At 59.8% G+C, this 111,426-nt stretch carries 115 protein-coding genes and 2 tRNA genes (1 of these 117 only partly in view); 85 read left to right on the top strand and 32 right to left on the bottom strand.

The window, feature by feature from the left end:
- Window positions 1–361: 361 nt before the first annotated feature.
- The 9 genes from mraZ to AC13C8_RS16995 all read left to right on the top strand — a co-directional run bounded on the left by mraZ (window position 362) and on the right by AC13C8_RS16995 (window position 11,038).
- The gene (gene mraZ, locus AC13C8_RS17035; RefSeq protein ID WP_091429371.1) at window positions 362–877 is read left to right on the top strand and encodes a division/cell wall cluster transcriptional repressor MraZ; all 516 of its coding nucleotides are present in this window, start codon (window positions 362–364) and stop codon (window positions 875–877) included.
- Window positions 878–881: 4 nt separating this feature from the next.
- Window positions 882–1,877: a 16S rRNA (cytosine(1402)-N(4))-methyltransferase RsmH gene (rsmH, locus tag AC13C8_RS17030; protein ID WP_482848641.1), complete on the top strand. Its 996-nt coding sequence runs from the start codon at window positions 882–884 to the stop codon at window positions 1,875–1,877.
- Entirely contained in the window at window positions 1,877–2,218 is a 342-nt protein-coding gene (ftsL, locus tag AC13C8_RS17025) for a cell division protein FtsL (protein ID WP_091429375.1), read from the top strand. Before rsmH ends, ftsL begins: the two co-directional genes overlap by 1 nt.
- The gene (locus AC13C8_RS17020; protein ID WP_091429377.1) at window positions 2,215–4,011 is read left to right on the top strand and encodes a peptidoglycan D,D-transpeptidase FtsI family protein; all 1,797 of its coding nucleotides are present in this window, start codon (window positions 2,215–2,217) and stop codon (window positions 4,009–4,011) included. The genes ftsL and AC13C8_RS17020 overlap by 4 nt, the downstream gene beginning before the upstream one ends.
- 20 nt (window positions 4,012–4,031) lie before the next feature.
- Window positions 4,032–5,522, top strand: coding sequence for a UDP-N-acetylmuramoyl-L-alanyl-D-glutamate--2,6-diaminopimelate ligase (locus AC13C8_RS17015; protein WP_482848503.1), 1,491 nt, complete (start codon window positions 4,032–4,034; stop codon window positions 5,520–5,522).
- Window positions 5,519–6,934, top strand: a complete 1,416-nt coding sequence (locus AC13C8_RS17010) for a UDP-N-acetylmuramoyl-tripeptide--D-alanyl-D-alanine ligase (protein WP_482848502.1) — start codon at window positions 5,519–5,521, stop codon at window positions 6,932–6,934. Before AC13C8_RS17015 ends, AC13C8_RS17010 begins: the two co-directional genes overlap by 4 nt.
- 21 nt (window positions 6,935–6,955) lie before the next feature.
- Window positions 6,956–8,038 carry a phospho-N-acetylmuramoyl-pentapeptide-transferase gene (mraY, locus tag AC13C8_RS17005; protein WP_482848501.1) on the top strand — a complete coding sequence of 361 codons (1,083 nt, stop codon included), beginning with the start codon at window positions 6,956–6,958 and terminating at the stop codon, window positions 8,036–8,038.
- Between the two features lie 196 nt (window positions 8,039–8,234).
- Window positions 8,235–9,644, top strand: a complete 1,410-nt coding sequence (gene murD / locus AC13C8_RS17000; RefSeq protein ID WP_482848500.1) for a UDP-N-acetylmuramoyl-L-alanine--D-glutamate ligase — start codon at window positions 8,235–8,237, stop codon at window positions 9,642–9,644.
- A 107-nt stretch (window positions 9,645–9,751) separates the two neighbouring features.
- Window positions 9,752–11,038: a DUF3422 family protein gene (locus tag AC13C8_RS16995; RefSeq protein WP_482848499.1), complete on the top strand. Its 1,287-nt coding sequence runs from the start codon at window positions 9,752–9,754 to the stop codon at window positions 11,036–11,038.
- Here AC13C8_RS16995 and AC13C8_RS16990 read toward each other — a convergent pair.
- The 4 genes from AC13C8_RS16990 to AC13C8_RS16975 all read right to left on the bottom strand — a co-directional run bounded on the left by AC13C8_RS16990 (window position 10,971) and on the right by AC13C8_RS16975 (window position 15,924).
- Window positions 10,971–12,035 (bottom strand): YeeE/YedE family protein, encoded by a 1,065-nt coding sequence (locus AC13C8_RS16990; RefSeq protein WP_482848498.1) that lies wholly within the window; start codon window positions 12,033–12,035, stop codon window positions 10,971–10,973. The genes AC13C8_RS16995 and AC13C8_RS16990 overlap by 68 nt on opposite strands.
- Before the next feature lie 201 nt (window positions 12,036–12,236).
- The gene (locus AC13C8_RS16985) at window positions 12,237–13,151 is read right to left on the bottom strand and encodes an ABC transporter permease (RefSeq protein ID WP_482848497.1); all 915 of its coding nucleotides are present in this window, start codon (window positions 13,149–13,151) and stop codon (window positions 12,237–12,239) included.
- Window positions 13,144–14,145, bottom strand: a complete 1,002-nt coding sequence (locus tag AC13C8_RS16980) for an ABC transporter permease (protein ID WP_482848496.1) — start codon at window positions 14,143–14,145, stop codon at window positions 13,144–13,146. Before AC13C8_RS16980 ends, AC13C8_RS16985 begins: the two co-directional genes overlap by 8 nt.
- Window positions 14,146–14,211: 66 nt before the next feature.
- A complete protein-coding gene (locus AC13C8_RS16975; protein ID WP_091429393.1) occupies window positions 14,212–15,924 on the bottom strand; it encodes a peptide ABC transporter substrate-binding protein in 1,713 nt (570 codons plus the stop codon).
- Window positions 15,925–16,206: 282 nt separating this feature from the next.
- On the opposite strand from AC13C8_RS16975, the gene AC13C8_RS16970 reads away from it, so the two are divergent.
- Window positions 16,207–17,373 (top strand): M20 aminoacylase family protein, encoded by a 1,167-nt coding sequence (locus AC13C8_RS16970; RefSeq protein ID WP_482848495.1) that lies wholly within the window; start codon window positions 16,207–16,209, stop codon window positions 17,371–17,373.
- Between the two features lie 13 nt (window positions 17,374–17,386).
- Here the strand turns inward: AC13C8_RS16970 and moaA are convergent, their stop codons facing one another.
- Entirely contained in the window at window positions 17,387–18,394 is a 1,008-nt protein-coding gene (moaA, locus tag AC13C8_RS16965; protein ID WP_091429395.1) for a GTP 3',8-cyclase MoaA, read from the bottom strand.
- A 112-nt stretch (window positions 18,395–18,506) separates the two neighbouring features.
- Here moaA and AC13C8_RS16960 point away from each other — a divergent pair, with 112 nt between their 5' ends.
- Genes AC13C8_RS16960 through AC13C8_RS16950 form a run of 3 tightly spaced genes read left to right on the top strand, consistent with a single transcriptional unit; the run spans window position 18,507 to window position 20,851 of the window.
- The gene (locus AC13C8_RS16960) at window positions 18,507–18,956 is read left to right on the top strand and encodes a D-galactarate dehydratase (protein WP_482848494.1); all 450 of its coding nucleotides are present in this window, start codon (window positions 18,507–18,509) and stop codon (window positions 18,954–18,956) included.
- The gene (locus AC13C8_RS16955; RefSeq protein ID WP_482848493.1) at window positions 18,953–20,617 is read left to right on the top strand and encodes an AMP-binding protein; all 1,665 of its coding nucleotides are present in this window, start codon (window positions 18,953–18,955) and stop codon (window positions 20,615–20,617) included. The genes AC13C8_RS16960 and AC13C8_RS16955 overlap by 4 nt, the downstream gene beginning before the upstream one ends.
- A gap of 33 nt (window positions 20,618–20,650) precedes the next feature.
- Window positions 20,651–20,851: a DUF3955 domain-containing protein gene (locus tag AC13C8_RS16950; protein WP_091429398.1), complete on the top strand. Its 201-nt coding sequence runs from the start codon at window positions 20,651–20,653 to the stop codon at window positions 20,849–20,851.
- Here AC13C8_RS16950 and AC13C8_RS16945 read toward each other — a convergent pair.
- Genes AC13C8_RS16945 through glmU form a run of 3 tightly spaced genes read right to left on the bottom strand, consistent with a single transcriptional unit; the run spans window position 20,848 to window position 24,700 of the window.
- Window positions 20,848–21,525: a DNA alkylation repair protein gene (locus AC13C8_RS16945; protein WP_482848492.1), complete on the bottom strand. Its 678-nt coding sequence runs from the start codon at window positions 21,523–21,525 to the stop codon at window positions 20,848–20,850. The genes AC13C8_RS16950 and AC13C8_RS16945 overlap by 4 nt on opposite strands.
- Window positions 21,522–23,342 (bottom strand): glutamine--fructose-6-phosphate transaminase (isomerizing), encoded by a 1,821-nt coding sequence (glmS, locus tag AC13C8_RS16940; RefSeq protein ID WP_482848491.1) that lies wholly within the window; start codon window positions 23,340–23,342, stop codon window positions 21,522–21,524. Before glmS ends, AC13C8_RS16945 begins: the two co-directional genes overlap by 4 nt.
- Window positions 23,343–23,344: 2 nt before the next feature.
- A complete protein-coding gene (gene glmU, locus AC13C8_RS16935) occupies window positions 23,345–24,700 on the bottom strand; it encodes a bifunctional UDP-N-acetylglucosamine diphosphorylase/glucosamine-1-phosphate N-acetyltransferase GlmU (RefSeq protein ID WP_482848490.1) in 1,356 nt (451 codons plus the stop codon).
- 132 nt (window positions 24,701–24,832) lie between these two features.
- On the opposite strand from glmU, the gene AC13C8_RS16930 reads away from it, so the two are divergent.
- The 34 genes from AC13C8_RS16930 to AC13C8_RS16765 all read left to right on the top strand — a co-directional run bounded on the left by AC13C8_RS16930 (window position 24,833) and on the right by AC13C8_RS16765 (window position 57,075).
- On the top strand, window positions 24,833–25,537 hold the full coding sequence (locus tag AC13C8_RS16930) for an HAD-IA family hydrolase (protein WP_091429405.1): 705 nt from the start codon (window positions 24,833–24,835) through the stop codon (window positions 25,535–25,537).
- Window positions 25,538–25,588: 51 nt separating this feature from the next.
- Window positions 25,589–26,794, top strand: coding sequence for a DegT/DnrJ/EryC1/StrS family aminotransferase (locus AC13C8_RS16925; RefSeq protein WP_482848489.1), 1,206 nt, complete (start codon window positions 25,589–25,591; stop codon window positions 26,792–26,794).
- 194 nt (window positions 26,795–26,988) lie between these two features.
- Window positions 26,989–28,149 (top strand): isovaleryl-CoA dehydrogenase, encoded by a 1,161-nt coding sequence (locus tag AC13C8_RS16920; protein ID WP_091432145.1) that lies wholly within the window; start codon window positions 26,989–26,991, stop codon window positions 28,147–28,149.
- On the top strand, window positions 28,149–28,622 hold the full coding sequence (locus AC13C8_RS16915; protein WP_091429408.1) for a lysozyme inhibitor LprI family protein: 474 nt from the start codon (window positions 28,149–28,151) through the stop codon (window positions 28,620–28,622). Before AC13C8_RS16920 ends, AC13C8_RS16915 begins: the two co-directional genes overlap by 1 nt.
- Before the next feature lie 7 nt (window positions 28,623–28,629).
- Entirely contained in the window at window positions 28,630–29,226 is a 597-nt protein-coding gene (locus tag AC13C8_RS16910) for a lysozyme inhibitor LprI family protein (protein WP_482848488.1), read from the top strand.
- A gap of 1 nt (window position 29,227) precedes the next feature.
- Window positions 29,228–30,832, top strand: coding sequence for a carboxyl transferase domain-containing protein (locus tag AC13C8_RS16905; protein WP_482848487.1), 1,605 nt, complete (start codon window positions 29,228–29,230; stop codon window positions 30,830–30,832).
- A gap of 92 nt (window positions 30,833–30,924) precedes the next feature.
- Window positions 30,925–32,862: an acetyl/propionyl/methylcrotonyl-CoA carboxylase subunit alpha gene (locus AC13C8_RS16900; RefSeq protein WP_482848486.1), complete on the top strand. Its 1,938-nt coding sequence runs from the start codon at window positions 30,925–30,927 to the stop codon at window positions 32,860–32,862.
- A complete protein-coding gene (locus tag AC13C8_RS16895) occupies window positions 32,862–33,539 on the top strand; it encodes a glutathione S-transferase family protein (protein ID WP_091429414.1) in 678 nt (225 codons plus the stop codon). The genes AC13C8_RS16900 and AC13C8_RS16895 overlap by 1 nt, the downstream gene beginning before the upstream one ends.
- 19 nt (window positions 33,540–33,558) lie before the next feature.
- Window positions 33,559–34,413, top strand: a complete 855-nt coding sequence (locus AC13C8_RS16890) for a hydroxymethylglutaryl-CoA lyase (RefSeq protein ID WP_482848485.1) — start codon at window positions 33,559–33,561, stop codon at window positions 34,411–34,413.
- A gap of 2 nt (window positions 34,414–34,415) precedes the next feature.
- Window positions 34,416–35,198, top strand: a complete 783-nt coding sequence (locus AC13C8_RS16885) for a crotonase/enoyl-CoA hydratase family protein (protein ID WP_482848484.1) — start codon at window positions 34,416–34,418, stop codon at window positions 35,196–35,198.
- Between the two features lie 366 nt (window positions 35,199–35,564).
- Window positions 35,565–35,930 carry an NADH-quinone oxidoreductase subunit A gene (locus AC13C8_RS16880; protein WP_091429417.1) on the top strand — a complete coding sequence of 122 codons (366 nt, stop codon included), beginning with the start codon at window positions 35,565–35,567 and terminating at the stop codon, window positions 35,928–35,930.
- Complete coding sequence (locus AC13C8_RS16875) at window positions 35,921–36,454, top strand: NuoB/complex I 20 kDa subunit family protein (RefSeq protein WP_091429419.1); 534 nt, start codon at window positions 35,921–35,923, stop codon at window positions 36,452–36,454. The genes AC13C8_RS16880 and AC13C8_RS16875 overlap by 10 nt, the downstream gene beginning before the upstream one ends.
- Window positions 36,455–36,457: 3 nt before the next feature.
- Entirely contained in the window at window positions 36,458–37,069 is a 612-nt protein-coding gene (locus AC13C8_RS16870) for an NADH-quinone oxidoreductase subunit C (RefSeq protein ID WP_091429421.1), read from the top strand.
- 5 nt (window positions 37,070–37,074) lie between these two features.
- Window positions 37,075–37,914, top strand: coding sequence for a sulfotransferase (locus AC13C8_RS16865; RefSeq protein ID WP_482848482.1), 840 nt, complete (start codon window positions 37,075–37,077; stop codon window positions 37,912–37,914).
- The gene (locus AC13C8_RS16860; protein ID WP_091432148.1) at window positions 37,914–39,134 is read left to right on the top strand and encodes an NADH-quinone oxidoreductase subunit D; all 1,221 of its coding nucleotides are present in this window, start codon (window positions 37,914–37,916) and stop codon (window positions 39,132–39,134) included. The genes AC13C8_RS16865 and AC13C8_RS16860 overlap by 1 nt, the downstream gene beginning before the upstream one ends.
- Entirely contained in the window at window positions 39,131–39,322 is a 192-nt protein-coding gene (locus AC13C8_RS16855; protein WP_091429424.1) for a hypothetical protein, read from the top strand. Before AC13C8_RS16860 ends, AC13C8_RS16855 begins: the two co-directional genes overlap by 4 nt.
- The gene (locus tag AC13C8_RS16850) at window positions 39,322–40,467 is read left to right on the top strand and encodes an NADH-quinone oxidoreductase subunit E (RefSeq protein ID WP_091429425.1); all 1,146 of its coding nucleotides are present in this window, start codon (window positions 39,322–39,324) and stop codon (window positions 40,465–40,467) included. Before AC13C8_RS16855 ends, AC13C8_RS16850 begins: the two co-directional genes overlap by 1 nt.
- Window positions 40,468–40,584: 117 nt before the next feature.
- The gene (locus AC13C8_RS16845) at window positions 40,585–41,400 is read left to right on the top strand and encodes an NADH:quinone oxidoreductase (RefSeq protein WP_482848480.1); all 816 of its coding nucleotides are present in this window, start codon (window positions 40,585–40,587) and stop codon (window positions 41,398–41,400) included.
- 15 nt (window positions 41,401–41,415) lie between these two features.
- Window positions 41,416–41,640 carry a DUF5337 domain-containing protein gene (locus AC13C8_RS16840; RefSeq protein WP_482848478.1) on the top strand — a complete coding sequence of 75 codons (225 nt, stop codon included), beginning with the start codon at window positions 41,416–41,418 and terminating at the stop codon, window positions 41,638–41,640.
- Window positions 41,641–41,646: 6 nt separating this feature from the next.
- Window positions 41,647–42,942: an NADH-quinone oxidoreductase subunit NuoF gene (nuoF, locus tag AC13C8_RS16835; protein WP_482848477.1), complete on the top strand. Its 1,296-nt coding sequence runs from the start codon at window positions 41,647–41,649 to the stop codon at window positions 42,940–42,942.
- A gap of 148 nt (window positions 42,943–43,090) precedes the next feature.
- Window positions 43,091–43,510, top strand: a complete 420-nt coding sequence (locus AC13C8_RS16830) for a DUF5333 domain-containing protein (RefSeq protein WP_091429428.1) — start codon at window positions 43,091–43,093, stop codon at window positions 43,508–43,510.
- Window positions 43,511–43,569: 59 nt separating this feature from the next.
- A complete protein-coding gene (gene nuoG / locus AC13C8_RS16825) occupies window positions 43,570–45,591 on the top strand; it encodes an NADH-quinone oxidoreductase subunit NuoG (RefSeq protein WP_482848475.1) in 2,022 nt (673 codons plus the stop codon).
- A gap of 22 nt (window positions 45,592–45,613) precedes the next feature.
- Window positions 45,614–45,748 carry a hypothetical protein gene (locus tag AC13C8_RS16820; protein ID WP_482848474.1) on the top strand — a complete coding sequence of 45 codons (135 nt, stop codon included), beginning with the start codon at window positions 45,614–45,616 and terminating at the stop codon, window positions 45,746–45,748.
- Window positions 45,741–46,778 carry an NADH-quinone oxidoreductase subunit NuoH gene (gene nuoH, locus AC13C8_RS16815; protein WP_091429430.1) on the top strand — a complete coding sequence of 346 codons (1,038 nt, stop codon included), beginning with the start codon at window positions 45,741–45,743 and terminating at the stop codon, window positions 46,776–46,778. Before AC13C8_RS16820 ends, nuoH begins: the two co-directional genes overlap by 8 nt.
- A 3-nt stretch (window positions 46,779–46,781) precedes the next feature.
- Window positions 46,782–47,273 (top strand): NADH-quinone oxidoreductase subunit NuoI, encoded by a 492-nt coding sequence (nuoI, locus tag AC13C8_RS16810; protein WP_091429432.1) that lies wholly within the window; start codon window positions 46,782–46,784, stop codon window positions 47,271–47,273.
- Window positions 47,274–47,293: 20 nt separating this feature from the next.
- Window positions 47,294–47,701, top strand: coding sequence for a carboxymuconolactone decarboxylase family protein (locus AC13C8_RS16805; RefSeq protein WP_091429434.1), 408 nt, complete (start codon window positions 47,294–47,296; stop codon window positions 47,699–47,701).
- The gene (locus AC13C8_RS16800) at window positions 47,698–48,312 is read left to right on the top strand and encodes an NADH-quinone oxidoreductase subunit J (RefSeq protein ID WP_091429435.1); all 615 of its coding nucleotides are present in this window, start codon (window positions 47,698–47,700) and stop codon (window positions 48,310–48,312) included. Before AC13C8_RS16805 ends, AC13C8_RS16800 begins: the two co-directional genes overlap by 4 nt.
- Before the next feature lie 93 nt (window positions 48,313–48,405).
- Window positions 48,406–48,711: an NADH-quinone oxidoreductase subunit NuoK gene (gene nuoK / locus AC13C8_RS16795; RefSeq protein WP_091429437.1), complete on the top strand. Its 306-nt coding sequence runs from the start codon at window positions 48,406–48,408 to the stop codon at window positions 48,709–48,711.
- 6 nt (window positions 48,712–48,717) lie between these two features.
- Complete coding sequence (gene nuoL, locus AC13C8_RS16790) at window positions 48,718–50,868, top strand: NADH-quinone oxidoreductase subunit L (protein ID WP_482848471.1); 2,151 nt, start codon at window positions 48,718–48,720, stop codon at window positions 50,866–50,868.
- Window positions 50,868–52,412: an NADH-quinone oxidoreductase subunit M gene (locus tag AC13C8_RS16785; RefSeq protein WP_482848470.1), complete on the top strand. Its 1,545-nt coding sequence runs from the start codon at window positions 50,868–50,870 to the stop codon at window positions 52,410–52,412. Before nuoL ends, AC13C8_RS16785 begins: the two co-directional genes overlap by 1 nt.
- A gap of 12 nt (window positions 52,413–52,424) precedes the next feature.
- A complete protein-coding gene (gene nuoN / locus AC13C8_RS16780; protein WP_482848468.1) occupies window positions 52,425–53,861 on the top strand; it encodes an NADH-quinone oxidoreductase subunit NuoN in 1,437 nt (478 codons plus the stop codon).
- A complete protein-coding gene (locus AC13C8_RS16775; RefSeq protein WP_482848466.1) occupies window positions 53,851–54,615 on the top strand; it encodes a biotin--[acetyl-CoA-carboxylase] ligase in 765 nt (254 codons plus the stop codon). Before nuoN ends, AC13C8_RS16775 begins: the two co-directional genes overlap by 11 nt.
- 10 nt (window positions 54,616–54,625) lie before the next feature.
- Window positions 54,626–55,405: a type III pantothenate kinase gene (locus tag AC13C8_RS16770; protein ID WP_091429446.1), complete on the top strand. Its 780-nt coding sequence runs from the start codon at window positions 54,626–54,628 to the stop codon at window positions 55,403–55,405.
- The gene (locus tag AC13C8_RS16765) at window positions 55,402–57,075 is read left to right on the top strand and encodes a ribonuclease J (protein ID WP_482848464.1); all 1,674 of its coding nucleotides are present in this window, start codon (window positions 55,402–55,404) and stop codon (window positions 57,073–57,075) included. The genes AC13C8_RS16770 and AC13C8_RS16765 overlap by 4 nt, the downstream gene beginning before the upstream one ends.
- Before the next feature lie 123 nt (window positions 57,076–57,198).
- Here the strand turns inward: AC13C8_RS16765 and AC13C8_RS16760 are convergent, their stop codons facing one another.
- The 3 genes from AC13C8_RS16760 to AC13C8_RS16750 form a co-directional block, all read right to left on the bottom strand.
- Window positions 57,199–58,608 carry a DEAD/DEAH box helicase gene (locus tag AC13C8_RS16760; RefSeq protein WP_091429449.1) on the bottom strand — a complete coding sequence of 470 codons (1,410 nt, stop codon included), beginning with the start codon at window positions 58,606–58,608 and terminating at the stop codon, window positions 57,199–57,201.
- Between the two features lie 146 nt (window positions 58,609–58,754).
- A complete protein-coding gene (locus AC13C8_RS16755; protein ID WP_482848462.1) occupies window positions 58,755–59,417 on the bottom strand; it encodes a hypothetical protein in 663 nt (220 codons plus the stop codon).
- A 4-nt stretch (window positions 59,418–59,421) separates the two neighbouring features.
- Entirely contained in the window at window positions 59,422–61,029 is a 1,608-nt protein-coding gene (locus AC13C8_RS16750) for a peptide chain release factor 3 (RefSeq protein WP_482848460.1), read from the bottom strand.
- Window positions 61,030–61,154: 125 nt separating this feature from the next.
- Between AC13C8_RS16750 and AC13C8_RS16745 the strand changes: the two genes are divergently transcribed.
- From AC13C8_RS16745 to AC13C8_RS16730, 4 genes are all read left to right on the top strand, one after another.
- Entirely contained in the window at window positions 61,155–61,934 is a 780-nt protein-coding gene (locus AC13C8_RS16745; RefSeq protein WP_482848458.1) for an SDR family oxidoreductase, read from the top strand.
- Between the two features lie 85 nt (window positions 61,935–62,019).
- Window positions 62,020–63,063, top strand: a complete 1,044-nt coding sequence (locus AC13C8_RS16740) for an aldo/keto reductase (protein ID WP_482848456.1) — start codon at window positions 62,020–62,022, stop codon at window positions 63,061–63,063.
- A 55-nt stretch (window positions 63,064–63,118) separates the two neighbouring features.
- Window positions 63,119–63,640 carry a lipocalin family protein gene (locus AC13C8_RS16735; RefSeq protein ID WP_482848454.1) on the top strand — a complete coding sequence of 174 codons (522 nt, stop codon included), beginning with the start codon at window positions 63,119–63,121 and terminating at the stop codon, window positions 63,638–63,640.
- Window positions 63,641–63,681: 41 nt separating this feature from the next.
- Window positions 63,682–64,587 carry an EamA/RhaT family transporter gene (locus tag AC13C8_RS16730; RefSeq protein WP_482848452.1) on the top strand — a complete coding sequence of 302 codons (906 nt, stop codon included), beginning with the start codon at window positions 63,682–63,684 and terminating at the stop codon, window positions 64,585–64,587.
- A 3-nt stretch (window positions 64,588–64,590) separates the two neighbouring features.
- Here AC13C8_RS16730 and AC13C8_RS16725 read toward each other — a convergent pair whose 3' ends face one another.
- Window positions 64,591–65,304, bottom strand: coding sequence for an NUDIX hydrolase (locus AC13C8_RS16725; RefSeq protein WP_482848450.1), 714 nt, complete (start codon window positions 65,302–65,304; stop codon window positions 64,591–64,593).
- A 4-nt stretch (window positions 65,305–65,308) separates the two neighbouring features.
- The gene (locus AC13C8_RS16720; protein WP_482848448.1) at window positions 65,309–65,737 is read right to left on the bottom strand and encodes a DUF983 domain-containing protein; all 429 of its coding nucleotides are present in this window, start codon (window positions 65,735–65,737) and stop codon (window positions 65,309–65,311) included.
- A 196-nt stretch (window positions 65,738–65,933) separates the two neighbouring features.
- On the opposite strand from AC13C8_RS16720, the gene AC13C8_RS16715 reads away from it, so the two are divergent.
- From AC13C8_RS16715 to AC13C8_RS16700, 4 genes are all read left to right on the top strand, one after another.
- Window positions 65,934–66,518, top strand: coding sequence for an EF-hand domain-containing protein (locus tag AC13C8_RS16715; protein ID WP_482848446.1), 585 nt, complete (start codon window positions 65,934–65,936; stop codon window positions 66,516–66,518).
- A 78-nt stretch (window positions 66,519–66,596) separates the two neighbouring features.
- Window positions 66,597–67,184: an RNA polymerase sigma factor gene (locus AC13C8_RS16710; protein ID WP_091429461.1), complete on the top strand. Its 588-nt coding sequence runs from the start codon at window positions 66,597–66,599 to the stop codon at window positions 67,182–67,184.
- A complete protein-coding gene (locus AC13C8_RS16705) occupies window positions 67,171–67,611 on the top strand; it encodes a dihydroorotate dehydrogenase (RefSeq protein WP_482848444.1) in 441 nt (146 codons plus the stop codon). The genes AC13C8_RS16710 and AC13C8_RS16705 overlap by 14 nt, the downstream gene beginning before the upstream one ends.
- Window positions 67,608–68,120 carry a periplasmic heavy metal sensor gene (locus AC13C8_RS16700; RefSeq protein WP_091429463.1) on the top strand — a complete coding sequence of 171 codons (513 nt, stop codon included), beginning with the start codon at window positions 67,608–67,610 and terminating at the stop codon, window positions 68,118–68,120. The genes AC13C8_RS16705 and AC13C8_RS16700 overlap by 4 nt, the downstream gene beginning before the upstream one ends.
- 49 nt (window positions 68,121–68,169) lie before the next feature.
- On the opposite strand, the gene AC13C8_RS16695 is transcribed toward AC13C8_RS16700, so the two are convergent.
- Window positions 68,170–69,555, bottom strand: coding sequence for a diguanylate cyclase (locus tag AC13C8_RS16695; RefSeq protein WP_091429465.1), 1,386 nt, complete (start codon window positions 69,553–69,555; stop codon window positions 68,170–68,172).
- 100 nt (window positions 69,556–69,655) lie between these two features.
- Between AC13C8_RS16695 and AC13C8_RS16690 the strand changes: the two genes are divergently transcribed.
- From AC13C8_RS16690 to AC13C8_RS16665, 6 genes are all read left to right on the top strand, one after another.
- The gene (locus AC13C8_RS16690) at window positions 69,656–69,934 is read left to right on the top strand and encodes a DUF3572 domain-containing protein (RefSeq protein WP_091429467.1); all 279 of its coding nucleotides are present in this window, start codon (window positions 69,656–69,658) and stop codon (window positions 69,932–69,934) included.
- Window positions 69,935–69,985: 51 nt separating this feature from the next.
- Window positions 69,986–70,681 (top strand): HAD family hydrolase, encoded by a 696-nt coding sequence (locus tag AC13C8_RS16685; protein ID WP_091429469.1) that lies wholly within the window; start codon window positions 69,986–69,988, stop codon window positions 70,679–70,681.
- Between the two features lie 84 nt (window positions 70,682–70,765).
- On the top strand, window positions 70,766–71,359 hold the full coding sequence (locus AC13C8_RS16680; RefSeq protein ID WP_091429471.1) for a heme NO-binding domain-containing protein: 594 nt from the start codon (window positions 70,766–70,768) through the stop codon (window positions 71,357–71,359).
- On the top strand, window positions 71,356–72,363 hold the full coding sequence (locus AC13C8_RS16675; RefSeq protein ID WP_482848441.1) for a diguanylate cyclase domain-containing protein: 1,008 nt from the start codon (window positions 71,356–71,358) through the stop codon (window positions 72,361–72,363). Before AC13C8_RS16680 ends, AC13C8_RS16675 begins: the two co-directional genes overlap by 4 nt.
- 399 nt (window positions 72,364–72,762) lie before the next feature.
- Entirely contained in the window at window positions 72,763–74,163 is a 1,401-nt protein-coding gene (locus AC13C8_RS16670; protein ID WP_482848439.1) for a sensor histidine kinase, read from the top strand.
- Window positions 74,160–74,804: a LuxR C-terminal-related transcriptional regulator gene (locus AC13C8_RS16665; RefSeq protein ID WP_091429476.1), complete on the top strand. Its 645-nt coding sequence runs from the start codon at window positions 74,160–74,162 to the stop codon at window positions 74,802–74,804. Before AC13C8_RS16670 ends, AC13C8_RS16665 begins: the two co-directional genes overlap by 4 nt.
- Here the strand turns inward: AC13C8_RS16665 and AC13C8_RS16660 are convergent.
- From AC13C8_RS16660 to AC13C8_RS16645, 4 genes are all read right to left on the bottom strand, one after another.
- Window positions 74,799–75,299, bottom strand: a complete 501-nt coding sequence (locus AC13C8_RS16660; protein WP_143064300.1) for a hypothetical protein — start codon at window positions 75,297–75,299, stop codon at window positions 74,799–74,801. The two genes, AC13C8_RS16665 and AC13C8_RS16660, sit on opposite strands and share 6 nt — an antisense overlap.
- Window positions 75,300–75,429: 130 nt before the next feature.
- On the bottom strand, window positions 75,430–75,822 hold the full coding sequence (locus AC13C8_RS16655) for a hypothetical protein (protein ID WP_143064301.1): 393 nt from the start codon (window positions 75,820–75,822) through the stop codon (window positions 75,430–75,432).
- A 180-nt stretch (window positions 75,823–76,002) separates the two neighbouring features.
- Complete coding sequence (locus AC13C8_RS16650) at window positions 76,003–76,884, bottom strand: c-type cytochrome (protein ID WP_091429480.1); 882 nt, start codon at window positions 76,882–76,884, stop codon at window positions 76,003–76,005.
- Between the two features lie 24 nt (window positions 76,885–76,908).
- Window positions 76,909–77,388, bottom strand: coding sequence for a c-type cytochrome (locus AC13C8_RS16645; RefSeq protein WP_482848435.1), 480 nt, complete (start codon window positions 77,386–77,388; stop codon window positions 76,909–76,911).
- A 104-nt stretch (window positions 77,389–77,492) separates the two neighbouring features.
- On the opposite strand from AC13C8_RS16645, the gene AC13C8_RS16640 reads away from it, so the two are divergent.
- Window positions 77,493–78,350 carry a LysR family transcriptional regulator gene (locus AC13C8_RS16640; protein ID WP_482848433.1) on the top strand — a complete coding sequence of 286 codons (858 nt, stop codon included), beginning with the start codon at window positions 77,493–77,495 and terminating at the stop codon, window positions 78,348–78,350.
- A 244-nt stretch (window positions 78,351–78,594) separates the two neighbouring features.
- On the opposite strand, the gene AC13C8_RS16635 is transcribed toward AC13C8_RS16640, so the two are convergent.
- The 6 genes from AC13C8_RS16635 to AC13C8_RS16610 form a co-directional block, all read right to left on the bottom strand.
- Window positions 78,595–78,669: transfer RNA gene (locus AC13C8_RS16635), tRNA-Glu, on the bottom strand.
- Between the two features lie 91 nt (window positions 78,670–78,760).
- Window positions 78,761–80,509, bottom strand: a complete 1,749-nt coding sequence (gene recJ / locus AC13C8_RS16630) for a single-stranded-DNA-specific exonuclease RecJ (RefSeq protein WP_482848431.1) — start codon at window positions 80,507–80,509, stop codon at window positions 78,761–78,763.
- 59 nt (window positions 80,510–80,568) lie between these two features.
- Window positions 80,569–81,540 (bottom strand): class II fructose-bisphosphatase, encoded by a 972-nt coding sequence (gene glpX / locus AC13C8_RS16625; protein ID WP_091429487.1) that lies wholly within the window; start codon window positions 81,538–81,540, stop codon window positions 80,569–80,571.
- An 83-nt stretch (window positions 81,541–81,623) separates the two neighbouring features.
- Window positions 81,624–82,277: a hypothetical protein gene (locus AC13C8_RS16620; protein ID WP_482848640.1), complete on the bottom strand. Its 654-nt coding sequence runs from the start codon at window positions 82,275–82,277 to the stop codon at window positions 81,624–81,626.
- Window positions 82,278–82,360: 83 nt separating this feature from the next.
- Window positions 82,361–83,647: a homoserine dehydrogenase gene (locus tag AC13C8_RS16615; protein ID WP_091432158.1), complete on the bottom strand. Its 1,287-nt coding sequence runs from the start codon at window positions 83,645–83,647 to the stop codon at window positions 82,361–82,363.
- A gap of 131 nt (window positions 83,648–83,778) precedes the next feature.
- Entirely contained in the window at window positions 83,779–84,063 is a 285-nt protein-coding gene (locus AC13C8_RS16610; RefSeq protein ID WP_482848430.1) for a hypothetical protein, read from the bottom strand.
- 121 nt (window positions 84,064–84,184) lie between these two features.
- Between AC13C8_RS16610 and AC13C8_RS16605 the strand changes: the two genes are divergently transcribed.
- The 5 genes from AC13C8_RS16605 (at window position 84,185) to AC13C8_RS16585 (ending at window position 90,071) form a co-directional block, all read left to right on the top strand.
- A complete protein-coding gene (locus AC13C8_RS16605) occupies window positions 84,185–84,772 on the top strand; it encodes a TetR/AcrR family transcriptional regulator (protein ID WP_091429494.1) in 588 nt (195 codons plus the stop codon).
- 50 nt (window positions 84,773–84,822) lie between these two features.
- Window positions 84,823–86,799, top strand: a complete 1,977-nt coding sequence (gene dnaG / locus AC13C8_RS16600; RefSeq protein ID WP_482848428.1) for a DNA primase — start codon at window positions 84,823–84,825, stop codon at window positions 86,797–86,799.
- Between the two features lie 182 nt (window positions 86,800–86,981).
- Window positions 86,982–88,976 carry an RNA polymerase sigma factor RpoD gene (rpoD, locus tag AC13C8_RS16595; protein WP_091429498.1) on the top strand — a complete coding sequence of 665 codons (1,995 nt, stop codon included), beginning with the start codon at window positions 86,982–86,984 and terminating at the stop codon, window positions 88,974–88,976.
- Between the two features lie 324 nt (window positions 88,977–89,300).
- On the top strand, window positions 89,301–89,492 hold the full coding sequence (locus AC13C8_RS16590; protein WP_143064302.1) for a hypothetical protein: 192 nt from the start codon (window positions 89,301–89,303) through the stop codon (window positions 89,490–89,492).
- A gap of 159 nt (window positions 89,493–89,651) precedes the next feature.
- The gene (locus AC13C8_RS16585; RefSeq protein ID WP_482848425.1) at window positions 89,652–90,071 is read left to right on the top strand and encodes a secondary thiamine-phosphate synthase enzyme YjbQ; all 420 of its coding nucleotides are present in this window, start codon (window positions 89,652–89,654) and stop codon (window positions 90,069–90,071) included.
- A gap of 7 nt (window positions 90,072–90,078) precedes the next feature.
- On the opposite strand, the gene AC13C8_RS16580 is transcribed toward AC13C8_RS16585, so the two are convergent.
- Window positions 90,079–90,282: a dodecin family protein gene (locus AC13C8_RS16580; protein ID WP_091429503.1), complete on the bottom strand. Its 204-nt coding sequence runs from the start codon at window positions 90,280–90,282 to the stop codon at window positions 90,079–90,081.
- Between the two features lie 219 nt (window positions 90,283–90,501).
- Here AC13C8_RS16580 and nrdR point away from each other — a divergent pair, with 219 nt between their 5' ends.
- Complete coding sequence (gene nrdR / locus AC13C8_RS16575; RefSeq protein WP_091429505.1) at window positions 90,502–90,972, top strand: transcriptional regulator NrdR; 471 nt, start codon at window positions 90,502–90,504, stop codon at window positions 90,970–90,972.
- A 20-nt stretch (window positions 90,973–90,992) separates the two neighbouring features.
- Window positions 90,993–92,069 (top strand): bifunctional diaminohydroxyphosphoribosylaminopyrimidine deaminase/5-amino-6-(5-phosphoribosylamino)uracil reductase RibD, encoded by a 1,077-nt coding sequence (gene ribD / locus AC13C8_RS16570; protein ID WP_482848639.1) that lies wholly within the window; start codon window positions 90,993–90,995, stop codon window positions 92,067–92,069.
- Here the strand turns inward: ribD and AC13C8_RS16565 are convergent.
- From AC13C8_RS16565 to AC13C8_RS16555, 3 genes are all read right to left on the bottom strand, one after another.
- Window positions 92,054–94,114, bottom strand: a complete 2,061-nt coding sequence (locus AC13C8_RS16565) for a capsular polysaccharide biosynthesis protein (RefSeq protein WP_482848423.1) — start codon at window positions 94,112–94,114, stop codon at window positions 92,054–92,056. The two genes, ribD and AC13C8_RS16565, sit on opposite strands and share 16 nt — an antisense overlap.
- A gap of 13 nt (window positions 94,115–94,127) precedes the next feature.
- A complete protein-coding gene (locus tag AC13C8_RS16560) occupies window positions 94,128–95,276 on the bottom strand; it encodes a polysaccharide biosynthesis/export family protein (protein WP_091429507.1) in 1,149 nt (382 codons plus the stop codon).
- Window positions 95,277–95,369: 93 nt separating this feature from the next.
- Window positions 95,370–96,656 (bottom strand): capsule biosynthesis protein, encoded by a 1,287-nt coding sequence (locus tag AC13C8_RS16555; RefSeq protein ID WP_482848420.1) that lies wholly within the window; start codon window positions 96,654–96,656, stop codon window positions 95,370–95,372.
- A 236-nt stretch (window positions 96,657–96,892) separates the two neighbouring features.
- On the opposite strand from AC13C8_RS16555, the gene AC13C8_RS16550 reads away from it, so the two are divergent.
- From AC13C8_RS16550 to AC13C8_RS16515, 8 genes are all read left to right on the top strand, one after another.
- Window positions 96,893–97,480, top strand: coding sequence for a riboflavin synthase (locus AC13C8_RS16550; protein ID WP_482848418.1), 588 nt, complete (start codon window positions 96,893–96,895; stop codon window positions 97,478–97,480).
- A gap of 88 nt (window positions 97,481–97,568) precedes the next feature.
- The gene (locus AC13C8_RS16545; RefSeq protein ID WP_482848417.1) at window positions 97,569–98,534 is read left to right on the top strand and encodes an MBL fold metallo-hydrolase; all 966 of its coding nucleotides are present in this window, start codon (window positions 97,569–97,571) and stop codon (window positions 98,532–98,534) included.
- A gap of 64 nt (window positions 98,535–98,598) precedes the next feature.
- Window positions 98,599–99,237, top strand: a complete 639-nt coding sequence (locus AC13C8_RS16540) for an NYN domain-containing protein (protein ID WP_482848415.1) — start codon at window positions 98,599–98,601, stop codon at window positions 99,235–99,237.
- 80 nt (window positions 99,238–99,317) lie between these two features.
- Entirely contained in the window at window positions 99,318–100,451 is a 1,134-nt protein-coding gene (ribB, locus tag AC13C8_RS16535; protein ID WP_091429516.1) for a 3,4-dihydroxy-2-butanone-4-phosphate synthase, read from the top strand.
- A 3-nt stretch (window positions 100,452–100,454) separates the two neighbouring features.
- Window positions 100,455–101,006, top strand: a complete 552-nt coding sequence (locus AC13C8_RS16530) for a 6,7-dimethyl-8-ribityllumazine synthase (RefSeq protein ID WP_482848413.1) — start codon at window positions 100,455–100,457, stop codon at window positions 101,004–101,006.
- Complete coding sequence (gene nusB, locus AC13C8_RS16525) at window positions 101,003–101,470, top strand: transcription antitermination factor NusB (RefSeq protein WP_091429519.1); 468 nt, start codon at window positions 101,003–101,005, stop codon at window positions 101,468–101,470. Before AC13C8_RS16530 ends, nusB begins: the two co-directional genes overlap by 4 nt.
- Window positions 101,471–101,586: 116 nt before the next feature.
- Window positions 101,587–101,886, top strand: coding sequence for a hypothetical protein (locus AC13C8_RS16520; protein ID WP_091429521.1), 300 nt, complete (start codon window positions 101,587–101,589; stop codon window positions 101,884–101,886).
- Between the two features lie 120 nt (window positions 101,887–102,006).
- Window positions 102,007–102,480 (top strand): hypothetical protein, encoded by a 474-nt coding sequence (locus tag AC13C8_RS16515; protein ID WP_091429524.1) that lies wholly within the window; start codon window positions 102,007–102,009, stop codon window positions 102,478–102,480.
- Between the two features lie 23 nt (window positions 102,481–102,503).
- On the opposite strand, the gene AC13C8_RS16510 is transcribed toward AC13C8_RS16515, so the two are convergent.
- A complete protein-coding gene (locus AC13C8_RS16510; protein ID WP_482848410.1) occupies window positions 102,504–103,643 on the bottom strand; it encodes a PQQ-dependent sugar dehydrogenase in 1,140 nt (379 codons plus the stop codon).
- Window positions 103,644–104,039: 396 nt separating this feature from the next.
- Between AC13C8_RS16510 and AC13C8_RS16505 the strand changes: the two genes are divergently transcribed.
- Window positions 104,040–104,474, top strand: coding sequence for an MmcB family DNA repair protein (locus tag AC13C8_RS16505; protein ID WP_407639017.1), 435 nt, complete (start codon window positions 104,040–104,042; stop codon window positions 104,472–104,474).
- Between the two features lie 70 nt (window positions 104,475–104,544).
- On the opposite strand, the gene AC13C8_RS16500 is transcribed toward AC13C8_RS16505, so the two are convergent.
- On the bottom strand, window positions 104,545–104,754 hold the full coding sequence (locus tag AC13C8_RS16500; RefSeq protein WP_091429528.1) for a DUF6324 family protein: 210 nt from the start codon (window positions 104,752–104,754) through the stop codon (window positions 104,545–104,547).
- A 106-nt stretch (window positions 104,755–104,860) separates the two neighbouring features.
- Between AC13C8_RS16500 and AC13C8_RS16495 the strand changes: the two genes are divergently transcribed.
- Window positions 104,861–104,937, top strand: a tRNA-His gene (locus AC13C8_RS16495).
- Window positions 104,938–104,968: 31 nt separating this feature from the next.
- On the opposite strand, the gene AC13C8_RS16490 is transcribed toward AC13C8_RS16495, so the two are convergent.
- Window positions 104,969–105,304, bottom strand: a complete 336-nt coding sequence (locus tag AC13C8_RS16490; protein ID WP_482848408.1) for a DUF6476 family protein — start codon at window positions 105,302–105,304, stop codon at window positions 104,969–104,971.
- Here AC13C8_RS16490 and AC13C8_RS16485 point away from each other — a divergent pair.
- From AC13C8_RS16485 to AC13C8_RS16460, 6 genes are all read left to right on the top strand, one after another.
- Window positions 105,303–106,349: an RluA family pseudouridine synthase gene (locus tag AC13C8_RS16485; protein WP_482848406.1), complete on the top strand. Its 1,047-nt coding sequence runs from the start codon at window positions 105,303–105,305 to the stop codon at window positions 106,347–106,349. The two genes, AC13C8_RS16490 and AC13C8_RS16485, sit on opposite strands and share 2 nt — an antisense overlap.
- Before the next feature lie 23 nt (window positions 106,350–106,372).
- Window positions 106,373–107,818, top strand: coding sequence for a cardiolipin synthase (cls, locus tag AC13C8_RS16480; protein ID WP_091429531.1), 1,446 nt, complete (start codon window positions 106,373–106,375; stop codon window positions 107,816–107,818).
- Window positions 107,819–108,000: 182 nt separating this feature from the next.
- Window positions 108,001–108,897 carry an RNA polymerase sigma factor RpoH gene (gene rpoH, locus AC13C8_RS16475; protein WP_091429532.1) on the top strand — a complete coding sequence of 299 codons (897 nt, stop codon included), beginning with the start codon at window positions 108,001–108,003 and terminating at the stop codon, window positions 108,895–108,897.
- A 76-nt stretch (window positions 108,898–108,973) separates the two neighbouring features.
- Entirely contained in the window at window positions 108,974–109,963 is a 990-nt protein-coding gene (locus tag AC13C8_RS16470; RefSeq protein WP_482848398.1) for a Gfo/Idh/MocA family protein, read from the top strand.
- A gap of 11 nt (window positions 109,964–109,974) precedes the next feature.
- Entirely contained in the window at window positions 109,975–110,244 is a 270-nt protein-coding gene (locus AC13C8_RS16465; protein WP_482848396.1) for a DksA/TraR family C4-type zinc finger protein, read from the top strand.
- Between the two features lie 153 nt (window positions 110,245–110,397).
- Entirely contained in the window at window positions 110,398–110,958 is a 561-nt protein-coding gene (locus tag AC13C8_RS16460) for a hypothetical protein (RefSeq protein WP_091429538.1), read from the top strand.
- Window positions 110,959–111,041: 83 nt separating this feature from the next.
- Here the strand turns inward: AC13C8_RS16460 and AC13C8_RS16455 are convergent, their stop codons facing one another.
- Window positions 111,042–111,426, bottom strand: the 3' portion of a protein-coding gene (locus AC13C8_RS16455; RefSeq protein ID WP_482848393.1) for a M3 family oligoendopeptidase. 1,442 nt of this gene lie beyond the right edge of the window; 385 of the gene's 1,827 nt are visible here — the last part of the coding sequence; its start codon lies beyond the right edge, outside the window — the gene reads right to left on this strand; its stop codon occupies window positions 111,042–111,044.

The following is a 111,426-nucleotide window of genomic DNA, read 5'->3' as shown; positions in this document are numbered from 1 at the left end:
CGCTACATATTGTTTTTTGCACCTTCGGAAAACAACATCTGGCCCGTTCTTCCCATAAAAACCTGTTGCGTCCCACGATTTCCCAAGCTATCCCTAAATGCAAGATGAGGACGGGACATAAGAGGCAGCAAGACCTCGTGACACTCCCAAGTCAGGTTTCATACAGGCACCCGCTTCATCGTAACGAAAGAGATCCGGCGCGATCGCGAGCAGACATCCCCCCAGGTGGCGCGCGCAGCTGGACACCCGGAAACGGGACAGGCGGCGGATTGGGCAGTGGCAGCAGCTCAATCCGCCGTTTCTATTCCAGCCCTACATTTTCAGGGCGCAGCGATGCTGGGACAGTGAAGGAGCCGCGCAAGTGGCACGCAGGTTCAGAGGTGAAAGCCACCACAAGGTGGACGCGAAGGGCAGGGTTTCGATCCCGGCCCTGTTTCGCCGTGTACTTGAAGCTGGCGACCCGGACTGGACCGAAGGTCTGAACCCCAATCTTGTTATTGTCTATGGCGACAAGCGCCGTAATTTCCTTGAATGCTATACAATCGAAGCGATTGACGACGTCGACCGGCAGATCGCTGATCTGCCGCGCGGCTCGGTCGAACGCCGCGCGCTTGAGCGCATGTTCAACGGCCAATCGCTGCCGACAACGGTCGATGAGACCGGCCGACTGGTGCTGCCCGCAAAGCTGCGCGCGAAAATCGGTCTTGAGAACGAAGCATTTTTCATCGCCACCGGCGACACGTTCCAGATCTGGAAGCCCGAGACATACGAAAACGTTGAAATGGCCAAGGCCGAAGCGTGGCTGGACAGCCAGCCCGAGGATTTCGACCCGCTTACCTTGCTCAGCAGCGGATCCGCGTCAGGCAGGGATGGATGATATGATCGATCCGGCTGCCACCGAGAAACGTCCCCACATTCCAGTCTTGTTGCGGCCGCTTTTAGATGCGGTCGCACCTGTTTCTGGCGATTGGGCAGACGGCACGTTCGGGGCGGGGGGCTATACCCGTGGATTGTTGGATGCCGGGGCCGATTGGGTTTGTGGCATCGACCGCGATCCGATGGTGTTTGACATGGCTGCCGATTGGGCCGCTGACTATGGTGACAGGCTTGCGCTGCGCGAAGGCACATTCTCGGACATGGACGAACTGGCGGGCCGCCCCTTGGACGGCGTCGTTCTGGACCTTGGCGTCAGCTCGATGCAGCTGGATCTGGCGGATCGCGGGTTTTCCTTCATGCGCGACGGACCGTTGGACATGCGGATGAGCCAATCCGGCCCCACTGCCGCCGATATCGTCAATCAGGCCGACGAAGAGGCGCTGGCTGATATCCTGTATCATTACGGCGAAGAACGCGCCTCGCGTCGGATTGCGCGGGCCATTGTCAGAGCACGCACCGAGGCACGGTTCGAAACCACTCTGCAATTGGCCAGCGTGGTGGAAAAATGTCTGCCCCGCTCGAAACCTGGCCAAAGCCACCCGGCCACGAGGTCGTTTCAGGCGATCCGCATCGCGGTGAATGATGAGTTCGGGCAACTGATCGAGGGCTTGGAAGCCGCCGAGCGCGCGTTGAAGCCCGGTGGCAAGCTGGCGGTCGTCACCTTCCATTCGATGGAGGACCGCGTTGTGAAGCGGTTTTTGCAGGCGCGCGCGTCCGAAGGGGGCGGCGGATCACGTTATGCCCCGCAAGAGGTCGCAGAAGTGCCACGCTTCAAGCTGACCCCGCGCAAAGCCATAGCGCCGGATGCAGACGAGCTCGCCGTAAACCCTCGCGCCCGGTCGTCACGCCTGCGCGTGGCCACCCGTACCGACGCCCCTGCCGGTCCGTCCGACCGGCGCAAACTTGGCCTTCCACCCCTTGTTTTCAAGGATAGATCATAATGCGCAGCTTGCTTTACATCACATCCGCCCTGGTCGTCATGGCGCTGGCCTATTGGGCCTACTCGGAAAACTACAAGACGCAAGCGTCGCTTGACCGGGTCGAAGAGTTGCAGCACGAAATCGGGCAGATGCAGGAACAATTGGCCGTGTTGCGCGCTGAATGGGCCTATCTGAACCGCCCCGACCGGCTGCGTGATCTGGCCGAACTGAATTATGATCGTCTCGGATTGTTGCCACTGGCACCTGAGCAGTTTGGCCGGGTCGACCAGGTGGTCTATCCCGATGAGGATTTGCCGGAAATCACCGAAACCTTCGATGTCTTTGGGGAGATCGAACAATGACCCGTGTCCCCCTGCGACCGCTCGCCCGTATTCTTGACGCCCGTGCCAAGGGCGAAAATCCGGATGCAATCGAACACGAGAATCTGCGCCACCGGCATGAAGAAATCCGCGACCGATCGCGTTTGCGTTCGGAAGGGCGGCTCTTGGTTCTGGCGGGGCTGTTTCTGTGTGCGTTTTTGGTTGTCGGCGGGCGGATGGCGGTGCTGTCTTCGACCGAACCGCGCGAGCCGCGCGCCCAGGCGCCGGGGTCTGCGATTGCGACCGCTCGTGCCGATATTGTTGACCGGCAGGGTCGTATTCTGGCCACCAACCTTGTGACCCATGCGCTGTATGCCCAGCCGCCCTTGATGGTTGATCCGTTGCGCGCGGCGGACGAACTGGTGAAAATATTTCCCGATCTGAAACGCGAACGTCTGATAAAAGATTTTACCGGCGCGCGTAAGTTCCTGTGGATCAAGAAAAAACTTAGCCCTGAACAGAAGCAGGCTGTGTTCGATATCGGCGAGCCAGGCCTGTTGTTCGGTCCACGCGAGATGCGCCTTTATCCCAATGGCAAGCTGGCAGCGCATGTGTTGGGCGGGGCCAGCTTCGGGCGCGAAGGTGTCAGCGCCGCCGAGGTGATCGGTGTGGCGGGCGTGGAAAAGCAATTCGACGACTATCTGCGCGACCCTGCCAATGGCGACAAGCCGCTGGAACTGGCGATTGATCTGACCATCCAAAGCGCCGTTGAGCGTGTTCTCTATGGTGGCATGAAGCTGATGAATGCCAAGGGCGCGGCCGCGATCCTGATGGATGTGCATACGGGCGAAGTGGTGTCCGTGGTCTCATTGCCCGATTTCGATCCCAACAAGCGGCCACGTGTTCTGACCAAGGGCGATCAGTCCGACAGCCCGCTGTTCAACCGCGCCGTGCAGGGGGTCTATGAACTTGGGTCAACGTTCAAGATTTTTACCGCGATTCAGGCGATGGACCTAGGGCTGGTGAACGCCAACACCATCATCGATACCGACATCCCGATGAAGATCGCAGGCTACCGGATTGGCGAGTTCAGAAACAAGAACTATGGCAAACTAAGCGTGTCGGACATCATCGTAAAATCTTCCAACCGGGGCACCGGGCGGATGGCGCTGGAGATCGGCCCGGAGCGTCAGCAGGAGTTCCTGCGCACCCTTGGCATGTTCGACCGCACCCCGTTCGAGATTGTCGAGGCGCATGGCTCGAAGCCGCTTGTGCCGAAGAACTGGGGCAAGCTCAGCTCGGTCACGATTTCCTATGGGCACGGGTTGTCCTCGACCCCGATGCATTTGGCAGCGGGCTACGCAGCGATTGCCAATGGCGGGTTCGCGGTGAAACCCACCGTGCTGAAACAAGATCGCATCGCGCGGGGACCACGGATCATATCGGCAGCGTCTGCCGCAGCGGCGCGTGACATGTTGCGCAAGGTTGTCACCGAAGGCACCGCCACGTTCGGGGAAGTGCAGGGTTACAAAGTGGCAGGCAAGACCGGCACCGCCGACAAACCGCGCCCACAAGGTGGCTATTATGACGACAAGGTGATTAACACTTTTGCCAGCATGTTCCCGGCGGACAATCCGAAATATGTTCTGGTGGTCACATTGGACGAACCGGTTGAAACGTCGGGGCCGAAACCGCGCCGCACGGCAGGATGGACCTCGGTGCCGGTGGCATCCGAGATCATCCGCAGGATCGCCCCGCTTCTGGGTTTGAAGCCTGAACCGGAACCCATCGTTGAATCCCTTGCGGCAGCTGGGGTAACACTCACCTCGAACTGATCTGGATGGGCAGAACACATATGGGCGCTGAAACAAAGACCAAATCCCTTGCGGAACTGGGGCTGAGCGCCCGAGGCGGCATCGAGGCGCAGATCACCGGCCTGTCGGTGGACAGCCGCGAAGTTAAGCCCGGACATCTGTTTGCCGCCCTGCCCGGGACGAAAGTCCATGGGGGTGAGTTCATTCAATATGCCCTGCGCATGAAAGCCGCCGCCATCCTGACGGATCCGGAAGGCGCGCGGATCGCCAAAGCCGAACTGGAGGCCTCTGACGCGGCCCTGGTCGTCACCGAAGACCCGCGTATGGCGCTGGCCTATGCTGCTGCACTTTGGTTCGGAGCACAGCCCGAATACATGGTCGCGGCCACCGGCACCAACGGCAAGACCTCGGTCGCCAACTTCACGCGGCAAATCTGGACCCTGCTGGGGATCAGGGCCGCCAATCTGGGCACCACCGGGGTCGAGGGCGCCTTTGCCGCCCCGCTGGCCCACACCACGCCCGAGCCAATCACCCTGCACAAGGTGCTGGCCGAGATGGCTGGCGCAGGCGTGACCCATGCTGCGATGGAGGCGTCCAGCCACGGATTGGCGCAACGGCGGCTGGATGGGGTGCGCCTGACCGCGGCGGCATTCACGAATTTCACACAAGACCATCTGGATTACCACGAAACCTTCGAAGAATACTTTGCCTCAAAGGCTGGACTATTCGCCCGCGTGCTGCCCGAAGGCGGAACGGCGGTGGTCAATATGGATGATCCCAAGGGGGAACAGATTGCCACCATCGCCGAAGCGCGCGGCCAACACCTGATCCGCGTGGGGCAGGGCGATGACAACGATCTGCGCATCAAGGCGCGCCGATTCGATGCCACCGGGCAAGAGGTGATGTTCATCTGGAACGGCGCGGCCCGCACGGAGCGGTTGAAACTGATCGGCGGGTTTCAGGCGGAAAACGTGCTGGCTGCCGCCGGGCTGGCCATCGGTTGCGGGGCCGAGCCCACCCATGTGTTCGACACGCTCAGCGAACTGGAAACCGTGCGCGGGCGGATGCAATTGGCTGCCACTCGTGACAATGGTGCCGCCGTGTTCGTGGATTACGCCCACACGCCCGATGCCCTGAAAACCGCACTGCGCGCCATGCGCCCGCATGTGTTGGGACGGCTGGTGGTGGTGTTCGGAGCGGGCGGCGACCGCGACACCTCGAAACGCGTCTTGATGGGGCAGGCAGCGGCAGAAAACGCCGATGTGGTGTTCGTGACCGATGACAATCCCCGCAGCGAAGACCCCTCCGCGATCCGCGCCATGGTGATGGGGGGCTGCCCCGAGGCCGTGAATGTCGGCGACCGGGCCGAAGCAATCCTGCGCGGTGTCGATGCGCTTGGCCCCGGTGATGCGCTGTTGATTGCGGGCAAAGGGCATGAGACCGGCCAGACGATTGGTGATGACGTGTTGCCGTTTGACGATGCCGAACAGGCCTCGGTCGCGGTGGCTGCGCTTGACGGGCACATGGCATGACCCTGTGGCGTGCGGAAGATGCCGCGAATGCGACAGGCGGGAAGGCGCGGGGAAACTGGTTGGTCGATGGCGTGTCGATTGACACGCGCACCCTTCAACCGGGCGACCTGTTCGTTGCGCTGAAAGACGTGCGTGACGGGCATGACTTCGTGGCGCAGGCCCTGGAAAAAGGCGCAGGCGCAGCCATGATCAGCCGCATCTCCGATGGTGTTGCCCCAGACGCGCCCTTGTTGATCGTCCACGACGTGCTGGCCGCGTTGGTGGCGCTGGGCCGTGCCGGTCGCGCACGAACAGATGCGCGCGTGGTGGCGGTGACTGGATCGGTTGGCAAGACCTCGACCAAGGAAATGCTGCGTGCGGTCTTGTCCGCACAGGGTCGCACTCATGCTGCCGAAGCAAGCTATAACAACCATTGGGGTGTGCCGTTGACCTTGGCGCGGATGCCCAAGGATACCGAGTTCGCGGTGATTGAAATCGGCATGAACCACCCCGGCGAAATCGGCCCGTTGTCGCGCTTGACACGGCCCCATGTGGCCATGGTCACAACCGTTGCCGCAGCCCATCTTGAAGCCTTCGACGACCTGCCCGGCATCGCGCGCGAAAAAGGCGCGATCTTCGAGGGGTTGGAGCCGGGCGGTATCGCTGTCATAAACGGCGATCTCGATACCACGCCGGTTCTGGCAAAGGCCGCAAAGGGATTTCAGACCGAGAGTTTCGGCGAGGGCGCGGCGAACGACCACCGGCTGACCCATGTCTCGCTGACCCCGGACGCCACGATTTGCAAAGCGTTGATCGCGGGCGAGGAGCAGGTGTTCAAAATCGCCTCACCCGGGCGGCATTTCGCGATGAATGCGCTGGGCGCGCTCGTCGCGGCGCGGGCTTTAAGGGCAGACACGACGCTGGCAGCGCGGGCGATGATCCAATGGCAGCCCCCCACTGGGCGCGGCACGCGGGAAGAGATCACGCTGGATGCCCCAGAGGGGCTGACCGTGACGCTGATCGACGACGCGTTCAACGCCAACCCCACTTCGATGGCAGCGGCACTGGAGGTGTTGGGCGCGATGCAACCCCTAGATGGCGTGGGGCGCATCCAGAAAGGCCGCCGGATCGCCATTCTGGGCGACATGCTGGAACTCGGCCCGGACGAGGTTGCCTTGCACGCAGACCTGGCCGATCTGCCCTTTATGTCGGCCATCGATCAGGTGCATTGCGTGGGACCGCGGATGCGGGCGCTTTGGGCGCGGCTGGACGGTGATCAGCAGGGGCTTTGGGTCGACACCGCCGCCGAGATGTCAACACAGGTGCGCCGGTTGATCGACGCGGGTGATGTTGTGCTGGTGAAAGGATCGAAAGGCTCTTTGGTGTCTCAAACTGTTGACGCGATCCGCAAAATGGGTCAATCGCTTCGTTAATTCCAGAAAAGGGACCGCTATATGTTGTATTGGTTGACCGAGTTTTCGGACGGCGGCGATGCTTTCAACCTGTTTCGCTATATCACCTTCCGATCCGGCGGGGCCTTCTTCACAGCCCTGATCTTCGGGTTCATTTTTGGCCAGCCGCTGATCAATATCCTGCGCCGCAAGCAAGGCCAGGGGCAACCCATCCGCGAAGATGGCCCTGAAAGCCACAAGGAAAAACAAGGGACGCCGACGATGGGCGGGCTGCTGATCCTGTCGGCGCTTCTCGTGTCCACATTGATGTGGGCGCGGCTGGACAACCCTTATATCTGGATCACGCTGTTTGTCACCTATGGCTTTGGATTGATTGGTTTTGCGGATGACTACGCCAAGGTATCGAAAGCCACAACGACCGGGGTGTCGGGCAAGTTGCGTATGGCGCTGGGCCTTCTGATCGCGGCAATTGCGGGCTATCTGGCATCGATAACCCACCCCGAGGGGCTGCAATTCAAGCTGGCCCTTCCGTTTTTCAAAGATACCCTTGTGAACTTGGGGATATTCTTCATCCCCTTCGTGATGATCGTAATCGTGGGCGCGGCCAACGCGGTAAACCTGACCGATGGTCTGGACGGGCTGGCAATCATGCCAGTGATGATCGCGGCGGGCACGCTGGGCGTCATTGCCTATGCGGTCGGTCGCGTTGACTTCACCGAATACCTGGATGTGCATTACGTCCCCGGCACGGGCGAGCTGTTCATCTTCACCTCCGCGCTGATTGGCGGGGGGTTGGGCTTCCTGTGGTATAACGCTCCGCCTGCTGCCGTGTTCATGGGCGACACCGGATCGCTGGCCCTGGGCGGCGCTTTGGGCGCCATCGCGGTTGCCACCAAGCACGAAATTGTGCTGGCCATCGTCGGCGGCTTGTTCGTGATCGAAGCGCTGTCGGTCATCATTCAGGTGCTTTATTACAAACGCACCGGGCGCCGGGTATTCCTGATGGCCCCGATCCACCACCATTTCGAACATCTGGGCTGGAAAGAGCCGCAGATCGTGATCCGCTTCTGGATCATCTCGCTGATCCTTGCGCTGATCGGGCTGGCGACACTGAAAGTTCGCTAACCGCCGCCACGCAAGTCGCACAGCCCTGGAACCGGTCTGATCGCGGCTTCTTCTGGCCTGAAATATCCCGGGGTGAGGCGCGCTTGCAAAGCGGGCCGAGGGGCAGCGCCCCTTTCCCGATCCGCGACATCAGACGAGGGCTTTTGTTTCCGCCCGTCGTGGTCTAGCCATAATGAAACGAAGGCAGGAGGCGCGGATGATCCCGGTCAAAGGCTATGAAGGGCAGAAGGTTGCGGTTCTGGGGCTGGGGCGGTCCGGCCTTGCAGCCGCCCATGCGTTGGAAGCAGGCGGGGCGGACGCCCTGTGCTGGGACGACAGCGCCGAGGCACGCGACCGCGCCGAGGGCCAGGCCTTGATCCTGCACGATCTGTCCAAACCGAGTGCGTGGCAGGATGTGGCGGCCCTGATCGTCAGCCCCGGCATTCCACATCTCTATCCCGAACCCAACAAGATCATCGCCGCCGCGATGGAGGCGGGCGTGCCGGTCGACAACGATATCGGTTTGTTCTTTCGCAGCTTCGCCGACGAGGACTGGGACAGTTTCGATGTCAGCCCGAAGGTCGTCGCGATCACCGGATCGAACGGGAAATCCACCACCTCGGCGCTGATCCATCACGTTCTGCAACAGTCCGGGCGTCCGACGCAACTTGCCGGCAATATCGGGCGTGGCGTGCTGGATATCGACCGTGCCCATGATGGCGAAGTCGTGGTGCTGGAACTGTCCAGCTATCAGACCGATCTCGCGCGCGCGCTGACCCCGGATGTGGCGGTGTTCACCAACCTGTCGCGCGATCATCTGGACCGGCACGGCGGTATGGGCGGCTATTTCGCGGCCAAACGGCGCCTGTTTGCCGAAGGCGGCCCGGATCGCGCGGTGATCGGCGTGGACGAGGCCGAAGGTGTCTATCTGGCCGGGCAATTGTCCGAGGGGCCATCGGATGACCGGGTGATCCGCATCTCGGTCGATCGCAAGCTGTCGGGGCCGGGCTGGCAGGTCTTTGCACGCAAGGGGTTCTTGTCGGAATACCGAAAGGGGCGGCAGGTGGGATCAATTGATCTGCGCAAGATCAAGGGATTGCCCGGCACGCATAACCACCAGAACGCCTGCGCCGCATATGCGGTCTGTCGCACGCTGGGGCTGGCCCCGAAGCAGATTGAGACCGCGTTTCATGCTTTCAAAGGCCTGCCGCATCGCTCGCAACTGGTAGGTGAAAGGGATGGCGTGGCCTTCGTCAATGACAGCAAGGCCACCAATGTGGACAGCGCCCGCGCGGCCTTGTCCGCATTCAAGAACATCCGCTGGATCGCAGGCGGACTGGGCAAGGATGGCGGGATCGAAAGCCTGACTGCCGATGATCTGTCGGGTGTCACCAAAGCCTATCTGATTGGCCATTCGGCGCGGGAATTTGCCTTACGGCTTGGCGACGTGCCGCATGAAATTTGCGAAACGATGGGGCAAGCTGTGGCCCGCGCAGCCGAAGACGCTCAATCCGGTGACACAGTTCTTCTGGCTCCCGCCGCCGCCAGCTTCGACCAATACCCGGACTTCGAGAAACGCGGTGAAGACTTCACGCGGCTGGTGGCGTCGCTTTTATCAGGCAACTAGCATGGCTGTATTCCGCGGCATACGAACTTTGATGAAAACCCCTTGTTGTTAAGGGTTTGCATGGGTTGTCGGCTCTGCTACCTCTGTCGCGAGAGGAGCACGGCCATATGTTTGCATTGGAAGATTATCCACATCGCTATGAATTGGCGAACGAGCTACATGCGCGCCCGTCTCCGGCACTCTCGGCCCCTGTTACGGCTGTCTACCTTGCCGTAAAGCGGCCGGAACATGCGGCCAGTCGCAATCGGGATGCGGATCGCGCGCATCTGATCGACCTGCTGGACCGCTTCGGAGCGCCGCATCCCAGCCCGGATGCGAACCATTATTTCGGCACCATCGGGCGGTATCAGTTGAAGTGGGAACAACACACGGAAATCGTGACCTATACGGTCTTCGCAGATGGGGTCGCGTCGCGGGCCTTTGATCCGGCGGCCTTTGATGTTTTCCCCACTGATTGGCTGCAAAATGCACCGGGCAAGCGCGTGACTTCAGCCCATATTCGGATCGACAGAATGCCCCTGACCGAGGCCGAGATGAACGAGGCGATCAACAACTGGTTCGTCGCCGAAAGCGTCGCCGCGACCTGGGTGCTGGACCGCGCCGCTGTCGTGGCGGGGGATTTTCGCATCGACGCGGCGGGACATATGCGCTTCGCGGCATTTATCGGCAACGACGCAGGCCCACGGCGCATCGGTCGGATCGTGCAGCGTCTGTGCGAGATCGAGACCTATAAATCCTTGTCAATGCTGGGATTGCCGCAGGCGCGCCATTTGCAGGCCAAACTGGGGTATCTGGATGGGGAGCTGACCAAGCTGGTTGGCGCCATGTCGCGCGATGCCGAAGCGCCCGAGGCGACGCTGGACGAGCTATTGCAGATATCTTCCGAGCTTGAGGATTTGACCGCCGCGACCTCGTTCCGGCTGAGCGCGACGACGGCCTATGAGGCGCTGGTAAACCAACGCATTCAGGCGCTGCGTGAAGAACGGTTCTTGGGGCGGCAGACCATGAGCGAGTTCATGATGCGCCGCTATGACCCTGCAATGCGGACGATTAAAAGTGCCGAACGGCAGTTGGGCAGCATGGCGCAAAGGGCCATGCGGGCCGGGGATTTGCTGCGAACCCGTGTCGATGTTCAGCGGTCCGAGCAAAATCAGGCCTTGCTGGCCAGTATGGATCGCCGCGCGGACATGCAGCTTCGGTTGCAGGAAACGGTCGAAGGGCTGTCGGTTGTGGCGATCAGCTATTACGCCGTCTCGCTGGCGGGCTATCTGGCCTATCCGTTGACCGAGATGCTGGGCGTCTCGAAAGGAATGCTCACTGCGGTGCTTACACTGCCTGTGGTTGGGCTTGTGTGGCTGGGTGTGCGTCGGATCCGGCATTCGATCGGGAAGTAAGGCGCGCATCCACGCGCCCTGCGGCCCAGGCGCTGGCCGAAATCGTGACCAACGCCAGAACGGCCGCCACGGACAACGTCGCTACGCCCGAAATCCCAGCGCCAACCGTGCAGCCTCCGGCCAGAACGCCACCAAAACCCATCAGCGCGCTCCCGGTCAGGTAACGGCCCATCTGGCCCGGCCCCTCAAAGCCTTGCCATCGGAACCGTCCTGCGATCACGGCAGAGACCAATGCGCCCAGAACGACGCCTCCGATCAGCCCGGTGCCGAAATTGGCACCAATCGCCGAAGATGCGCCGGTCCAGAACAGTGTATCCGCAAGCGGTGCCGTAAACGACAGGCTTTCGAAGGTGATCGGATCGAATTCGTCCTGCAACACCAGACCTGTGCCCACCCAGCCCAGTGGGATCAGAGCACCCAGCAAGGCCGCCAACAGCAGAACACCGGCGCGCGGACGGGCGTTTTGGATAAGAAAACCTGCAAGAAGCAGCGGCAGGATCGCGGTCCAAACCGGTAGCGTAGGGGCCGGGATCGCCATGGCCTCAAGCGCCACGCGGGCTGGGGCCAGAAGACCTTTCAGGGTTGCCAGCGCAGCAAGGGCTGCCACAAACAGCACGACCAGTGCACGCAGATTGCCCGATGCGCCCAGAACGGCCATCCGAGACAGGCAGCCTCGAGTCATCACCATGCCAACGCCAAATAGCAATCCGCCGACGATGATTGACAAATAGGGCAGGTCAGCGGCGTAGAAGCGATGAGCCGAGAAATCGATCCATCCGGCCTGCACAACCGCTTGCGTACCCAGAACCGCGATGGCCAAGGCCGTCACCCAGATCGCAAGGGCTGACCGGTTGTCTTGTCCGCCCCCGATCAGACCGCGCCGCAAACAGAAGCGCGTGATTTCCGCCAGCACACCAAAAGCCGCGCCCAATCCCAATCCGAACAGGATCGAGGCCGTGCGTGGGGTCAGGGTTTCAAAGCCAAGGGTCTCAAACATCTTCATGTCTCCGCATTTGGGAATATGTTCCATCTGACGAGAGATTTTGGCGCTGACAAGGGTATGCAGGACGCAAGGAGGGACTGGCTGTGGAACAATTTCCCATTCGGGCGCGTGGGTTGCGAATATGTTGTGTCGGGGTGCGCATCCATCAAACCGGTGTTGCTTCACGGGTGAATTATCCCGCAGGAACGTTCTTTTTTACCGCGCAGCGCGCCGCTGCCGACGCGGGTCCAGCGCGTCGCGCAGACCATCGCCGATATAGTTCACACTTAGCACCGTCAGCGAAATGGCCAGCCCCGGCCAGACCACCCGTGCAGGCGTCAGAGTCATGTAATTCGTGCCATCAAACAGCATACGCCCCCAACTGGGCACGTCCGACGGAAACCCCAGACCCAGAAAGCTCAGCGCGCTTTCGGTCAGGATCGCGTGGCCCACCCCCAGCGTGGCCGATACAACGATCGGGCCAAGGATGTTTGGCAGGATGTGGCGTCGGATCATCGCGAAAGGGCGCGTGCCAAGGGCGGTGGCCGCCATGATGAATTCACGCTCGCGCAGGGCCAGCACCTCGCCTCGGACGATCCGGGCTGTCTGCATCCAACCGGTCAGCCCGATGGCGCAGACGATCAGAAGGAACATGCCAATCTCAGGGCCGAACTGCGCGCGCAGGCTGTCGCGCCACAGCATGATCGCCACAAGCAAAAGCGGCAAAAGCGGCAAGGACAGAAACAGGTCGGTCAAGCGCATTAACGGTGCGTCCCAGTGGCGAAACACGCCCGCCGCCACGCCGATCAATGTGCCCAGACTTACGGCCAGCGCGATCGCCACCAGGCCGACCAGCAACGACACCCGGCCCCCGGACAGCAGCGCGGCCAGAAGATCACGCCCCAGTTGATCCGTGCCCAGCGGATGGGCCAGGCTGGGACCTTGGTTCTTGGCGCGGATGTCAATTTGCGCGGGGTCAAGCTGCCAGATCAGCGGACCGATCACCACCGCCAACGCAATCAAGGCCAGGATCACAGCCCCGATGACCGCGCCGGGATGGGTGCAGAAACGACGCCAAAGGGTCGCGCGCCGAATGGGGGGTGGGACGGATACGACCTCTTGCTCAGTCATACCTTATCCTTGGATCCAGCAGGCCATAGACGATATCGGCTAGCAGGTTGAACATCACGATCAGGACGGCGAACAGAAAGGTCAGCGTTTGCACCAGCGGCACGTCACCGCTTTGAATGCCCGAAATCAGCAACTGCCCCAAGCCGTTCACGCGGAAAACTTGCTCGGTCACGATGGCGCCCGCGAAGACCTGCGGAATGGCCAGTGAAATAACGGTGATAACCGGGATCATCGCGTTGCGCAACGCGTGGCCCAGCAGGACACGAGCCTCGGTCATACCCTTGGCGCGGGCGGTGCGCACGAAATCCTGATGCAAGGTTTCCAGCATCGAGGCGCGCAGATAACGGCTGAATTGGGCGGCGTTGAACAGGGCCAGCACGGTGACAGGCATGACCATCTGACGAAACTGGACGCCAAAGCTGTGCCAATCCGTGATCCGGTGTGTGGTGTCATAAATCGACGGAAACCACTCCAGCTTGACCGAGAAGACGAGGATCATCAGAACGCCCAGAAAGAAGCTGGGCACCGAAAAGCCGATCATCGCGATGAGCGTGCCAAGCTGATCCACCCAGCCATATTGGTCGCGCGCCGACAGGACCCCCAAGGGCAACGCGATCATCACGCCGATCACCAGCGACAGTCCGACCACCCACAGGGTCTGGGGCAGGCGGTCGCCGATCAGATCGACAACCGGGGCGTGGGCCGACCAGCTTTGCAGACGCAATCGGTCGCTCTGACTGCCGGTCATCCAGTCCAGCAGGTTCAGCGGCTCGTTGATGAAAAACTGTTTGCACCACAGAAGATAGCGGACGTAGATTGGGGCGTCCAAACCAAGACCGGTGCGGATTTGCCCGCGTATTTCTGGCGGAATGGTCAGGGGCAGATTGGCGGTTGGATCATTTGGTGCAAGGTCGATCAACAAGAAAATCACAAGGCTGATTGCCAGCAATACAGGAATGGAAAAGGCAAGCCGCCGCAGCGTATAGGTGAACATGGGACGACCTGCGGTCTTTGGGATTGCCCGTCAGGGTTGACGCGCCTTGCGGTCAGTCTAGCGGGCTTACCTGGCGCGGGTCCAGTCCGCGATGTTCCAAAGCTCGCTGTCCCATGAGTTCATCCTGACGCCCATAAGCGTGTTGGATCGCGCAGACACATCGCCACGATGCACCAAGGGGATCAGAGCACCCGCTTGCATCAACATGTCATTCATGCGCCGCGCGATCCCCGCCCGATCCTCAAGGACCGAGGTCTGCGCCAGCTTGGCGGCCAGTGCGTCATAGTCGGCGTCACAATAGCGCGGGATGTTGAAACCCAACCAGTTATTGGCCGGCTCGGGGATGCTGTTGCAGGTCCAGTTGTTCAGATAGGCTTCGGGATCGGTGCCGGGGAAGAAATTGGTGAACATCTGGATATCGGCATAGAATTTCTGGAACGTGTCCGGGCTGCCTGGGTCGCCGCCGAAAAATACCGAAGGATCGATCTGGCGCAATTCGGTTTCGATCCCGATCTCGGACCACCATGACTTCAGAAGTGCCTGTGTGTCCTGCCGCACGGGGTTGGTCGAGGTCTGGAACAGCACTGACAGGCGCACCCCGTCCTTTTCGCGCACCCCGTCGCCGTCGCTGTCCACCCAGCCCGCATCGTCCAGCAGTTGGCGCGCGCGGTCCAGATTCTGCGTCAAGCAAGCATCATTGGCGGATGAGGCGTAAATCGCGGGGGCGGGCAGGATGTCACAAGTCGGCCTGCCCGCGGCGCCATATCCCAGTTCGGCGACCACAGCGCGGTCAATGGCGGCGGACATCGCGGCCAGAACGGCGGGGTCGGTCAGAAACGGATGTGGTCCACCTGCGCGGGTCGAGCGCCGCTTGCCCAGTGATGGCGATGGGTCGGTGCGGTTGATCATCAACCGTTCGACCGGCGTACCAAAGGATCGGATGATCTGCCCTTTGCCGCCATCGGCCATTTTGTCCAGAATGGCCGGGTCCACCTGAAGGTTCCACGCATAATCCACTTCGCCGGTTTCCAGCACGGCCCGGGCTGCACTGATCGCGTCGCCGCCGCCCTTGATGGTCACAGTTGCAAAGCCTGGTTTATCCGGGTCACGATAATGGGGATTGGCCTCGAATGTGACGACATCGCCTGCGCGAAACTCGACCACCCGAAACGGGCCGGTGCCGATGGGGGCGGCGTTCTGGGCGGTGCAGCTTTGCGCCGCCGCACCCAAGCAGGCCTGAAACTGCGCTTTTTGCAGAATCGGCGTTTCGACCCCGACCAGCGGGCCATAGGGAAAGGGCTTGGGCGCAGCGAATGTCAGACGGACGGTCAGGTCATCCAATGCCTCGACCGTTGTAACATCCGAGAACTTTCCGACCTGCTGACAGCCACCGTCCGGCGTCATGCAGTAATTTGCCGTGAAAACAACATCATGCGCGGTAAAGTTTGTCCCGTCTGACCAGGTCAGATCAGGGCGCAATGTCCATGTGATGGTGGTCAGGTCATCCGTGACACCACCATTGGCACGGGTTGGAATGTCGGCTGCCAACCAAGGAACCAGAGTGCCCGTCTCGTCATAGCGGGCCAGCGGTTCCAGCACCAATGAAGCAGGCTCGATATCTTTCGGACCGCTGGACAGATAGGGGTTCAGGATCGTTGGCGCCTGCCAATAGAGGATGTTCAGATGCCCGGATGCGCTGCGCTCGGCCAAGGACGTGACAGGCAACAGCGATATGATAATCCCCGCAGCTATTCCCCAAACAGATCGTCGGTCGCCCATCAGTCTTGCATCCCCCTCATGATCGGCGTGGCCCCGGTATTGTTCAAACCATCAACTCATGGCATCGGGTGCTGGAATACCGCACTGCCTTCCTTTGCGTAAAGCCTTAGCTGTGTCGTTTGTCAAAGTCACGTCAACACAGGTGGAACCGCTGCAAATTTCTCTGGCGTTCTTGCTGAACGGTTGAACCGGACGAGCAACCCGCGCATTGTCACAAACGCGGCGGGGATTCTTTTTGGACCGCCGAAATTCAAACCGAAAGCCAAGCAGAAAGGTCCTTCCGTGCCGATCAGAAACCGATTTCACGAGTTGAAGGACGAAATCACCGCGTGGCGGCGCGATTTTCACGCGCATCCAGAGCTGATGTTCGACACGCACCGTACGGCAGGCATCGTGGCCAACAAGCTGCGCGCTTTCGGTTGCGACGAGGTGGTCGAAGGTATCGGACGCACAGGCGTTGTCGGTGTCATCAAGGGGCGATCTGATTCTTCTGGCCGCGTTATCGGGCTGCGTGCCGATATGGACGCGCTGCCGATCGAAGAGGCGACGGGGTTGGATTACGCCTCGACCAAACCGGGCAAGATGCACGCCTGCGGCCATGATGGGCACACCGCGATGCTGTTGGGCGCTGCGCAATATCTGGCCGAGACCCGGAAATTCGATGGCACCTGCATCGTGATCTTCCAACCCGCCGAAGAAGGGGGCGGGGGCGGGCGCGTCATGTGCGAAGACGGGTTGATGGAGCGGTTCGGCATTCAGGAAGTTTACGGAATGCACAACTGGCCGGGACGTGATCAGGGGACATTTGCGATCCGTCCCGGACCGTTCTTTGCGGCGACCGACCTCTTGGATATTCGGTTCGAAGGGCGTGGTGGACATGCCGCCAAACCGCATGACACAATTGACCCGGTTGTGATGGCGTCTCAGGCCGTTCAAGCCTTGCAGACAATCGCATCGCGCAATGCTGATCCGACCGAGCAGATGGTTGTGTCGATCACGTCTGTTGAAACAAGTTCCAAAACTTTCAACGTGATACCGCAGGAGGTTCATCTTCTGGGAACGGTGCGAACACTTGCGCAGGAATTGCGCGATCTGGCCGAAAAACGGGTCAGCGCGATCTGCAACGGGATCGCGGCGGCCTTTGGCGGCTCTGTCACGGTGCGCTATGAACGAAACTATCCGGTCATGGTGAATCACGTGGAGGAAACCGACCATGCCGCCCGCGCGGCGAAGGCGGTTGCCGGGACGTGCGAGGAAGCCCCGCTGATCATGGGTGGCGAGGATTTCGCCTATATGCTGGAAGAACGACCGGGGGCCTATATCCTTGTGGGCAACGGCGACACGGCGATGGTTCACCACCCCGAGTACAATTTCAATGACGAGATCATACCGCAGGGATGTTCATGGTGGGTCGAGATCGTCGAACAGCGAATGCCAGCGTCAGAGTGACCGGTTCCCGCCCTTAACCGCCCGTGTGGTTCATGTGACGGATCGTCTGGCCCTTCACCCCTTGCCGGGAATAGTCGAAATCATGCCCCTTGGGCTTGCGTCCAATGGCGGCATAAATGGCGTCGATCAGCACTGCATCACTTTCCGAGGCGCGCAAAGGCGCGCGCAAGTCTGTCATGCCATCATGACCCAGACAGGTGTAGAACTGACCGGTGCAACTCATCCTTACCCGGTTGCAGCTTTCGCAGAAATTATGGGTCAGGGGTGTGATCAGGCCGATTTTCTGCCCGGTTTCTTCGACCCGCATATACCGTGCCGGACCGCCGGTGGTCTCGCTCAGGTCGGACAGTGTCAGGCGTTCAGCCAGTTGCGCGCGCAGGTCCGAGAGCGGCCAGTATTGGTCCAGTCGATCCTCTTCCCCCATATCGCCCATCGGCATGACCTCGATAAAGGTCAGGTCCATGCCCTTCTGGGCACACCAATCGACAAGATCGAACAATTCGCTGTCGTTGAAGCCTTTCAGGGCGACGGCGTTGATCTTGACCTTCAATCCGGCTTCAAGGGCGGCGTCGATGCCACGCATGACCTGCGGCAGCCGGCCCCAACGGGTGATACGGGCAAACTTGTCCTCATCCAGCGTATCAAGCGAAATGTTTACCCGTCGCACCCCCGCCGCATACAGATCAGCCGCAAACCGGTGCAGTTGCGACCCGTTCGTGGTCAGCGTCAACTCGTCCAATGCGCCGCTGTCCAGATGCCGACCCATGCCTTCGAAAAAGCCGATGATTCCTTTGCGGACCAGCGGTTCGCCCCCGGTGATGCGCAGCTTGCGCACGCCAAGGCCAATAAAAGCGGTGCAGATGCGATCCAGTTCCTCAAGCGTCAGAAGGTCTTTTTTGGGCAGAAAGGTCATATTCTCGGACATGCAATAGGTGCAGCGGAAATCGCACCGGTCCGTGACGGACAAGCGCAGATAGGTGACCGCCCGCATGAACGGATCGACAAGCCGAGGTGTATTCATGGGTAGAACCTAAGCACGGGCGGACGGGCGCGCAAGTCATGATCGGGCGAATTCTGCCGTTGAAACAGACCGCGAATTGCGCCACCCTGTAGATATGAAACATGTCATTCTCATGCCTGCTATTTTTCTTACTCTGGCCGGGTGTTCCGGTCTGGATATGAACAATATCATGCCCCGCCCGCCACATTTGCAAAACCAGCCGACATATAACGCCGACTTGCCGCCTCCTCCGCCAGAGGATGCGATCACGGTGGATGAGCTGGATACCGCCACAGAGGAAGACCGGATGGCTGCCGCCACGACCGCGCCCAATGCGGCGGCGGGATCGCTGGGCGTAACGGTCGCAAGTCTTGGCGACCCGACTGCACCGGGCTTCTGGGTCGAAACGTCGCTGGTGTCATCCGAAACTCAAGGCCGCGTGCAGTCCAAGACAACCGGTCGAACCGTGAAAGTCACCCTGCGCCCCGCGTCGGGCGGTGGCAGTCGCGTGTCCCTGTCGACGCTTCAATTGCTGGACCTCGACATCTCGGGTTTGCATGAGCTGGTTGTCTTTGGATCGTGACCCCGCGTCTGTCTGACGCGGACTGGCTGATCGAAAGCCGGGCGCGCAAACTGATCGTGCGTTGGGGTGATTGGCGCGACATGCGCGACGATTTCGCGTGGGACATCCCTGAATGTTTCAACATCGCCGAACGATGCTGTGACAGCTGGGCCGCGTTGGACGCGGGCCGCGTTGCTCTGACCCATGTGGCACAGAACGGAGCGGCGGACGACTGGAGTTTTGGCGATCTGAAAGCGGCGTCCGACCGGTTGGCGACAGTTCTGCGGGCGCGTGGTCTTGGCAAAGGCGACCGGATCGCGGTGTTGTTGGGGCAGGGGCCAGAAGTGCTGATCACCCATTTCGCGGCCTATAAGCTGGGCGCGGTCGTTTTGCCTCTGTTCACCTTGTTCGGCGCTGATGCGTTGTTCTATCGCTTGTCCGACAGTGGTGCGCGAGTGGTGGTTACAGATGCACAAAACCTTGAAAAACTGACCGAGATTCGCGACGCCCTTCCCGATCTGGCCGAAGTTTACTCAACCAGTCCGATCGACTCGGCGCGGGATTTCTGGGCCGAGATTGATGCGGCAGACCCGCTGCCAAAACCTGACGTGACGCTGGCCGAAGACCCGGCGGTGATGATCTATACCTCCGGCACCACCGGGCCGCCCAAGGGCGTTTTGCACGCGCATCGGTTTCTTCTCGGTCATCTGCCCTGTGTCGAAACCTATAACGAGGATTTTCCGCAGGCCGGCGACAAGGGCTGGACACCCGCCGATTGGGCGTGGATCGGTGGCTTGATGGATCTGGCCCTGCCGTTTCTCTATTTCGGCGTGCCGATTGTCAGCCATCGGATGCGAAAGTTTGACGCCGATGCCGCCTATCGCTTGATCGCGGCGCACAGGATTCGCAATCTCTTCATGCCGCCCACGGCGCTGAAGCTGCTGCGTCAATCGGATGCGCCGGCTGACGATGTCCAGATCCGCTCGATCGGGTCGGGGGGGGAAAGCCTTGGGGCAGGCTTGTTGGGCTGGGCGCGAGAAGTGCTCGGCGTGGATGTGAACGAGTTTTATGGCCAGACCGAATGCAACCTTGTCCTGTCTTCGGTCGCGGGAGCGATGGCCGTCAAACCCGGCAGCATGGGGCAACCCATTCCGGGCCATGATGTGGCCATCATTGACGCACACGGCAACCCGTCTCCGCCTGGTGAAATGGGCGAGATCGCCGTGCGCACGGGCGACCCTGTTATGTTTCTGAGCTATTGGAACCTACCCGACAAGACAGCCGCGAAATTCGATCAAGACTGGATGCGCACCGGCGACCTGGCGGTGCGCGATACCGATGGTTATTTCACCTTTGCGAGCCGGGACGACGACGTGATCACGTCGGCCGGCTATCGTATCGGCCCGTCCGAGATTGAAAACTGTCTGCAAACACATCCCGATGTTGCGATGGCAGCCGTGGTGGGAGTGCCAGACCCGTTGCGAACCGAGGCGGTCAAAGCCTTCGTCGTGTTGCGTGCGGGAGCGAACGAGGCCGGTATGGCCGACCAGTTGATTCAGCTTGTTCGCGATCGGATCAGCCCCCATGTCGCCCCGCGACTGGTCGAATTCGTCGATGAACTGCCAATGACTGCCACGGGTAAGATCATGCGCAGGGAATTGCGAGAACCAGATGCGCCTTAACGCAGGTATGACCTTATGCAATAGGATTCTAACATGAAAAAGCTTTTGCGCACGCTTGGTCTGGTGTCGCTTGTGTTTGCCGCCACATCATGGCTGGCCGAACGGGTGTTTTATGGCGGGGTAGATGAAAACGGAGTGTTGCAAGAAAGCTTGAACCTACCGCTTTCGGTTTTTCTGGGCGTGGCTGGCGGGGTTTGCCTTCTGCTGTCCTTTGTCGTGAGGCCAAACCGTTAGGCTAGATACTTCCCGGCCTCCTTCCGCGCAAAGGCTTTCATCCTGTCGCCATGTGCCTCCAGAAAGGCGCGGGTGCGGTCCGGGTCGTGTTTGGACAGATCGCGCAGCCACCAGGCGATAGCCTTCTGGATGAACCACTCCGGGTCATCGACATAGGTCGATGCCCAGCCAAGCACGCGGTCGCGGATTGCCAATTCCTCTGGCTTGGGGTTGTTCTGCTTTGTCCAGGGCAGGGTGATGACCAGTGCCGCGCGTCGGGTCCACATATGGTCGGACTTTGTCCAGCTTTCGACCGTGTTGATGCGTGCCGGGTCGGCCACCAACCGTTTCTGCCCAGCCATGCAGGCGTGGTCAGCAATCGCCCAACTGTCGAAATCGGCCACCCAGCTTTGGATCAGCGTCCAAGCCGCTTCGTCCGGGCGCAGCCGGGCTTGGGTCAGCAGTTTCGCCGCTGCGATGCGGGCCTCGAAAATATCCGCCTGCCAAAGCTCATCGGCCAATGTCACGCGGTCCTCGATCGACAGGGACTGCCGCCAGCTTTTTGTCAGGTCATTCAGCGCGGGGTTTGGGATGCCAAGCACCTCGCGCGTTTGCTTGTGATATGCCGCCATGCTCTCGGCACGGCCCTCTTCGACTTGGGCACGCAGGGCGGTCAGCGCCTCGTCCAGCGTCATTCGACCGTGACCGATTTGGCCAGGTTGCGCGGCTGGTCGACGTCGGTGCCTTTGGCAATCGCCGTGTGATAGGCAAGCAACTGCGCGGGGATCGCGTAAAGGATCGGCTGGATCAGTTCGGGCGCTTCGGGAAGGGCGAGGGATTGCCACACACCGTCGCCCGCCTCTTTCGCGGCGCGCGCGTCGGACACAAGGACCACGCGCCCCCCACGCGCCATGACCTCCTGCATGTTGGACACGGTTTTGTCGAACAGCCCGTCATGGGGTGCCATGACCACCGTCGGCGTGGCTTTGTCGACCAACGCAATGGGGCCATGCTTCAATTCACCAGAGGCATAACCTTCGGCGTGTATATAGCTGATTTCCTTTAATTTTAGCGCGCCTTCAAGCGCCAGAGGGAACATCTGTCCGCGCCCCAAAAACAGCACATCGCGCGCCTCGGCCAGTTTCGCGGCGATCTCTTTCGTCGCGGTGTCGATGGTCAGCGCGTGGCTCATCAGCCCCGGCAATTGGCGCAGATCGGCCAAATGCGCGGCAAGGCCTGTATCGTCCAGATGGCCGCGGTCATGGGCCGCTTTCAGCGCCATGATGGCAAAGCAGGTCAACTGGCAGGTGAACGCCTTGGTGGAGGCCACAGACACTTCTGGCCCGGCATGAATTTCCACCGCCACGTCGCTTTCACGCGCGATCGAGCTTTCGGGCACGTTGATCAGGCTGACGATCTTGTCGACCTTGCCTGCTGAATAGCGCAGCGCGGCCAGGGTGTCGGCGGTTTCACCGGATTGGCTGACAAAGACACCCAGCGTCTTAGGCGCAAAGGGCGCTTCGCGATAGCGAAACTCCGACGCCACGTCGATGTCGATGGGCAGGCGGGCGTAATGTTCGAACCAGTATTTCGCCACCAGCCCCGCATAGTAAGCCGTGCCGCAGGCCACGATGGACAGGCGATCGACATCGGCAAAGTCAATGCCGCCAAGCTTCATCGCGATCCGATCATCCTTCACATAGGCATTCAGCACCTCGCCCACGACAGTGGGCTGCTGGGCAATCTCTTTCGCCATATAGTGTTTGTATCCGCCTTTCTCGATCCGGGCGGAATCAAGGCGGACCTGTTTCATCGGGCGATTGGCAAGGCGACCGTTGTGATCATAAATCTCGGCTCCGTCGCGGGTGATGACGGCCCAATCACCTTCTTCCAGATAGGTGATCTTGTCGGTCATCGGGGCGAGCGCGATGGCGTCGGAGCCGACGAACATCTCGCCTGTGCCATGACCGATCGCCAAAGGGCTGCCCTTGCGCGCGGCGATCATCAGATCATCCTCGCCGTCAAACAGGAAACACAGCGCAAATGCGCCCTCCAACTCGGCAAGCGTGGCGGCGACGGCCTCTTTGGGGGATTTGCCGCGGGCGATATGGCTTTGGGCCAGCAGGGCAACGGTTTCCGTGTCCGTCTCGGTCAAGAATTTCAAACCCTCTGCGGCGAGCTTTTCTCGCAATTCGCGGAAATTTTCGATGATGCCATTGTGCACCACCGCGACCGGTCCCGCCTTGTGCGGGTGGGCGTTTTCGGTGGTGGGCGCCCCGTGCGTGGCCCAGCGGGTGTGACCGATGCCGGACTTCCCCGCCAGCGGATTGTGGACCAGCGTGTCCGACAGATTCACCAGCTTGCCGACCGCGCGGCGGCGATCCAGTTCGCCCGCCTCGTTGATGGTTGCAATCCCGGCACTGTCATAGCCGCGATATTCCAGCCGCTTCAGCGCCTCGACCAAGATCGGCGCAGCTTCGTGATTGCCCAGGACCCCTACAATACCACACATTTTCAGGACCCTTTCTGGCGTCTGGCCTTTGCGGCCTTTAACTTTTCAAACAATTTGAGGGCTAGGCCGGGCTTGACCTCCATCTTCGCACGGCCCACGGCCATCGCGCCGGCTGGCACGTTTTTCGTGACAACGGTGCCGGTCGCCGTCATTGCCTCATCCCCGACCGAGACGGGCGCGACAAGGCAAGTATTCGAACCGATGAAGGTCCGCGCGCCAATATTTGTGTGATGTTTGGAGACACCATCATAATTGCAGGTGATCGTGCCCGCGCCGATATTGGCGTGCTCACCCACCCGGGCGTCGCCAACATAGGACAGGTGATTGATCTTCGCGCCTTCCTCGATCTGGGCGTTCTTGATTTCCACAAAATTGCCGACCTTGGCGTCATTGGCCAATTCGGCTCCGGGCCGCAGGCGGGCATAGGGGCCGACCACGGCACCGCGCGAGACGTGGCATCCTTCAAGGTGTGAAAAAGCGCGGATCAAAGCCCCGCTTTCCACGGTGACGCCGGGGCCGAAGACCACGTTGGGCTCGATCACGCTGTCGCGTCCGATGACCGTATCATAGGCAAAATAGACCGTATCGCGAGCGATCAAAGTCACGCCATCTTCCAGTGCGGCATCTCGAGCGCGGGTTTGGAAAACATCCTCGGCATCGGCCAGTTCGGCGCGGGAATTGATGCCCAGCGTCTCGGCCTCGTCGCAGGTGACGACAGAAGCGGTCAGGCCGCGTGCGCGCGCGACAGATACAATATCGGGCAGGTAGTATTCACCTGACGCATTGTCGTTGCCGACCCCATCCAGAAGGTCGAACAGAAGCCCGGCGTCTGCGGCGATAACGCCGCTGTTGCAAAGGGTTACGGCGCGTTCATCTGCGGATGCATCTTTGAATTCAACAATGCGGTCCAACGCGCCATCCACGACGATCAGGCGGCCATAGCGACCGGGATCGGCGGCGTCGAACCCCAGCACAACCACGTCGGCACCCTGAGTGCGCGCGGCGGCCATGGTTTCCAGCGTTTCCGGGCGGATGAACGGGGTGTCGCCATACAGGACGAAGACATCGCCCGCGAACCCATCAAGAGCGGCCTGTGCCTGCTGCACCGCGTGCCCGGTGCCAAGCTGTTCTGCCTGCACGGCGATGGATATCTCGGGGTCAATCTCCTTGGCTGCCGCCTCGACCAGCTCGGCGCCATGCCCCACAACCAGCACCACGCGGTCGGGCGACAATGCAGCCCCGGATGCCAGTGCATGGGCAAACAAGGGTGCACCTGCAACTTGATGCATGACTTTCGGCAGGTCTGAATTCATCCGTGTTCCCATGCCAGCGGCAAGGACAATCAGGGCGGTCGCCATATCTATCTGCTCTTTCAATTTCTTTTGGTCCGTTTTACCCCTTGGGGCGCGGCTCGCAAGCGAAAGCTGTTCAATTAACCTTACGCGAGGTTACAGGCTTTGCGTGGAAATTCCAAAGGCTGGGAACAAAAAATGACGAACAACGCAACGCCGGTGCGGCGTTCAGGGCGACGAACGGTGATCTTCGATCTGGATGGCACCTTGGCGGATACGTCCGGCGATCTGATCGCGGCGGCGAATGCGTGTTTCGCGGCGTTGGGGCATGGTGAGGTTCTGGATCCAAGCGTCGATCAACTGACTGCTTTTCACGGTGGCCGCGCGATGCTGCGGCTTGGTTTTTCGCGGGTGAATGGTGGCGCGGTCAATGACGCTGATATCGAGCGCGAGTTTCCCAATCTCTTGATCGCCTATGAGGATGACATCGATCGCCACACGCGCCTGTATCCCGGTGCGATGGAGGCGGTCGCGCGACTGCATGACAACGGCTATGCCGTGGGGATATGCACGAACAAGCCTGAAGGGCTGGCGCGGCTGTTGCTGACGCGGCTGGATATCCTGGGCCATTTTACGTCGCTGATCGGGGCGGATACGTTGCCGACCCGCAAACCGGACCCGGCCCCGTTTGTCGCTGCGGCGCAGGGCGCAGGCGGCGATCCCGCGCATGCACTTTTGGTCGGGGACACAGAAACCGACCGCAAAACGGCACAGGCCGCAGGTGTGCCCTGCATCCTTGTGGGGTTCGGTCCGGAGGGGCCGGGCGTGTCGCGGTTGGAACCCGAAGCACTGCTGGATCATTTCGACGATCTGGACGCCGTGGTGGCGCGGCTGATCGGATAGCGACCACCTCCGCCCATTGACGCCAAGCTCGACCCCGCGCAGGGTCGAGGTATGACAGAGCGATTCACCGGAACTTTCACCCAGCAAGAACCGATCCCGGATGAGGGGATCGCGGCAGCATTGGATGTGCTGCGCCATGGGCGTTTGCATCGCTATAACGTGGCCGAGGGTGAGGTGTCGCAAACCGCGCTTCTGGAACAGGAATTCGCTGCCCTGATGGGGTCGAAATATGCGCTGGCGGTGGCGTCGGGCGGCTATGCGATGGCAACCGCGCTGAGGGCGGTGGGGGTTGGACCGGGCGACCGGGTGCTGACCAACGCCTTCACACTGGCCCCGGTGCCGGGCGCGATTTCCTCGGTGGGGGCTGTGCCGGTTTTTGTCGAGGTGACAGAGGCACTGACCCTGGATCTGGATGATCTGGCGGTGAAGGTGGCGGAACCGGATGCGCCCAGGGTTCTGCTGCTCAGCCATATGCGCGGTCATATCTGTGACATGGATCGGCTGATGGCGATCACGGACGCGGCAGGTGTGAAGGTTATCGAGGATTGCGCCCACACGATGGGCGCGCGATGGAATGGCACACTGTCGGGGCGGCATGGGGCGATGGCGGCTTACTCGACCCAGACCTATAAACACGCAAACTCGGGTGAAGGCGGGCTTCTGATCTCGGACGATCCCGACCTGATGGCGCGGGCGATTGTGCTGTCGGGCAGTTATATGCTGTACGAACGGCACTTGGCAGGGCCACCGTCCGAGGTGTTTGAGCGGGTGAAATATGTCACCCCCAATATTTCGGGCCGGATGGACAATCTGCGCGCGGCGATCTTGCGGCCTCAGCTTGCGGGCCTGGCGGAGCGGTGTGCCGCGTGGAACGCGCGCTATCATGTGGTAGAGCAGGGGTTGCGCGACACGCCCGGACTGACCCTGATCGAACGTCCCGAGATCGAGGGTTACGTCATGTCCTCGTTTCAGTTCTTGTTGCTTGATTGGGCCGAAGGCGGTGTGCAGGAGGTGGTGCGCCGATGTGCAAGTCGTGGTGTGGAGTTGAAATGGTTCGGCGGGGCGGAGCCTACGGGCTTCACCAGCCGCTATGACAGTTGGCGCTATGCAGATGCGCCACGGATGCCAAAGACGGATCGGGTGTTGCGCGGTATTCTGGACCTGCGCGTGCCGCTGACCTTCAGCCTGGACGATTGCGCCCAGATTGCCCGGATCATCCGGGATGTGGTCGGACTGGTGTATCAGCAAGCGGAGTAGGGGCTTCGCCCCAGAGCCAAATCGGGGATTTGGCTCTTCCCCAGGATATTTTGGGGCCAGAAGAAACCGGGTGCCGTGGATGTGACGCTGCGTGAATAAGCGCGCGTATTGACCCGAATCGGGCTTTGCGCGATTAAATGAACAAGCGTTCAATAATGGCGACTGGCACGGCGTGCCAAATGGAGGATGACCGGATGTTCAACCACACAATGACTTTCGACCTGGGAGAGGACGTGAATGCCATGCGCGAAATGGTGCACCGGTTCGCGCAAGACCGGATCAAGCCCATTGCTGCCGAGGTCGACCAGAAGAACGAATTTCCCAATGATCTGTGGCGCGAGTTTGGTGAGCTTGGACTGCTGGGTGTCACCACGCCGGAAGAATATGGCGGGGCGGGCATGTCCTATCTGGCGCATGTTGTGATCGTGGAAGAGATCGCGCGGGCGTCGGCCTCGGTCTCGCTGAGCTACGGCGCGCATTCAAACTTGTGCGTGAACCAGATCCGCCGCAATGCGACCGAAGAACAAAAGCAAAAATACCTGCCCAAGCTGATTTCGGGCGAGCATATAGGGGCCTTGGCCATGTCCGAAGCAGGGGCGGGGTCGGATGTCGTTTCGATGAAGCTGCGGGCTGAAAAGCGCAATGGCTACTATGTGTTGAACGGCACCAAGTTCTGGATCACCAATGGCCCGGACGCAGACACCCTAGTGGTTTACGCCAAGACCGACCCGGAGGCTGGCCCGAAGGGCATCACCACCTTCATTATCGAGAAAGACATGAAGGGGTTCAGCACCTCGCCCCATTTCGACAAGCTGGGGATGCGCGGGTCGAACACGGCCGAGCTGATCTTTGACGACGTCGAAGTGCCCTTCGAGAACGTGTTGGGCGCGGAAGGTAAGGGTGTTGCCGTGCTTATGTCCGGTCTGGACTATGAACGTGTCGTGCTGTCAGGCATCGGCACCGGCATCATGGCCGCCTGCATGGATGAAATCATGCCTTACATGAAAGAGCGTAAACAATTCGGCCGCCCCATCGGGGACTTCCAACTGATGCAGGCAAAGATTGCCGACATGTATACCGCGATGAACTCGGCCCGTGCCTATGTTTATGAAGTGGCCAAGGCATGCGATCGCGGTCAGGTCACGCGTCAGGACGCGGCCGCCTGTGTGCTTTATGCGTCCGAAGAGGCGATGAAACAGGCGCATCAGGCCGTACAGGCGATGGGTGGATCAGGCTACATGAATGAAACCCCGGTGAGCCGCATCTTCCGCGACGCCAAACTGATGGAGATCGGCGCGGGCACCTCGGAAATCCGCCGAATGCTGATCGGGCGCGAATTGATGGGCAAGATGTAATGGGTTTCCGTCTGGCTGTCGTCGTCATCGCCGTGGGTCTTGCGTTCTTCGCGACGAAGATCGCGGCACAGGATGTGGTTTTCGACAGCGCGACCGTTGACGCCTGTCTGGCCTCGACGCCCAGTGGCGCGGTTGACCCGTCCTGCATCGGCGTGGCCTCGAACGCGTGCCAGACGGCAACGCCGGGTGGCGAGACCACGATCGGCATTGCTGACTGTATCCAGGCCGAGACCCAGGCGTGGGATGTACTTTTGAACCGGGAATACAAGGCAACGCGCAAGGCGCATGCCGGGGATCAGGTGGTTCTGGACCAGCTTCTGGCCGCACAGCGCGCCTGGATTGCCTTTCGCGATGCGGAATGTGCACTGGCCCATGCGCTGTGGCGCGACGGGTCGATCCGGGTGATCGTAGCCGCGAATTGCATGATGGTTCAGACGGCACGTCGGACCATCGAATTGCGTGATATGAGGTGACTTTGCAATGAGTTTGACCACCAGACTCCGGGCATCTGGCATGAGGGCCGCACATGTCGCACAAGCGGCGTCCAGGCCCTTGTTCACGGCGGTTGCGTGGCTGATCCTGGCCGTCCCGGCCCCGGCACAGGATGTCACCTACAGCTTCCACCCCACCACGGACTGCCTGTCCGCCCTGGGGGACGATGGCGACCCGATGCGCTGCGTTGGATCGGCGGCCAATTATTGCATGGACGCAACCAAAGGCGGGGCGAGCACTGTTGGCATGTCGTCCTGTCTTGGGCTGGAATACGAGGACTGGGACCGCCGCCTGAACCGCGCCTATGGGCTTTTGATGACCCGGCTGAAGGCCGAAGATGAAGAGATGGCGACGCTTGGGTCAGCGGCCCCCAACCAAGCCCCCGCGCTTCTGGAAATGCAGCGCGCCTGGATCACCTTCCGCGACGCGTCGTGCGACTATGAACGTTCGAAATGGGGTGGTGGCACGGGCGGAGGCCCTGCGTCCATTGCCTGCATGCTCCAATTGACGTCCCGCCAGGCGCTTGCGCTGGAGGCGGACCTGAACAGTTACGGCGACGCAATCTGCAACCACGAAGGATGCTGAGATGAAACTGACTTCCCAAGCCACGCCCGGTTCCGAGGCGTATAAAGCCAACCGCGAGGGCCATCTTGAGGCGTTGCAAGTGGTGGCTGACGCTGCCGAGGCTGCCGTGATGGGTGGCGGGCAGAAATCGCGCGAACGGCACCTGAGCCGCGGCAAGATGCTGCCGCGCGACCGGGTGTCGAACCTGCTCGATCCCGGATCGCCTTTCCTCGAGGTTGGGGCGACGGCGGCGCATGGTATGTATGACGGGGCTGCGCCCTGTGCCGGTGTTATCGCAGGCATTGGTCAGGTGCACGGGCAAGAGGTGATGGTGGTCTGCAATGACGCCACCGTCAAAGGCGGCACCTATTACCCGATGACGGTCAAAAAGCACCTGCGCGCGCAGGAGATTGCCGAGGAATGCAATCTGCCGTGCATCTATCTGGTCGATAGTGGCGGCGCGAACCTGCCCAATCAGGACGAGGTGTTCCCCGACCGCGACCACTTTGGCCGCATTTTCTACAACCAAGCGCGGATGTCAGCCAAGGGCATCCCGCAGATTGCCGTGGTGATGGGGTCGTGCACCGCCGGGGGCGCTTATGTGCCTGCCATGTCGGATGTGACCATCATCGTGAAAGAGCAGGGGACAATCTTCCTTGCCGGTCCGCCCTTGGTGAAGGCCGCGACGGGCGAGGTTGTCACAGCAGAAGACCTCGGTGGCGGTGACGTGCATACGCGCCTGTCCGGCGTGGCCGATTATCTGGCCGAGGATGACGCCCATGCGCTGGCCCTGGCACGGCGCGCGGTGGAAAGCCTGAATCGCGCTAAGCCGATGACGGTGAAGTGGCAGGAACCGGAAGAACCGGCCTATGACCCCGAGGAACTGCTGGGCGTGGTGCCTGCCGACCTCAAGACGCCTTACGACATCCGCGAAGTGATTATGCGCATCGTCGATGGCTCGCGCTTTGATGAGTTCAAGCCGCGCTTTGGTGACACGCTGGTCACGGGTTTCGCGCATCTGAAAGGCTGCCCCATCGGGATCATCGCCAACAATGGCGTGATCTTCTCGGAAGCCGCACAAAAGGGCGCGCATTTTGTCGAGCTTTGCAGCCAGCGGAATATCCCCCTGGTTTTTCTGCAAAACATCACCGGCTTCATGGTGGGCCGGAAGTATGAGAATGAAGGCATCGCACGGCACGGCGCCAAGATGGTGACGGCGGTGGCAACGACGAACGTGCCGAAGGTGACGATGGTGGTGGGCGGCTCTTACGGGGCCGGTAACTACGGCATGGCCGGGCGCGCCTATCAACCCCGTTTCATGTGGTCCTGGCCCAATTCGCGGATTTCGGTGATGGGCGGCGAACAGGCGGCGGGCGTGCTGGCAACGGTGAAACGCGACGCGATCGAACGTCAGGGCGGCGAGTGGTCGGCGGAAGAAGAAGCTGCCTTCAAGCAACCCACCATTGATATGTTCGAGGAACAAAGCCATCCCCTCTATGCCTCGGCGCGGATGTGGGATGACGGCGTGATCGACCCGCGCAAATCGCGCGACGTGCTGTATCTGTCGCTTCTCGCCGCGCTGAACGCTCCGATCGAGCCAACGAAGTTCGGCATCTTCCGCATGTGATCAAAACCGGCCTTTCTTCTGGCCGGAAATATCCTCGGGGGTCCGGGGGCAGACAGCCCCCGGTTCCTCCGCCCGAAAAAAGGAACAGAAAAATGTTCACGAAGATCCTGATTGCCAACCGGGGCGAAATAGCCTGCCGGGTGATCGACACCGCCCGCAAGCTGGGTGTGGCCACGGTGGCGGTTTATTCCGACGCCGATGCCGCCGCGCGCCATGTAAAGATGGCGGACGAGGCCGTGCATATCGGTCCACCACAACCCGCACACTCATATCTGAAAGGCGATGTGATCATTCAGGCGGCGCTGGACACGGGCGCGCAGGCGATCCATCCCGGTTATGGGTTCCTGTCGGAAAACCCCGATTTCGTGGATGCGGTTGAAAGGGCAGGGTTGGTCTTTATCGGTCCGTCGTCAGGCGCGATCCGCAAGATGGGTCTGAAAGATGCCGCCAAGAAACTGATGGTCGAGGCTGGCGTGCCGGTCGTGCCCGGGTATCACGGCACGGATCAAGACCCCGCACTGTTGGCGTCTGAGGCCGACAAGATGGGCTATCCTGTCTTGATTAAGGCCGTGGCGGGCGGCGGCGGCAAAGGCATGCGCCGCGTGGATGACCCCAAGGAGTTTGCGGATGCTTTGGCAAGCGCGCAGGGTGAGGCGAAAACCGCCTTCGGCAACGCGGATGTTCTGGTCGAGAAATACATCCTGTCACCGCGCCATATCGAAGTGCAGGTGTTTGGCGACGGCACCCAAGCGGTGCACCTGTTTGAACGTGACTGTTCACTGCAACGCCGCCATCAGAAGGTGATCGAGGAAGCGCCTGCGCCGGGCATGACCGACGAGGTCCGCGCGGCGATGGGCTTGGCCGGCGTTCGCGCCGCCGAAGCCATCGGGTATAAGGGCGCGGGCACGGTGGAATTCATCGTGGATGGCGCGAATGGACTACGCACCGATGGGTTCTGGTTCATGGAGATGAACACTCGCCTGCAAGTCGAGCACCCGGTGACGGAAGCGATCACCGGCGTCGATCTGGTGGAATGGCAATTGCGCGTGGCCAGCGGAGAAGGGCTGCCAAAGCAACAGGACGAGCTGTCGATCAATGGCCATTCCTTTGAAGCGCGCCTTTATGCCGAGGATGTGCCGAAGGGCTTCCTGCCCGCCACCGGCACGCTGACGCATCTGAAGTTCCCCGAAGGTGCGCGCGCGGATACCGGCGTGCGGGCAGGGGACACGATCAGCCCTTTCTATGACCCGATGATCGCCAAGATCACGGTGCATGCCGGATCGCGGGCGGCTGCGTTGCGCCAATTGTCTTCGGCGCTGACCCATACAGAAGTCGCGGGCTCGGTGACGAACCTTGCTTTTCTTGGCGCGCTGACGCGGCACGAGGGCTTTGCGGCGGGCGACGTGGACACAGGACTGATCGAACGCGACCTTGAGGCGCTGACCGCTGACCCCGGACCAAGCATGGCTGATGTGGGCGCTGCCGCTTTGTGCGCGCTTGATCTGCTGAAACGCGAAGGCTCCGGCTTCACGCTTTGGGGTGGGCTCAACCATTTTGTGACGCTGACCCATGGCGACGATACGTATGAAGTCGTCGTAACGTCCTACGGCGCCGACCGTCACCTGATCACCGTTGGCGAGGACAGCATCGAAGCGACCTGTCTGAACGGCCAATGGAAGATGGGCGGCGATCGCGGCCCGCGCGTTGCCAAGGCAGGGAATGTCGTGACAGTCTTCGCTCAAAGCGGGCTTGAGTTCCATGTCGTTGACCCGTTGGATCAGGATGCGGGCGCGGGCACCGGGGCAGGTGTGGTCGAAGCACCCATGCCCGGCCTTGTGAAAACTGTCTTTGCTAAGGCGGGCCAGGCGGTCAAGCAGGGCGACCGGTTGGCCATTCTGGAAGCGATGAAGATGGAACACAGCCTGACCGCCGCCCGCGACGGTGTAGTGGCCGACGTGCTCTGCGCCGATGGCGATCAGGTCGAAGCGGGTGCCCCGCTTGTGCGGCTTGAGGAAGAAGAGGAAAGCTGATGACCTTCCGTCTGCATCACGTGCAATATGCCCGCTCGATCCGCATTTTGTGGCTGATTGAGGAAATCGGGCTTGAGGAAAAGCTGGGCCGCACGCTTGAGGTTGTGGAATACCAGATCGGCTCGAAACAGATGTATGAGGGCGAACTGCCCAAAGTCTCGACCGCGTCCCGTGTGCCCGCCCTGGAGATCGGCAACAAGCGGATCAGCGAAAGCGGTGCCATCGTTCAGTATCTGATCGAGGAGTTCGCCCCCGAGCTGGGTGTGGACCCGGGCGGGGCAGAGCGCACCGACTACCTGCAATGGATTCACTATTCCGAGACCATGGCCAGCCTGGTCGAGCAGTTGAACCTGCAAATGGTGTTCCTGCGTCCGCCTGCGAAACCCAGCCCTATTGTTATCAAGCTGAACGTGGCCCGGTTGCGCCATACGCTCGTTGGGCTTGACGCGCGGCTGGCAGATCGCGACTGGCTGCTGGACAAAGGTTTCTCGGGCGCTGACATCATGTTGGGCTTCAACCTGTTCGCCGTGCCTTACTATGTGAAGCTGGACGAGTTTCCCAACATTCTGGCTTATAAGGCGCGGATCGAAGCGATGCCGTCCTATCAGCGGGTGATCGAACGCGAGGGCGAACAACGGTTCTATCAGCAGGATTTCTATCCGGTGCCCGAAGAATGAAACAAGCGGAGTGACGCTGATGGACTATGTGGAAATATTCGAAGTCGGCCCGCGCGATGGGTTGCAGAACGAAAAACGCCAGATACCGACCGAAGACAAGATCGCTTTGGTCGATCTTCTGTCCAGCGCAGGCTTCAAGCGGATCGAGGTTGCCAGCTTCGTCAGCCCCAAATGGGTGCCGCAAATGGCGGATTCTGCGGACGTGCTGTCCGGGATCACTCGGGCCAAGGAAGTGTCCTATGCCGCGCTTACGCCGAACCTGCGCGGGTTCGAAGGGGCGGTGGCCGCCAACGCTGACGAGATCGCCATTTTTGGATCGGCGTCAGAAGGGTTTTCAAAGGCCAACATTAATTGCACCATCGCTGAAAGCCTTGACCGCTTTCAGCCCGTGGCAGACGCGGCGAATGAGGCCGGGATCATGATGCGCGGCTATATCTCCTGCGTGACGGATTGCCCCTTCGATGGGCCGACGCCGCCTGCCAAGGTGGCCTGGGTGGCAGAGCAATTGGTTGCTATGGGGTGTTATGAAATCTCGCTGGGCGATACGATTGGGCAGGCCACACCCGAGACGATCGACGCAATGCTGGATGCCGTGCTGGGCGTGGCGGGGCCGGACATGTTCGCGGGCCATTATCACGACACGGCGGGTCGCGCATGCGACAATATCGAGGCATCGTTGAAGAAGGGGCTGCGCGTGTTTGACGCCGCCGTCGGTGGATTGGGTGGTTGTCCCTATGCCCCCGGCGCGCAAGGCAATGTGGCAACCGAAGCGGTGCATGACCGCGTAACAGCACTGGGATACACGACCGGGCTGGACCGCGACATACTGGAACAAGCCGCCCAGATGGCGCGGCGGATGCGGGCAGGGGACTGATCATGGGCTACGAGACGATTTCCGTCAGCACAGATGAGCGCGGCGTCGCAACGCTGCTTTTGGACCGCGCAGACAAGCACAACGCCATGTCGGCACTAATGATCGAGGAACTGACTGACGCGGCCCACGCGCTGGGCGCGGATGACGCTGTGCGCGTCGTGATCCTGACCGGGGCGGGCAAGAGCTTCTGCGCGGGCGGCGATCTGCGCTGGATGCAGGACCAGATGGCAGCGGACCCGGTGACGCGGGGCGTCGAGGCCAAGAAGCTCGCGATGATGCTGAACGCGCTGAATGAAATGCCCAAGCCTTTGATTGCCAAGGTTCAGGGGCAGGCGTTTGGCGGCGGTGTCGGTATGGCATCCGTTTCGGATGTATCCATCGGTGTAACAGGCGCGAAATTCGGCCTGACCGAGACCCGTTTGGGCCTGATCCCCGCGACCATCGGTCCCTATGTGCTGGCCCGTCTGGGCGAGGCAATGGCGCGCCGGGTGTTTATGTCGGCGCGGATTTTTGACGCGGAAGAAGCGGTCACGCTGGGCCTTCTGGCGAAAGCCGTCGCGCCCGAGGATCTGGACGCCGCCGTCGAGGCAGAGGTAACGCCGTATCTGTCCGTCGCGCCAGGCGCGGTCGCTGAAGCCAAAGCCCTGGCCCGTCGCCTTGGTCCGTCGATAACCGAGGCGATCATTGACGAAACCATCGCCGGTCTGGTCGCGCGCTGGGAAAGTGCTGAGGCGCAGGAAGGCATCGCCGCCTTCTTCGACAAACGCAAACCCAGTTGGGCCTAGAGCGGACCGAACCGTTGTGGCGATGTTGCCCCCATGTGATGACCCGACAGTTCCGATTGGAAATGCACCCGGCAATTTCAAGTGAGTGAGTCTCTGTTTTTTTTGTCAGTTTTGCCGGTCTTTTGCTGCAAGATGGCAAAACGCGATGGATTTTTGGTTAACAGGTGACGAATTTCTGCATGCGCGAAATGCTTAACCCATGGCTGAAACCCTTGCAAACAACGGTATACTGACAGGTCTGCCCCCGGTTTTGCGATCGCATTCAAAAACTCGAATGCGATATGCACTCGGTTGACCCTGCCAACCCGCAAAGGTAAACCGCTGATAGCTAGCGACAGGCGGGTAAACCGTTCAAAGGAGCCACACGTGGAAGACCTTCTCAGAGAATATCTCCCCATTATCATTTTCCTCGGATTAGCCATTGTTATCGGACTTGTTCTGATCCTTGCAGCCGTCGTGCTGGCAGTCCGCAATCCTGACCCGGAAAAACTCAGTGCTTACGAATGCGGGTTCAACGCTTTTGATGACGCCCGGATGAAATTCGATGTTCGGTTCTATCTGGTGTCGATCCTATTCATCATCTTCGACCTTGAAATCGCTTTTCTGTTCCCCTGGGCCGTGGCCTTCAAGGATGTCGGGATGGTCGGGTTCTGGTCGATGATGGTGTTCCTTGCTGTATTGACGATCGGCTTTGCGTATGAGTGGAAGAAAGGGGCGCTCGAATGGGAGTGATGACTGGAGCCAACACGGCACAAGGCGACCGCGAACATGGCACGCGCCTGTTGAACGACCAACTGGCCGACAAGGGCTTTTTGCTGACCACCACAGACGACATCATCAACTGGGCGCGCACCGGATCGCTGCACTGGATGACTTTTGGTCTGGCCTGTTGTGCGGTCGAAATGATGCACGCGTCCATGCCGCGTTACGACCTTGAACGCTATGGGGTTGCCCCGCGCGCCTCCCCGCGCCAGTCCGACGTGATGATCGTGGCGGGCACACTGACCAACAAGATGGCGCCCGCGCTGCGCAAGGTATACGATCAGATGCCCGATCCGCGCTATGTGATCTCGATGGGATCGTGTGCCAATGGCGGTGGCTACTACCACTATTCCTATTCCGTGGTGCGCGGCTGTGACAGGATCGTGCCTGTTGACATTTACGTCCCCGGCTGTCCGCCAACCGCCGAGGCGCTTGTTTACGGAATCCTGCAACTGCAACGCAAAATCCGCCGCACCGGCACGATTGTGAGGTAAGCGATGAGCGACGCCCTGAACGAACTTGGGACCCTGCTGGAAGCCAAACGCCCCGATTGCGTGCTGAACTGGGAGATTGCTTTTGGCGAGTTGACCGTCAATGTGCCCTTGTCGGCGATCCCGGCGTTCATCGAGTTTCTGAAGGCCGACAAGGCTTGCATGTTCTCGACGCTCGTGGACATCACCGCGGTGGATTATCCGTCGCGGGAACAGCGTTTCGATGTCGTCTATCACTTCCTGTCGATGTACACGAACCAGCGCATCCGCGTGAAGGTCGCCATTCGCGAAGACGACATGGTGCCTTCGATCACCGAGGTTCACGCCTCGGCGGGCTGGTTTGAACGTGAAGTGTTCGACATGTTCGGCATCCTGTTCTCGGGCCACCCGGATCTGCGCCGTATCCTGACCGATTACGGCTTCCGCGGCCATCCGCTACGCAAGGATTTCCCGACCACGGGTTATACCGAAGTGCGCTATGACGAGGTCGAGAAACGCGTGGTTTACGAACCTGTGTCGCTGACCCAGGAATACCGCCAGTTCGACTTCATGTCGCCGTGGGAAGGGGCCAACTATATCCTGCCGGGCGACGAGAAATCTGACGAGGCCAAAGGCTGAACCAGATGAGCGGGCAAACCTTCATATTCTGCCTTGGGGCAACGAAGGCTGGCACAAGCTGGCTGTTCGATTACCTGTCGGGCCACCGGGAGTGTCATCTTCCGGCGATGAAGGAGCTGCACTATTTCGATGCGTTGGAGCAAGGCACGGGCGATTACTATCGCACGCAGGCGCAGAGCCGTCTTGAGGCCGCCCGCAAAGACCCGTCGACTGCATGGCAGAAGCGGCTGGTGGCCGATCTGGAGCGCTGGCTGTCAGTGTTCGACGGCAAGACACGCGATGACGCGGCCTATCTGCGCTATGTGCAGAAAGGTGGTGAACAGGCCCGCGTGATCGGCGATTTCACCCCGGCCTATGGGCTGCTGAAAGAAAAATCGCTGAAAACCATGGCCGCGCTGACCGACAAGGTGCGGTTTGTTTACCTGATGCGTGATCCGGTGGATCGGATCTGGTCGAACATCCGTATGATGGTCGGCAATGACGGTTCGGCGCTGGCTGCGAAGGTTGATGGCGTGCTGAACGGCACGGCGGACAATATCCTCGACCGCTCGAACTATCGCCGCACGCTGAACCGGCTGACCCGCGCCATCCCGCGCGAGGCGCTGCATATCGAGTTTTACGAACGGCTGTTCACACCCGCCGCCATCGAGCGCCTGTGCGCGTTTCTGGGGATCACACCTCAGCCCGCATCGTTCGACCGCGTGGTGCATCAAAGCATGAAAGCCGACCTGCCGATGGGCCAACGCGCCCAGCTTCAGGCAGCCCTTAAACCGCAATACAATTTCGTCGAGTCGTTCCTGGGTGAGCTTCCGGCGGAATGGACCCAGAAGATGGTGAGCGCATGATGGACGGATCAAAGGATTTCAACGACGCCCTGACGGGTGAACAGAAGATCCGCAATTTCAACATGAACTTCGGGCCGCAACACCCTGCGGCACACGGAGTTTTGCGGCTGGTTCTGGAGCTTGACGGCGAGATCGTCGAGCGCTGCGATCCGCATATCGGTCTTTTGCATCGCGGCACCGAGAAGCTGATGGAAAGTCGCACCTATCTGCAAAACCTGCCCTATTTCGACCGGTTGGATTACGTGGCGCCGATGAACCAGGAACACGCCTGGTGTTTGGCAATTGAGAAGCTGTGCGGTGTGGACGTGCCGCGCCGTGGCTCGCTGATCCGGGTTCTGTTCTCGGAAATCGGGCGTATTCTGAACCACCTTCTGAATATCACCACGCAGGCGATGGACGTGGGCGCGCTGACCCCGCCGCTATGGGGGTTTGAAGAGCGTGAGAAGCTGATGATCTTCTATGAACGCGCTTGTGGCGCACGCTTGCATGCTGCCTATTTCCGTCCTGGCGGTGTCCACCAAGATCTGCCGCCCGAATTGATCGACGATATCGAGACATGGGCCAACGAGTTCCCTGCCAAGATCGCGGATATCGACGGGCTGCTGACCGAGAACCGGATTTTCAAACAGCGAAATGCCGATATCGGAGTCGTGACCGAGGAAGACATCCAGAACTGGGGCTTCTCGGGTGTGATGGTGCGCGGGTCTGGCTTTGCGTGGGATTTGCGTCGCGCGCAACCTTATGAATGCTATGACGAATTCGAGTTCCAGATCCCTGTCGGAAAGAACGGTGATTGCTATGACCGCTACCTTGTCCGCATGGAGGAGATGCGCCAGTCGCTGAAAATCATGCATCAGGCGATTGAAAAACTGCGCGCTCCGGATGGGCAGGGCGACGTTATGGCACGAGGCAAGCTGTCGCCGCCGCCACGTGGCGAGATGAAACGCTCGATGGAAGCGTTGATCCACCATTTCAAACTTTACACCGAAGGGTTCAAAGTGCCCGCAGGCGAGGTTTACGCCGCCGTCGAAGCGCCGAAGGGCGAGTTTGGCGTCTATCTGGTGGCCGACGGGACCAACCGCCCCTATCGCGCCAAGATCCGCGCACCGGGTTTTCCGCATCTGCAAGCGATGGATTATATGATGTGCGGCCACCAGCTGGCCGATTGCTCGGCGGTGATCGGCTCTCTGGATGTCGTTTTCGGGGAGATTGACCGGTGAGTGCTGCTGCCGAAACAAAAGATTTCGATGAGTATCTGGACGATGGATATGAGATCAAGTCTATGGTGATTGATGCCGGAAATTATGTTTTTGCGCTGCAACGTGGTCGCAAAGCTGCGATCTTACATGTCGATGGCATTAACTCCGACTTTCTGGAAACCCTCAAATCAGTCGAGGTTGGTTACTAATGCTTCGCCGTCTGTATCATGAACAGCCTGAAAGTTTCGCTTTCACCCCCGCCAACCAGGCTTGGGCCGAAGCGCAGATCACGAAATATCCCGAGGGGCGTCAGGCCTCGGCGGTGATCCCGCTTTTGTGGCGCGCGCAGGAACAGGAAGGGTGGCTGACCAAGCCCGCGATTGAACATATCGCGGACATGCTGGGTATGGCGGATATCCGCGTGCTGGAAGTCGCCTCGTTCTACTTCATGTTCCAGCTGCAACCGGTTGGGTCGGTTGCGCATATTCAGATTTGCGGCACCACGTCCTGCATGATTTGCGGCGCCGAAGACCTGATCGCGGTGTGTCGCGAGAAGATAGCCGACAAGCCGCATGTCGTGTCCGCAGATGGCAAGTTCAGCTGGGAAGAGGTCGAATGTTTGGGGGCCTGCACCAACGCGCCGATGGCCCAGATCGGCAAGGATTACTACGAAGACCTGACGGCTGAGAGCCTTGGCAAGTTGCTGGATGATCTGGCCGCAGGCAAGGTGCCGGTGCCGGGTCCGCAGAACGGGCGCTATGCGTCCGAACCGCTGGCGGGGCTGACCAGCCTCAAGGAATATGACAGCGGCAAGACGCAGTATAACGCAAGCGCGCAGCTGGCCACTGATCTTGGCGACACGATCAAGCGGATTGATGGCACCGAAGTGCCGCTTCTGACCTCGTGGCTTGGCAAGAACGCCACCAGCGGCAAGGCGCAACCGCCCAAACCCGCCGTGGACCCCAAGCCCGCCAATAAGCAAAAACCCGTTCAAAAAGTGCCCGAGGGTGACAACAAGAAGATTGCCAAGCCTCCGGTAAAACCTGCCGCACAACCGGTTGCAGGTCAGGAAACAAAGAAACCGCGCACCATGAAAGCCCCCCGCAAGTCGGGTGCGGATGACCTGAAGCTGCTGAAGGGCGTTGGCCCGAAGCTGGAAGGTGTCCTGAACGGCCTTGGCTTCTGGCATTTCGACCAGGTTGCCAAATGGGGCGCGGATGAAATTGCCTGGGTTGACGATCAATTGTCCTTCAAGGGGCGGATTGAACGCGACGGCTGGGTGGAGCAAGCCAAAATCCTTGCCGAAGGCGGTGAAACCGAGTTTTCGCGCAAAGGCAAGAAAGGCGAGGTCTGACGGAACCAGGTATGTTGACAGGTCGTATGGAACATAAGCGTATCACAAGGCAAGAAAACGCCAACGCATCTGTGCGGCCTGATTGTGTGTCCACCATCAACAACAGGGATAGGGACAATGACTAAAGATACCGGGTTTTTCACCTGCAAGAACATCTGCTGGATTATCGGCGCTTTGCTGGGGTTCGCAATTTTTCTGATGATCCCAAGCTGGATTTTAGGCCTGATTGTCGGCATCATCGTGGCAGTTGGCGCGGCGATACTGCTGCAAAAATACCTTTGTGGCGAAGTGGTTGATACACGGCCCGCCAAGGGCTCCATGACCGCCGCAAGTCTGAGCGGCAACACCGCCAGAACAACAGCGGACACGGCAGGCAAGGACGAGGTGGCGGCTTCGGCAGCCAGCATCCCCGCCGCTGCAATGGACGGCGCGCCGGTGCCGGTCGAGGCCGCGACCGCGCCTGCTGCACCGACAACAGCCGAAAAGCCTGCCACGAAAGAAGCACCCGCCGCGAAGCCTGAGGCCAGCAAAGCGGCTGCGAAGAAGCCAGCGGCCAAGAAAGCCCCATCGAAAACAGCCGCCAAGACTGCTTCCAAGACGGCTGCGGCCAAACCCGCCGCTGCGGTGGCATCCGCGCCGACCGGCAAGCCCAAAAAGCCGCGCACCCTGAAAGAACCGCGCAAATCCGGTGCCGACGACCTGAAACAACTGAAGGGTGTCGGTCCGAAGTTGGAGCAGACGCTGAATGGTCTGGGTTTCTGGCATTTCGATCAGATCGCAAAGTGGACAGCGGACGAGATTGCCTGGGTTGACGACAACTTAAGCTTCAAAGGCCGGATCGAACGTGACGGCTGGGTAGACCAAGCCAGGACTTTGGCCGAGGGCGGGGAAACCGCATTCTCGAAAAAGGTCAAGAAGGGCGATGTTTATTAAAGGATGACACAGATCATGCACACCGATCCAAAAAACAACGTACAGCGGGAAGGGCGCCTGGCAGGTCTTGTCATCGCCTTCACCGGTGCGTTGTGGCTCGGTGGCACTTGGGTTGGGGAAAGCCTCGATTGGTCCAACAGGACCATGGCGTTGGTGGATCTTCTGGCCCTTGCCGGGTTCTTGTTTGGCCTGGTGGTAACGTATCGGATCTGGCGCAAGCGTCGGACGGATGAAGGATAAGAACGAATGCTGCAGGATAAAGACCGGATCTTTACCAACCTTTATGGCATGCACGACCGCACCCTTGCGGGCGCAAAGCAGCGCGGCCATTGGGATGGCACCGCCGGGATCCTCAAGAAGGGTCGGGACTGGATCATCGAGCAGATGAAAGCCTCGGGCCTGCGTGGTCGCGGCGGGGCGGGGTTCCCGACCGGTCTGAAATGGTCTTTCATGCCGAAGGAAAGTGACGGTCGCCCGGCCTATCTGGTGATCAATGCGGACGAATCCGAGCCCGGCACCTGCAAAGACCGCGAGATCATGCGCCACGATCCGCATACACTGATCGAGGGCGCGCTGATCGCCTCTTTCGCGATGAACGCAAACACCTGCTACATCTATCTGCGCGGCGAATATATCCGCGAGCGCGAGGCGTTGCAGGCCGCGATTGACGAGTGTTATGACGCGGGCCTGTTGGGCAAGAATGCGGCCAAGTCCGGTTGGGATTTCGACCTGTTCCTGCATCACGGGGCGGGTGCCTATATCTGTGGCGAAGAAACCGCGCTTCTGGAAAGCCTTGAGGGCAAGAAGGGCATGCCGCGCATGAAGCCGCCATTTCCGGCGGGTGCCGGACTGTATGGCTGTCCGACCACGGTGAACAACGTGGAATCGATTGCCGTTGTGCCGACCATCCTGCGGCGCGGGCCGGAATGGTTTGCGGGCTTTGGCCGCCCCAACAACTCCGGCACCAAGCTGTTTGGCATCTCGGGTCACGTGAACAACCCCTGCGTGGTTGAAGAGGCAATGTCGATTTCCTTCGAGGAACTGATCGACAAACATTGCGGCGGTATTCGCGGCGGCTGGGACAACCTGAAAGCCGTGATCCCCGGTGGCTCGTCTGTGCCCTGCGTGCGCGGTGAGAACATGCGCGACGCGATCATGGATTTCGACTATCTGCGCGGCGAGCTTGGCTCGGGTCTGGGCACCGCGGCCGTGATCGTCATGGACAAGCAGACCGACATCATCAAGGCGATCTGGCGCCTGTCCAAGTTCTACAAGCACGAAAGCTGCGGCCAGTGCACGCCGTGCCGCGAAGGCACCGGCTGGATGATGCGCGTGATGGACCGTCTGATGCGCGGCGAAGCCGAAGTGGACGAGATTGACATGCTGTGGGATGTGACCAAACAGGTCGAAGGCCACACGATCTGTGCGCTTGGCGATGCGGCCGCATGGCCGATCCAAGGTCTGATCCGCAACTTCCGGGACGAGATCGAAGACCGCATTCGTGTAAACAAGCAAGGTAGAGCCAGCATCGCGGCGGAATGAGCCGACGCGCAATTGAAATGAAAGACACGATGATGAATATGCAACGCAACATACTGAAAACTGGCGCTTCTGCGTCCGTTTCAGCGTGTTGTTATTGCATGACAACATTGTGCATCCCCACCTCCTTTTCAACAAAAGGAGATTTGTGATGATGAAACTTCGTACTTTTGCTTTCGCCACGGCCATGGCGGCAACCGCCGCCACCGGTGCGGCCTCGTCCGTGGATTATGCGGCATTGCGGGACGACAGCCGGATGCATGAAGAACTATTGGGCGCTTCGATTGCCTATCTGATCGACGAGAACTGCCCGACAATTCGGCTGCGGAAATTCCGACTGTTGAACAAGGCGTTTTCGCTGCGCAAACATGCCATGACGCTTGGCTATTCCTCGAAAGAGGTGCTGGCCTATGTGGAAAGCAAGGCCGAACAAGACCGTTTTCGCGCAATCGCCGAGCCGATGCTGGCCAAGCGTGGCGTAAAGCCTGGTGATGAAGAAAGCTACTGCGCGGTTGGACGGGCAGAGATCAAACAGGGCTCCTTTGCTGGATCGTTACTTTACGAAAGCTAGGGGCAGACATGTGCGGGCGCGGGGAAAACCCCGGCCTGCGGAACGAAAAAGGGACCGTGATGAGCGACTTGAAAAAGATCGTCATTGACGACATGGAAGTTGAAGTTGATGGCGCGATGACGCTGATCCAGGCCTGTGAAGTGGCCGGGATCGAAGTGCCGCGTTTCTGCTATCACGAACGCCTGTCGATTGCCGGCAACTGCCGCATGTGTCTGGTCGAGGTTGTGGGCGGCCCGCCCAAGCCCGCGGCTTCCTGCGCCATGCAGGTGCGCGATTTGCGTCCCGGTCCTGAAGGGCAGCCGCCGGTGGTGAAAACCAACTCACCCATGGTCAAGAAGGCCCGTGAAGGTGTGATGGAGTTCTTGCTGATCAACCACCCGCTGGATTGTCCGATCTGCGATCAGGGTGGCGAGTGTGATTTGCAGGATCAGGCGATGGCTTACGGTATGTCCGGCTCGCGGTTCAAGGAACAGAAACGTGCGGTGGACGATCTGGATCTGGGGCCGCTGGTTGGCACCGCGATGACGCGCTGCATCAGTTGCACCCGCTGCGTGCGCTTCATTACCGAGGTCGCCGGCATCCCCGAACTGGGCCAGACAGGCCGCGGTGAGGATGCTGAAATTACCAGTTACCTTGGCAAGACGCTGGACAGCAACCTTCAGGGCAACATCATTGATCTGTGCCCGGTCGGCGCGCTGACGTCGAAACCCTATGCGTTCACCGCCCGCCCGTGGGAGCTGACCAAGACGGAAACCATTGACGTGATGGACGCGCTTGGGTCAAACATCCGCGTGGATACCAAGGGCCGTGAAGTGATGCGGGTTCTGCCGCGCAACCATGATGGCGTGAACGAAGAATGGATTTCCGACAAGACGCGCTTCATTTGGGACGGTCTGCGCCGCCAGCGTCTGGATGTGCCGTATGTTCGCGAAAACGGCAAATTGCGCAAAGCCAGTTGGGGCGAGGCGCTGGCCAAGGCTGCGGGTGCCATGAAAGGCGCCAAGAAGGTGGCCGGTCTGGTCGGTGATCTGGCCCCGGCCGAGGCGGCGTTCAGCCTGAAAACGCTGATCGAGGGGCTGGGCGGCAATGTGGAATGCCGCACTGATAATGCCCGTCTGCCGATCGGCAACCGCTCGGGTTATGTCGGCACCGCGTCGATTGAAGACATCGATAGTGCGAAGTTCATCCAGTTGATCGGCACCAACCCACGGGTTGAAGCGCCGGTTCTGAACGCCCGTATCCGCAAGGCGTGGCTCAAGGGCGCTCAGGTCGGTCTGGTCGGTGAAGCCGTTGATCTGACGTATGATTATGCGCATGTCGGCAATGACCGTGCGGCGCTGGAGAGCATTGTGGGCAAAGACTATGGCGCGGTGAAAGACGCACCATCCGTTGTTATCGTGGGCATGGGCGCGGTCCGCGAGGCTGACGGTCTGGCGGTATTGTCCAACGCGATGAAACTGGCCGAAGACACCGGATCGAAGCTGCTGATCCTGCACACCGCCGCAGGCCGCGTTGGCGCGTTGGATGTGGGTGCCGTGACCGAAGGCGGCATGGAGGCCGCCACCATTGGTGCAGATGTCATCTATAACATGGGCGCGGATGAAATAGACATCGGCGCTGGCCCCTTCGTGATCTATCAGGGCAGCCATGGCGACCGGGGCGCGATGCGCGCCGACGTGATCCTGCCGGGCGCGGCCTATACCGAAGAGGGCGGCTTGTTCGTGAATACCGAAGGTCGCCCGCAACTGGCACTGCGCGCCAATTTCGCTCCGGGTGAGGCCAAAGAAAACTGGGCCATCCTGCGGGCGCTGTCGGCGGAACTGGGCGCAACCCTGCCGTGGGACAGCCTGACAGGTCTGCGCCGCGCAATGGTCGAAGCCGCACCGGTTCTGGGTGGTGTCGATCAGGTGGCGGGGAACGAATGGCAGCCGCTGCCGGTCGAAAAGATGGGGACGGCCAGCTTCCGTTACACGATTGGCGATTTCTATCTGACCAACCCGATTGCACGGGCGTCAGAAGTGATGGCAGAGCTGTCGGCGCAAGCGCGCGCACGCGCGTCGTCGAAGCTGGCGGCAGAATAGGAACAGGGGCAGGACCGGGGACATGTTTGATCACCCAAACGGCAACAGCGAACAGAAAGACCTGCTTGCAGGATTTGTCGGCGTTGCTGTGCATCCCTTTGGTTCAGCAACGGAAAATAAATACCGACGGTCTGAGGGCATGACGCAACATGGTTGAATTCTTCACGACAACATATCTGGGCATTGCCCTTCTGATTATCGGACAAAGTCTGCTGATCGTGGTTCCGCTTCTGGTGGCGCTGGCCTTTCTTTTGTATTTCGACCGCAAGGTTTGGGCGGCTGTGCAGATGCGCAAAGGACCGAACGTGGTGGGCGCGTTCGGCGTGCTGCAATCTTTCGCGGATTTCATCAAATATGTGCTGAAGGAAATCGTGGTGCCCGCGGGTGCGGATCGCTTCGTCTTTTTCCTTGCTCCGATGATGAGCTTCGTTCTGGCCATGGTTGCCTGGGCTGTGATCCCGTTCAATGACGGCTGGGTTCTGGCTGATATCAACGTGGCGATCCTGTTCGTTTTCGCGGTCTCTTCGCTAGAGGTGTATGGCGTGATCATGGGCGGCTGGGCGTCGAACTCGAAATACCCGTTCCTTGGCTCGCTGCGGTCGGCTGCGCAGATGATTTCCTACGAGGTTTCGATCGGCCTGATCATCATCGGTGTGATCCTGTCCACCGGGTCAATGAATTTCGGGGACATCGTGATGGCGCAAGACGGCAAGGGGCTGCTCAGCTGGTATTGGTTGCCGCATTTCCCAATGGTGTTTCTGTTCCTGATTTCCGCGCTGGCCGAAACCAACCGCCCGCCGTTCGACCTGCCCGAGGCTGAATCGGAACTGGTGGCCGGGTATCAGGTTGAATATTCATCGACTCCCTTCCTTCTGTTCATGATCGGTGAATATGTGGCCATCGTTCTGATGTGCACGCTGATTTCGATCCTGTTCTTCGGCGGCTGGCTGTCGCCGGTCGAGTGGCTGCCCGACGGCATCCTGTGGCTGTTCGCGAAGATTTTCTTCTTCTTCTTCGTGTTCTCGATGATCAAAGCGATCACGCCGCGTTATCGTTATGACCAGTTGATGCGCATCGGTTGGAAAGTCTTCCTGCCGCTGTCACTGGCATGGGTTGTTCTGGTCGCATTCTTCGCCCAATACGGGGCATTCTGGGGCACTTACGCCCGCTGGACAGTAGGGGGCTGATCAATGGCTTTTGATTACGCACGTGCAACGAAATACTTCCTGCTGATGGATTTCGTGAAGGGGTTCGGGTTGGGGCTGAAATACTTCTTCGCGCCCAAGGCGACGCTGAACTACCCGCATGAAAAAGGTCCGCTGTCGCCCCGTTTTCGGGGTGAGCACGCGCTGCGCCGTTATCCAAACGGGGAAGAGCGTTGCATTGCCTGCAAGCTCTGCGAGGCGATCTGCCCGGCACAGGCCATAACGATTGACGCCGAACCCCGCGACGACGGCTCGCGCCGCACCACGCGCTATGACATCGACATGACCAAATGTATCTATTGCGGCTTCTGTCAGGAAGCCTGTCCGGTGGATGCCATCGTGGAAGGCCCGAACTTCGAGTTCGCAACCGAGACGCGCGAGGAACTGTTCTATGACAAGGCCAAACTGCTTGAGAACGGCGAACGCTGGGAAGCCGAGATTGCCCGCAATATCGAACTTGATGCGCCGTATCGCTAAGTGACCGCGAAGGATAACCCATGAACGATTTCTCCAAACTATATGCACAGATGATGGAGCAGGGGCAGGAAATGCTCCGCAACTTCAACCCTGCTTTGGAGACGTTCAAACCGCAGGGTTTTGACAAGATGCTGCCCACCATGCCGAAAGACATGATGGACATGATGTTTGGCAACGCCTTCAACAAGGACGGGTTGGACGCGAAAACGCGGATGCTGATCACGCTGGCCGGGCTGACCGTGCTGGGTGCGCAGGCTGAGCCGCAGATCAAGCTGACCGTGCGCCACGCCTTGGAAGCGGGTGCAACTGAAAAAGAGATCGCCGAGGTGATCTATCAAATGTCGATGCTGGGTGGTCTTCCGGCCATGACCCGTGCATTGGAACTGGCGCAAGCCGTGTTTGACGACAACGAGGAGGGGGACGCATGAGCGTTGCCGATTTCGCATTTTACCTCTTTGCCCTGACCACCGTGGTGGGCGGGTTCTTTACCGTGATGGCAAGAAACCCCGTCCATTCTGTCTTGTGGCTGATCACCGCTTTCGTTGGCGCCACAGGGCTGTTCGTTCTGCTGGGGGCCGAATTTGTCGCGATGCTTCTGATGATCGTCTATGTGGGCGCAGTAGCGGTTTTGTTCCTGTTCGTAGTGATGATGCTGGACGTGGACTTCGCCGAGTTGAAGGCCGAGATGTCCAAGTCGTTGCCGTTGGCACTGTTGATCGGTGTCATCCTGTTGATGGAGTTGAGCACGATCTTCGGGGTCTGGCAATTCTCGGACGGGGCCGAAGCGGCGCGTGCCGCCGTAACACCGGCTCTGGACGTTGCACATAACACGCAGGCGCTGGGGCAGATCCTTTACACCGACTACATCCTGCTGTTCCAGCTGGCTGGCTTGATCCTTCTGGTCGCCATGATCGGCGCCATCGTTCTGACGCTGCGCCACCGCACCAATGTGAAACGTCAGAATGTGATCGCCCAGATGCACCGCGACCCTGCCAAGGCGATGGAGATCATCGACGTGAAACCGGGTCAGGGTTTGTAAGTGGGACTGCGAGCAAAGCTGTGATGAAAACGAATAACAAGACTGGGGCGCGCTGCACCGGCAGCCAAGCCCGGAACGAAGGGACGCAAGCACATGGTTGGACTTGAACATTATCTCGCGGTTGGGGCGGCCCTGTTCGTCATCGGCATATTCGGGCTGTTCCTGAACCGCAAGAACATCATCATCCTGTTGATGTCGATCGAACTTATGCTGCTGGCGGTGAACATAAACCTCGTGGCCTTCTCGTCCTATCTTGGCGATCTGGCCGGGCAGGTCTTCACCCTGTTCGTTCTGACCGTTGCCGCCGCCGAGGCCGCCATCGGCCTGGCGATCCTGGTCAGTTTCTTCCGCAACCGTGGCACTATTGATGTCGAAGACGTCAACGTGATGAAAGGCTAACGGCAAATGGTACAAATCATCCTTTTTGCCCCGCTTGTCGGCGCGCTGATTGCAGGCTTCGGCCATCGGGTCATTGGCGACAAGGGCGCACAGGTGTTGACCACCGCGCTGTTGTTCCTTGCGGCGCTTCTGTCCTGGGTTGTGTTCTTGGGTCTTGGGTCCGAGACCCAGCAGATCCATCTGATGAATTGGGTGCAGTCCGGCACGCTGAGCGTTGACTGGTCGATCCGACTGGACCGCCTGACCGCGATCATGCTGATCGTTGTCACCACGGTCTCGTCGCTGGTGCACCTCTATTCCATGGGCTACATGGCCGACGATCCGCAGTTCGAAGGCGAAAGCTATCGCCCCCGTTTCTTTGCCTATCTCAGCTTCTTCACCTTTACGATGTTGACGTTGGTCACCTCCGACAACCTGTTGCAGATGTTCTTTGGCTGGGAAGGCGTGGGCGTCGCGTCGTATCTGCTGATCGGCTTCTATTACAAGAAACCGTCGGCCAACGCCGCCGCGATCAAAGCCTTTGTGGTCAACCGGGTCGGTGACTTCGGCTTTGCGCTGGGAATCTTTGGCCTGTTCTATCTGACCGACAGTATCCGCTTTGACGACGTATTCGCGGCCGCCCCCGCGCTGGCCGAGACCGAGCTCTACTTCCTCTGGCGCGATTGGAACGCGGCCAACCTTCTGGCGTTTCTTCTGTTCGTCGGGGCCATGGGGAAATCGGCGCAGCTGTTTTTGCACACCTGGTTGCCCGACGCGATGGAAGGCCCGACCCCTGTGTCGGCCCTGATCCATGCCGCGACCATGGTGACCGCCGGGGTCTTCCTTGTCGTCCGCATGTCGCCTTTGATGGAATACGCACCGGAAGCCACCAGTTTCATCGTCTTCATCGGCGCCACGACCGCGTTCTTCGCCGCTACGGTGGGCCTTGTGCAGAACGACATCAAGCGCGTGATCGCCTATTCGACCTGTTCACAACTTGGCTACATGTTTGTGGCTGCGGGCGTCGGTGTCTATTCGGTCGCCATGTTCCACCTGCTGACCCATGCGTTTTTCAAAGCCATGTTGTTCCTGGGGGCGGGGTCCGTAATCCACGGAATGCACCACGAGCAGGATATGCGGAACTACGGCGATCTGCGCAAGAAACTGCCCGTCACCTTTTGGGCGATGATGATCGGCACGCTGGCCATCACGGGGGTTGGCATACCGCTGACCACCATCGGCTTTTCGGGCTTCCTGTCGAAAGACGCGATCATCGAAAGCGCTTATGCAGGCACAAATGGTGGCTATGCCTTCTGGATGCTCGTGATCGCGGCCGTTTTCACCAGCTTTTACAGCTGGCGCCTGATGTTCATGACGTTCTACGGCAAGGCACGCGGCGACAAACACACGCATGAGCATGCACATGAAAGTCCCATGGTCATGCTGGTGCCGCTTGGCGTGCTGGCGCTTGGGTCGATTTTTGCAGGTATGATCTGGTACGGTTCGTTCTTTGGTGATCACAACAAGGTCAACACATTCTTCGGAATCGAGACGCATGCCGAAGCCGCAAGCGAGGACGGGGAAACCAATGAGAGCGTCATCGGTGATCAGACCGAAGACGCAGCCGTCGCAGATACAACCCAATCCGAGGGTGAGGACCCAGGCGGCACCGAGGATGACCCTGGCCACGCTGCTGTAACCCCCACCAGTCACGCAGAGGCTCCGAAAGGCGCGATCTACATGGCAGCCGACAACACCGTGATCGACGATGCGCACGATGCGCCCGCTTGGGTCAAGGTGTCGCCCTTCATTGCAATGCTGATCGGGTTGGCCACGGCGTTCTGGTTCTATGTCTTGGACAAAAGCGTTCCCAAGCGATTGGCCGACACGTTCCCGCATGTCTATCAGTTCCTGCTGAACAAATGGTACTTCGACGAAATCTACAATGTGATCTTCGTGAAGCCCGCCTTTGTCATTGGCCGCGTCCTGTGGAAACGGGGGGATGGCAATGTCATTGACGGCTTCCTGAACGGTGTTGCTATGGGCGTCGTGCCCTGGTTCACCAAACAGGCTGGCCGGGCACAAACCGGTTACGTCTTCTCTTACGCTTTCGCGATGGTCCTTGGCATCGTCGCTCTGGTGACAATCATGATCCTCTTCAGCGGTGGAGCGCAATAATGAACAACCTGCTTTCCATCATCACTTTCCTGCCGCTGGTCGCGGCTGTGATCCTTGCGCTGTTCCTGCGTGGCGATGACGAAGCGGCCGCCCGTAATGCCAAATGGCTTGCGCTGGCGGCAACTTTGGCGACCTTCCTGTTCTCGCTTCTTCTGCTGACCGGGTTCGATTCTGCTGACACGGGCTTCCAGTTCGTCGAAGAGGGCAGCTGGATCATGGGTCTTAAATACAAGATGGGCGTCGACGGGATCTCGGTCCTGTTCGTCATGCTCACCACCTTCATGATGCCCCTGACCATCTGGGCAAGTTGGGGCGTCAAGTCCCGCGTAAAGGAATACATGATTGCCTTCCTGCTGCTTGAAACGCTCATGCTGGGTGTGTTCATGGCGCTGGACCTGGTGCTGTTCTACCTGTTCTTCGAAGCGGGTCTGATCCCCATGTTCCTGATCATCGGGATCTGGGGCGGGAAAGAGCGGATCTATGCTGCGTTCAAGTTCTTCCTTTATACGTTCTTTGGTTCAGTCCTGATGCTGGTCGCGTTGGTCTATATGTATGTGGACGCGGGCTCGACCGACATTCCGACACTGATGACCCACAAGTTTGGATCGGACACGTTCAGCTTTTTGGGCATTCAGATCGTGGGCGGTGTGCAGACCATGCTGTTCCTCGCCTTCTTCGCCAGTTTCGCGGTGAAATTGCCAATGTGGCCCGTGCACACCTGGTTGCCGGATGCACACGTGCAAGCCCCCACGGCGGGTTCGGTCGTGCTGGCGGCAATCTTGCTGAAAATGGGTGGCTATGGCTTTCTTCGGTTCAGCTTGCCGATGTTCCCTGTCGGAACGGATGTTCTGGCGACTTTCGTGCTGTGGCTTTCGGTGATTGCCATTGTCTATACCTCGCTTGTGGCGCTGGTGCAGGAAGACATGAAAAAGCTGATCGCCTATTCGTCCGTGGCGCATATGGGCTATGTCACGGCGGGTATCTTTTCGCTCAATCAACAGGGTGTGGATGGGGCGATCTTCCAGATGCTGAGCCACGGTTTCATCTCGGGTGCGTTGTTCTTGTGTGTGGGTGTCATTTATGACCGGATGCACACCCGCGATATCGACGCCTATGGTGGTGTAGTGAACCGAATGCCAGCCTATGCGCTGATCTTCATGTTCTTCACCATGGCCAATGTCGGCCTTCCGGGCACCTCGGGCTTCGTGGGAGAATTCCTGACGCTGGTCGGCATGTTCCAGGCCAACACCTGGATCGCGCTTGTCGCCACATCTGGTGTGATCTTCTCGGCGGCGTATGCGCTGTACCTGTATCGCCGCGTGGTCCTGGGCGATCTGATCAAGGAGAGCCTGAAATCGATCACCGATATGGACAGGCGCGAGAAGATGATCTTCGCCCCGCTGGTGTTCATGACCCTGCTTCTGGGTATCTATCCAAGCCTCGTGACCGACCTGATCGGCCCTTCGGTTGAGGCCCTTCTGACCAACTTCCACGCCGCCATTCCTGCTGACGTTGCAGAGATGGCCCAGACTGCATCGCATTAAGGGAGAGCGCAGATGAACTCTGTTGATATTCAAACGGTTCTGCCCGAACTCGCTTTGGCCATCTATGCGATGGTTGCCCTTCTGGGTGCGGTCTATACCGGCAAGGATGCACTGGCCAAACCGATCACATGGATCACCGGTGCCGTCATGGTGGTCATTGCGCTGATGGTCGCCGGGGGCGACGGGGCGACAGCGGCGTTCGGGGGCATGTTCCTTGACGATGCCTATGCCCGCTTTGCCAAGGTCGCGATCCTGCTGGCCGCCGCTGCGGTTCTGGTAATGGGCGAGGCGACGATGTCGCGTCGTGGTCTGCTCAGGTTCGAATATCCGATCCTCGTGGCACTTGGCACTGTTGGCATGATGATGATGGTGTCCGCAGGTGATCTGATGTCACTATACATGGGGTTGGAACTGCAATCGCTGTCGCTTTATGTCGTGGCGTCGCTGAACCGCGACAGTGTAAAATCGACCGAGGCCGGTCTGAAATATTTCGTGCTGGGTGCGCTGTCCTCGGGGCTTCTGCTTTATGGCGCTTCGCTGACCTATGGCTATGCCGGCACGACGCTGTTCTCTGGCATTATCGACGCTGCCAGTGACGGACATGTGGGCCTTGGTATGCTGGTCGGTCTGGTCTTCGTCGCGGCCGGTCTGGCCTTCAAGGTTTCCGCCGTGCCGTTCCATATGTGGACGCCGGACGTTTACGAGGGCGCACCAACCCCGGTCACCGCCTTCTTCGCCACTGCGCCGAAATTGGCTGCGATGGCCTTGTTTGGTCGTGTTCTGTTTGACGCGTTCGGCCAGGCCATCGGTGACTGGCAGCAAATCATCGCGCTTCTGGCGGTGCTGTCGATGTTCCTTGGTGCCATCGCCGCCATCGGTCAGACAAATATCAAACGCCTGATGGCCTATTCATCGATCGCGCATATGGGGTTTGCCCTGCTGGGTCTGGCCGCTGGCACGGAATACGGCGTTCAGGCGATGTTGCTCTATATGGCGGTTTATCTGACCATGAATGTTGGCACCTTTGCCTTCATCATGTCGATGGAACGTGACGGTCGCCCGATTGCTGACATCTCGGCGCTGAACCAGTTTGCTGTAAATGACAAACTGCGGGGGCTGGCAATGTTGGTGCTGTTGTTCTCGCTGGCCGGGGTGCCACCGATGCTGGGATTCTTTGCCAAATACGGTGTGCTGATTGCGGCTGTTCAGGCGGGCCTGACATGGCTCGCCGTGGCCGGTGTAATCGCGTCGGTCATCGGGGCCTTCTATTACCTGCGCATCGTCTACTTCATGTATTTCGGGGAAGAAGGCGAGGGGCTTGAGCTTAACATGTCGCCCGCCGCTTGGGTGGCGCTGGTCGGATCGGCGGCGATTGTCGTTCTGGGTGTCGTGAACTTCTTTGGCATCGAAACTGCCGCCGCTGCGGCCGCTGAAGCCCTTGTCAAATAAAAGCCACACGGCTTGGCCCGAAGGCGTTGGCAAACGCATTCTGGATCAGGTCGACAGCACGAACGAAGAGGCCCGGCGCATCGCGTCGGGTCTTTTGGGTCCGACATGGATCCTGGCGCATCGGCAAACTGCGGGGCGGGGACGCAGGGGAAGGGCCTGGGCGGATCCCAAGGGGCATTTCTCGGCAACGCTGGTCATGCGCCCGTCCGAGCCACCCGCGCAGGTAGCGCTCAGAAGTTTTGTGACGTCGCTCGCGCTTTTTGATGCCTTCGTCATGGCCACCGGGCGTGCCGCTGCGTTTTCACTGAAATGGCCCAATGATGTGCTGCTGAACGGTGGAAAAGTGGCAGGTATCCTGCTGGAAAGCGCAGGGATCGGGACGCAGGTCGGTCATTTCGCCATCGGTGTTGGTGTCAATCTCATCGACGCGCCCGTCGGTGTGGCAATTGAAAGCCGGGCCGTCGCGCCGGTCAGTCTTGCGGGGGAAACGGGTGTCAACCTGACGCCAGAGGCGTTTCTTGGATTACTGGCCCCGGCTTATGCGCAGCATGAGGCAACCTTTACCACCTATGGCTTTGCCCCGATCCGCGAGGCGTGGTTGGCCCGCGCCGCCCGTCTGGGCGAGGTGATCACCGCGCGGACCACGCGATCGGAACACCGAGGACGGTTCGACACGGTGGACGAAGACGGCAACCTTGTCCTATCAACGACCACATCCCGCGTGGTGATCCCCGCGGCCGAGATTTTCTTCTGAGGGGGGCGTCATGCTTCTGGCCATCGACTGTGGCAACACCAACACGGTTTTCTCGATCTGGGACGGCGACAGGTTTCTGTGCACCCTGCGCACATCGACCCACCATTCGCGCACCGCGGATGCCTATTTCACGTGGTTCTCGACGCTGATCAACCATTATGGGATCAAACCGGATATCGAGGATGTGGTGGTCAGTTCGACCGTGCCGCGTGTGGTGTGGAACCTGCGTGTGTTTGCAGATCGGTTCTTTGGATGCCGCCCGCTGGTGGTTGGCAAACCCGATTGCCTGCTGCCGACACCCCCGCGCGTCGATCAGGGCGCCGTTCCCGGCCCAGACCGGCTCGCCAATGCGGTGGCGGCGTTCGAACGCTATGGCGGCGATTGCATGGTTGTCGACTTTGGCACCGCCACGAATATCGACGTGGTGGCCCATGACGGTGCCTATATCGGGGGGGTGATCGCGCCCGGTGTGAACCTGTCGCTTGAGGCTTTGCACCAAGGGGCAGCCGCGCTGCCCCATGTGGATGTGACCCAGCCTGACAAGGTGATCGGCACCAACACGGTGGACTGCATTCAATCGGGTATCTTCTGGGGCTATGTCGGCCTTGTGCAAGGGCTGGTGCAGAAGGTGAAAGATGAATACGGTCTGCCGATGAAAGTGATCGGCACCGGTGGTCTTGCGCCGCTGTTCGAGCAGGGCGCGCATCTCTATGACGAGATCGACCACGATCTGACCATGCATGGGCTGGTCAGCATTTACGAATATAATAAGGAACAGGGCAATATATGAGTGCTGACCGTCTGATTTACCTCCCGTTGGGGGGCGCCGGCGAGATCGGCATGAACGCCTATGTCTATGGCTATGGGAAGCGGGGCAAGGAACGGCTGATCCTTGTGGATCTGGGCGTCACTTTTCCGGACATGGACACGACACCGGGTGTGAACCTGATCATGCCGGATGTCACGTGGCTGGCTGACAATGCGGATCGTCTGGAAGCGATCTTCATCACCCATGCGCACGAGGACCATGTGGGCGCCGTCGGGCGGCTGTATTCCCGGCTGAAAGCGCCAATCCACGCGCGCCCCTTCACCCGCTACCACGCACAGCGGAAGATGGAGGAAGCCGGGCAGGTGCCCGAAGTGGTGATTGCCGCCGACAGCTACCCGCAGGTGATCGAAGCCGGGCCATTCAAGGTCAGCTTCCTGCCGCTCAGCCACTCGATCCCCGAAAGCGCCGGGCTGGTGATCGACACGCCCGCAGGTCGGATTGTGCACACAGGCGACTTCAAGCTGGATGAAACCCCCGTCCTGGGCGACGCGTTCGACGAGGTGTTGTGGCGCGAGATCGCAAAGCCCGGGAACGGCCAGCCTGTGAAGGCGCTGGTTTGCGATTCAACCAATGTATTTTCGACCCACCCCGGCCGGTCCGAGGCCGAGGTTGGCCCGGAACTGGTGAAACTGATCGGGGATGCGCCGCATATGGTGGTGGCGACGACCTTTGCGTCAAATGTGGCGCGGGTGAAGCAACTGGCCGAAGCAGGGAAGGCCGCGGGGCGGTCGGTCTGTCTGCTGGGTCGCGCGATGCGGCGAATGATCCAGGCGGGTGTGGAAACCGGCATATTGGCGGATTTTCCCACGACAGTCTCGGTTGAAGATGCACGCGATATTCCGCGCGAGAGCCTGATGTTGATCGTCACCGGCAGCCAGGGCGAGCGGCGGGCGGCGTCGGCCCAACTGGCGCGCGGCAAGTATATGGGGCTGTCCATGGCGGAAGGGGACATGTTCCTGTTCTCGTCCAAGACCATTCCGGGCAATGAACGCGGCGTGATCCGCATCATGAATGCGTTTTCCGAGATGGGCGTGGATATGGTTGCCGAAAGTGATCTCTATCACGTTTCGGGCCACGCAAACCGACCTGATCTGCAACGGGTGCACGATATGATCAACCCCCAGATGGTGATCCCGATGCATGGCGAGCATCGCCACCTGCGCGAACACGCCAAACTGGTGGAAGAGGGTGGCCGTAATGCGTTGGTCGTCGTGAACGGTGCGGTTTGTGACCTGACTGGGGACATCCCGCACATTGTCGAGCATGTGGACACAGACCGGATCTATCTGGATGGCGACATTCTGATCGGATCGCTGGATGGGGTGGTGCGTGACCGTATCAGACTGGCCCTGAACGGCCATGTGATTGTGAACGTGATTGTCGAAGGGGACGAACCATTGGGCGATCCCTGGGTCGAGCTGATGGGATTGCCGGAAACCGGTAAATCAAAAGCCCCGCTGGTGGATGTTCTGGAAGAAGATCTAGGGCAATTCCTGATGCGCGCCGGGCGCAAAACGCTGCGTGACGACGACAAACTGGGAGAGGAGTTGAAACGCCTTGCCCGTAAGGCCACCAATGACGAGATCGGGCGCAAACCCGAAGTGACCGTGGTGGTCAGTCGTCTGGAGTAGAAGATCGTGCCGCGCCATGCGCGGCAGCCTCCGGCGGGGATATTTTGGGGCCAGAAGAAAACGGGCCAAAGAAAAAGACCCGCATGTTCAGGTGCGGGTCTTTCTTGCTTATGCGAGGGCGAATTAGCCGGTGCGACGTTCGTCGAAGCTTTTGGCAATGAAATCGGGCAGGTGGTCGCCCATGCCGACCGATTTGTTGTCGCTCTTCTGGTTGCGGCGCTCGCTGCGGGCGCGCTGCGGTTTCTTTTCTTTCACCGGTTGCGCTGTGGGTTTGATCGGGGCGGCATCCTCCGGTTTGGCATCGGGCTTGCCGCGGCGGGGACGCTTGGGTGGGGCGCTTTCTTTCGCGTCATCATCGTCCTTGCGGGCTGGCGCGGGTTTTTCGTCCAACGGGTTGTCGACGCGGGGAATCTTGTTTTCGATCAGCCGTTCGACCGCATCAAGATTCTTTTCGTCGCGCGGCTCGCAGATCATGATCGCCTTGCCGTCACGCCCCGCCCGGCCTGTCCGTCCGATCCGGTGCACATAGTCCTCGGCATGGCCGGGAACGTCGAAGTTGAACACATGGCTTACATTCGGGATGTCCAGCCCGCGGGCGGCCACGTCAGACGCACATAGAAAGCGCAATGTTCCGGCGCGGAAGCCGTCAAGCACCTCGGTGCGCTTGGACTGTTCCAGATCGCCGTGGATCGGCGCGGCGTCATAGCCGTGTTTCTTCAGGCTTTTGGCAGTGGTGTCCACATCGGTCTTGCGATTGCAGAAGATAATCGCGTTGGTGCAGGCATCGCCTTCCCGGTCAATCAGGGCACGCAGGATCTTGCGCTTTTCGGTTGCTGCGCGATCCCGGCGCGAGGCTTTGAACATGCAAAGTTCCTGGGTGATCGTCTCGGACGCGGTGGCCTGACGGGCCACTTCAATCCGGGCCGGGTTGGACAGGAAGGTGTTGGTGATCCGCTCGATTTCGGGCGCCATTGTGGCCGAAAAGAACAGGGTCTGACGGGTGAAGGGGGTGAGCGAGAAGATCCGCTCGATATCCGGGATAAAGCCCATATCGAGCATCCGGTCCGCTTCGTCCACCACCATGATCTGCACGCCGGTCAGCAAAAGCTTGCCGCGTTCGAAATGGTCCAGCAGGCGACCGGGGGTGGCGATCAGCACGTCAACGCCGCGATCAATCAACTGGTCTTGTTCTTTGAAGCTGACACCACCGATCAAAAGCGCCTTGGTCAGTTTGACGTGTTTGGCATAGGTGTCGAAGTTTTCGGCCACCTGGGCGGCCAGTTCGCGCGTCGGGCACAACACCAGCGACCGTGGCATCCGCGCGCGGGCACGGCCACGGGCAAGAGCGGTGATCATTGGCAGGGTAAAGCTGGCGGTCTTGCCGGTGCCGGTCTGGGCAATGCCCAGCACATCGCGCCCTTCGAGCGCATGTGGAATGGCACCTTCCTGAATGGGGGTCGGGGTCTCGTAGCCCGCTTCGTCGATGGCTTTCAGCACCTTGGGGCTGAGTTTCAAGTCAGAAAATTTGGTCATGTATGTCCTGTTTCACGGACAACACTGGCCCGTGCGGATGGGAAGGGAAGGCCCGTATGGCCGGTGCGCAGGTCTTGCGCCCCTTCAATATGCCCTGTGGGTAAAGAAAAACCGGGGCGCGGTCAATGACATGGGTGGGTTTGTGGTCAATCCAGGTGAGGCTTTGGAATTGTTGCCACAGTCGGGACGCTATGATGCAGGATTGGCCGGTATCCCGAGCGGAGAACTCCGATCAACGGGGCTGGGGTCAAAAGGACCTGCGGACCCAGTGGTTTGATGGCTTTGGGGCCGTAACCGTCGGTCCGAAAAGGATAGATATAGGCGTCAAGGATCAGGTGAGGGGTGCCTGCGTGCAAGATGAAGCTGCCATTTGGCAAGGTTTCCGCGTCGGCGTGATGTCGGATCTGCGCCCGTGTGTGGCTGACCCGGCTGTGGTGTAATGTTCTGTCGATTTCTTTATGGCCAACCGTGCTGCACTGCGCTGTGTGCCACGCCGCTTTAAAAGCGCGATAGGCGTCGGGGCGGCAATAGGCGCAGGGACGGTGGCCTGCGGTCAGGGCGACGGCCTCGTCAAGAAAGAACAGCGGTGTCCATCCGCGTGCGGGCGCAGGGCCATGATACCGCCCTTTGGGGTGGCTCAGGGTGCAAATGATCCAGTGCTGGTGTTTCCAGCGCGACGTGCCAAGTTTGCCGCCGGTGAAAGGCAGGATCCCGCGATTTCCGGTGAACATGCCGCGTGCTGAATCTGCCACGATCTCACCCGTTGGCAACACGCGGTTTTGCAAGGGCGAGCGGCGCGACAGGGACATCGGGTCAGACCATCATTTCCTTCGTCGCAGACAGTTTCAGCGCCGGATAATCACGTTCAACCCGGTCGATATCCCATTGAAGGCGCGTTAGAAACACCGGATCGCCGTCATTGTCATGCGCGATGTGCTGCTTGTTGGCATTCACCAGCTTTTCAACCTCATCCTTTGCGCCAATGATCCAGCGGGCCGATGTGAATTGCGAGGCTTCAAAGCGCACGGGCAAGCCATATTCCTGTTCAATCCGACTGGCCAGCACCTCGAATTGAAGCGCGCCGACAACACCGACGATGAAACCCGATCCGATATTGGGTTTGAACACTTTGGCAGCGCCTTCTTCGGCAAACTGCATCAGCGCTTTTTCAAGGTGCTTGGCCTTCATCGGATCGCCCGCGCGCACGCCCTGTAAAAGCTCGGGTGCGAAAGATGGGATGCCGGTGGCGCGGATCATCTCGCCTTCGGTCAGGGTGTCGCCGATGCGCAACTGTCCATGGTTCGGGATGCCGATGATGTCGCCCGCCCAGGCTTCTTCCGCCAATTCGCGGTCCGAGGCGAGGAAAAGCACCGGGTTGGACACCGCCATCGGTTTCTTCGACCGCACATGGGTCAGCTTCATGCCGCGCTTGAAATGGCCCGAGGCCAGCCGCATGAAGGCCACGCGGTCGCGGTGTTTCGGATCCATGTTGGCCTGCACCTTGAACACGAAGCCTGCGACCTTGGTTTCCTCGGGTGCGATGGCGCGGGGGCTGGCCTGCTGGGGTTGCGGTTCGGGGCCATAATCGGCGATGCCCTGCATCAGTTCCTGCACCCCAAACGAGTTGATGGCTGAGCCGAACCAGATTGGGGTCATGTGACCTTCCAGAACAGATTGAGGGTCGAGCGTGGGCAGCAATTCGCGCGCCATTTCGACTTCCTCCAGAAATTTTTCAAGCATGTGCGCGGGCACGTGTTCGGCCAGCTTGGGGTCGTCCAGCCCCTTGATCTCGACGGTTTCGGCGACCACGTTGCGGTCCGCGCGGTCCATCAGTTCAAGACGATCATTCAGAAGATCATAACAGCCAAGGAAATCGCGGCCCATACCGATGGGCCAGCTGGCTGGCGTTACGTCAATGGCAAGATTTTCCTGAATTTCATCAATAATATCAAACGTATCCCGGCTTTCGCGGTCCATCTTGTTACAGAAGGTCAGGATCGGCAGATCGCGCAGGCGGCAGACTTCGAACAGTTTTTGAGTTTGGCTTTCCACACCTTTTGCGCCGTCGATCACCATCACTGCGGCGTCCACGGCGGTCAGCGTGCGATAGGTATCCTCGGAAAAATCCGAGTGGCCGGGCGTGTCCACCAGATTGAAGCGATACTTGCCGAAATCGAACGACATCGCCGAGGCCGAGACCGAGATGCCCCGATCCTGCTCCATCTTCATGAAGTCTGACCGCGTGCGCCGCGCCTCGCCCTTGGCGCGCACCTGTCCGGCCATCTGAATGGCGCCACCATACAAAAGGAATTTTTCGGTCAGGGTCGTCTTGCCGGCGTCCGGGTGGCTGATGATCGCAAAGGTGCGACGGCGCGCTATCTCGGGCGGCAATTCGGGGCGGTTTGATGCGGTGTCTAACATGGGATGGCATATAGCGACGGGGGCGGGGCGGCGCAATAAGGATGCGCTTTCCTCGATCCGAAGGCCCTGCTAGGTCTGGATGGAATATGGGCGACCAAAACGCCCGTCGGATATGGGAGAGACAAATGGATCTGGGAATATCAGGCAAACGGGCGCTCGTCTGCGCGTCGTCAAAGGGTTTGGGGCTGGGTTGCGCGCAGGCCTTGGCACGCGAAGGGGTATCGCTGGTGATGAACGCGCGCAGTGACGGACCGCTTGACGCGGCGGCTGAAGCGATCCGTGCAGACACTGGCGCCGATGTCGTGACGGTTGCCGCTGACGTGACGACAGAGGACGGGCGCGCACGTGTGCTGAAGGCAGCAGGCGAGGTCGACATCCTTGTGACCAATGCGGGCGGTCCGCCGCCAGGCATGTGGTCGGATTGGGACCGCGATGATTTCATTGCTGCGTTCGATGCGAACCTGCTCGCCCCAATTGCTCTGATGCAGGGACTTGTCCCCGGTATGGCGGATCGCGGATGGGGACGGGTGGTGAACATCACCAGCTTCTCGGTCAAGGCACCCATCCCGGTTCTGGGCCTGTCCAACACGGCGCGCACCGGGTTGACCGGGTTTGTTGCAGGCACGGCGCGCCAGGTGGCCGGGCAGGGTGTGATCATCAACAACCTTTTGCCCGGCATCCATGACACAGACCGGGCTGCGGCGCTGGACAAGGGCGTGGTTGACGCGCAGGGCGGCTCCATTGATGCGGCCCGTGCCGCCCGCGAAGCAACCATCCCCGCTGGTCGCTATGGCACGATCGAAGAATTCGGCGCCACCTGTGCGTTTCTGTGTTCGCAACATGCAGGCTTCATGGTCGGGCAGAACGTGCTTTTGGACGGCGGTGCGGTAAACGCGACGATCTAGGAGCGCGCTGCGGTTTTTTCTGGGTTGTTCTTGGGACTGCGATGGGCAACCTTGCCGCAGCGAACAGAGGAAAAAGGATGAGCAGATGCAGATGAACAAACTGGCAGGCGGCGAGTTGGAGGTCAGCGCGCTGTGTCTTGGCTCGATGTTATGGGGATCCACCAATACCGAGGCCGAAGGCCACGCCCAGATCGACATGTCCCTGGATCACGGGATCAACTTTATCGACAGTGCCGAGATGTATCCGGTCAATCCGATCAAGGCGGAACGATGCGGCCGGTCCGAGCAGGTGATCGGAAGCTGGATCGCCAAAACCGGGCGGCGCGACGATGTGGTCATCGCCACCAAAGTGTCGGGCGACAATCCGGGCTGGAAGCGCGGTGGAAAAGGTTACAACGGTGCGATCATTCACGAAGCAGTGGACGCAAGCCTGACCAACCTGAATACCGACTATATCGACATCTATCAGACCCATTGGCCTATTCGCGGCAGCTATGCGTTTCGGCAGAACTGGACCTTTGACCCATCCGGCCAGAACAAGGACGAGGTCGAAGCGCATATGCGTGACGTGTTGCAGGCAATGGCCGATGTCGTGGCCACAGGCAAGGTGCGCCATTTCGCGCTGTCCAACGAAAGCGCCTGGGGCACCGCTGAGTGGCTGCGCATCGCGCGCGAAATGAACGCGCCCGAGGTGATCTCGGTCCAGAATGAATACAGCCTGATGCACCGCCTGGCCGATACGGATCTGGCCGAGCTTTGCATGAATGAAGGCGTGCGCGTCTTGGCCTATTCCCCGCTGGCCACCGGTCTTCTGACGGGCAAGTATCAGAACAATGCGGTGCCCAAGGGATCGCGGCTGGACCTGTCTCCGGGACTGGGTGGGCGCGCGACACCAAGGGCGTTCGAGGCGGTGGACGCCTATCTTGCCTTGGCGAAAAAACACGGGTTGGATCTGGTGCATTTGGCGCTGTCCTTCTCGGTCTCGCGCCCTTTCATGGGGTCGACCATTTTCGGGGCTTCTTCACTGGAACAGCTGACTCGCATTCTGGAAGGCAAGGACTTGATCCTGTCGGACGAGGTGATGAAGGACATTGACAAGACCCACCGCGCCCATCCGATGCCGTTCTGAGGGTCGGTGGCAGGTTTTTCTGTGTGCAACCGTAACCAATCGAAGGATGAGTGCGATGAAAAGACGTCAGATGCTGACCATGACGGGCGCGGCCGCGGTGGCCGCAAGTCTGACGGCCTGCGGCGGTGGCGGCGCTGGTGTCGAGTTTCATCGCAGCAGGACCCGACAACTCAGCTCGACCACACGCTTTGATGCCGCGCGTTTTGCCGGGCGTTGGGAAATCCGGGGTGAGTTCGTCTATCCAGGTGAAAAACCGTCTTTTGGAGCGGTGAACCTTACCCAAAGCAACGGCAAGATTGTGGCCTTGGATGTCTATGGCCCGTCAGGTTTGCTGGATAGATATGAAACAAAGCAACCCGCCCCCGGTCGCGTCTCTGTAGGAACGCCGCCATTTGATACGCAATATTGGGTGTTGTGGGTGGACGCGGATTACCGCACTGCCGCCATCGGCACCCCGTCGGGCAGCTTCGGCTGGATCATCGACCGTTCGCGATCTGGCGGCGAGGATCGGATCAAAGCAGCGCGTGATGTATTGGGCTTCAACGGCTATAACCTGTCGCGGCTTCAAACACGTTAACCCGGCTGGCGTTTCGGCCGTCCCTGTGCCAAAGGGACAATATGCAAGCCTGGATCCCCATCACCATCGCCGCCGCGTTTTCGCAAAACCTGCGGTTTATGCTGCAAAAGCGGCTGAAAGATACTCGGCTGTCATCCACCGGGGCGACGCTGGCGCGGTTCGTCTATTCCGCGCCGCTGGTGGCGCTGATCTTTGTTCTCTATCTGTTTGTGACCGACCAGGCCGCGCCGGTGCCGGGCAGACGGTTCTTTCTGTTCGCCATGACGGGCGGTGTTGCTCAAATTCTGGCCACGATCTGCGTGGTTGCCTTGTTTGCCGAACGCAACTTTGCCGTAGGTATTACCTTCAAGAAGACCGAGGTCGTGTTGACCGCGTTGGTCGGGCTGGCGGTGCTGGGCGAGGGCGTCGGGCTTGCCGGCGGGTTGGCAATTGCCGTCGGATTTTTGGGGTTGATCCTTCTGTCCGATCCTCCCAGCGGCGGCAAGATCGGCTGGAAACGCTTCTTCAACCGGGCCGCAGCCTTGGGGCTGGGAGCAGGGTTGTTGTTTTCGGTCTCGGCCATCGGTTATCGCGGGGCGACTTTGTCGCTGCCTGTGCAGGATGTGATCGCGCGTGCGGGCTTCACGCTTGCAGTCGTTACGGCCTTCCAGTCCGTGATCATGATTGTCTGGATGACCCTGCGCGAAAAAGGCGAAATTACCCGTGTTCTTGCTGCGTGGCGGGTGGGCGCGCTGGTGGGGGTAAGTTCGATGATCGGCAGTTTCTGCTGGTTCACGGCTTTTGCCCTGCAGAACGCGGCGCTGGTCAAAGCGCTGGGGCAGGTTGAACTGCTGTTCTCTTATGCCGCGACGTTGTTCGTGTTCCATGAAAAGGTCACGGGTCGCGAATATGCAGGCACAGCGTTGATCCTGATCTCGGTGCTGGTTCTGGTGCTGTTCCTGAAATAGCCGTTAACCGGCTGCGGTCAGAGGCCCGACGCCGCCCAGACGCTCAAACAGGCTTTCCTCGTCCGAATTGTTGAAGAACGGCACCTGTGCAGGCGCACCCAGATCGGGCAGGTTGCCGACGATTTCGGCCAACACAACCTCGGTGATAAAGGGCAGATCGAAGCGGCGCACGTCGTCCAGCGGGATCCATTGCAGGTGGCTCAGCTCGTCCGAGGCGCGTGAGAAATCGTCGATATCGGTGTGCAACTCATCGGCATCCACCGCGAAAAACCGCGCATCGAACCGACGCGGGCGCCCTCTTGGGGTGATGGCGCGGAAAACGAATGCCATGCCACGGGCCGAAGGGATCAGGCCTTCATTCGCGAAGGCGTCCCATCCTTTGGGAATGTTTCCCTTCCAGTTTCCGGGTGCGGCCAGCATCTGCCCGGTTTCTTCCCAAAGCTCGCGTATAGCGGCCACCAGAAGGGCCGATGACAGGCTGGGGTCGGCCTGTTCGCCCAACCGCGTGCGGCAGGGTTCAGCACCGCTTTCGGCCAATGGAACACGGCTGTCGGTGGGGTCAACTGCCCCGCCGGGAAAGACAAACTTGTTGGGCATGAACGCAGCATGTTCGCCGCGCTGGCCCATCAGAACCTGCGGGCGTGTGGACTTGTCACGGATCAGAATGACAGTCGCTGCGTCGCGAATGATCTTAGATTTGTCCAACGGCCTGTCCATTTTCTTAACCCTCTGTCCCAGGTTTCACCGCAAACCCATGCATCCGCTTGGCCCATTGAAACCCGACCATGAACCCCTTGAACCGCGGCAGCAGATACAACGAAGCTGCAACCGTGCCGACGGTGAAGATCGACGCCAACACCATCGGTTCCTGCACGAAATTCACATAGGTAATGTGCAATAGCGGTGCCATCAGGTGCCCAACAACCAGAATAGTCAGATAGGCAGGGCCGTCATCGGCCCGGTGGTGATACAATTCTTCCCCACAAACCGTACAACTGTCATGCACCTTCAGATAGCCCTGAAACATCTTTCCGGTGCCGCAGTTCGGGCAGCGTTTCCGCCAGCCTTTTTTGATCGCGGGTTTCAGCTCGCGTTCTTGCCCGTCATCGTGGGTAGCGATGCCAGGTGTTATCGTCATCACGTCGGTCATTCAAAAAATCCTCTGTCGCGCACCAGACCATACTAAGGAATGACGTGCAGAAAATCATGCAGCGATTTCGGTCTTGCGGCGGGATGTCGCGATTTTTTCTCAAGTCGCGACGGAAATGCAGACTTGCCCCGTTCAAGGGATATGACGCCGGGCAGAAACTGGCCCGGTGCAAACAGGCAAGGAAAAGGAATACATCATGACTGTTACGAAAAAACACGCCGCAACGGCAATTGCTTTGGTGCTGGGGGCAGCTGTCACGCTTGGCTCGACCTCTGCGATGGCATTTGGCGGGAAGGACGGACGAGGCATGGATGGCCCGCGGGGCGGGTTCATGCAGATGGAATTCGCCGATCTGGATATCGACGCAAACGGCCAGATCACCGTCGATGACCTGAAGGCAAGCGCGCAGGCTCGTTTCAGCGCTGCGGACGCAGATGGGAACGGAGAGTTGACGGCAGAAGAACTGCAAACGCAACGCAACGCGAAGATGGCTGAGCGTCAGGCGAAAGCTGGCGATCAGCAAAAACGCTCTGACCCGATGGCCGAGAAACGGATGGGCTGGATGATCGAAGAGATGATCGCCAAGCGTGATGCCAACGGCAATGGCACCTTGAGCCTTGATGAAATGTCTCCGGATCAGGCGCGGCTGGATCGCATGATCGATCGCTTTGACACCGATGATGACAACGCATTGTCGCAGGCTGAATTTGACGCGGCGCAAAAGCAAGCCTTCATGCGCGGGCACGGCAAAGGTGGTAAAGGCAAGCGCAACGGCGGCTAAAACACAGGTCGGTCCCCGCGTCATGCAGGGGCTGACCCACCCGTTGTCACGTGCGGGCTTTGGGGCTAGGCAGGACGGATGGAAATGGCCTTGGACGCGTATGCTGATGCTTCGAATGACGCGCTTCTCGTCTTGTACGGGAATGGTGATCCAATGGCGGCAGAGCTGCTGACCCGTCGGCTTGCGCCGCGGGTTCTGGGGTATGCAGCCCGCCTGTTGGGGGGCGACCGGGCCGAGGCTGAAGATGTGACGCAGGAGGCGATGTTGCGTCTTTGGAAGATTGCTCCAGACTGGCGCACCGGTGAAGCGAAAGTGTCGACATGGCTGTTCCGGGTCGTGTCCAACCTTTGCACAGACAGGCTGCGCAAGCGGCGCACGGTCGACATCGACGCAATTGACGAACCTGCCGATGACACGCCCGGCGCGGTCGACCGGATGATTCAGGCGGATCGGGCTGCGGCCCTGCAAGCCGCACTGAACAGTTTGCCAGACCGACAACGGATCGCGGTCACGCTGCGCCATATTGAAGGGGAGACCAACCCCGACATCGCGCAGATCATGGATATCAGCGTCGAGGCGGTGGAAAGCCTGACCGCCCGAGGCAAAAGAGCGCTGGCCAAGGCTCTGGCAAGCCAGCGAGAGGAGTTGGGATATGGCAAAGACTGACAAGAATATGTTGGATGATCACGAGTTGGAGGCATTTTTCGATGCGGCCCGGTTCGATCCCACCACGCCGTCTGAGGCGTTGATGGCCGCCATTCTTGACGATGCCGCGACCGAGCAGGCCGGTCGGGATACGCCCGCGCCTTCTTTGACAGACATCCCGACCGTCAAAGAAGGCGGTGGACGCAGCGCAGGTGGGTTTTGGACCGACCTGAAGGCAAGCCTTGGCGGATGGCCCGCCCTTGCAGGCATGGCGACGGCAACTGTCGCCGGGGTCTGGATCGGGTTTGCCGCTCCGACCCAGCTTGAGGTGATGTCAGGCGGACTTGTTTTAAGCGGCGATTATGCCGAGACCGAGGAAACCTATGCGCTGGAGGATCTTGCCCCCGGCTATCTGGTAACCGGCGTTTTGATGGAGGATGAGGGATGAGCACACCCACTTTACCGCCGACCGACCAAGCTGATGCCGGGCGTCGGAAATGGTTGCGCGTCCTGCTGGCGGTGTCGTTGACGTTGAACTTGCTGGTCTTCGGGCTGGTGATTGGTGCGAAATGGGGCGACCATCGCAACCAGGGGTTTGAGCCACGTGGTCCCAATCGGGCTGCGATCCGCGATCTGGGATTTGCGCCGTTGGCTGGCGCGCTGGACCGCTCTGATCGACGCGAGATCGGCAAGACCCTTCGGGACCGCAGTGGATCCTTTGCCGACAACCGCAAAGCGCTGGAAGCCGAGTTCCAGAGCATGTTGTCTGCCTTGCGCGCAGAGCCGTTCGACCCGGATGTGCTTTTGTCGACGATGAACCAGCAATCCGAACGGCTGCGTCAACGCGGTGAACTTGCCCGCACTGTCTTGGTGGATCGGATTGGAAAAATGACCATGTCTGAACGGCTTGAGTTTGCCGACCGGATCGAAAAATCCGTGCGCAAGCGCGCGCCCTGAACGAACCTGCATCACAGGACATCTGATTGGCCAATTGCGTGCGGAACCTTCAGGCTGCGTCCGACACAAAAGTGACTTGGTTGCGGCCGTCTGACTTGGCGCGATAAAGCGCCTGATCGGCAAATTGCAACAGTTCGTGGGCCGAGCTTGCGCTTCGGGGCGCATCACTTGAAACGGCCACACCGATCGACAAGGTTACATCGATACCTTTGGGTACACCGCCTGAGGCAATCGGTCGATCGCCCACCGCGTGTCGCAGCCGTTCCGCCATCGTTTGGGCCTGCCTGCGGGTGACGCCGGGAAGGGCGATCAGAAACTCCTCTCCGCCATATCGGGCCAGCAGATCCATGTCGCGCAGATTGGTCTTTAGCCGTTTTGAAACCTCGACCAAAACGTCGTCGCCAACCGGGTGGCCGAACCTGTCGTTGATGGATTTGAACCGATCAAGATCCAGCACCATGATGGCATAGGGTTGGTCTTTCAACTGCGCTTCCCGCTCCAGCCGATCCAGATAGCTTTGGGCAAAGCGGCGGTTGTGCAGGCCCGTGAGCGGATCGCGCAGCGCCAGTGCCAGGTTGGTGTCAAAGTTCTTGCGCAGGTCGTCACCCTCAAACTTCCGGGCCAGCAGTCGCGTCAGGCGCAATGACAGCTCACGCGCATCAAAACCGGGCCGAAGAACGGCGTTTGCCCCCAAATCAAGCGCCATAGAACTGGGCGATGGGGTTTCGCCACAATCCTGCACCACGATGACCGAATGGCGCGTGGTTTGACGTGACCTGAGTTCGCTGACCAGTCGCAAACCATCAGAAGTTTCGTTGAGTGTCGAGGCAATTACGAAAGCGTCAGGGACGTTTCCCGTGGCGCCAACATCTTCAAGCGCCTGAGATTGCGTCATAATATCAATGCGATGCCGAATTTCTGTGGCAAGGTGCATCCGCCAATAGATGCCGGTTTCGGCATCCGGGGCGATCAATGCAACCCGCGCATGGCGCGCGAACAGCGCAGGCGCTTCGGCGCATCCGAAGTCGCGCGAAAGTTCGCGCCGACGCATGACTTCGCTATCTGCCCCGCGCGCCCGGATCAGGTTGCGCACCATCGCCATCAGCGTGGCTTCGTTCAACGGTTTGGAAAAGACGTCATCCGCGCCAGCCATGATCGCTTCCAGCCGGGCGCGCTGGTCATCTTGATCCGAGACCATGATAATCGGGATCGCACCAAGCGTTGGGTCGGCCTTGAGCGCGCGGCAAGTGGACAGGCTGCACTCGGTGCGCCCGCGCCCAAGGATGATAAGATCAGGTTGGACATCGCGGGCCAGAGCGGCCACCTCGTCGCATCGATCCGTCTGTATGACCTCGTAGCAGGCGACAGTCAGTTTGACTTTCAATACGATGCGATTGGTCGCAAGGTCATCCGCGATCAGGATTCTCTCACTCATATCGTCAACTCGCCCTTGTCATTGTGCTTGCTTGAATGGTCTGTTCATATTGCTGCCAGATTGGTTAAGAAAACCTTTCCAATCGTTAAGGAGGAAAAGGATGACGCCGGAAAAAGCCGAAACCACCGCCCTGAATGCGCTGGGCTGGTTGGTCTCAGACGAGGATCTATTACCGGTCTTCATGGGGGCAAGCGGGGTCGATCAGGATGCTTTGCGCGCAAGCGCCGGGGATGCCGCGTTCCTGGGCTCAGTGCTGGATTTTCTGCTGATGGACGATGCGTGGGTGATCCGGGCTTGCGATGCGCTGAACCTTCCCTATGACCATCTGGCGATGGCCCGACAAATGCTGCCCGGTGGTGCACAGATTCACTGGACCTGATTGAAAAGTCCATATTTACAATATATTGGGGCTTCCCCGGAAAGATCTTGAATGTCCGTTGATGCACTGCTTTTCGATAAGGATGGCACATTGTTCCTGTTCGAGGCGACGTGGGAAAGCTGGGCGCATGCGGTGCTGATGCGCCTGACCGACGGTGATCTGGATCGGGCGCGTATGATTGGCGATGATATCGGTTTTGATGTCGATTCAAAACGCTTCCAGCCGACAAGCGTGATAATTGCATGCACCCCGACCGAAATAGTCTCTCAGCTTCGGCGGCATGTCGCCTATTCCGCAGAAGCCTTGGAAACACTTCTTAATGAAGAGGCTGCCGTCGTCCCGCAGGTCGAGGCGGTGTCCTTGGCACCTTTTCTCACCCAACTGCGCCAGCGAGGGCTGAAAATCGGTGTCGCGACCAACGATGCCGAATACCCCGCGCGTGCGCATCTGGACGCCGCCGGTGTGACCGGGTTGTTTGATTTTATCTCAGGTTATGACAGCGGCCATGGTGCGAAACCTGCGCCTGGACCATGTCTGGCCTTTGCGACCGCGACCGGGGTTGCCCCCGACCGTGTGGCCATGGTTGGCGACAGTTTGCATGACCTGCATGCCGGACGTGCGGCGGGGATGAAAACCATCGCTGTCCTGACCGGGATTGCGCAGGCAGACGAGCTTGCTCCGTTTGCTGATATTGTCCTGGACGATATCAGCCATATCCCGGCATGGCTGGACAGCGAGGAGGGCTAACCACCACGTCATTCGGGCCGATTGGCTGTTTCTGGTTTGTTTACACTCGGCTGCTAATGTCGGTTCGGAAACGAGTGTGATACGATGATTCATGGTTTGATTTTCTGGTGTTTCGAAGGGTTCCTTATTTTTACGTATGGGGCCGGTCGTTGGCGTTCCGTGATGGGAAAACTTGACCTCGGCTATGATAGCTTCGAGCCGTTGTTTCGCTATGATGTCGATCTGGCGAACCGACTGGTTACGGAAGCAGCCCATCAGTTGGACAAGCCGACCGACACTTTGCTGGAAGATTTCGGCACGTTTCTGGTGACAGATGAGCGGGTCGAACGGGTGCGGCGCTTGTTGCGCTTTGGTGGGGTGGATTACACAGATTTTTTGCACTCGCTTGAAGATCTGCATGGTCGCGCACAACTCGCCGTTCCCGATCTGGATTTGCCGACGATCGAGTTGGACGCCATTACGGCCGAGGAATTTCGGATCACCTGTTGTAGCGTCGCACAAGGGGTCGGTTTCATTCTATTAGGGGTGCTTCGGGCGCTGGCAGACGATTATGGTGCGCTGGCCTATCTGGAACATTTGGGCCGCGAAGGGCAGGATGAGACGATATCGGTTCGTTTGCTGGAAATGCGGCACGGCACGGGGCGCGCATTTCACCTTGCTGCCGGAGGGGTGCCATGACCATGGACCAGACGATGCCGATTGCGCCACACACACTGGATCAGATGATGCCGATGCATCTGCTGCTGGATGGCGCCGCCCGGATCAGCCATGCCGGTCCTACAATCGAGAAAGTGTTTGGCGCGCCGCTTGTCGGGCGCAGTGCGTTTTCATTGTTCGAACTGCGGCGACCCCGCATTGTGCGGTCGATGGATGATGTGCACGCAATGGGTGATGCCAAGGTCTATTTGCGACTGAAGGACGGGTCCGGCACAACGATGGTGGGGGCGGTCGCGGTCCTGCCTGGTGGAAGTCACGTGCTGATGAATCTGTCGTTCGGCTATTCCGTGGTCGATGCTGTCGCGCGCTATAAACTTGCGGGATCCGATTTTGCGCCGACCGACTTAACCGTCGAAATGCTCTATCTGATGGAGGCGAAGACCGCCGCGATGGAAGCAACGACCCAGCTTGCCCATCGGCTGCACGGCGAAAAAGCCGAAGCGCAGGTGGAGGCGATGACCGACGGATTGACCGGGCTGCAAAACCGCCGCGCCTTTGACATCAACCTTAACCGACAGATTGCCCGTGGCGCGGTGTTTTCACTGATGCATATCGACCTCGATTTTTTCAAAGCAGTCAATGACACCCAGGGACATGCGGCAGGGGATGCGGTGCTGCGCGAAGTGGCCAATGTGCTGCGGGATGAAACGCGGGATTCAGATATGGTTGCGCGTGTCGGGGGGGATGAGTTCGTCATTTTGTTTGGCCGGTTGGCCGAGGCTGACATGTTGGAAAGCATCGCGATGCGTATCATAGCGCGGCTTGAATGCCCGATCCCGTTCGACGGCAAGACCTGCCGTATTTCGGCCAGCATCGGCATTGCGCGCAGCACCGATTACGACAGCGTCTCTGCCGAGCAGATGGTGTCAGACGCCGATCTTGCGCTTTATATGTCCAAAGACAAGGGCCGTGCCTGCCAGACGATGTTTCGGCCCGAGTATCGTGAGACGCGGCAACAAGCCTGAACCATGCCTGTCGGGTCTTTTTGGCGGCTATATCGGTGGCGACACATGGTCAGGTCTGGAATTTTGGTAACATCGGATAGCGGGAGATGTTTACGGGTGTTCACTTTGCCGGGTCAGACACATAATCCGCGCAGGGCATGAGGATCGCTACCGGACCCACCGTTCAGTTTGTCTCTCTGTTCAACCGGATAATGTGATCTACAGACCTCATCGTATCTATCAAGAACCCGCCGCCCGCCTGATCCTTGTGCGAACCCGTGATCGGTCGTGGCATGTTAGAATGTCGATAATAGTCGGTTGAACGCGGGGCTGATCTTGCCGGGCCGTAACATGAACCGTGTTCGGGATTTCAGACCTAAGTCCGTGTGCGCATTCGCGGTCAGGTGCTAGATGTTATCTATGAAATGGATCGGCAATATCAGGCGTTGGCAAAGCCTGACCCTTCCCGGACAGTTTTTGCTGGCCGGGGCCATCGTGATGATTGGTGCCATGGTGCTTGTGGGAAACTGGATTTCGCAACGTATCGAAGATGCAGTTGTCCAGAATTCAGCAACGTCTGCGGCCTTGTTCATGGAAAGCTTTATTTCTCCGCTCAGTCAGGAATTGGCCGACACAGACACGCTGTCCCCACCCGCGCGACAGGCTCTGGCCGAAATATTCGACGGCACGACAATCGGTGAAAGGGTTGTTTCCTACAAAATCTGGCTTGCCGGTGGCCGAGTCGTCCATGCCTCGGATGTCTCATTGATCGGTCAGGTGTTTGAGCCGTCCGACGATCTGATCACCGCATGGAGCGGCGAGATCTCCTCTTCTTTCGAGGATCTGGACGATCTTGAGAATGTGGCAGAAGCAGCGCTTGGTGTCCCGCTCTTGGAAGTTTACAGCCCGATCCGACAGGTCTGGACCGGCGATGTCATCGCTGTGGCAGAGTTCTACGAGGTGGCCGATCAGTTGGCATCGGATATCATCAGCGCACGTCGAACAAGCTGGTTGGTTGTCGCTGGAACGTTTCTTGGCAGCGGCCTTCTTCTGTTCGGGATTGTTCAGGCGGGGGGGCGCACGATCCGGTTGCAGCGGATGGAATTGACAGAACAGCTGGCCAGGACGGAAACGATTTCGGCCCAGAATGCACAGCTGCGGCGACGCGTGGTCTCAGCTTCCTCGCGGGCCATTGCCCAGACCGAGCAAGCCATCCGCCGGATCGGGTCAGACCTTCACGATGGCCCGGCACAATACCTGTCCCTGGCGTCGTTACGTCTTGATGGGGCGTTGCGCGATCCCGAAGCGACCGAGCAGGATGCCACTTTGGTCAGGGAATCGCTGGACAAGGCCCTTGAGGAACTGCGGATCATATCGCGGGGTCTGGCGCTGCCGGATATTGACACATTGGACGTCAAGACACTGATTGACCGGGCAATCAGTGATCACCATCGACAAACCGGGCTGGATATCACAAATGATGTGCGAGTCGGTGCAGATTTACCCATGAATTATGCGCAAAAGTTGTGCATTTTCCGGTTCCTGCAAGAGGCGCTGTCGAATGCCAGCCGCCACGCTGATGTTGATGAGGCGTCCGTCACAGCCCGCTCCGACGGGCTTGGAGTTTGTGTGACTGTGGCCGACGAGGGCACAGGTTTTGATCCGCACAAGTCACGGCAGATGCGGACCGATGGCGGTCAGGGGTTGCTTGGGTTGCGTGATCGTGCCGAAAGCATTGGGGGCACCTTGGCCATCATGTCCACGGTGGGCAACGGCACAACATTGAAACTGACCCTGCCATATGAAGAGGCAGCACCATGACAGCACGTATTATCCTGGCCGACGATCACCCGATTTTCAGGGATGGGCTGATCAGCAGCATTCAGGAAACCGGTGAATTTGAAGTTGTCGGGGTCGGTGGGTCTGCGGACGAAGCCGTCGATCTGGCACGGCAGCATCAGCCGGATATTGCGCTTCTTGATCTATCGATGCCCGGAAACGGGATCAGTGCAGTGTCACGCATTTCGGCGGAAGGCAGTGCCAAGGCCATCGCAATGCTGACGGTTTCAGAAGATGGTGCAGACGTGACCGCCGCGATGCAGGCTGGGGCGATTGCCTATATCCTGAAAGGCGTGTCGGCGGGCGAACTGCGCGATGTGCTTTCAAAGGTAGCCGCCGGCGAGGCACATGTCTCGCCCGGACTGGCGGCCCAGATGTTGCGGATCATGCAGGATAAATCCCGAAAGGCACCTGATCCGATCGAGGAACTGACCAAGCGGGAAGAAGATATTCTGAAGGGCGTTGTGGCAGGTAAAAGCAACAAAGAGATAGGGCAGGATCTGGGCATTCAGGAAAAGACCGTCAAACACTACATGACCAATATCCTGAGCAAACTTCACGCGCGCAATCGGGTCGAAGCCGCGCTGATTGCACAAAAGGCCTGGGGCCAGCCGAAGTCATAGCCCCGCGGCAGCCTGCATTCTTCGAAGATCTTCATAGGTGGCCGGGCGGTCTGTCACAGTGCGACCTTTCGGGTCAACCAGTCGATAGCGCCCGTTCAGAATGCGTTCGTCCCATCCGTTGGCATATTTCAAATGCAGGTTCTCGGGCGGCACGGGAAAGGGGTCAGGCGCGCCGGTGTTGCGGTCTGTATTGGTGCCTCGGTCGTTATCATCGCGCGCTCTGTCGTTGTCTCTGTCGTTGTCACGGTCGTTGTCGCGGTCGTTGTCGCGATCATCGTCATCATCATCGCCGCGCCCATCCCCGCCGCGATGCCCGCGTCTGTCATCATCGTCCTTGTCGTCGTCATCATCGCCACCCCGCCCCCGGCCGCGGCCCTTGTCGGCAAAAGCATAGGCGTAGCCTATGCTGACGCCATCATTGATCTTCTTGGTAAACGACACGGGGGTCGGCACCAGAAACCCGGCCAGAATCAAGATCTTGAGGAGTCTAGTCATGCGTTTCCTACCACCATAGCGGCACCTGTTTCACAACAGGGGGTCCCACCCACACTAACCGCGGGGGCGGGACAAAGCATCGGACGTTGGTCTGGCCTTCACAGATAGCGGGACAGCCAGAAGCGTGTCTTCACACACGGCATTCCGCGTGTTCGGCCAGATCGCCCGGGTCGTCACAGCCTGATCCGCCCGGAATGCGAGGCCGATCGCGCCCGCTGGAACCATCATCCTGACGATCATTCCGGCGGTCGTCCCTGCGGTCATCCCTGCGATCATCGCGACGGTCGTCATCGCGACGGTCGTCATCACGATCCTTATCTCGGTCGTGATCACCTCCGCGACCCCGTCCGCGCCCGCGCCGGGCAGTTTCGTAGGTGCCGTCGCCTTCGATGGCGATCGGACCGGTTTCTACGGTTGTGGTCGCGAAACCATTCCCGTCGCTGACCGAGGCGAAGGATGTGCCTGGGGATATCAGGCCCGCGCCGACGATGAACATGCTGGCAAAAAGGGTGTTGGTCTTCATGGTGCTCTCCATTGTTTGCGTCTGTGAGAGCAGTTTGTCAGGCGGTGCTTCGCACTGGTATTGACGAACGGCGCATAGATTTGCAGCAGAGGTCTGACCAGATTTCAGACCAATGTCTGATTGGTGCATAGCGGGGTCGGGGATATTGTCGCCGGGCAGGTGGCCCAGACGGAAAGACGTTCAGTTGCTGTCCACCAGAAGCAGGTAGGCCGCGATGGCTGAAAGGTCGCTATCGGGCAGTTGGCTGGTGTTTGCAATCACGTCCACCATTTCGCCCCCGGCTGAATCGTATTCCGGGGTCAGGCCGGTTTTCAGATAGGCCACGATGTCGGCAGCGCTCCACCCGAGCGATGGCGCGCGCAGATCGGGCGTGCGCCCCTTCTTGCCGGGGATTGCAGCCCCAGCCAACCATTGATCGGTCTTCATTCCGCCGAAGATGTTCCTTGGGGTATGGCATTCACCACAATGTCCCATCGCCTCGACAAGTAATCGGCCTCGCGCCTCTTGCTCGGTCAGGTTCCGGGTGATGACCCAATCCGGGTCGGTAAAAAGCAATTTCCAGCCACCAAGACTGGCGCGGATGTTGAACGGAAAACCGACCTCATGCGCACGGCTGGGCGTCTGATCTGGCTCAAGAGTCCGTAAATATGCAACCAGATCAACCACATCGGACATGTTGCCGCGCATATACGACCCATAGGGAAAGACTGGAAAATAGTGCTGATTGTCGGGCGACGTGCCCCTGAGCACCGCAGTGGCAATCTGCTCGTCCGTCCATCCGCCGATGCCATGTTCCGGATCGGAAGAGATGTTGGGCGCATAGAAAGTACCGAAATCGGTCAAAAACGCTTTGCCACCCGGAAGGCGCGATTGATCGTCGGAGTCCGGTGCCATGTGGCAGCTTGCACAGCCCATGGCCGCATAGACCAGCTTTCCTCGATCCAGGTCAGCTTCGAACCCCGCCAGCGCGTCAGCGGGCAAACGTTGCGGACGCGTGATCATCAGCCCAATGGCGGCGACCACGCATCCGACAATGAATATTATCAGAATGATGCGTTTCATATGACGGTCATAAGACCTGTTCGTTTAGCTGTCGGGCTGACGGAAGGCCTTGTGACACGCGCCGCAGGCCCCGCCCAGGGCACCCATTGCGGCCTTCAGGGCGTCAAGATCGGTGGCCGCCGCTGTTTGCATTGCTGTCGCGGCTTTCACCAGATCGCCTGCCTTGGTGCCAACATCGCTGCCTTCGGCCCAAATCGCTGGCAGGGCGCGGGTTTTTTCCATGCTTTCATTGTCCGTGCCGGGCAGCCAATAGCCTGACTGCGGCAGTTGGGCCAGAGTTGCGATCGTGTCCGCCGCCGCTGTGGCCGACGCCGCATCATAAGGGATTTCATCTTTCGCCATAGCACCAAGTGTACCCAGATTGAAGGAATAGAGCGTCATGTGAGCCTGGCGCGCTTTGACCGCGGCTTCCTTCTGCGCATCGCTTATGTGGTTATCTGCATAGGCAATGGCACCGATGGCCACTCCGGCAACCGCAAGGCTTGCAATCAATGATTTCCGCATGTCTGAGCTCCTTCATCTGGTAAATTGCGAATGGACTTGCGGAAAGGATAGCTGTTCGGAAATATGGTAACAGTTAGTATTTTTGCGCTGTAGGGTATTAAAAAATGCACAACGAAAATTGGGATGATCTGCGCTATGTGCTCGCGGTTGCGGAAACCGGGTCGGTGTTGCAGGCGGCGAAGCGGTTGGGTGTCAACCACGCGACCGTGCTGCGGCATCTCGCAGCGTTTGAAGACCGCCATGGCCTTCCGGTGTTCGAGCGGACGCCGAACGGATATCGTGTTCTGGCTGATCGCGAGCATATTATCCGTGCCGCACAGACGGCCGCTGCGGCGATAAACGAAGTCGCGCGTTTGGCCGGGGGCGGGGAACGCGGCGCGATGAAAGGAACGGTCAGGATCACCTCGACCGATACGCTGTGCGCGCTGGTCTTGCCGCGCATCACCCGCGCGATCAACTCCGACAGTCAGGACTTGAACATGACACTGCTGAGCAGCAACACCCATCTCGACCTGATCCGGGAGGAAGCACATATCATTGTGCGGCCGTCGCTGACGATCGCGGATGATCTGGTCGGGGTGGCGGCCTGCGAAATCGGCTTTGCCGCCTATGCCACGGACAACACCAACGGCGAATGGTTGGGCTTGTCGGGACCGCTGACCCGGTCCGTTGTGGGCGCTTGGATGGCTGAAAACATAGGCCCTGAGCACCTGACCACGGCATCAGACAGCTTTCTGACACTTGCAGCCTTGGCCGCGATGGGGGCGGGGGTTGCAATGTTGCCTTGTTTTGTCGGCGATCTGCATCGCGACCTTGTCCGCCAGAAGTCCAAGGCACCCCATCTGCGCTCGCCGCTTTGGGTGGCGCGCCATGTCGACACCATCCAGACCGCGCCGATGCGAGAGGTCGAGGGCCAACTGAGCGACCGTTTGGCCCGCCAGCGCGATAGCTTGCTGGGCTAGGCTGTACTCTATCTGCTCGGGCGTGTTTGCAAACGCAACATGCGATGAACATTGAGGATTTCGTGTGCTGTCCTGTGCTTTGCGGCCTGGATGAACGATGTCATGCTGGCCTCGGTGCCTGAGAGCATCCGGATCATCCGGCAGCAAGACGGATGGACCGACGTCACATCCCGATGTCATCAATCAAGATGAGCGTGTATGTCCAATCATCAGAAACAAATGAACAATACCTGTAGGAAAGAAGTGGCAGCCCGTAGGGGAATCGAACCCCTCTTTCCAGGTTGAAAACCTGGCGTCCTAACCGATAGACGAACGGGCCACTCTGTCAGTGAGGGGGTTCTAAGAGAAAGGTTGGGGCCGTGCAAGAGGGTTTTTCAGCTTTTTTGAAAAAACTGGAAGGCCCATGAAAATCAGGCTTTTGCGGCATCTTCCAGGCGCAATTGGGGGCTGGAGCGGCCTTGCCATTGGTTGATCTCCAGCCGCCCTGCAAGATGAAATCGCTGGCCCCCGTGTTGCTCCAGCATTGGGCCGAGGGGGCTATCGAATGCACCGAATGCGATGGCATCAAGACGGGTGCCCATCCCGTCTCCAAAGCTGATTTTCAGGTGGTTCTGACCGACCCGTTTGGCAAACAGGATCTGCACATCTGGAAACGCGAAGCGCGGGGCGGGGGCTGAGGCACCGAACGGCCCGGCTTCCTCAAGTTTCTCGATCAGATCGACGGTTGCACCGGATGGCATCAAAAGCCCGTCGATTATCAGGTCAGCCGCACCAAGCTCACCGGCACCCTGCTTGGCAAGCAGGCTGGACAGCCGCTCCATCGCCGGGTGCAACTGATCGCGGGTCAGGCTCAGCCCTGCTGCCATTTTGTGACCCCCGCCCTTGGAGATCAGGCCGTCGGAAGCCAGCCGCTGAATGGCGGCCCCAAGATCAATGCCGCTGACGGACCGACCCGACCCCTTGCCGTCGTCACCATCGAAGCCGATCACAACTGCGGGGCGGTTGGTGGATTCTTTCAGGCGGCTGGCGACGATGCCGACGACGCCGGGGTGCCAACCGTCGGCGGCAGCCCAGACCAGCGGGGTGTCCAGCCCGCGATCTTCGGCCTGCGCCATGGCCGCATCCTGCACGCGGGCTTCAATCTCGCGCCGTTCAGCGTTGAGTTCGTTCAGCTTTTCTGCGATCGACCGGGCTTCGTTTATATCCGTGGTCGACAGAAGTCGCGCACCAAGGTCAGCCTTGCCGATGCGCCCGCCGGCGTTCACGCGCGGCCCCATCAGATACCCCAGATGATAGGCGCGAGGGGCTTCGTTCAGGCCCGCCACATCAGCCAGTGCCACCATGCCGGGTCGCGCCCGGCGGGCCATGATCTTCAACCCTTGCCGCACAAAGGCGCGGTTGGCATCGGTCAGAGGGGCGACATCGGCAACTGTTCCCAGCGCGACAAGATCCAGCATCGAAATCAGATCGGGTCCGTCGCGTCCGGCTTCACGTAAGCAACGACCCAGTTCGACCAGAAGCAGGAAGACAACGCCAGCGGCACAGAGATATCCGGGGGCACTGGCCTCGTCCTGTCGGTTTGGATTCACCACGGCATTGGCGTCGGGCAGGGTTTCACCGCCCAAGTGGTGATCCAGCACAACCACATCGGCACCGGTCGCGCGGGCGGCGGCTATAGGCTCGAAACTCAGCGTGCCGCAATCGACGCAGATGATCAGGTGGTGTTCCCGCGCCAAATCCTGCATCGCGGGCACGTTGGGACCATAACCTTCGTCGATCCGGTCGGGGATATACAGCGTTACACCGCGACCGAAGAAGCGAAACCAGTCGGTCAACAGGGCTGCCGAGGTCGCACCATCGACATCGTAATCGGCAAAGATCGCGACCCGCTCGTTCTGATCCAGTGCGTGCAAAACACGTGTGGCGGCGGCTTCCATATCTTTCAGCTTGCGCGGATCGGGCAGCAGATCCCGCAGGGTGGGGTCCAGAAACCCCGCCGTTTCCTCGGGTGCAACACCGCGTCGCGCCAGCACTGTGCACAATGGGCCGGGCAGGCCGGAATGTTGTTCAAGCGTCTCGGCCTGTCGGCTCACCTCGGTCGAGGGGCCAATCCAGTGGCGACCGGTGATTGAACTGTCCACCCCCAGAAAACTGCCCATATGCACCCCTGATCCTTGCACGGCTCCGTCTCAATATGCGCCTCCGCGCGTTCCTGACCCTAGCTCGCTGTGACCGGGTTGCGATAGATCATGCGGCGCACCGAACCGGTTTTCGACCGCATCAGAATGGTTTCGGTGGTCAGAAAGCCGGGTTCGCGCTTGATCCCCGACACGATCGAACCATCGGTGACGCCTGTCGCCGCGAAAATCACATCCGCCGTGACCATTTCGTCGCGGGTATAGATGCGGTCCAGATCCGTGATGCCGGCTTTGGCTGCGCGGCCCCGTTCGTCATCATTGCGGAACGTCAACTGGCCCCACATCTGCCCTCCCATGCATTTCAGGGCCGAGGCCGCCAGCACACCTTCGGGTGCGCCACCGCTGCCCATGTACATGTCAATGCCGGTGATATCGGCTTCGGCGCAGTGGATGACACCGGCCACGTCGCCATCGGTGATCAGCCGGATCGCAGCGCCGGTCGAACGGATGCTTTCGATCATGTCCTCATGGCGGGGGCGTTCCAGCACACAGACAGTAATATCGGCCATATCGCAGCCTCGCGCCTTGGCCAGTGCCTTGACGCGGTCGGCAGGTGACATATCCATGCTGACCACATCTTTCGGATAGCCCGGCCCGATGGCCAGCTTTTCCATGTAGACATCCGGGGCGTGCAAAAGCGTCCCGCGCGGCGCCATGGCGATCACGGTCAGGGCATTGGGCATATCCTTCGCGGTCAATGTGGTGCCTTCCAGTGGGTCAAGCGCGATGTCCACGGCGGGGCCATCGCCGGTGCCGACCTCTTCGCCGATATAAAGCATCGGTGCTTCATCCCGTTCGCCTTCGCCAATCACCACGGTGCCGTGGATGTCCAAAAGATTCAGCTGATCGCGCATCGCGTTGACGGCAGCCTGGTCTGCGGCTTTCTCGTCCCCACGTCCGACAAGATTTGCGCTGGCCATGGCGGCCGCCTCTGATACACGGGCCAGACCGAGCGAGAGCATGCGGTCCAGAAAAACGACTTTATCGGCCATGGGGTAATCCTTACTTTCAATGTTTGACCACGGGTTTAGTGCCGACACGGGGCAGGGGCAAGGGACTTGCGCGGTTTCACCACTTACCCCGGCCTTGCGACGGGGCTGCGAATGAGGCCCTGGAACAGCAGCGCGATCATCGTACCGTTCAGGATGTGCCAGATGAAAAGTGTGCCCAGCGGCCAGATTTCGCACAGGTGCATGTCCAGCGTGCGCAGGGTCAGTGATACCAAGAACGCGCCAGCGGCGGCCACGACCCATGGCGCAATCGGGTGGCCCTTGCGGCGGCTAAGCGCGGCGAAGGCCAGCAGGGCAAGAACTGCGGGCAGATATTGCTCGGACCCGTTCAGGATCGGATATGCCGGGGCGGATGAACCATCCGCATCCAGCGCCGCAGCGGGCGAATTACTGGTCTGGCTGCCGCTGCCATCGCCACCAAAGGCAAACAAAATGGCGACAAGGCCCACGGCGACGGTCAGCCCGATTCCGATACGACCGGGTCGGGCGCCGCCGATCCGGTGGATGGCGACCAGCATGAACAGCGCGACAAGGGTCCAGATCGGGATCATATCAGCCAAGCTGGACCATGCATTGGCGAAGGTATGAAACAGGAAGCTGCCCAGCCCGACCAAAGCTGCCAACGCAATCAGAAACATGGTGGTGGCGTCGGTGCGACCGCGCTTTCGGGCTTCGACCCAGCCCCAGCCAGCGGCGACGAAAAAGGTCAGGTTCGACAGGGCGTTCTAGGGTTCGGACCAGAACTCCGGCCCGGTGCGTTCGCAATAGATGTCGACGGCGGCGAACCGGTCCATTGAGGTGCCTAGACCTTTTCGATGCGAATGGCGACCGGTTCGCCTTCGACCACGTTGGTCTTGGCCAGCCCAACCAACGCCGTGTCCAGCGCGTCGCGGGTGCATTTATGGGTCACGATCAGCACAGGGGCCAGTTTCTGGTCATGGCTGATCTGGCGCATCCGGTCGATCGAGATCCCCGCATCGCCCAAAACCGCCGCCACCTTCGCCAGCGCGCCGGGTTTGTCCAGCAGCACCATACGCAGATAGAACGGAGCAGGTTTCATCGCTTTCACACCCGTCACCGGGCGCAGCGTGTTCGCGGGTTGCCCGAAGGTCGGGATGCGCAAACCACGCGCAATGTCCATCACGTCACCCATCACCGCGCTTGCCGTCGGGCCTTCGCCCGCACCGGGGCCGCGCAGCACCACTTGTTCAATTGCGTCGCCCTCGACCACGACCATATTGGTGCCGCCTTCCAACTGCCCCAGCGGAGAGCTGTCGGGCACTAGGCATGGTGTCATGCGTTGTTCCAGCCCGCGACCTGTCATCTGCGCCACGCCCAGAAGCTTGATGCGATAGCCCATTTCGGCGGCGTGTTCGATGTCTTCCAACTGGATGCGCTGGATGCCCTCAAGTTCGACCGCGTCGAAATTGACTTGTGTGCCGAATGCGATCGAGGACAGGATTGCCAGCTTGTGGCCCGCATCAATGCCACCCACATCAAGGTTCGGGTCGGCCTCAAGATAGCCCAACTCGGCGCATTCCTCGAACAAGGCATTATAGCCACGCCCGGTGGCTTGCATCTGGGTCAGGATGTAGTTGCAGGTGCCGTTCATGACGCCCATGACGCGGCTGATCTCGTTGCCTGCCAGCCCCTCGGTCAGGGCCTTGATGATCGGGATGCCCCCTGCGACAGAGGCTTCATAACGCAGACGCACGCCCGCAGCTTCAGCGGCCAGAGCCAGTTCCTGCCCGTGATGGGCCAAAAGTGCCTTGTTGGCGGTTACAATGTCTTTGCCTGCGGAAATCGCTGCTTTGCAAGCGTCCTTGGCGGGGCCTTCGTGACCGCCCATCAATTCAACGAATACGTCAATATCATCGCGCTTTGCCAGTGCGACCGGGTCGTCTTCCCACGCGTAATCCGACAGATCGACGCCGCGATCCTTGTCGCGCGACCGGGCTGAAACAGCGGTGATCGCAATTGGTCGCCCGGCACGATCTTCCAGCAAAGCGGCCTGACGGCGAATGATCTTGATCACACCAATGCCGACGGTGCCAAGACCTGCAATCCCAAGACGCAGGGGGGGGCGCAGGGGGCTGTTGTCACTCATGTCGCTCTCCGTCGGCTGTAAAATTGTTCAGCGACGTGTAGCCAATGGCCGTCCGTGGTGCAATCCACCGGTGCGTGGTTGATGGAAATTTCTGAGACAGCCGGATCGGCCTGTCAGGGGGTCAACGCATCCTGCATCTGATCTTCGGTCTCGTCATCGACCACAGACGTGCCGCGCAGCGCGTCTGCGCGCGCGCGCAGATCGGCGGCACGGGCAGCCAGTTCGTCAATCCCTTCATCCCCCGGCTGCGTTTCGACCTGCGCCTGAATTTCGCTGACCGGCACGATTTTGGGGAACGGTGCGTTGGCGGCAGCATCGGCCGGAAAATCGGGGGCCGCGGCACAAGCGACCAATCCGCTGGGCAGAAGTGCTGCAAGGATGATCTGGCGCAGGGGCATCGGCGTCTCCTGTTACATGCCCGAAGGGCTGGGGCGACCTTAGCTATGTGACCCCGGTGCCGCAAGATGGTGCGGGATGGATTGGGATTGATTTGAACGATCGTTCAGTTATCAAGGGGCCATGGCAAGAAAAACCGGATCACACAGTGAAATCACCGGCCCGAAGGTGCGCGAGGCAGCCCTTTCCCTGTTCGCGCAACATGGGTTCGCCGCCGTCTCAATGCGCCAGATCGCAGCTGAGGTCGGTGTGCAGGCGGGCGCTCTCTACCTTTACACCAAGGACAAGCAAAGCCTGCTCTACGATCTGATGCAGGCCCATATGGACGAGCTTCTGGCGGCGTGGCGCGACGAGCCGAAGGGAAACGACGCGTTGTCGCGGTTGGAGGCTTTTGCGCGGTTTCACATCCGGTTCCATCTTGAACGCCCCGACGCGGTGTTCATCGCTTATATGGAACTGCGCAACCTGTCGGATGAAAACTTTGCCAATGTCGAAACCCTGCGCCGACGTTATGAAAGCGAGCTTGAGGCGATCTTGCGAGCAGGCCAAGCCGAGGGGGTGATCACAGCCCCGGATGTGCGCCTGACCACGATGGCGCTGATTGCCATGCTGACTGGCGTGAACACGTGGTATCGCGAAGGCGGGCGGCTGTCGCGTGACGCAGTTGCTGATATTTATTGGGACATGGTGCGCGGTGCCGTCGGGGCGTGAAACGTCAACGACCACTGGACTCTGACGCCCGTCATGCCGATATATAGTCCATGTCACTGCCACCCGGTTTCCTTGATGAATTACGCAATCGCCTGAGCCTGTCACAGGTTGTCGGGCGCAAGGTCATGTGGGACCAGCGCAAATCCAATCAGGCCAAGGGTGACATGTGGGCGCCATGCCCGTTTCATCAGGAAAAAACCGCGTCTTTTCATGTGGATGACCGCAAGGGCTATTACTACTGCTTCGGCTGCCATCAAAAGGGCGACGCGATCTCTTTCGTGCGCGAGACCGAGAATGTCGGCTTCATGGAAGCGGTTGAAATACTGGCGGGCGAGGCCGGGATGCAGATGCCCGCTCGCGACCCCAAAGCGAAGGAAAAGGCGGATCGGCGCACGCAACTGGTCGAGGTGATGGAAATGGCCGTGGGTCATTTCCGGTTGATGCTGAAAACCGGCGCGGGGACGGCAGCGCGCGAATATCTGGCCCGGCGCAGGCTGAGTGACGCAGCGGTGGACCGCTGGGAAATCGGTTTTGCCCCAGATGCCTGGCAGGGCTTGTGGGATCACCTGAAAGGAAAGGGCGTTGCCGATGACCTGATCCTTGGGGCGGGGCTGGCCAAGCCCAGCACCAAGGGGGGCCAACCCTATGACACGTTCCGAAATCGCATCCTGTTTCCGATCCGTGACGCGCGCGGGCGGGCGATTGCCTTTGGCGGTCGCGCGATGGACCCTGACGAAAGCGCGAAATACCTGAACTCTCCCGAAACGGAGCTATTTGACAAGGGGCGCAGCCTTTACAACCACGGCCCGGCACGCGAGGCGGCGGGCAGGGGGCAATCCCTGGTCGTGGCCGAGGGGTATATGGACGTGATCGCCCTGTCCGAGGCCGGGTTTGGTGCGACCGTTGCCCCGCTTGGCACCGCGATCACCGAAGACCAACTGCGCCTTCTGTGGCGCATCGCACCGGAACCGATCATCGCGCTGGACGGTGACAAGGCCGGGCTGGCGGCGGCGATGCGGGTCATCGACAACGCGCTGCCCCTGTTGGAAGCCGGGCAAAGCCTGCGCTTTGCGATCATGCCGGAAGGCAAGGACCCGGATGATGTGCTGAAAGAAAGCGGGCCCGCGGCCATGCAGGCCCTGATCGACGCGGCGATCCCGATGGTGGACCTGCTGTGGCGGCGCGAGACCGAGGGCAAGGTGTTTGACAGCCCGGAACGCCGCGCCGCGCTGGACAAGGATCTGCGCGCAGCGATAGCGCGCATCAAGGACCCGTCGATCCGGTCGCATTATGGGCAGGCGATCAAGGACAAACGATGGGATCTGTTCCGGTCGCGCCCCAAAGGTCAGGGCGCACAAGGGGCAACGCGGGTGCCATGGAAGCCGGGCAAGGGCCGGGGCTGGGCACCTGTTCCACCGGTTTTGCACTCAACCAAGTCATCGTTGTTGGCAACCGCCGACGATCAGGCGCAAGAGGTGCTGCGCGAAGCGGTTATTCTGGCGATCCTCATCCGCAGGCCCGACATGCTGGAACATGTCGAAAGCCGGATGGAGCGTTTGGACATGATAGGACCTGATCATGGTGCATTGCAGCGCGTGTTGTTGCGCCACGCCCATGAAGGGGCGGAAGTGCTGGAACGCATCATTATTGAACGAATTGGGGCGGTTGCCCTTGAAAAGCTCTTTGCGCTCAACCATGTGCGGATCACCCCCGCCATGCGCCACCCCGAGGATGATGAGATCGTCGAGGCAAGCCTGAACGAAGAAATCATGAAGCTTGAGGCGGCGCGCGGGCTTAGGCGCGAGATCGCGGATGCTGCTCAGGATATGGACACATTGCCGGATGAAGGTATGACATGGCGTTTGGGGCAGGCTGCCGAGGCGCGTAACAAGGCGCAGCGCAGCCAGTCTGAGGACAAAGCCACCTATGAGGTCGCCGATAACGGGACGCTCATGAACCGCGATGAACGCGATGCGCTGGACAAGCTGTTGGCGCAGATCTCCCCCGACAAAAAGAAGGGGAAATAGCAACAGTGCCGTGATCTCTGGTCTTTTGCGGATGATCAGGCGAAGAATACGCGATACATGGGTTGGCGAATCACCGATTCGAGGTGATGATTCGGCCAACCCGAATCACCGACGTGGTGGGACATCAACTAGGGCGAGCGCCTGACGTCCCATATCCGCCAAGCCAAGTGCAAGGAGGGCCCATGGCCGCCAAGGACACCGCCAACGACCGCAAGGACGACGATCAGGACGACGAACCCATGGGTGACGTCAGCCAAAAAGCGGTCAAGAAGATGATCGCCGAGGCACGGGAAAAAGGCTATATCACCTACGATCAGCTTAATCAGGTGTTGCCCCCCGACCAGGTGAGTTCCGAACAAATAGAAGACGTGATGTCGATGTTGTCCGAAATGGGCATCAACATCATTGAAGACGAAGAGGCGGAAGAGGAAGAGAAGGGCTCGACCGAACTGGTGACGCAGGCGGGGGCCCGCGAGGTCACTGTTGCCACCGCCGAATCCGAAAAGCTGGACCGTACCGACGATCCCGTCCGCATGTATCTGCGCGAAATGGGGTCGGTCGAACTCCTCAGCCGCGAGGGCGAGATTGCGATCGCCAAGCGGATCGAAGCTGGTCGCAACACGATGATCGCCGGGCTGTGCGAAAGCCCACTGACCTTTCAGGCCATCACCATCTGGCGCGACGAGCTTCTGAGCGAAGATATTCTGCTGCGCGATGTCATCGACCTTGATGCCACTTTCGGCAATGCAATGGACGAGGATGAAGAATCCGAAAGCGTGACCGCCGCCGCCGGTGTCGATGGTGCAGCCGCATCTGGCGAAAAGAAAAGCACCGATCCGGAACTTGATGCGGATGGCAACCCGATTGCCACGGATGATGATGACGACGACGAGGACGAAGCCGCCAACATGTCGCTTGCCGCAATGGAGGCAGCGCTGAAGCCGCGCGTTCTGGAAACGCTTGAACTGATTGCCCGCGATTATAACAAGTTGTCGGAAATGCAGGATCTGCGGATGTCCGCGACCCTGAACGAAGACGACAGTTTCTCGAAGAAGGCCGAGGGCGCCTATCAGAAACTGCGGTCCGAGATCGTGCTGCTGGTAAATGAACTGCACTTGCACAACAACCGGATCGAGGCACTGGTCGATCAGCTCTACGGCATCAACCGCCGCATCATGTCGATTGACTCGGCGATGGTGAAACTGGCTGACCAAGCCCGCATCAATCGCCGCGAATTCATTGACGCCTATCGCGGGCGTGAACTGGACCCGACCTGGCTGGAAGATATGGCGGCCCAATCGGGGCGCGCATGGCAGGGCTTTATCGAACGCTCTTCGGACAAGGTCGAGCAGCTTCGCGCAGACATGGCCCAGGTGGGTCAGTATGTCGGCGTCGACATCCCTGAATTCCGCCGCATCGTCCAGCAGGTTCAGAAAGGCGAGAAGGAAGCGCGTCAGGCCAAGAAGGAAATGGTCGAAGCCAATCTGCGTCTGGTCATCTCGATTGCCAAAAAATACACCAACCGCGGTTTGCAATTCCTTGATCTTATTCAGGAAGGTAACATCGGCCTGATGAAGGCGGTGGACAAGTTCGAATACCGTCGCGGCTATAAGTTCTCGACCTATGCGACATGGTGGATCCGTCAGGCGATCACCCGTTCGATCGCCGATCAGGCCCGCACCATCCGTATTCCGGTGCATATGATCGAAACGATCAACAAGCTGGTGCGGACCGGTCGCCAGATGCTGCACGAGATTGGCCGCGAACCGACCCCGGAAGAACTTGCCGAAAAGCTGCAAATGCCGCTTGAGAAGGTTCGCAAGGTGATGAAGATTGCCAAGGAACCGATCAGCCTTGAAACCCCGATCGGGGACGAGGAAGACAGCCAGCTTGGTGACTTCATCGAGGATAAGAATGCCGTGCTGCCGCTGGACAGCGCCATTCAGGAAAACCTCAAGGAAACCACCACGCGGGTTCTGGCGTCGCTCACCCCGCGTGAAGAACGTGTGCTGCGGATGCGCTTTGGTATCGGTATGAACACTGACCACACGCTGGAAGAAGTGGGGCAACAGTTCTCGGTCACACGCGAACGGATCCGGCAGATCGAGGCGAAGGCGCTGCGCAAGCTGAAGCACCCGAGTCGATCGCGCAAACTGCGGTCGTTCCTGGATCAGTGAGACATGACGCATGTCCATCAAGGTGGACGTGCGTCACATTTTTGCCCCAATTCGACCAAGAAATCCGCTGTTCTGAACGGCAAACGAATCTCGGTCAGTTAAAGAGCTCTTCGCGCTATTGCGCGCGACGCGCCTATTTAATCGCGAAACGCTTCTGTTTCACTCTCCAATGAAATGAATATCGACGTGGAAACAAACTGTTTTCACTGTTTTTCAGGCGCTAAGAATCGGTTTCCTTTGAAATGGGGCGGAAATGTGGCGATAATGTGAGCATATTGGACGATCGCTTTGTTTGAGACGAAACTTTTTATATTGGGGATTATGATGCGTAAGATGGTGGGCGCGCAGACATACGCCACGGGCCTGAAAGGGCCAATCACAAACTTTCAGGAAGAATTGGCTCAGCGCGATGGCCGACCGGATGTCAGGTCCGGGCGGCTCAGGGCGCTGATGAGGTTGGAAACCCGGCGGCAGGATGGGCATATTGCACGACGTCCCGCCCTGATCCCGCTCTAGGGTTTCCCTGTGTTTTCCGGCATTCCGAGGCAAACCACTCACGCGAACAAAGGCGGAGAGGGTGCCGGCCCTGCTGACCTGAATTTGATTGCCTCGGGTGCCGGAAAAACGAACGAAGGGGCCTTGCGCGGATCGCTTGGGTGACATTCTATCACCGCCATGGGACATGGTTTTACGATCCAAACGCAAGGCCCCGGCCTTTATGAATTCACCACGGATGTTGTGCGTTGGCTGGCGGGCAAGACCATGGACGATGGCCTGCTGACGCTGTACGTGCGCCATACATCCTGCTCGCTTCTGATACAGGAAAACGCCGATCCCGAAGTGCAAACCGACTTGCAAAACTTCCTGCATCGTCTGGTGCCGCCGACGACGGACCCCAGTATGTCTTATCTGACCCACACCTATGAAGGCCCGGACGACATGCCCGCCCATATCAAGGCGGCCCTGCTGCCCGTCAGCCTGTCAATCCCAGTGCAGTCCGGGCGGTTGGTGCTGGGAACGTGGCAGGGGATTTACCTGTTTGAACACAGAAATGCGCCGCACACGCGTCACGTGGCGGCGCATCTTGGCCCATAGATGGGGCTTAGTCGTCCAGCACGAACGTCACCATCAGGTTGACCTGATAATGGGCGACCTTGCCGTTTTCGACCTTCACCGATTGTTCTTTCACCCATGCACTGACGACATTACGCAATGTGTCCGAGGCACGTTTTACCCCTTGTTCCACAGCATCGTCGAAACTTTTGGGTGAGGTGGCGGAAATTTCTGTCACGCGTGCGATGGTCATGTGTCTTCTCCCTTTTGGTTGATTGGCTGGCACAGTGTTCAAGTTTAGCCATGCGGTGCAGGGGAAGGGAAAGCAATCTTTCCCCGTGACAGCGGTAAATCGCGCATGTTGGGGCGCGTATTTCCCACTACACAAGACCTAGAGGCTGCCCTATAGTGCCTGTGGATAACTGGGCAAAAGACCCAAATACCGAGGTGAGATGAGAGAAGAGGAAGGCCGATGCGCTGCCCGTTTTGCGGAAATATAGATACCCAGGTGAAAGACAGTCGCCCGGCCGAAGATCACGTCGCCATTCGCAGGCGGCGCTTCTGTCCGGCCTGTGGGGGCCGGTTCACCACTTATGAACGCGTGCAGTTGCGCGACCTTGTCGTGGTGAAATCCAACGGGCGGCGCGAGGATTTCGATCGCGAGAAACTTGAGCGTTCAATCCGCATCTCGATGCAAAAGCGCCCGGTGGAGCCTGAACGGATTGACCAGATGATCTCGGGCATCGTGCGACGGTTGGAAAGCATGGGCGAGACAGACATCCCGTCCAAGACAATCGGCGAGATCGTGATGGAAAGCCTGGCCCGGATCGACACGGTAGCCTACGTGCGTTTTGCCAGTGTTTACAAAAATTTCCAGGCCGCCGATGACTTCGATAAATTTGTCAGCGAGCTTCGACCGGACGTCGCGCCGGAAGACGAGTGACCCAATCTGACACGCGCTATATGCGCTTGGCCCTGTCGCTTGGGCGACGGGGTCTTGGGCGTAGTGCGCCGAACCCCGCTGTGGGCTGCGTGATCGTGCAGGGCGCACGGATCGTGGGCCGTGGTTGGACGCAACCGGGCGGGCGGCCACATGCCGAAACGATCGCGCTGGCGCAAGCCGGGGCGGCGGTGCGCGGGGCGACGGCCTATGTGACGCTGGAACCCTGCGCCCATCACGGACAGACGCCGCCCTGTGCAGCCGCGCTGATCGAAGCGGGCATTGCACGGGTGGTGGTCGCATTGGGCGATCCCGACCCGCGTGTGGACGGGGGTGGGTTAGCCATGTTGCACGCCGCCGGGGTCAAGGTTGAAACCGGCCTTTGCGCGGATGAGGCGCGCGCTGATCTGGACGGGTTCCTGTGCCGTGTCACGCTAGGCCGCCCGATGGTCACGCTGAAGCTGGCCAGTTCGTTCGACGGGCGGATTGCGACGGCCTCGGGTGACAGCCAGTGGATCACCGGCGCCGAGGCGCGCCGCCATGTTCACGCCATGCGCGCGACCCATGACGCGGTGATGATCGGGGCGGGCACGGCGCGGGCGGATGATCCGTTGCTGACCGTGCGGGGGCTGGGCGTTGACCACCAACCGATCCGCGTTGTCTTGTCCCGCCATCTGGACCTGCCGTTGGACAGTCAGTTGGCCCGAACCGCGCGCGATCTTCCAGTCTGGATTTGCCATGGCCGACGCGCCGCGCCCGAGCTTGTGTCCGCCTGGTCGGGCATTGGAGCCGAGATGGTCGAGGTGGATGAGACGCAGGGCGCGCTTGATCCCGGTGCCGTGTTGCAAGCCCTTGGTGCGCGCGGTCTGACCCGTGTTTATTGTGAGGGCGGCGGCAGTCTGGCCGCCTCGCTTCTGTCGGCTGGGCTGGTGGACGAGCTTGTGGGCTACACCGCCGGGGTCGCGATCGGGGCCGAGGGGCGGCCGTCGCTTGCGGCTATGGGGCTGGGGCGACTGACCGAGGCGCCGCGTTTCGTTCTGACTGAGACCCGCGTCATCGGCAGCGACATTCTGCACCGCTGGCGTCAGCGCCACAGATAGGCGTAGCTGGCGAACAATCCCTGCAATTTAGACAATATCCGCGTGGCCGGGGTGATTTTGGGCGGCGTGCCGCCGGCAAGACGCTCTACCACCACTTCAACCGGGCAAGCGGTGCCCGTCACGGGGTCGTGGTAGCGCGGGTAGCCGATCAGCACGGCATGGGTCAGCGCGATCAGGTCAGGCCGCGCGGTGCGGCGCGGGGGAATGTCACCCAGATCGTGCGTCAGCCCCCATCCTGCATAGAAAGCTGCGCCAAGGCAGGTGACGTTGCGACCGCGCAACAATGCCTCGAACCCGAGGGTGGAGGTCATCGTCCAGACCTCGTCCACAGCGTTGATCAACCCGATGGGGTCGGCGTTATCGGCCACCAGATCGGCAAGGGTGCGGGCTTGATCGGGCGGGATCGCGCCTGCGCGCAGCCCGGCTTCCACATCGGGGTGGGGTTTGTAGATGATGACCGCGTCGGGGTTCTGTGCCCGCGCGGCTTGCAACAGGGCAAGGTTGGTGCCGATGGCATCCGTCCCCAGTCGGATAGAGGCATCATCCTCCACCTGCCCCGGCACAAGGATACGGTGCCCGCCCGGCAGGTCTGAAAGCCCATCTGGCAGCGGGCGATCAAGGTTGTATTTTCCCACTCCCGTGTGCGTAATCCGCGCGATCAGCCGCTCGGCACGTTCGCGGGCGTGATCGGGCAGGGTGGTCGACGCGGCGATCAGACGCTCCAACCGGCTTTCCCGTGTAGGGTCGTAGTAAATGCCCAGATCGTCGCGCACCAAGGACAGCGGCGGCACGAGTTCCGCCCCCAACCCGCGTGAACGCAGAAACCCATCCTCGACCCGCAGAAGTGGTGCGCGGGTTTGGTGGGCAGACTGTTCCTTACCGGCCCAGACCATCAGCGGGCGCTCGACTTCAGATGCTCCCTTGGCTGCACGAGCGGCATTGTCGTCGAATATCATCGCCGGACCGTCGGCGAAAAACTGGGCCAGCGGGCGGCGCTTCCACAAGCGCATTCCACTGGCGACATAGCCGCGGTGATCCTCGCGCCACGCGCGTGCGCGGGCTTCCAACGTGTCCAGCACAGTCTCGATCTCGCACAGTTGGTCGCGGTATGGATCGTACCATATGGGATAGAGGAGCATCGCGCCCATAAAGAGCTGCGTCCGGGTCAGCTTACGCCTCCGCCGGTCCATCGGGCGGTCGTCCACGGTCAGTCCCCAGCCCGCATAGAAGGGCTGCCCGAACACATTGGGTTTGTGCCCCGCCAGGATCGCCTCGAACCCCAACCCGGAACTGACGGTATAGACCGCCTGCGCGCCGTCCAGCAGAGACCACGGACTGACGGGGTCCGAGATCAGGCGCACCTGCTCGTTCTCATCCTCGGGCCCGTAATGGCCGTCGCGATGGCCCGCCATGGTCTCGGGATGCGTCTTGATCAGGATGCGTGCATCCGGGTGGTTCAGGCGCGCGGCGACCAACATTTCGCGGAAGGTGTTTTCCGACGCACCCGCTTGGCCAATCGAGGCATCGTTGCGCGTCTGGTCGATCACCAGCACATAAGGCGCATCCGGCACGGGCAGGGCAGGATCGAAGGCGTTGTATTTTGAAAGATGCGCTTGCCGCATCCGATCCATCGCATCGCGCGCACGGCGCAGGGTGTCACTGTTGTCCAAGGGATCTGTTGCCAGGATATGTTCCAGCCGCGAAGGCTGCGCACTGTCGAAATGTACCCCCATATCGTCGATCAACAGGCCAAGTGCGGGCTCACCCGAACGGCCCGGCAGGATCGAACGCAGAAAAGCGTCCTCGACCCGGATGACGGGGGCGTCGCGACGGTTGGCGATCGCTTCGCCCCGGCCCGAGGTTGGGCTTTTCCCCCACGTGCCGACATAGTCGCCGTCTTTCGGAACACCGATCCGAACATCCCACCCCGCCAGTGCCAGAATGCGGCGGATGCGCGGCTGGGTCAGGAACCCACCATTGTATACATAAAGCCGCCGGGGAAGGGGAACCTCGGCGGCTTTATGGGGGTCAGATGATCGGGCCATCATGCCCTCTGGATCAAGTGCCCGATCCGGACAGGGACTGGTTCAGCGACGAGATCGACCCAGCCGTTGCCAGCGATCCGGTCAGGGCCGACAGAAGCTTCGTCCATTGAACGTAGGGGGCTTCGGTCACATAGATCGTATCACCGTCACGAATGGTAAAGTCACGGGCTTTGAACATGCCATTGGGTTCGGTCAGGTTCAGAACATAGACCATGCGCTGAGTGCCACGCAGATCCGACCGGCCCAACACGGTGTTGGCGATGTCGGCGGTTTCATCACGCAGGACGAAAATGCCCTTTGGATCGGCAGAGGAGCCGGACAAACCACCGACCTGAGCCAAGGCTTCCATCGCCGACAGATTTTGCGTTTCGAACCGGACACGGCTTTGCCCACCAGTGGCCCCAATGGCCGTATATGACCGGCTGTCTTCTTCGACCAGAATGCGGTCGCCACCGCGCAGGGCGATGTTCGTCTCGGGGTGGTCAAACAGGTCCTGGAACCAAACTTCACCGGTTTGACTGCCGCGATTGACCTTGATCTTGGCGATCTCGGGCGAAATCGCGATGCCGCCCGCGCGTGCGAGCATGGCGTTGAGCGTCCGGGTGGGCCGCTCTATGGGATAGACACCTTGGCCGCTGACCGCCCCGGTGATCGTAACAGTGGACCCGTCTCCGGCCAGTCGACGCACCAGAACTTGCGGGTCTGGGGTTTGTTCTGCAAGTTTTGCCGTGATGATCCGGCGGATCGCTTCGGGTGAATTGCCCGACGCCTTGATGCGCCCGGCATAGGGGATAAAGATGAATCCGGATCCGTCCACCTGCACCTCTTCCAGTGCCGCCGGCGCGCCAGCGGTGGTCAGAATGCCGGTGTCCACGTTTTCCCAGATCGAAATGCCCAGCGTATCGCCTGGCTGGATTGTATCCGACCCGACCAGTGGTGCGTTGGAAAAGGCTTTGCTGAACCCCAGGGACGGCGTGACCGCCGTGGCCCGGTTTACCTGATCATTGACCAGCACGACGATGGCGTCGTTTATCGGCGAGTTTGAATCGGCAAGCAGCTCTGACTTGGTTGGCCCGCTTCGCGGCAGACCACAGGCGCCAACGGACAGAACCAACGCACAAAGGGCCGCAGCGCGGACCCATTTCTTTCCGGTGATGGACACTGCTCGTGCTCCTTCTGGGCAAAAAGCCGGTATGGTTTTGGCGTGAACCTAGTCGGACGCGCGGATTTTATCCAGCTTTTCGACCCTGTTGGGCTAATTTACAAGGCGCAACTGTTGCCGAGGTGCCGCTGTCCCCCGTTCAAGAGCCTGATAGGGGTCATCGGCGGCCAGCATCATATCGACCACCTGTCGCAAAAGCTGCCGTCGCCCTCGCGCGGCGTAAAAGCCGCCTGTGACCTGGCTAGTTTCCAGCAGATAGTGGCGATAGTCGCGATAGGCGCGGCTGTCCGGGCGGGTCGGTCGGGTGAAGAAATCCTCGACCAATTGGGCCGAGGTAAACTCTGGTTTGTCAAATACTGCCGTGCCGAACACTTTCAGCGGCAGGCCGCGCCACAAGACTTGCTGCGCGGCGGTTGAGTTCACCGTCACCGCCGAGCGCGCGTGGTCAAGCAGCTTGGCCAGCTTGCCACCGCGAACGTAGTGCACCCGGTCAGCCACGCCATACATTTCTGCCAATCGGCGGATTTCGCGGCGTTGTGGCACCCGTCCATCTTCCAGCGGATGGGCTTTGAAGACAAGATGGTGATGACCCGCCGCACCGGTGGAAAATCCCTTGACAACGACTTCAAGAAACTCGGTCATCGTGTTGAAAGGACTGTGGTTTTGAAAGCTCGAATCATGCTCGAGCTGAAGCAGCGCCAGATGGTAGGGAAAGCCGCCATACTTGATCCGCAAGGTGGCCGCGATGCGGTCGGCGGCAAGGAACGGCATCAGCAGCAGTCGCTTCAGATACAGGTTCAACTCGTGCCCGACGCCAAGCGCCCGGTGGGGGCGGAAGTGTCGGTATCGGCGGTTCGCAAACATCACGAACCAATGATACAGCGCGCCGTAGAAGACATGGTGGCGCATGTCGCCCCAATGGGCCGGCGCTTCGGGGATATCAAGCTCGGTATTGGCCAGCGTGTCGCGCATTTGTTCCACGCTTGTCTGCATCAGCCGTGAATTGCCGTTCGAGCCGTCACGCTCATACGTCACCCAATAGGGGCGCAGGTATCCTTCCTCGAACACATGAACACGCAGCCCGCGCGCCCTGGCGATCTTGACCGCTTGAGCGTGAATCGGGCGGGTGTCGCCGTAAAGCACGATATCGGTGATGGCGTGGTCGCTCAGCAGATCGTCGAACCGATCCGGCCAGTTTTCCTGCGGATCGGTGAAGGGAACAAAGCTCGCGCGGTCACGCCAAAAGACTTGATCCCCCATGTTGAACCCCACGCGCCAGACCTTGGCACCCGCCGCCCGCAGCATCCGCCCCAATTGCCAGAAGAACGGGCCGTGTGGGCCTTGCAGGAACAGGAAGTGTCGTTCATGGCCGGTGTTCATCGTCTGCCTGTCTTTCCCTTGCGGTCATCGTGCTGGAGCTGTGTTCCAAACCCAACCCTTTCTGCCCCGATCCGTTCAGTATGGAAAGGGGAACCTTTCCGGCCTGTTAACCGCGGCATCGGGCGAAAATATGGCTAAGCAGTGGGGCACCGGACTGACACTCGACCTGTGGCATCTTGGCAAGTCCTCCGAGGCGCGCTAGGGCTGAGGCACCACATGACCGGAAGGGAGAGATCATGTTCACCGGGATCATCACCGATATCGGCCGCATTGAAGCGCTGGAACACGCGGGCGATATGCGTGCCAGGATCAAGACCGGCTATGACACCAGCAGCATCGACATCGGTGCGTCGATTGCGTCGGACGGTGTCTGCCTGACAGTCGTGACGCTGGGGGATGACTGGTATGACGTTGATATCTCGGCAGAAACAATGTCGAAAACCAATCTTGGCGCGTGGATTATCGGCCACGAGGTGAACCTTGAGCGTGCGTTGAAGGTCGGCGACGAGCTGGGCGGGCATATCGTGTCGGGTCACGTTGATGGCGTGGCCGAGATCATCGCGATGACGGATGAGGGCGACAGCACCCGCGTGCAGTTTCGCGTCCCGTCCGATCTGGCGCGGTTCATTGCGCCCAAGGGCTCGGTTGCGCTGAACGGCACATCGCTGACGGTAAACGAGGTGGACGGCGATGTATTTGGCGTGAACCTGATTTCGCACACCAAGGATGTGACCAATTGGGGGCAGGCCAACGTCGGTGATCGGGTCAATTTGGAAATCGACACGCTGGCGCGCTATGTCGCGCGACTGGCGGAATACGGGTGATTGCCGCGCGCGGATGTCGTGTTGTCTTTGACATATTCGGAAGCGGGCATATGATCGGCTGAACGCCTGACCCAAGACGGAGCCGTCCATGACCCTGATCTGCCCGACCCGCCGTGACCTTCTGCGCCTGGCCGCCGTTGCCCCCGCCTTCGCCATGCCCACCACCGCGCGCGCCATGCTGGGCGCGCCGAGTGCGGGCAACCCGGCGCAGTTCAGCTTCACGTTGGGCGATGCGCGATTGACCGTGGTATCCGACGGCTATTTCTCGTTGCCCGGCAGCGGGCTTGCGATCAACGCGCCCGAGGATGAAAAGATTGCGTTTCTAAAAGATCACTATCTTGATCCCGAGCGTGGTTATTCCCACACCAACCACCTTTATGTCGAAATAGGCGAGGCGCGGGTGCTGGTCGATGTCGGCTCCGGCACCCGTTGGTTCGACACGACCGGACGGTTGATGGGTAACTTGGACGCTGCCGGGATCGACCCGATGGGAATCACCCATGTGGTGATCACGCATGCGCACCCTGACCATATCTGGGGCATTCGCGACGACTTCGACGAACCAATTATCCCCGACGCGGAATACATCATGGGCGAGGCCGAACGCGCCTATTGGCTGCAAGACGGTCTGGTCGATCAGGTCAGCGCCGAACGCCAGCAATTCGTGGTGGGTGCCGTCAACTCGATCAACGCGGAAGGTGTGGAATGGACGCTGGCAGGCGACGGGACCGAGGTCGTGCCGGGCGTGCGACTGCTCGACAGCCCCGGCCACACGCCGGGCCATCTGTCGGTCATGATCGACAGTGGCGGACAACAACTGATCGCCACCGGCGACGCGCTGACCCACGCCTATACCAATTTCGCCCATCCCGAGTGGTTCAACGAAACAGATACTGATGGCGATATGACGGTGACGAGCCGCCGCAGGATCCTCGATATGGCGGCGTCTGACCGGATCGCTGTTCTGGGCTATCACTTCCCGTTCCCCGGCGTGGGCCATGTGCGCCGCGTGGGCGAGGCGTTCCAGTTCGTCCCGGCACTTTGGCAGTTCTGACCCTAACGGTTGATCTGTGCGCAGCAATGCTTAGCTTTTTCGGTAACGCTCGAAAGGATTGCTGATGTATAATAACGGTTTAGGGTCGCCAGAGGATGACGCCAGGGTTGCGCTGCTGATCGACGGAGAAAATATTTCCAGTGCCTTGGCAGGAAAGATCATCATCGAAGCGGGCAAATTTGGCGAGCTTCTGGTCAAGCGTGTCTATGGCAATGCCGCGCGCATTCGCGGTTGGGACGAAGCACCGGGGATCAAGCTGGTGCATACCGGGCTGGGCAAGAACGCCGCCGACATCGCGCTGGCGCTGGACGCCGCCGAGTTGAGCTTCGAGGCAAAGGTCCGCACTGTTGTGCTGGGCAGCTCGGATGGCGATTTCTCACACCTTGCGACGTTCCTGCGCGAACGTGGCCATATGGTCGCCGGGATGGGCGAAGCGAAAGCGCCGGTCAATTATCGCAAATCCTGCTCCAGCTGGTTGACGTTGGACACAAACCCAAAAGACATGGATCAGAAGATCCTGGCCGAGATGCGAAAGCAGAAAGGCGGGTTGTTGATTGGCCGGGTCAGCCCGACGCTGCGCGCGGCGCTGGGCGTCACCCTGTCCGATCTGGAAGAAAAGACATGGCGGAAATACTTCGAAAAACGTCCCGGCACGTTCAAGATCACCGGCGAGGCGCAGCAGACCCGTATTACGGCGCGTTAGCACCGTCGTGTGCCGCCTTTTGTCTGGCAAAGGTTGCTGGCCTGCGTTAGTCACAGGCGCGAACCTGAAGGGAACGCGCCATGTCCGATCGCAGCACATATGAAACGCCCGGCCCGGTCGAGGCCAGCTTGTCCGACGCCATCTCGTCCGCCGAGGAGATCATCGAAGATGCGCGTGCTGGCCGGATGTATATTCTTGTCGATCACGAAGATCGCGAGAACGAAGGCGATTTCGTCATTCCCGCCGATGCCTGTGACGCCGAGGCGATCAATTTCATGGCCACTTACGGGCGCGGGCTGATCTGCCTGCCGATGGAGGCCGCGCGGATCGAGGCGCTGGGCCTGCCGATGATGTCGATGCACAACTCCTCGCGTCATGAAACCGCGTTCACCACCTCGATCGAGGCGCGCGAAGGCGTCAGCACAGGCATCTCTGCCGCTGACCGCGCCCTGACCGTGTCGGTTGCCATAGACCCTGAGAATGGGCCTGCCGAAATCGCGACCCCCGGTCACGTCTTCCCCCTGCGCGCCCGCAATGGTGGCGTGTTGGTGCGGGCGGGCCATACCGAAGCGGCGGTGGATATCTCGCGCCTTGCCGGGCGCACGCCTGCCGGTGTGATCTGCGAGATCATGAACGAAGACGGCACCATGGCACGGCTGCCGGAACTGGTCGGGATCGCGCGTAAACACGGGTTGAAGATCGGCACCATTTCGGACCTGATCGCCTATCGCCGCCGTCACGACAATCTGGTGCGCGAAACCTCGCGCGAAGTTGTGACCTCGCAATATGGTGGCGAATGGGAGATGCGGATTTTCACCGATCTGACCCATGAAATCGAACATGTCGTGCTGATCAAGGGCGACATCACCACACCTGAGCCGGTTCTGGTGCGCACCCATGCTCTGCAAGAGGCGCAGGACGTGCTGGGCCTTGGCCCGCGCCCCGCTGATGAGTTGCCCCGCGCCATGCAAATCATTGCGGACGAGGGCAGGGGCGTGGTCTGCCTGTTCCGCGAACCGCGCAAAACGTTGCATGCCAATGACGATGATGACGGCCCGCGCACGGTGCGCCAGATCGGTCTTGGCTCGCAAATTCTGTCCGCATTGGGCTTGCATGATATGGTGCTTTTGACTGACAGCCCCGGCACCCGCTATGTGGGTCTGGACGCCTATGGGCTGACCATCACCGGCACCCGCCCCATTCAGAAGGATTGAACCATGGCCAAAGCCGAACTGCATTATGTGCTCGACCGTCCGAAATTTGACAAGCCGGTGAAGCTGCTGATCGTTGTCGCGCCTTACTACAAGGACATCGCCAATGAACTGGTCGCCGGGGCCAAGGCCGAGATTGAAGCCGCAGGCGGCACATGGGATCTGGTTGAAGTGCCCGGCGCACTGGAAGTGCCCACCGCGATTGCCATAGCGGACCGCCTGTCGAATTTCGATGGCTATGTGGCGCTGGGATGCGTGATCCGGGGCGAAACCACTCATTACGAAACTGTCTGCAACGACAGCTCGCGCGCGATCCAGATGATGGGGCTGCAAGGGCTGTGCATCGGCAATGGCATCCTGACCGTTGAAAACCGCAAGCAGGCCGAAGTGCGTGCCGATACGAAAGATCAAAATAAAGGGGGCGGGGCGGCGGCTGCGGCCTTGCATCTGGTCGCGCTTTCGCGCAAATGGGCCGGCGCAAGCAAAGGTGTCGGGTTCAAGTCGATCTCGGACTCGATCAAACTTGCAGGTGAGACGAAGGATACCCCAACCGCATGACGCTTTCCGGCAACCAGAAACGCCAGATGAAATCCGCCGCCCGGCTTTACGCCGTGCAGGCGCTGTTTCAGATGGAAGCCGCGGGCCAGACCGCCGACCGCGTGATGGTCGAGTTCGAAAACCATCGCTTCGGGGAAGAATTCGACGATTACGCGATGGCTGAAGGCGACAGCCCTCTGTTTCGCAAGCTGGTCGAGGATGCAGTGAACCATCAGGCCAGGATTGACCAGATGACCGACCGCGCGCTGGTCGCCAAATGGCCCATCGGACGCATTGATCCAACCCTGCGTGCACTGTTTCGCGCCGCAGGTGCCGAACTGACCCAAGGTGAGGCGCCGCCCAAGGTGGTAATCACCGAGTTCGTGGACATCGCCAAGGCGTTTTTCCCGCAAAGCGATGAAGGCAAATTCGCCAACGCCGTGCTGGATCACATGGCCCGCGAGGTGAATCCAGAGGCGTTTTGACGCCAAAGGCGACGCGTTCTGAGCACCCTCCCGCCGAGCAATTCCCTGCGACGGCTTGCCCCTTTAATTTCCGTGCATTTACGCTAGATTGAAAGGGAAGCAGGAAAGGGATCGCCATGCCAAAACTCGTTCGCCTATATATCAGTCAAGTGTTGATTGGGTTTGGCCTGTCCGCAACCTTCGTGGCCCTGTTGCTTTACACAAATGTCGGCAATCTGTGGCACCTCGTGTCCACGTCGGACATTGGGTGGATCGCCGTCCTGATGCTGTTCATGTTCAACGGCATCGTCTTCGCAGGGGTCCAGTTCGCCATCGTGATCATGCGGATGGAGCGTGATGAAACGCCGAAAGGCGGAAAGCGCCAACCGGTCGCCACGAACATACCGGTGCGGGTCGAAGCCACGTCGCGGAAATAGGCTTTCAACGCATTCGACCCCGATACTGATTTTGTCGAACCCTGATCTTGCTCATGGCGGGGTGTCGAGTATTGCCTTAGTCTTCCGCGTGGTGCGAATGTCCATGCAGAAGGAAAGCCAATGAAACAGATGATACTGTGCGCCTTGATTGCCAGCTTGCCGATCACGGCGGCGGCAGCAGACGTTGAGGGGCTTGAAGAAGCGATCCTGTGCCAAGGCGATGATGACATCATCACAATCACACTTTGGACTCCATCGCAATTTGATGAACCTTTGCACTGTATCACGTCCGAACGCCTGTCAGGCGACGCAAATTGCGCCCCGAATGGCGGGTGGGGCCTGTTGAGTGCCGCCGAGGTGCCGGATCTGACCTCGGTCACGATGGATTGGAAAACCGCCCACGAGCATCAATGGGGGAAGCTGACCGCAATTGCCGGACCCAAGGCGGTGCGGTTCAATGCGCAGTACGGCGAAGGCACCGGCAGCAATCTGAGCTATGAATGGAAATTAACGCTCGACCGTCGCACCGGCAGCGCCACATGGTTTACCAAAGATGGCGACAGGGTGCCATATAGATGCGAGATGCAGCCCTGACCGAGTGGGGTGGCGGGATCAGTCTATGGGGCTGTCAGCCGGAGCAACCGTCCACCAGCCTCGTCTTCCAACACCCAAAGTGCGCCTTGTGGCCCTTGTTCGACCTCGCGCAGACGACGGTCCCAGCCGAACCGTTCCGCTTCGCGTGCGGTTTCACCTTCCAGCGTGACGCGGATCAGGGCACGGCTGACAAGCCCGCCAATAAACGCGTTGCCCTGCCAGTCAGGAAACATTTCGCCGGAATAGATCACCAGTCCCGAAGGCGCGATGCTGGGCACCCAATAGGCTGAAGGGGCGGCGAATTCGGGGCGGGTGTCGTGATCGGGGATGGCTTTGCCGCTGTAATTATCGCCCATCGACACGACGGGCCAGCCATAGTTCTGACCCGGCTTGATCAGGTTCAATTCATCCCCGTGACGCGGCCCCATTTCGTGGGCCCAAAGCCGGTTATCTGCGTCAAATTCGATACCCAGAAGGTTGCGGTGGCCAAGGGTCCAGAAACTTCTGGCAAGCTCTCCCTGGTCCTGAAAGGGGTTGTCGTCGGGCACGGTACCGTCATCGTTCAGGCGAATGATCTTGCCAAGCGCCATGTCCCAGCGCTGTGCCGGGGTCTGTTCTTGCCGGTCGCCCGAGGTGATGAACAGCTTGCCCTCGTGAGCGGACCCCTTCGGACCAAAGGCGATCTTGTGCGAGAAATGGCCAGATCCAGGCCGGTGGGGATATTGGCTCCAGACCCTTTGGATGTTACTCAGCGCGGGTTGATCGCCCAGCGAAAGCGTGCCGCGCACCACCACGGCACCGCGCGTCGCACCGCCATCTTGGCTTTCGACATACGACAGATAAATCAGACCGTTGGTGGCGAAATCGGGGTGGGGCACCACGTCGCCCAATCCGCCCTGACCCCCGACGACAGGGGTTGGCACACCGGTGACAGCGCGTTTCGTGCCGTCGGTTGATACCAGCCACAACCTGCCCGGCTTGGTTGTGACCAGAAGCTGGGTGTCGCTGATGAAGCTCATCGCCCAAGGGCTGTCAAAGCTGTCGATTTCGGTCGCGGTCAGGGTGCTGCCGGCAGATCCGTTGGCAGTGAAGGCATCGGCAATCCGCACCTGTCCGAACAGGGCGGACAGGCTGAAGATCGCGGCCAGGGTCAGGTTTTTCATGGAAATCTCCGGCAGGGCTAGGTGTGACGCTACGGGCAGTTTACGGCAAACGTCCCTGCCGCCGCGAACAAAACCACGTGAGCCTTTGGTGGTGGGGCAAGGGAAGAGGTGGCGGAACCGCACGCATCCGTCGGGGTCTGAATTCCCGAGGACCTGTATATACAGGTGGGCGCCGGGTAACCGAACCAGGGTCCGGACAGAGCCAGCTCCCTCGGAATTGCTTAAGGCCACTGGAATTGTACCCACGTGGGACGAGAAGGGCAGAAGCCGCCTTGTCCTAGATAGGCGGCAGATCAGGGCGTTACAAGGGGAGAGATAGGTCTGATTTGCGGCCCATTGACAAAATGTTCATGAATTGTTCATGTTGGGTCTATGGAGATGCCAAACCAAACCTTGATGCCTGGCCAATTGCTGGCGCGCGGTGTGTGTCGTCATATGCTGGCCCACGGGTTTGTTACCGTCGAGGAGTTGGTGCCGACGCGGGGATTGAGGGTGGATGTGATGGCGCTTGGTCCCAAGGGCGAGATCTGGGTGATAGAATGCAAATCCTCGCGCGTTGACTTTATGTCGGACCAGAAATGGCAAGGCTATCTTGAGTGGTGTGACCGTTATTTCTGGGCTGTGGACGCCGATTTCCCGACCGGGCTTCTGCCCGATGAAACCGGGCTGATCATCGCTGACAGTTACGACGCCGAGATCATTCGGATGGCCCCCGAAGACAAACTGCCACCTGCGCGGCGCAAGGTGATGGTGCAGAAATTTGCCACCCATGCCGCGCGCCGGTTGCAAGGATTTCGCGATCCCGGCGTCGCGGGGCTGGTGAATATCTGAAAGGGGAGGGGCGTTGCCCCTCTGCGCTGCGCGCATTCACCCCAGGATATTTCAGGCCAGAAGAAACAGGCTATTTCTTTTTCGATTTGGCGCCGTCGGCCAGCGCACGGGCCTGCTGGGCGGCGACGCGCAGTTCTTCGGCGATTTCCTCGGCCTCTTCCGGTTCGAAATCCATCGGCAGTTCGATCCCGCCACCTTCGACGTAAAGCCGCACCATCCCAAGCGAAGTTGGGCCGATCTGAAGGTTGGCGTCGATGTCGCTTTCGTCGTTGATGCCCATATCTGGTCTCCTGAAAATATCCCTTTGGGGTTAGAGGCGTTTCGTGCATTTTTCAAGCGGGGACCTCTTGCAATGCCTGCGCGTGGCGGGTAAATGCGTCCTGCGTGCCGACATAGCTCAGTAGGTTAGAGCGCTTGATTGTGGATCAAGAGGTCCCCCGTTCGAGCCGGGGTGTCGGTACCATCCGCCAAAGCTGCGAAATGATCGTCCGCGTTCAGCGCACCGGAATGCGTTTGATCAGATTGCCGCTGTCTCGATCGAAGATCAGAATGTCATCGCCCGCGACCACGGCATACCAGTCCGGGCCAAAGGTCACGGCGTCGGCGGTGACGCCTTCAGGCAGGGTGATCTGGTCAGGCATCACGGGCAGGCTGGACGGTTTGGGGTTTGTTTGCGAGAAACGCATGACAACGACGCCCACCAGCACTACAAGGCCCACAATCGTGGTGAGGGTCAGGGCCGTCACCAATCGTTTCAGATAGCGTACGGTGCCGTGGCCCACTGTGGCCTCAAGCGCTGCGTCCAGATCCTGTTCAGGAGTGTCGTTCATGTCGTCCTCGCACCGTATCGTTGAGGTGATCATCGCAGAAAACCCGCCCAAGCGTCTTGATAAGGCGATTGCACGCGATGTGCCAGAGGAAGCGAACCTGTCACGATCGCGGCTGGCGCGGTTGATTGCGGACGGGGCCGTGAGGCGCGGCGGCGAGGTTGTGGATGACCCGCGCGCCAAGGTGGCCACAGGTGATGGGTTTGAAATCCACGTGCCCGAGGCCGAAGAAAGCCACATCGGGCCCGAGAACATCCCCCTGGACATCGTTTATGAGGATGTCGATCTGATCGTGGTGAACAAACCGGCGGGTATGGTGGTGCATCCCGCCCCCGGCACGCCGACAGGCACGTTGGTCAACGCGCTTTTGCATCACTTTGGTGGCGAATTATCGGGCGTGGGTGGAGAAAAGCGGCCCGGCATTGTGCATCGTATCGACAAGGACACCTCGGGCCTGTTGGTTGTGGCAAAGTCGGATGCTGCCCATCACGGGCTGGCCAAGCAGTTCGAGGCACATAGCGCCCAGCGTCGCTACAGCGCCGTCACCCATGGCGCCCCGGACAAGGGCGATCCCCGTTTGGGCGGAATCAAGGGCACCAGTTTCGAGCCGGGTAATATCCTTAAAATCACCACGCAACTGGCGCGGCACAAGACGGATCGGCAAAAACAGGCGGTTTTGTTTTCCGGCGGGCGTCATGCGGTGACGCGAGTGCGCACGATCGAGGTGTTTGGCGATCCGGCACAGGCGGCGCTGATCGAATGTTGGCTGGAAACCGGTCGAACGCATCAGATCCGTGTGCACATGGCCCATGCGGGGCACGGCTTGATCGGCGATCCCACCTATGGCGGGCGGCGCAAGCTGAACGCAAAGGTGATCGGCGAGGCAGCGGTGGACGCCGCCCGCAGTTTCCCACGACAGGCGCTTCATGCCGCAACGCTTGGTTTCCAGCATCCCGTCACCGGCGAAAACTTGAGCTTTGACGCGCCCATGCCCGCGGATATGGTGACTTTGATCGAAACGCTGCGGACGGGTGTAAACGCCCGCTGACAGATGAGACGCGAGAGGCGAGCATGACCAACCTTTCATGGGCATCCTGGGGTGCCATCTGGGCCGTCCTGCTGTTTGTGGTGGACCTTGCAACGATTGCGCGCGCGGTGACACGGGAACACAGGTCGCCTGCTTCCCGGTTGGCGTGGAGCGTGGTGATCATGACCCTTCCGGCCGTTGGGGTGATCGCCTATTTCTTTCTTGGCGACACCAGCGCGGATCGGAAATCCGACAAGAAGCTCAAGGATTTGCGGCATGAACTGCCGAAACGTCCCATGGCAGAGCTGCCGAAAGCCGACGTGCCGCTTCTGTATCGTCAGGCGTTTGCCCGCGCGGCCTCGGTCAACGGGTTTCAGCCGGTGCCCGGCAACAGCGCGACCGTGACCACCGACAGCAATGAAGGCATTGACTGGCTGGTGGCGGATATTGATGCGGCCACGGACCACGTGCATATCCTGTTCTATATCTGGCTGTCTGACATCAATGGCACCAAAGTGGCCGAGGCGCTGATCCGGGCAGCCGCGCGCGGGGTCAAAGCGCGGGTGATTGTCGACGGGCTTGGCTCGCGCAGGCTGCTGTATGATCCGCTGTGGCGGAGGATGAAAGAGGGCGGCGTTGACACCGTCGTTGCCTTCGCCTTCCGGTTTCCGCTGATTTCAGCCTTCATTCGCAGGCTTGATATTCGCAATCACCGCAAGGTCGTCGTCATTGACCATGCCACAACCTACGTGGGCAGCCAGAACTGCGCGGATGCGGCGTTTCGGGTGAAGGCCAAATACGCACCCTGGGTGGATGTCATGATGCGTGTGACCGGACCTGTTGCCTGGCAGGCGCAGCGGCTGTTCGTATCGGACTGGATGGTGCATGGGGGGGACGACATCTCTGCCTATCTGGATCACGTGCCAGACGTCCCGCAGGATGGGTTTCCCGCGGTGATGGCCGGGACCGGGCCGACCGAAAGCGTTCACGCGGTGCCCGACATGATGCAGATGCTGCTGGCGGCGGCCCAGGACGAGGTGATTATCACCACGCCCTATTACGTGCCGTCCGAGGCGTTGCATCAACAGATATGCGCAGCGGCCCTGCGTGGCGTTCGCGTCCGGCTGAACGTGCCGGCCACCAATGACAGCCTGATTGTCGCGTTCGCGTCGCGCAGTTTCTATCGGTCCATACTGAAGGCAGGGGTCGAGATCTTCGAATTTCAACCGGGCCTGCTCCATGCCAAGATTCTGAGTGTGGACGGAACCGCCGCGCTGATCGGGTCCCCCAACCTGGATCAGCGCAGCTTTGATTTAAACTATGAAAACAGTATGATGTTGGTGGATCATGAAGTGGTTTCGGAACTGCGCCTGAAGCAAGAGGCGTTCCTGAATGTCTCGTTGCAAGTGCAGGCCGAAGCCGTTGTGAACTGGTCGGTACCGCGACGCATTCTGATCAACAGCATCGGCATGTTGTCCCCACTGCTTTAATTCGATTGCAACTTACTGCACGAGGTTGTGAGGTTTCATGTCATCCCCTTCCTTTTCTGCGGCAGGAGGATCATATCTTAATCAAGAAATATGTTGACGTTTCGCTTGAATTCGCGGGACGGAGGATTATCTCGATGTTAAGCCTCGCAACATTGCGGGAAAAGTGAGGGAGAGTAGCGACGATGAGCAACTATAAGAATCTGCCGGCCCCGACGCCAGAAGGTGGCTTGAACCGCTATCTTCAGGAAATTCGCAAATTTCCGATGTTGGAGCCGGAACAGGAATACATGCTGGCCAAGCGCTGGGTGGACCATCAGGACCGCGAGGCGGCCCACCAGATGGTGAATTCGCACCTGCGATTGGCGGCCAAGATCGCCATGGGCTACCGTGGCTATGGTCTGCCGCAGGCCGAGGTGATCTCGGAAGCCAATGTGGGATTGATGCAGGCAGTGAAGCGGTTTGACCCGGAAAAAGGGTTCCGCTTGGCGACCTATGCCATGTGGTGGATCCGCGCCTCGATCCAGGAATACATCCTGCGGTCCTGGTCGCTGGTGAAACTTGGTACGACCTCGGCCCAGAAGAAGCTGTTTTTCAACTTGCGCAAAGCCAAGGCGCGTATTGGCGCGTTGGAAGAGGGCGATTTGCGCCCCGATCATGTGGCGCGCATTGCCACGGATCTGAACGTCACGGAAGACGAAGTGATCTCGATGAACCGCCGTTTGTCGGGGGGCGATGCCTCCTTGAACGCGACTGTCTCGGCCGATGGTGAAGGGTCGATGCAGTGGCAGGACTGGTTGGAAGATGAAGATGCCGATCAGGCCGGTGATTATGCAGAACAGGATGAATTGCAGGTCCGGCGCGAGCTTCTGGCGCAGGCCATGGACGTGTTGAATGATCGCGAGAAGGACATCCTGACGCAGCGTCGCCTTCAGGATAAGCCCGTGACGCTTGAGGATTTGTCGGGCGTCTATGATGTCAGCCGCGAACGTATCCGCCAGATCGAAGTGCGCGCGTTTGAGAAGCTGCAAAAACGGATGCAGGAACTGGCCTCGGAAAAAGGGCTTCTGGAACAAGCCTGATCCGAAACCAGCATTGTTTACGACATGACCGACCCGCGTTACGCTGGGTCGGTCATCGCTTTTTGGGGGATAAGATATGCGCGACGTTTTGAACTGGGGCATATTGGGCGCGTCGAATTTCGCGCGCAACCTCATGGCGCCCGCCATCCATGCGGCAGAGAATGCCAGATTTGTGGCGCTTGCGACGACGAGCCAAGAAAAGGCAAATGGTTTCAAAGTGTTTTGCCCTGACCTTAAGGTGCATGAAAGCTATGATGCGCTGCTGATGGATCCGGATGTCGATGTCGTATACATCCCGTTGCCCAACAGTTTGCATGTCAAATGGGCGCAATTGGCGGCGCGTGCGGGCAAGCATGTGCTGGTTGAAAAACCAATTGCGATGAAAGCCGATGAAATCGACGAATTGATTGCCCTGCGCGATGAAACCGGCCTGCTGATCGCCGAAGCGTATATGATTGTCCATCACCCCCAATGGATACGGGCGCGGGAACTGGTGCAGTCGGGCGCCATCGGTCAAGTTGACCATGTTGACACGGCGTTCAGTTATGACAATCGGGCCGATGTCAAGAACGTGCGCAACAACCCCGATCTGGGCGGTGGCGGGATCCGCGATATCGGGGTCTATACCTATTCATCTGTGCGTTTTGTCACCGGGGCCGAGCCTTCGGACCTGTCCGCGCGCATCAAAACGGAAAACGGCGTGGATACATGGGCGCAGGTGGTGGGAGAAATGGAAGGGAAGTTGGGACGCTTCACCTATTCGGCGATCACCTCAATGCGGCTCAGCCCGCGGCAAGAGGTCGTGTTTCAGGGCGATACCGGCCAGATCCGCCTGACCGCGCCCTTCAATCCGGGCGTCTTCGGGCAGGCAGAGCTTGAACTGCGACGCCCTGACGGCACCCGGACCATTGAAACCTGGCCGCGCGCTAACCATTATGTCCTACAGATCGAAAATTTCGGCCGCACAGTGCGCGATGGCATGGACTATCCATGCCCGCTGGAATTTTCGCGCGGCACGCAAGCTATGATTGATCGCGTTTTTGACGTGGCGGTGGATATCAGCTGACGGAGGGCGACATGGCTGGTGGATGGGCGCGCGATGGCGCAGTTCAGGAACAGATCGATGCGTCCATTCAGGACGAACTGAAACGGATGCAGGCAAATAAAGGGCCGGTGGGCGAAAGCCTGACACATTGCGCAGAATGCGACGAGGAAATTCCCGAGGCGCGGCGCAAGGCCATTCCCGGCGTCAAACTGTGCATCGACTGCATGCAAGAGCGGGACGCGGCCTTCAAGGCACGTCCGGGGTTCAACCGGCGAGGGTCGAAGGACAGCCAGTTGAGATAATGGGGAAGCCACCTCTGGAGTCTGGAGCATAAATGCAGAACAGGCTGCGACTGATTGGCAATGCCCTTGCAACAAAAGCGGCGATTCGAGTTGATTTGGAGGTTTTCCGGAACAATGATATGATGAAAGACGTTTTCAGAAGGAGAAACTTCGATGAAACGTCTTTTTTCCAAGACTATTTCCTGCTTGATCCCAGTCAAATTTCTGGCCCTGCTCGTAGCCGGTGTATTGGCCTTGCCCGCCTCTGCCGCGACTGTCACCTATGACATCGCGATGGGGGGACAGAACACGACGTTCACTGCGCCAATGGGGGGCGGAGCTGTGGGTGACTTTTCGATCACCTTGGGGGGTGTCACGTTTGATACACCCGATGCGGCAATGCCGCCGCTTTACGATCCGGTCACGAATGACATTTCCGCCGCGGGTAGCCTGTTTGGCTATTTCTCAAATTCTCTGGCTGCGCCGGGATGTCCGGCCGGGGAATGTGTTCTGGAGTTCGAAACTGCGGTCGACAATGTCACACCGCCGGTCTTTGCCGCGTTCAATGCTGTAGCGTTCGATGGTCTCATCGCCAGTGGTGCGTATATCATCACGGTCGCTCCGGTGCCGGTGCCTGCCGGGCTGGTCTTGCTTCTGACTGCGTTGCTGGCGGTGTTTGGCCTGCGCAAGTTTGGCCGCGTGTCATGCCGGTCGCGTCAGCCAGCGCTTGCATAGCCAGAGCGGCACCAAAAGAACCAGAAAAGTGTCAGGGCGCAGAGGTTTATGCGCCCTGATATGTCGGCCTGAGCAGGGGATGCTTAGTCTTCCATCGCTTCCAACTCATCAATGAAGCCTTCGATCATTGCCAGCCCCTTGTCCCAGAATTTTGGGTCCGAGGCGTCAAGGCCGAAGGGGGCCAAAAGCTCTTTGTGATGCTTTGATCCGCCTGCCCTCAGCATCTCGAAATACTTGTCCTGAAAATCCGCATCGCCTTCCTCGTAGACCGCATAGAGCGCGTTCACGAGCCCGTCGCCAAAGGCATAGGCATAGACATAGAAGGGCGAATGGACGAAGTGCGGGATATAGGACCAGAAGGTTTCATATCCGTCCATGAATTCAAATGCCGGGCCAAGGCTTTCGCCCTGAACGCTCATCCAGATGTCGTTGATCTGGTCGGGGGTCAATTCGCCGCCTGCGCGGGCT

It is taken from the genome of Aliiroseovarius sp. B-4 (assembly GCF_056857795.1).
The sequence above is the reverse complement of the archived record's forward strand: the minus strand, read 5'-3'. Positions and strand labels throughout refer to the sequence as shown.

What these genes read in the sequence shown, in the direction of transcription:
- ftsL (WP_091429375.1), top strand. Translation starts at nt 1,877, where the DNA reads ATGCGCAGCTTGCTTTACATCACATCCGCCCTGGTCGTCATGGCGCTG.
- AC13C8_RS17020 (WP_091429377.1), top strand. Translation starts at nt 2,215, where the DNA reads ATGACCCGTGTCCCCCTGCGACCGCTCGCCCGTATTCTTGACGCCCGT.
- AC13C8_RS17015 (WP_482848503.1), top strand. Translation starts at nt 4,032, where the DNA reads ATGGGCGCTGAAACAAAGACCAAATCCCTTGCGGAACTGGGGCTGAGC.
- AC13C8_RS17010 (WP_482848502.1), top strand. Translation starts at nt 5,519, where the DNA reads ATGACCCTGTGGCGTGCGGAAGATGCCGCGAATGCGACAGGCGGGAAG.
- mraY (WP_482848501.1), top strand. Translation starts at nt 6,956, where the DNA reads ATGTTGTATTGGTTGACCGAGTTTTCGGACGGCGGCGATGCTTTCAAC.
- murD (WP_482848500.1), top strand. Translation starts at nt 8,235, where the DNA reads ATGATCCCGGTCAAAGGCTATGAAGGGCAGAAGGTTGCGGTTCTGGGG.
- AC13C8_RS16995 (WP_482848499.1), top strand. Translation starts at nt 9,752, where the DNA reads ATGTTTGCATTGGAAGATTATCCACATCGCTATGAATTGGCGAACGAG.
- AC13C8_RS16990 (WP_482848498.1), bottom strand. Translation starts at nt 12,035, where the DNA reads ATGTTTGAGACCCTTGGCTTTGAAACCCTGACCCCACGCACGGCCTCG.
- AC13C8_RS16985 (WP_482848497.1), bottom strand. Translation starts at nt 13,151, where the DNA reads ATGACTGAGCAAGAGGTCGTATCCGTCCCACCCCCCATTCGGCGCGCG.
- AC13C8_RS16980 (WP_482848496.1), bottom strand. Translation starts at nt 14,145, where the DNA reads ATGTTCACCTATACGCTGCGGCGGCTTGCCTTTTCCATTCCTGTATTG.
- AC13C8_RS16975 (WP_091429393.1), bottom strand. Translation starts at nt 15,924, where the DNA reads ATGGGCGACCGACGATCTGTTTGGGGAATAGCTGCGGGGATTATCATA.
- moaA (WP_091429395.1), bottom strand. Translation starts at nt 18,394, where the DNA reads ATGAATACACCTCGGCTTGTCGATCCGTTCATGCGGGCGGTCACCTAT.
- AC13C8_RS16960 (WP_482848494.1), top strand. Translation starts at nt 18,507, where the DNA reads ATGCCTGCTATTTTTCTTACTCTGGCCGGGTGTTCCGGTCTGGATATG.
- AC13C8_RS16950 (WP_091429398.1), top strand. Translation starts at nt 20,651, where the DNA reads ATGAAAAAGCTTTTGCGCACGCTTGGTCTGGTGTCGCTTGTGTTTGCC.
- AC13C8_RS16945 (WP_482848492.1), bottom strand. Translation starts at nt 21,525, where the DNA reads ATGACGCTGGACGAGGCGCTGACCGCCCTGCGTGCCCAAGTCGAAGAG.
- glmS (WP_482848491.1), bottom strand. Translation starts at nt 23,342, where the DNA reads ATGTGTGGTATTGTAGGGGTCCTGGGCAATCACGAAGCTGCGCCGATC.
- glmU (WP_482848490.1), bottom strand. Translation starts at nt 24,700, where the DNA reads ATGGCGACCGCCCTGATTGTCCTTGCCGCTGGCATGGGAACACGGATG.
- AC13C8_RS16930 (WP_091429405.1), top strand. Translation starts at nt 24,833, where the DNA reads ATGACGAACAACGCAACGCCGGTGCGGCGTTCAGGGCGACGAACGGTG.
- AC13C8_RS16925 (WP_482848489.1), top strand. Translation starts at nt 25,589, where the DNA reads ATGACAGAGCGATTCACCGGAACTTTCACCCAGCAAGAACCGATCCCG.
- AC13C8_RS16920 (WP_091432145.1), top strand. Translation starts at nt 26,989, where the DNA reads ATGTTCAACCACACAATGACTTTCGACCTGGGAGAGGACGTGAATGCC.
- AC13C8_RS16915 (WP_091429408.1), top strand. Translation starts at nt 28,149, where the DNA reads ATGGGTTTCCGTCTGGCTGTCGTCGTCATCGCCGTGGGTCTTGCGTTC.
- AC13C8_RS16910 (WP_482848488.1), top strand. Translation starts at nt 28,630, where the DNA reads ATGAGTTTGACCACCAGACTCCGGGCATCTGGCATGAGGGCCGCACAT.
- AC13C8_RS16905 (WP_482848487.1), top strand. Translation starts at nt 29,228, where the DNA reads ATGAAACTGACTTCCCAAGCCACGCCCGGTTCCGAGGCGTATAAAGCC.
- AC13C8_RS16900 (WP_482848486.1), top strand. Translation starts at nt 30,925, where the DNA reads ATGTTCACGAAGATCCTGATTGCCAACCGGGGCGAAATAGCCTGCCGG.
- AC13C8_RS16895 (WP_091429414.1), top strand. Translation starts at nt 32,862, where the DNA reads ATGACCTTCCGTCTGCATCACGTGCAATATGCCCGCTCGATCCGCATT.
- AC13C8_RS16890 (WP_482848485.1), top strand. Translation starts at nt 33,559, where the DNA reads ATGGACTATGTGGAAATATTCGAAGTCGGCCCGCGCGATGGGTTGCAG.
- AC13C8_RS16885 (WP_482848484.1), top strand. Translation starts at nt 34,416, where the DNA reads ATGGGCTACGAGACGATTTCCGTCAGCACAGATGAGCGCGGCGTCGCA.
- AC13C8_RS16875 (WP_091429419.1), top strand. Translation starts at nt 35,921, where the DNA reads ATGGGAGTGATGACTGGAGCCAACACGGCACAAGGCGACCGCGAACAT.
- AC13C8_RS16870 (WP_091429421.1), top strand. Translation starts at nt 36,458, where the DNA reads ATGAGCGACGCCCTGAACGAACTTGGGACCCTGCTGGAAGCCAAACGC.
- AC13C8_RS16865 (WP_482848482.1), top strand. Translation starts at nt 37,075, where the DNA reads ATGAGCGGGCAAACCTTCATATTCTGCCTTGGGGCAACGAAGGCTGGC.
- AC13C8_RS16860 (WP_091432148.1), top strand. Translation starts at nt 37,914, where the DNA reads ATGGACGGATCAAAGGATTTCAACGACGCCCTGACGGGTGAACAGAAG.
- AC13C8_RS16850 (WP_091429425.1), top strand. Translation starts at nt 39,322, where the DNA reads ATGCTTCGCCGTCTGTATCATGAACAGCCTGAAAGTTTCGCTTTCACC.
- AC13C8_RS16845 (WP_482848480.1), top strand. Translation starts at nt 40,585, where the DNA reads ATGACTAAAGATACCGGGTTTTTCACCTGCAAGAACATCTGCTGGATT.
- AC13C8_RS16840 (WP_482848478.1), top strand. Translation starts at nt 41,416, where the DNA reads ATGCACACCGATCCAAAAAACAACGTACAGCGGGAAGGGCGCCTGGCA.
- nuoF (WP_482848477.1), top strand. Translation starts at nt 41,647, where the DNA reads ATGCTGCAGGATAAAGACCGGATCTTTACCAACCTTTATGGCATGCAC.
- AC13C8_RS16830 (WP_091429428.1), top strand. Translation starts at nt 43,091, where the DNA reads ATGATGAAACTTCGTACTTTTGCTTTCGCCACGGCCATGGCGGCAACC.
- nuoG (WP_482848475.1), top strand. Translation starts at nt 43,570, where the DNA reads ATGAGCGACTTGAAAAAGATCGTCATTGACGACATGGAAGTTGAAGTT.
- AC13C8_RS16820 (WP_482848474.1), top strand. Translation starts at nt 45,614, where the DNA reads ATGTTTGATCACCCAAACGGCAACAGCGAACAGAAAGACCTGCTTGCA.
- nuoH (WP_091429430.1), top strand. Translation starts at nt 45,741, where the DNA reads ATGGTTGAATTCTTCACGACAACATATCTGGGCATTGCCCTTCTGATT.
- nuoI (WP_091429432.1), top strand. Translation starts at nt 46,782, where the DNA reads ATGGCTTTTGATTACGCACGTGCAACGAAATACTTCCTGCTGATGGAT.
- AC13C8_RS16805 (WP_091429434.1), top strand. Translation starts at nt 47,294, where the DNA reads ATGAACGATTTCTCCAAACTATATGCACAGATGATGGAGCAGGGGCAG.
- AC13C8_RS16800 (WP_091429435.1), top strand. Translation starts at nt 47,698, where the DNA reads ATGAGCGTTGCCGATTTCGCATTTTACCTCTTTGCCCTGACCACCGTG.
- nuoK (WP_091429437.1), top strand. Translation starts at nt 48,406, where the DNA reads ATGGTTGGACTTGAACATTATCTCGCGGTTGGGGCGGCCCTGTTCGTC.
- nuoL (WP_482848471.1), top strand. Translation starts at nt 48,718, where the DNA reads ATGGTACAAATCATCCTTTTTGCCCCGCTTGTCGGCGCGCTGATTGCA.
- AC13C8_RS16785 (WP_482848470.1), top strand. Translation starts at nt 50,868, where the DNA reads ATGAACAACCTGCTTTCCATCATCACTTTCCTGCCGCTGGTCGCGGCT.
- nuoN (WP_482848468.1), top strand. Translation starts at nt 52,425, where the DNA reads ATGAACTCTGTTGATATTCAAACGGTTCTGCCCGAACTCGCTTTGGCC.
- AC13C8_RS16770 (WP_091429446.1), top strand. Translation starts at nt 54,626, where the DNA reads ATGCTTCTGGCCATCGACTGTGGCAACACCAACACGGTTTTCTCGATC.
- AC13C8_RS16765 (WP_482848464.1), top strand. Translation starts at nt 55,402, where the DNA reads ATGAGTGCTGACCGTCTGATTTACCTCCCGTTGGGGGGCGCCGGCGAG.
- AC13C8_RS16760 (WP_091429449.1), bottom strand. Translation starts at nt 58,608, where the DNA reads ATGACCAAATTTTCTGACTTGAAACTCAGCCCCAAGGTGCTGAAAGCC.
- AC13C8_RS16755 (WP_482848462.1), bottom strand. Translation starts at nt 59,417, where the DNA reads ATGTCCCTGTCGCGCCGCTCGCCCTTGCAAAACCGCGTGTTGCCAACG.
- AC13C8_RS16750 (WP_482848460.1), bottom strand. Translation starts at nt 61,029, where the DNA reads ATGTTAGACACCGCATCAAACCGCCCCGAATTGCCGCCCGAGATAGCG.
- AC13C8_RS16745 (WP_482848458.1), top strand. Translation starts at nt 61,155, where the DNA reads ATGGATCTGGGAATATCAGGCAAACGGGCGCTCGTCTGCGCGTCGTCA.
- AC13C8_RS16740 (WP_482848456.1), top strand. Translation starts at nt 62,020, where the DNA reads ATGCAGATGAACAAACTGGCAGGCGGCGAGTTGGAGGTCAGCGCGCTG.
- AC13C8_RS16735 (WP_482848454.1), top strand. Translation starts at nt 63,119, where the DNA reads ATGAAAAGACGTCAGATGCTGACCATGACGGGCGCGGCCGCGGTGGCC.
- AC13C8_RS16730 (WP_482848452.1), top strand. Translation starts at nt 63,682, where the DNA reads ATGCAAGCCTGGATCCCCATCACCATCGCCGCCGCGTTTTCGCAAAAC.
- AC13C8_RS16725 (WP_482848450.1), bottom strand. Translation starts at nt 65,304, where the DNA reads ATGGACAGGCCGTTGGACAAATCTAAGATCATTCGCGACGCAGCGACT.
- AC13C8_RS16720 (WP_482848448.1), bottom strand. Translation starts at nt 65,737, where the DNA reads ATGACCGACGTGATGACGATAACACCTGGCATCGCTACCCACGATGAC.
- AC13C8_RS16715 (WP_482848446.1), top strand. Translation starts at nt 65,934, where the DNA reads ATGACTGTTACGAAAAAACACGCCGCAACGGCAATTGCTTTGGTGCTG.
- AC13C8_RS16710 (WP_091429461.1), top strand. Translation starts at nt 66,597, where the DNA reads ATGGAAATGGCCTTGGACGCGTATGCTGATGCTTCGAATGACGCGCTT.
- AC13C8_RS16705 (WP_482848444.1), top strand. Translation starts at nt 67,171, where the DNA reads ATGGCAAAGACTGACAAGAATATGTTGGATGATCACGAGTTGGAGGCA.
- AC13C8_RS16700 (WP_091429463.1), top strand. Translation starts at nt 67,608, where the DNA reads ATGAGCACACCCACTTTACCGCCGACCGACCAAGCTGATGCCGGGCGT.
- AC13C8_RS16695 (WP_091429465.1), bottom strand. Translation starts at nt 69,555, where the DNA reads ATGAGTGAGAGAATCCTGATCGCGGATGACCTTGCGACCAATCGCATC.
- AC13C8_RS16690 (WP_091429467.1), top strand. Translation starts at nt 69,656, where the DNA reads ATGACGCCGGAAAAAGCCGAAACCACCGCCCTGAATGCGCTGGGCTGG.
- AC13C8_RS16685 (WP_091429469.1), top strand. Translation starts at nt 69,986, where the DNA reads ATGTCCGTTGATGCACTGCTTTTCGATAAGGATGGCACATTGTTCCTG.
- AC13C8_RS16680 (WP_091429471.1), top strand. Translation starts at nt 70,766, where the DNA reads ATGATTCATGGTTTGATTTTCTGGTGTTTCGAAGGGTTCCTTATTTTT.
- AC13C8_RS16675 (WP_482848441.1), top strand. Translation starts at nt 71,356, where the DNA reads ATGACCATGGACCAGACGATGCCGATTGCGCCACACACACTGGATCAG.
- AC13C8_RS16670 (WP_482848439.1), top strand. Translation starts at nt 72,763, where the DNA reads ATGAAATGGATCGGCAATATCAGGCGTTGGCAAAGCCTGACCCTTCCC.
- AC13C8_RS16665 (WP_091429476.1), top strand. Translation starts at nt 74,160, where the DNA reads ATGACAGCACGTATTATCCTGGCCGACGATCACCCGATTTTCAGGGAT.
- AC13C8_RS16660 (WP_143064300.1), bottom strand. Translation starts at nt 75,299, where the DNA reads ATGACTAGACTCCTCAAGATCTTGATTCTGGCCGGGTTTCTGGTGCCG.
- AC13C8_RS16655 (WP_143064301.1), bottom strand. Translation starts at nt 75,822, where the DNA reads ATGAAGACCAACACCCTTTTTGCCAGCATGTTCATCGTCGGCGCGGGC.
- AC13C8_RS16650 (WP_091429480.1), bottom strand. Translation starts at nt 76,884, where the DNA reads ATGAAACGCATCATTCTGATAATATTCATTGTCGGATGCGTGGTCGCC.
- AC13C8_RS16645 (WP_482848435.1), bottom strand. Translation starts at nt 77,388, where the DNA reads ATGCGGAAATCATTGATTGCAAGCCTTGCGGTTGCCGGAGTGGCCATC.
- AC13C8_RS16640 (WP_482848433.1), top strand. Translation starts at nt 77,493, where the DNA reads ATGCACAACGAAAATTGGGATGATCTGCGCTATGTGCTCGCGGTTGCG.
- recJ (WP_482848431.1), bottom strand. Translation starts at nt 80,509, where the DNA reads ATGGGCAGTTTTCTGGGGGTGGACAGTTCAATCACCGGTCGCCACTGG.
- glpX (WP_091429487.1), bottom strand. Translation starts at nt 81,540, where the DNA reads ATGGCCGATAAAGTCGTTTTTCTGGACCGCATGCTCTCGCTCGGTCTG.
- AC13C8_RS16610 (WP_482848430.1), bottom strand. Translation starts at nt 84,063, where the DNA reads ATGCCCCTGCGCCAGATCATCCTTGCAGCACTTCTGCCCAGCGGATTG.
- AC13C8_RS16605 (WP_091429494.1), top strand. Translation starts at nt 84,185, where the DNA reads ATGGCAAGAAAAACCGGATCACACAGTGAAATCACCGGCCCGAAGGTG.
- dnaG (WP_482848428.1), top strand. Translation starts at nt 84,823, where the DNA reads ATGTCACTGCCACCCGGTTTCCTTGATGAATTACGCAATCGCCTGAGC.
- rpoD (WP_091429498.1), top strand. Translation starts at nt 86,982, where the DNA reads ATGGCCGCCAAGGACACCGCCAACGACCGCAAGGACGACGATCAGGAC.
- AC13C8_RS16590 (WP_143064302.1), top strand. Translation starts at nt 89,301, where the DNA reads ATGCGTAAGATGGTGGGCGCGCAGACATACGCCACGGGCCTGAAAGGG.
- AC13C8_RS16585 (WP_482848425.1), top strand. Translation starts at nt 89,652, where the DNA reads ATGGGACATGGTTTTACGATCCAAACGCAAGGCCCCGGCCTTTATGAA.
- AC13C8_RS16580 (WP_091429503.1), bottom strand. Translation starts at nt 90,282, where the DNA reads ATGACCATCGCACGCGTGACAGAAATTTCCGCCACCTCACCCAAAAGT.
- nrdR (WP_091429505.1), top strand. Translation starts at nt 90,502, where the DNA reads ATGCGCTGCCCGTTTTGCGGAAATATAGATACCCAGGTGAAAGACAGT.
- ribD (WP_482848639.1), top strand. Translation starts at nt 90,993, where the DNA reads ATGCGCTTGGCCCTGTCGCTTGGGCGACGGGGTCTTGGGCGTAGTGCG.
- AC13C8_RS16565 (WP_482848423.1), bottom strand. Translation starts at nt 94,114, where the DNA reads ATGGCCCGATCATCTGACCCCCATAAAGCCGCCGAGGTTCCCCTTCCC.
- AC13C8_RS16555 (WP_482848420.1), bottom strand. Translation starts at nt 96,656, where the DNA reads ATGAACACCGGCCATGAACGACACTTCCTGTTCCTGCAAGGCCCACAC.
- AC13C8_RS16550 (WP_482848418.1), top strand. Translation starts at nt 96,893, where the DNA reads ATGTTCACCGGGATCATCACCGATATCGGCCGCATTGAAGCGCTGGAA.
- AC13C8_RS16545 (WP_482848417.1), top strand. Translation starts at nt 97,569, where the DNA reads ATGACCCTGATCTGCCCGACCCGCCGTGACCTTCTGCGCCTGGCCGCC.
- AC13C8_RS16540 (WP_482848415.1), top strand. Translation starts at nt 98,599, where the DNA reads ATGTATAATAACGGTTTAGGGTCGCCAGAGGATGACGCCAGGGTTGCG.
- ribB (WP_091429516.1), top strand. Translation starts at nt 99,318, where the DNA reads ATGTCCGATCGCAGCACATATGAAACGCCCGGCCCGGTCGAGGCCAGC.
- AC13C8_RS16530 (WP_482848413.1), top strand. Translation starts at nt 100,455, where the DNA reads ATGGCCAAAGCCGAACTGCATTATGTGCTCGACCGTCCGAAATTTGAC.
- nusB (WP_091429519.1), top strand. Translation starts at nt 101,003, where the DNA reads ATGACGCTTTCCGGCAACCAGAAACGCCAGATGAAATCCGCCGCCCGG.
- AC13C8_RS16520 (WP_091429521.1), top strand. Translation starts at nt 101,587, where the DNA reads ATGCCAAAACTCGTTCGCCTATATATCAGTCAAGTGTTGATTGGGTTT.
- AC13C8_RS16515 (WP_091429524.1), top strand. Translation starts at nt 102,007, where the DNA reads ATGAAACAGATGATACTGTGCGCCTTGATTGCCAGCTTGCCGATCACG.
- AC13C8_RS16510 (WP_482848410.1), bottom strand. Translation starts at nt 103,643, where the DNA reads ATGAAAAACCTGACCCTGGCCGCGATCTTCAGCCTGTCCGCCCTGTTC.
- AC13C8_RS16505 (WP_407639017.1), top strand. Translation starts at nt 104,040, where the DNA reads ATGCCTGGCCAATTGCTGGCGCGCGGTGTGTGTCGTCATATGCTGGCC.
- AC13C8_RS16500 (WP_091429528.1), bottom strand. Translation starts at nt 104,754, where the DNA reads ATGGGCATCAACGACGAAAGCGACATCGACGCCAACCTTCAGATCGGC.
- AC13C8_RS16485 (WP_482848406.1), top strand. Translation starts at nt 105,303, where the DNA reads ATGTCGTCCTCGCACCGTATCGTTGAGGTGATCATCGCAGAAAACCCG.
- AC13C8_RS16490 (WP_482848408.1), bottom strand. Translation starts at nt 105,304, where the DNA reads ATGAACGACACTCCTGAACAGGATCTGGACGCAGCGCTTGAGGCCACA.
- cls (WP_091429531.1), top strand. Translation starts at nt 106,373, where the DNA reads ATGACCAACCTTTCATGGGCATCCTGGGGTGCCATCTGGGCCGTCCTG.
- rpoH (WP_091429532.1), top strand. Translation starts at nt 108,001, where the DNA reads ATGAGCAACTATAAGAATCTGCCGGCCCCGACGCCAGAAGGTGGCTTG.
- AC13C8_RS16470 (WP_482848398.1), top strand. Translation starts at nt 108,974, where the DNA reads ATGCGCGACGTTTTGAACTGGGGCATATTGGGCGCGTCGAATTTCGCG.
- AC13C8_RS16465 (WP_482848396.1), top strand. Translation starts at nt 109,975, where the DNA reads ATGGCTGGTGGATGGGCGCGCGATGGCGCAGTTCAGGAACAGATCGAT.
- AC13C8_RS16460 (WP_091429538.1), top strand. Translation starts at nt 110,398, where the DNA reads ATGAAACGTCTTTTTTCCAAGACTATTTCCTGCTTGATCCCAGTCAAA.